The organism is Paenibacillus sp. BAC0078 (assembly GCF_054483875.1).
The window spans coordinates 115343-221219 of record NZ_JBTLRW010000011.1 but is presented as its reverse complement, the minus strand read 5'-3'; the positions used below and the strand labels follow the sequence as shown (position 1 = coordinate 221219).

Annotated in this window: 82 protein-coding genes, 1 rRNA gene and 1 riboswitch (1 of these 84 only partly in view); of the genes, 20 read left to right on the top strand and 63 right to left on the bottom strand. The window is 50.0% G+C overall.

Going from position 1 to position 105877, the window contains the following annotated elements:
* Positions 1–301, bottom strand: a 16S ribosomal RNA gene (locus tag ACX1DY_RS20760); the annotation flags it as partial.
* A gap of 473 nt (positions 302–774) precedes the next feature.
* Between ACX1DY_RS20760 and ACX1DY_RS20755 the strand changes: the two genes are divergently transcribed.
* Both ACX1DY_RS20755 and ACX1DY_RS20750 read left to right on the top strand, forming a co-directional pair.
* On the top strand, positions 775–2031 hold the full coding sequence (locus ACX1DY_RS20755; protein WP_458966094.1) for an MFS transporter: 1257 nt from the start codon (positions 775–777) through the stop codon (positions 2029–2031).
* 100 nt (positions 2032–2131) lie between these two features.
* On the top strand, positions 2132–3406 hold the full coding sequence (locus tag ACX1DY_RS20750; RefSeq protein ID WP_458966093.1) for a molybdopterin-dependent oxidoreductase: 1275 nt from the start codon (positions 2132–2134) through the stop codon (positions 3404–3406).
* 120 nt (positions 3407–3526) lie between these two features.
* Here ACX1DY_RS20750 and ligA read toward each other — a convergent pair whose 3' ends face one another.
* The 12 genes from ligA to ACX1DY_RS20690 form a co-directional block, all read right to left on the bottom strand.
* A complete protein-coding gene (gene ligA, locus ACX1DY_RS20745) occupies positions 3527–5539 on the bottom strand; it encodes an NAD-dependent DNA ligase LigA (protein WP_458966092.1) in 2013 nt (670 codons plus the stop codon).
* 76 nt (positions 5540–5615) lie between these two features.
* Positions 5616–7964: a DNA helicase PcrA gene (pcrA, locus tag ACX1DY_RS20740; protein WP_458966091.1), complete on the bottom strand. Its 2349-nt coding sequence runs from the start codon at positions 7962–7964 to the stop codon at positions 5616–5618.
* Positions 7965–8248: 284 nt separating this feature from the next.
* A complete protein-coding gene (gene pcrB / locus ACX1DY_RS20735; RefSeq protein WP_458966104.1) occupies positions 8249–8959 on the bottom strand; it encodes a heptaprenylglyceryl phosphate synthase in 711 nt (236 codons plus the stop codon).
* A gap of 262 nt (positions 8960–9221) precedes the next feature.
* Positions 9222–10622 carry an undecaprenyl-phosphate glucose phosphotransferase gene (locus ACX1DY_RS20730; protein WP_458966090.1) on the bottom strand — a complete coding sequence of 467 codons (1401 nt, stop codon included), beginning with the start codon at positions 10620–10622 and terminating at the stop codon, positions 9222–9224.
* Positions 10619–11518 (bottom strand): glycosyltransferase family 2 protein, encoded by a 900-nt coding sequence (locus ACX1DY_RS20725; protein WP_458966103.1) that lies wholly within the window; start codon positions 11516–11518, stop codon positions 10619–10621. Before ACX1DY_RS20725 ends, ACX1DY_RS20730 begins: the two co-directional genes overlap by 4 nt.
* A gap of 371 nt (positions 11519–11889) precedes the next feature.
* Complete coding sequence (locus ACX1DY_RS20720) at positions 11890–12918, bottom strand: glycosyltransferase family 2 protein (RefSeq protein WP_458966089.1); 1029 nt, start codon at positions 12916–12918, stop codon at positions 11890–11892.
* A 179-nt stretch (positions 12919–13097) separates the two neighbouring features.
* The gene (gene rfbD / locus ACX1DY_RS20715) at positions 13098–13958 is read right to left on the bottom strand and encodes a dTDP-4-dehydrorhamnose reductase (RefSeq protein ID WP_458966102.1); all 861 of its coding nucleotides are present in this window, start codon (positions 13956–13958) and stop codon (positions 13098–13100) included.
* Between the two features lie 8 nt (positions 13959–13966).
* On the bottom strand, positions 13967–14989 hold the full coding sequence (rfbB, locus tag ACX1DY_RS20710; RefSeq protein ID WP_458966088.1) for a dTDP-glucose 4,6-dehydratase: 1023 nt from the start codon (positions 14987–14989) through the stop codon (positions 13967–13969).
* A gap of 157 nt (positions 14990–15146) precedes the next feature.
* Positions 15147–16121 (bottom strand): glycosyltransferase family 2 protein, encoded by a 975-nt coding sequence (locus tag ACX1DY_RS20705; RefSeq protein ID WP_458966087.1) that lies wholly within the window; start codon positions 16119–16121, stop codon positions 15147–15149.
* A gap of 27 nt (positions 16122–16148) precedes the next feature.
* Positions 16149–20486: a rhamnan synthesis F family protein gene (locus ACX1DY_RS20700; protein WP_458966086.1), complete on the bottom strand. Its 4338-nt coding sequence runs from the start codon at positions 20484–20486 to the stop codon at positions 16149–16151.
* A gap of 31 nt (positions 20487–20517) precedes the next feature.
* On the bottom strand, positions 20518–21783 hold the full coding sequence (locus tag ACX1DY_RS20695; protein WP_458966085.1) for an ABC transporter ATP-binding protein: 1266 nt from the start codon (positions 21781–21783) through the stop codon (positions 20518–20520).
* Positions 21784–21800: 17 nt separating this feature from the next.
* Positions 21801–23177: an ABC transporter permease gene (locus tag ACX1DY_RS20690; RefSeq protein ID WP_458966084.1), complete on the bottom strand. Its 1377-nt coding sequence runs from the start codon at positions 23175–23177 to the stop codon at positions 21801–21803.
* 637 nt (positions 23178–23814) lie between these two features.
* Here ACX1DY_RS20690 and rfbA point away from each other — a divergent pair.
* The 3 genes from rfbA (at position 23815) to ACX1DY_RS20675 (ending at position 27958) form a co-directional block, all read left to right on the top strand.
* Positions 23815–24693 (top strand): glucose-1-phosphate thymidylyltransferase RfbA, encoded by an 879-nt coding sequence (gene rfbA / locus ACX1DY_RS20685; protein ID WP_458966083.1) that lies wholly within the window; start codon positions 23815–23817, stop codon positions 24691–24693.
* A 21-nt stretch (positions 24694–24714) separates the two neighbouring features.
* On the top strand, positions 24715–25269 hold the full coding sequence (rfbC, locus tag ACX1DY_RS20680) for a dTDP-4-dehydrorhamnose 3,5-epimerase (protein WP_458966082.1): 555 nt from the start codon (positions 24715–24717) through the stop codon (positions 25267–25269).
* 229 nt (positions 25270–25498) lie between these two features.
* Complete coding sequence (locus tag ACX1DY_RS20675; RefSeq protein ID WP_458966081.1) at positions 25499–27958, top strand: O-antigen ligase family protein; 2460 nt, start codon at positions 25499–25501, stop codon at positions 27956–27958.
* A 151-nt stretch (positions 27959–28109) separates the two neighbouring features.
* Here ACX1DY_RS20675 and galU read toward each other — a convergent pair whose 3' ends face one another.
* The 6 genes from galU to ACX1DY_RS20645 all read right to left on the bottom strand — a co-directional run bounded on the left by galU (position 28110) and on the right by ACX1DY_RS20645 (position 36436).
* Positions 28110–28997 (bottom strand): UTP--glucose-1-phosphate uridylyltransferase GalU, encoded by an 888-nt coding sequence (gene galU, locus ACX1DY_RS20670; RefSeq protein ID WP_458966080.1) that lies wholly within the window; start codon positions 28995–28997, stop codon positions 28110–28112.
* A gap of 204 nt (positions 28998–29201) precedes the next feature.
* Positions 29202–31718: a DUF3656 domain-containing U32 family peptidase gene (locus tag ACX1DY_RS20665; RefSeq protein ID WP_458966079.1), complete on the bottom strand. Its 2517-nt coding sequence runs from the start codon at positions 31716–31718 to the stop codon at positions 29202–29204.
* Between the two features lie 363 nt (positions 31719–32081).
* Positions 32082–32753, bottom strand: coding sequence for a hypothetical protein (locus ACX1DY_RS20660; RefSeq protein ID WP_458966078.1), 672 nt, complete (start codon positions 32751–32753; stop codon positions 32082–32084).
* Positions 32754–32966: 213 nt separating this feature from the next.
* A complete protein-coding gene (locus ACX1DY_RS20655; protein ID WP_458966077.1) occupies positions 32967–34925 on the bottom strand; it encodes a stalk domain-containing protein in 1959 nt (652 codons plus the stop codon).
* Positions 34900–36060 (bottom strand): S1C family serine protease, encoded by a 1161-nt coding sequence (locus ACX1DY_RS20650; protein ID WP_458966076.1) that lies wholly within the window; start codon positions 36058–36060, stop codon positions 34900–34902. Before ACX1DY_RS20650 ends, ACX1DY_RS20655 begins: the two co-directional genes overlap by 26 nt.
* A gap of 166 nt (positions 36061–36226) precedes the next feature.
* Complete coding sequence (locus ACX1DY_RS20645; protein WP_458966075.1) at positions 36227–36436, bottom strand: hypothetical protein; 210 nt, start codon at positions 36434–36436, stop codon at positions 36227–36229.
* Positions 36437–36862: 426 nt separating this feature from the next.
* Between ACX1DY_RS20645 and ACX1DY_RS20640 the strand changes: the two genes are divergently transcribed.
* Positions 36863–38497, top strand: coding sequence for a nitrite/sulfite reductase (locus tag ACX1DY_RS20640; RefSeq protein ID WP_458966074.1), 1635 nt, complete (start codon positions 36863–36865; stop codon positions 38495–38497).
* Positions 38498–38839: 342 nt separating this feature from the next.
* Here ACX1DY_RS20640 and uvrA read toward each other — a convergent pair whose 3' ends face one another.
* Positions 38840–41713, bottom strand: coding sequence for an excinuclease ABC subunit UvrA (gene uvrA, locus ACX1DY_RS20635; RefSeq protein WP_458966073.1), 2874 nt, complete (start codon positions 41711–41713; stop codon positions 38840–38842).
* A 96-nt stretch (positions 41714–41809) separates the two neighbouring features.
* Here uvrA and ACX1DY_RS20630 point away from each other — a divergent pair, with 96 nt between their 5' ends.
* Positions 41810–42115: a hypothetical protein gene (locus ACX1DY_RS20630; protein WP_458966072.1), complete on the top strand. Its 306-nt coding sequence runs from the start codon at positions 41810–41812 to the stop codon at positions 42113–42115.
* A 64-nt stretch (positions 42116–42179) separates the two neighbouring features.
* Here the strand turns inward: ACX1DY_RS20630 and uvrB are convergent, their stop codons facing one another.
* The gene (uvrB, locus tag ACX1DY_RS20625; protein ID WP_458966071.1) at positions 42180–44171 is read right to left on the bottom strand and encodes an excinuclease ABC subunit UvrB; all 1992 of its coding nucleotides are present in this window, start codon (positions 44169–44171) and stop codon (positions 42180–42182) included.
* 180 nt (positions 44172–44351) lie between these two features.
* Between uvrB and ACX1DY_RS20620 the strand changes: the two genes are divergently transcribed.
* Both ACX1DY_RS20620 and ACX1DY_RS20615 read left to right on the top strand, forming a co-directional pair.
* On the top strand, positions 44352–45137 hold the full coding sequence (locus ACX1DY_RS20620; protein WP_458966070.1) for a flagellar motor protein: 786 nt from the start codon (positions 44352–44354) through the stop codon (positions 45135–45137).
* Positions 45134–46015: a flagellar motor protein MotB gene (locus ACX1DY_RS20615; protein ID WP_458966069.1), complete on the top strand. Its 882-nt coding sequence runs from the start codon at positions 45134–45136 to the stop codon at positions 46013–46015. Before ACX1DY_RS20620 ends, ACX1DY_RS20615 begins: the two co-directional genes overlap by 4 nt.
* 341 nt (positions 46016–46356) lie before the next feature.
* On the opposite strand, the gene gcvH is transcribed toward ACX1DY_RS20615, so the two are convergent.
* On the bottom strand, positions 46357–46749 hold the full coding sequence (gcvH, locus tag ACX1DY_RS20610; RefSeq protein ID WP_458966068.1) for a glycine cleavage system protein GcvH: 393 nt from the start codon (positions 46747–46749) through the stop codon (positions 46357–46359).
* Positions 46750–46932: 183 nt separating this feature from the next.
* Positions 46933–47029: riboswitch (glycine riboswitch) on the top strand.
* Positions 47030–47216: 187 nt separating this feature from the next.
* On the opposite strand from gcvH, the gene gcvT reads away from it, so the two are divergent.
* The 3 genes from gcvT to gcvPB are packed head-to-tail and all read left to right on the top strand — an operon-like array spanning position 47217 to position 51147.
* Complete coding sequence (gene gcvT, locus ACX1DY_RS20605; protein WP_458966067.1) at positions 47217–48341, top strand: glycine cleavage system aminomethyltransferase GcvT; 1125 nt, start codon at positions 47217–47219, stop codon at positions 48339–48341.
* Positions 48338–49690, top strand: coding sequence for an aminomethyl-transferring glycine dehydrogenase subunit GcvPA (gcvPA, locus tag ACX1DY_RS20600; protein ID WP_458966066.1), 1353 nt, complete (start codon positions 48338–48340; stop codon positions 49688–49690). The genes gcvT and gcvPA overlap by 4 nt, the downstream gene beginning before the upstream one ends.
* Positions 49687–51147, top strand: a complete 1461-nt coding sequence (gcvPB, locus tag ACX1DY_RS20595; protein ID WP_458966065.1) for an aminomethyl-transferring glycine dehydrogenase subunit GcvPB — start codon at positions 49687–49689, stop codon at positions 51145–51147. Before gcvPA ends, gcvPB begins: the two co-directional genes overlap by 4 nt.
* A 66-nt stretch (positions 51148–51213) precedes the next feature.
* Here gcvPB and ACX1DY_RS20590 read toward each other — a convergent pair whose 3' ends face one another.
* Positions 51214–52017 (bottom strand): helix-turn-helix transcriptional regulator, encoded by an 804-nt coding sequence (locus ACX1DY_RS20590; RefSeq protein WP_458966064.1) that lies wholly within the window; start codon positions 52015–52017, stop codon positions 51214–51216.
* A gap of 345 nt (positions 52018–52362) precedes the next feature.
* Between ACX1DY_RS20590 and ACX1DY_RS20585 the strand changes: the two genes are divergently transcribed.
* The 3 genes from ACX1DY_RS20585 to ACX1DY_RS20575 are packed head-to-tail and all read left to right on the top strand — an operon-like array spanning position 52363 to position 55020.
* Complete coding sequence (locus ACX1DY_RS20585; RefSeq protein ID WP_458966063.1) at positions 52363–53379, top strand: ABC transporter ATP-binding protein; 1017 nt, start codon at positions 52363–52365, stop codon at positions 53377–53379.
* Between the two features lie 18 nt (positions 53380–53397).
* Complete coding sequence (locus ACX1DY_RS20580; protein ID WP_458966062.1) at positions 53398–54204, top strand: ABC transporter permease; 807 nt, start codon at positions 53398–53400, stop codon at positions 54202–54204.
* Between the two features lie 18 nt (positions 54205–54222).
* Positions 54223–55020: an ABC transporter permease gene (locus ACX1DY_RS20575; RefSeq protein ID WP_458966061.1), complete on the top strand. Its 798-nt coding sequence runs from the start codon at positions 54223–54225 to the stop codon at positions 55018–55020.
* 86 nt (positions 55021–55106) lie between these two features.
* Here ACX1DY_RS20575 and ACX1DY_RS20570 read toward each other — a convergent pair whose 3' ends face one another.
* The 5 genes from ACX1DY_RS20570 to ACX1DY_RS20550 form a co-directional block, all read right to left on the bottom strand.
* Positions 55107–58109, bottom strand: a complete 3003-nt coding sequence (locus tag ACX1DY_RS20570; protein ID WP_458966060.1) for an efflux RND transporter permease subunit — start codon at positions 58107–58109, stop codon at positions 55107–55109.
* A 298-nt stretch (positions 58110–58407) separates the two neighbouring features.
* Positions 58408–58731, bottom strand: a complete 324-nt coding sequence (locus ACX1DY_RS20565) for an L-rhamnose mutarotase (protein WP_458966059.1) — start codon at positions 58729–58731, stop codon at positions 58408–58410.
* 174 nt (positions 58732–58905) lie between these two features.
* Positions 58906–60066: an ABC transporter permease gene (locus ACX1DY_RS20560; protein ID WP_458966058.1), complete on the bottom strand. Its 1161-nt coding sequence runs from the start codon at positions 60064–60066 to the stop codon at positions 58906–58908.
* The gene (locus tag ACX1DY_RS20555) at positions 60059–61228 is read right to left on the bottom strand and encodes an ABC transporter permease (protein ID WP_458966057.1); all 1170 of its coding nucleotides are present in this window, start codon (positions 61226–61228) and stop codon (positions 60059–60061) included. Before ACX1DY_RS20555 ends, ACX1DY_RS20560 begins: the two co-directional genes overlap by 8 nt.
* An 18-nt stretch (positions 61229–61246) precedes the next feature.
* A complete protein-coding gene (locus ACX1DY_RS20550; RefSeq protein WP_458966056.1) occupies positions 61247–62182 on the bottom strand; it encodes an ABC transporter ATP-binding protein in 936 nt (311 codons plus the stop codon).
* A 165-nt stretch (positions 62183–62347) separates the two neighbouring features.
* Between ACX1DY_RS20550 and ACX1DY_RS20545 the strand changes: the two genes are divergently transcribed.
* Positions 62348–63499 carry a sensor histidine kinase gene (locus ACX1DY_RS20545; RefSeq protein WP_458966055.1) on the top strand — a complete coding sequence of 384 codons (1152 nt, stop codon included), beginning with the start codon at positions 62348–62350 and terminating at the stop codon, positions 63497–63499.
* Positions 63500–63691: 192 nt separating this feature from the next.
* Positions 63692–64354: a response regulator gene (locus ACX1DY_RS20540; protein WP_458966054.1), complete on the top strand. Its 663-nt coding sequence runs from the start codon at positions 63692–63694 to the stop codon at positions 64352–64354.
* 293 nt (positions 64355–64647) lie between these two features.
* On the opposite strand, the gene ACX1DY_RS20535 is transcribed toward ACX1DY_RS20540, so the two are convergent.
* From ACX1DY_RS20535 to ftsE, 5 genes are all read right to left on the bottom strand, one after another.
* Positions 64648–65979 carry a PDZ domain-containing protein gene (locus ACX1DY_RS20535; protein ID WP_458966101.1) on the bottom strand — a complete coding sequence of 444 codons (1332 nt, stop codon included), beginning with the start codon at positions 65977–65979 and terminating at the stop codon, positions 64648–64650.
* Positions 65980–66047: 68 nt separating this feature from the next.
* Entirely contained in the window at positions 66048–67523 is a 1476-nt protein-coding gene (locus ACX1DY_RS20530) for a S41 family peptidase (protein WP_458966053.1), read from the bottom strand.
* Between the two features lie 164 nt (positions 67524–67687).
* On the bottom strand, positions 67688–69022 hold the full coding sequence (locus tag ACX1DY_RS20525; protein ID WP_458966052.1) for a murein hydrolase activator EnvC family protein: 1335 nt from the start codon (positions 69020–69022) through the stop codon (positions 67688–67690).
* A 56-nt stretch (positions 69023–69078) separates the two neighbouring features.
* On the bottom strand, positions 69079–69993 hold the full coding sequence (gene ftsX, locus ACX1DY_RS20520; RefSeq protein ID WP_458966051.1) for a permease-like cell division protein FtsX: 915 nt from the start codon (positions 69991–69993) through the stop codon (positions 69079–69081).
* Entirely contained in the window at positions 69983–70669 is a 687-nt protein-coding gene (gene ftsE, locus ACX1DY_RS20515) for a cell division ATP-binding protein FtsE (protein WP_458966100.1), read from the bottom strand. Before ftsE ends, ftsX begins: the two co-directional genes overlap by 11 nt.
* A 515-nt stretch (positions 70670–71184) precedes the next feature.
* Between ftsE and ACX1DY_RS20510 the strand changes: the two genes are divergently transcribed.
* From ACX1DY_RS20510 to ACX1DY_RS20500, 3 genes are all read left to right on the top strand, one after another.
* Entirely contained in the window at positions 71185–72609 is a 1425-nt protein-coding gene (locus tag ACX1DY_RS20510) for a VanW family protein (RefSeq protein WP_458966050.1), read from the top strand.
* Between the two features lie 95 nt (positions 72610–72704).
* Positions 72705–73112 carry a CBS domain-containing protein gene (locus ACX1DY_RS20505; protein WP_458966049.1) on the top strand — a complete coding sequence of 136 codons (408 nt, stop codon included), beginning with the start codon at positions 72705–72707 and terminating at the stop codon, positions 73110–73112.
* A 228-nt stretch (positions 73113–73340) separates the two neighbouring features.
* Positions 73341–74126: an alpha/beta hydrolase gene (locus ACX1DY_RS20500; protein ID WP_458966048.1), complete on the top strand. Its 786-nt coding sequence runs from the start codon at positions 73341–73343 to the stop codon at positions 74124–74126.
* A 107-nt stretch (positions 74127–74233) separates the two neighbouring features.
* Here ACX1DY_RS20500 and argH read toward each other — a convergent pair whose 3' ends face one another.
* The 30 genes from argH to ACX1DY_RS20350 all read right to left on the bottom strand — a co-directional run.
* The gene (gene argH, locus ACX1DY_RS20495; RefSeq protein ID WP_458966047.1) at positions 74234–75649 is read right to left on the bottom strand and encodes an argininosuccinate lyase; all 1416 of its coding nucleotides are present in this window, start codon (positions 75647–75649) and stop codon (positions 74234–74236) included.
* A 77-nt stretch (positions 75650–75726) separates the two neighbouring features.
* Complete coding sequence (locus ACX1DY_RS20490) at positions 75727–76962, bottom strand: argininosuccinate synthase (RefSeq protein WP_458966046.1); 1236 nt, start codon at positions 76960–76962, stop codon at positions 75727–75729.
* Positions 76963–77312: 350 nt separating this feature from the next.
* A complete protein-coding gene (argF, locus tag ACX1DY_RS20485) occupies positions 77313–78281 on the bottom strand; it encodes an ornithine carbamoyltransferase (RefSeq protein WP_458966045.1) in 969 nt (322 codons plus the stop codon).
* Positions 78278–79564, bottom strand: coding sequence for an aspartate aminotransferase family protein (locus tag ACX1DY_RS20480; protein ID WP_458966044.1), 1287 nt, complete (start codon positions 79562–79564; stop codon positions 78278–78280). Before ACX1DY_RS20480 ends, argF begins: the two co-directional genes overlap by 4 nt.
* A gap of 55 nt (positions 79565–79619) precedes the next feature.
* Positions 79620–80441 (bottom strand): acetylglutamate kinase, encoded by an 822-nt coding sequence (gene argB / locus ACX1DY_RS20475; protein WP_458966043.1) that lies wholly within the window; start codon positions 80439–80441, stop codon positions 79620–79622.
* A 39-nt stretch (positions 80442–80480) separates the two neighbouring features.
* The gene (gene argJ / locus ACX1DY_RS20470) at positions 80481–81713 is read right to left on the bottom strand and encodes a bifunctional ornithine acetyltransferase/N-acetylglutamate synthase (protein ID WP_458966042.1); all 1233 of its coding nucleotides are present in this window, start codon (positions 81711–81713) and stop codon (positions 80481–80483) included.
* A 21-nt stretch (positions 81714–81734) separates the two neighbouring features.
* Positions 81735–82790 carry an N-acetyl-gamma-glutamyl-phosphate reductase gene (gene argC / locus ACX1DY_RS20465; RefSeq protein ID WP_458966041.1) on the bottom strand — a complete coding sequence of 352 codons (1056 nt, stop codon included), beginning with the start codon at positions 82788–82790 and terminating at the stop codon, positions 81735–81737.
* A gap of 126 nt (positions 82791–82916) precedes the next feature.
* Positions 82917–83810: a YitT family protein gene (locus ACX1DY_RS20460; RefSeq protein ID WP_458966040.1), complete on the bottom strand. Its 894-nt coding sequence runs from the start codon at positions 83808–83810 to the stop codon at positions 82917–82919.
* A gap of 102 nt (positions 83811–83912) precedes the next feature.
* A protein-coding gene (gene prfB / locus ACX1DY_RS20455; RefSeq protein ID WP_458966039.1) for a peptide chain release factor 2 occupies positions 83913–85026 on the bottom strand; the annotation gives its coding sequence in 2 pieces (ribosomal slippage) (positions 83913–84953 and positions 84955–85026; 1113 coding nt in all).
* A gap of 522 nt (positions 85027–85548) precedes the next feature.
* Entirely contained in the window at positions 85549–88056 is a 2508-nt protein-coding gene (secA, locus tag ACX1DY_RS20450) for a preprotein translocase subunit SecA (RefSeq protein WP_458966038.1), read from the bottom strand.
* Positions 88057–88384: 328 nt separating this feature from the next.
* Positions 88385–88936 (bottom strand): ribosome hibernation-promoting factor, HPF/YfiA family, encoded by a 552-nt coding sequence (gene hpf / locus ACX1DY_RS20445; protein WP_458966037.1) that lies wholly within the window; start codon positions 88934–88936, stop codon positions 88385–88387.
* A 277-nt stretch (positions 88937–89213) separates the two neighbouring features.
* A complete protein-coding gene (locus ACX1DY_RS20440) occupies positions 89214–89411 on the bottom strand; it encodes a cold shock domain-containing protein (RefSeq protein ID WP_019915069.1) in 198 nt (65 codons plus the stop codon).
* Positions 89412–89636: 225 nt separating this feature from the next.
* Positions 89637–89972 carry a flagellar protein FliT gene (locus tag ACX1DY_RS20435; RefSeq protein WP_458966036.1) on the bottom strand — a complete coding sequence of 112 codons (336 nt, stop codon included), beginning with the start codon at positions 89970–89972 and terminating at the stop codon, positions 89637–89639.
* Positions 89965–90357, bottom strand: a complete 393-nt coding sequence (fliS, locus tag ACX1DY_RS20430; protein ID WP_458966035.1) for a flagellar export chaperone FliS — start codon at positions 90355–90357, stop codon at positions 89965–89967. The genes ACX1DY_RS20435 and fliS overlap by 8 nt, the downstream gene beginning before the upstream one ends.
* Positions 90358–90388: 31 nt before the next feature.
* Positions 90389–92287, bottom strand: coding sequence for a flagellar filament capping protein FliD (gene fliD, locus ACX1DY_RS20425; RefSeq protein ID WP_458966034.1), 1899 nt, complete (start codon positions 92285–92287; stop codon positions 90389–90391).
* Between the two features lie 18 nt (positions 92288–92305).
* Positions 92306–92695 (bottom strand): flagellar protein FlaG, encoded by a 390-nt coding sequence (locus tag ACX1DY_RS20420; RefSeq protein WP_458966033.1) that lies wholly within the window; start codon positions 92693–92695, stop codon positions 92306–92308.
* 141 nt (positions 92696–92836) lie between these two features.
* The gene (locus tag ACX1DY_RS20415; RefSeq protein ID WP_458966099.1) at positions 92837–94555 is read right to left on the bottom strand and encodes a flagellin N-terminal helical domain-containing protein; all 1719 of its coding nucleotides are present in this window, start codon (positions 94553–94555) and stop codon (positions 92837–92839) included.
* 233 nt (positions 94556–94788) lie between these two features.
* A complete protein-coding gene (locus ACX1DY_RS20410; protein WP_458966032.1) occupies positions 94789–95928 on the bottom strand; it encodes a hypothetical protein in 1140 nt (379 codons plus the stop codon).
* Complete coding sequence (gene csrA / locus ACX1DY_RS20405) at positions 95925–96161, bottom strand: carbon storage regulator CsrA (RefSeq protein WP_458966098.1); 237 nt, start codon at positions 96159–96161, stop codon at positions 95925–95927. The genes ACX1DY_RS20410 and csrA overlap by 4 nt, the downstream gene beginning before the upstream one ends.
* 1 nt (position 96162) lies before the next feature.
* Positions 96163–96618, bottom strand: a complete 456-nt coding sequence (gene fliW, locus ACX1DY_RS20400) for a flagellar assembly protein FliW (RefSeq protein ID WP_458966031.1) — start codon at positions 96616–96618, stop codon at positions 96163–96165.
* 104 nt (positions 96619–96722) lie between these two features.
* Positions 96723–97289, bottom strand: a complete 567-nt coding sequence (locus ACX1DY_RS20395; RefSeq protein WP_458966030.1) for a DUF6470 family protein — start codon at positions 97287–97289, stop codon at positions 96723–96725.
* Positions 97290–97304: 15 nt separating this feature from the next.
* Entirely contained in the window at positions 97305–98222 is a 918-nt protein-coding gene (gene flgL, locus ACX1DY_RS20390; protein WP_458966029.1) for a flagellar hook-associated protein FlgL, read from the bottom strand.
* 14 nt (positions 98223–98236) lie between these two features.
* On the bottom strand, positions 98237–99832 hold the full coding sequence (flgK, locus tag ACX1DY_RS20385) for a flagellar hook-associated protein FlgK (RefSeq protein WP_458966028.1): 1596 nt from the start codon (positions 99830–99832) through the stop codon (positions 98237–98239).
* A 57-nt stretch (positions 99833–99889) separates the two neighbouring features.
* Entirely contained in the window at positions 99890–100390 is a 501-nt protein-coding gene (locus tag ACX1DY_RS20380; protein WP_458966027.1) for a flagellar protein FlgN, read from the bottom strand.
* A gap of 12 nt (positions 100391–100402) precedes the next feature.
* Positions 100403–100690 carry a flagellar biosynthesis anti-sigma factor FlgM gene (gene flgM, locus ACX1DY_RS20375; protein WP_458966026.1) on the bottom strand — a complete coding sequence of 96 codons (288 nt, stop codon included), beginning with the start codon at positions 100688–100690 and terminating at the stop codon, positions 100403–100405.
* A gap of 105 nt (positions 100691–100795) precedes the next feature.
* Entirely contained in the window at positions 100796–101203 is a 408-nt protein-coding gene (locus tag ACX1DY_RS20370) for a TIGR03826 family flagellar region protein (protein ID WP_458966025.1), read from the bottom strand.
* Between the two features lie 166 nt (positions 101204–101369).
* Positions 101370–102242, bottom strand: coding sequence for a double zinc ribbon domain-containing protein (locus ACX1DY_RS20365; RefSeq protein WP_458966024.1), 873 nt, complete (start codon positions 102240–102242; stop codon positions 101370–101372).
* A 49-nt stretch (positions 102243–102291) separates the two neighbouring features.
* Positions 102292–104436, bottom strand: coding sequence for a DEAD/DEAH box helicase (locus tag ACX1DY_RS20360; protein ID WP_458966023.1), 2145 nt, complete (start codon positions 104434–104436; stop codon positions 102292–102294).
* A gap of 282 nt (positions 104437–104718) precedes the next feature.
* Positions 104719–105174 carry a hypothetical protein gene (locus ACX1DY_RS20355; RefSeq protein ID WP_458966022.1) on the bottom strand — a complete coding sequence of 152 codons (456 nt, stop codon included), beginning with the start codon at positions 105172–105174 and terminating at the stop codon, positions 104719–104721.
* 220 nt (positions 105175–105394) lie between these two features.
* Positions 105395–105877 carry the 3' portion of a response regulator transcription factor gene (locus ACX1DY_RS20350; RefSeq protein ID WP_458966021.1) on the bottom strand. The gene runs 240 nt beyond the window's last position, so 483 of the gene's 723 nt are visible here — the last part of the coding sequence; its start codon lies off the right edge, out of view; the stop codon is at positions 105395–105397.

Below are 105877 nucleotides of genomic sequence, written 5' to 3'. Positions count from 1 at the left end.
CTCAGGTCGGCTACGCATCGTCGCCTTGGTGGGCCGTTACCCCACCAACTAGCTAATGCGCCGCAGGCCCATCCTCTAGTAGCAGATTGCTCCGCCTTTCATCCTTCCTTCAGGAGAAGAAAGGAATTATCCGGTATTAGCTACCGTTTCCGGTAGTTATCCCAGTCTACAGGGTAGGTTGCCTACGTGTTACTCACCCGTCCGCCGCTAAGCTTATCCCGAAGGATAAGCTCCGCTCGACTTGCATGTATTAGGCACGCCGCCAGCGTTCGTCCTGAGCCAGGATCAAACTCTCCAATAAGGACGCTTGCGAAGCAAGCGTCGCCTGCATTCTCTTCGGTCCAACTCAAACTTGAGTGGATGAAGAGAATGCAGTATAGAAAGAGCGATTCGCTCATTTCGAAACTGACGATTCATTATATGAATCTCTAAAAATTAACGCGTTCCATTTGTTCAGTTTTCAAAGAACTTGCTCCTGGCATTCAACATTATGTGTCTTGCACAGGAATTAGATCATATCATGCTTTGTTGTTTCTTGTCAACTTATTTCTTCTTCGCTTTATCATTCAGCGTCGATGCCTCATAAGCACAAGAGATAATATATCATGCGTGCTGAATCTTCGCAACCCTTTTTTATAAAAAAAATAAGTTAGCGCATAAATAGCACCAATTGAGCACAAATTGATTCCCATGATGCATCAGTTGTGGCTACAATAGGGTTTATCAGAATTATACAAGAATTCACATTAACGACCGTCACGGAAAGGAGCTCAAATGAATAACAATTCCACCTCAGCCTCTCTATCAGGAAGAATTGAGGAACAGGAGCAGCGTCATGTGCAGCAGGCTACCATTTACCGAATCTTATTGGCTGTAAGCTTTGTTCATTTATTTAATGATTCCATTCAAGCGCTTATTCCGGCAATGTTCCCTATTCTAAAAGATAATATGCTGCTCTCTTATGCGCAGGTGGGCTGGATTGCTTTTGCTCTCAATATAACCTCTTCAGTGATTCAGCCTGTGATCGGCTACGCTGCTGACCGCAAACCGCGGCCAATTCTTTTGCCGATTGGGATGTGCTGTACCTTCGCCGGTGTATTCCTGCTCGCTTTTGCCGGTAATTACGCACTTGTGCTTTTCTCGGTTATGCTTGTAGGGTTTGGGTCGGCGGCATTTCACCCGGAAGGTATGCGTGTGGCTCATATGGCTGCCGGTCAGCGCAAAGGGTTGTCACAATCCATCTTTCAGGTTGGCGGCAACGCCGGACAGTCCTTGGGGCCGCTGCTGATGAAGTGGGTGTTCATTCCTTTCGGGCAGATGGGTGCGCTCGGTTTCACGATCATTGCCGCTGCGGGAGTTGCTGTTCAGGCTTATGTCGCTAGCTGGTATAGACAAATGTTGAATGCAGGATACACCTTCCGCAAAAATTCGGCGGCCCGTGCGATTGATCCAGTACGTCGAAAAAATATTTTGACCGCTACGATAATTCTAGTCTTCCTAGTGTTTGTACGCTCTTGGTACGGCGCCTCGATTGGCGGGTACTATTCCTTCTACTTAATGAAGAATTATGGGATGACACTGGATAATGCTCAAATCTATATTTTTATGTATTTGGCGGCTGGAGCCGTTGGCACCTTTTTCGGGGGACCACTTGCTGACCGCTTCGGACGGCGTAATCTTATTTTGATCTCTATGGTGGGAACTGTGCCTTTTGCGTTGGCGCTGCCTTATGTAAATCAGACCTCAGCGGTTGTACTGCTGGTGATTTCGGGCTTCGTGCTGCTGTCCAGCTTCTCGGTCACTGTTATTTATGCACAAATGCTGTATCCGGGGAATATCGGAACGGTCTCGGGGCTGATTACCGGACTTGCCTTTGGACTTGGCGGTATCGGCTCTGTGGTGATTGGTGAGCTTATTGACCGGATCGGTATTACGACGGTTTTTGTCGCCTGCGGTTTCCTCCCCCTGCTGGGTCTGCTCGCTCTGCTGCTCCCCGGTGATAAAAAGCTCGAGGAATGGGCAGCCGAATGAACTCTGGCAATTCCGAATCGCTCAACAGCTAGTTTTTGCGGTACAATTAGTTAAAAGTTGAATGATTCTTCATAGCTCAAGGGTTAGAGGAGGGACAGCGTTGAAAAAAGCATTGGCGGCTCTGCGTAAAGGGTATGGAAAAAAGCTTGTCTCTATTCACATGTGGAATGCGTGGCTGGTGTTGTTTCTCGCAGTGAGCGGCTTATTGCTGGTTGGAGGTTTTTGGCGGGAGCTGCTCGGCGAGGGAAGAGTATGGCTAAAATTGGCGCATATCGCTTTTGGGCTAATATTGCTAGCTCCGGTAATCTTTTACTTGCTGCTCGCTGCCAAGCATTGGAAAAGGCTGAAAGGGAAGAATTCACAGAAGGCCAATGTAATTTTCGTGCTAGCCTTGCTGATCGGTTGGATTATATCCGGCGTTGTACTCTGGCAGTTCAGGCTTGCCGGGCCGCGAGCGGCTAATGCAGCACTTTTTGTGCATGATCTTCTAACCTGGATTGGGCTGCCGGTCATCATCTATCACTCCATTACCCGGGTCAAATGGCTTAAAGAACCCAAGAAGCGCTCTATCGTACCGGAGACGGCGCCCGATGGAGAATATAAGGATACAGGAGTCCCGCAAAAAACAGCATCTACAAACCAGCCTCAGTCGCTGTATACACGCCGTGGATTTATTAAAGCAACGGTCGGCGCGGGTCTGGCGATAACGCTCGGTCCAACCTTTGTGCGCTGGATCGGAAAATCATTGCAGCTCCCCGGAGCCGCTGAGTATGCGGCGAGCAATGCCAATACCCTCGTCCCCGATCCTGTGCCGCTTGCGGATTCAGCGCCCCCGATTGGCGGTGGAGCAGAAGGCAGCTTCCGCGTCTATACCGTAACGGATATCCCCGCGTTCGATAATTCCAATTGGTCCTTTACGATTGATGGTCTGGTCGATAGAAAGCTCACCTGGACATGGGAAGAATTCGTCAAGCTGCCGCGCGAGGTGCAGGTCAGTGATTTTCACTGCGTCACCGGCTGGTCTGTATATAGTAACACCTGGGAGGGCCTCCCCCTCTCCAAGCTGCTCGAAATGGCCGGTGTGCAGGATCAGGCAAAAACGGTCAAGCTGTATTCCGGAGACGGTGTTTACACCGATTCGCTGACACTAGCGCAGGCCAAAATGAAGGATGTGATGGTCGCCGTCCTGCATGACGGCAAGCCTATTCCGAATCAGCTTGGCGGACCTGTTCGTCTCATTACTCCGCAAATGTATGCTTATAAATCGGTCAAATGGCTAAACCGGATTGAACTGATTGAAGGCGACCATATCGGCTATTGGGAAGAGCGCGGGTATGACAAGGATGCCTGGCTGCCGAATGCCCAGCGCGTGTGATTGATTGAAGCTGCTTTAATCCTCGAAAAAAAGCCCGTCCTCCTGATTTCACAGGGGGACGGGCTTTGTACTGCGTATGTCAGGTGAAAGTCTGAATCAGGGTCTTTCACCACAGTATGCCTAGCTCTCCAACAGACGAATCAGTTCTTCTTCATCCTCAATCACCTGGATGCCGAGCTGCTGCGCTTTGGCCAGCTTGCTTCCAGCCTTCTCACCGGCGATTACCAGGTCAGTTTTTTTGGAGACACTGCCGGAGACTTTGGCGCCGAGCGCCTCCAGGCGTTCCGCCGCTTCCTCGCGGGTGAGCTTCTGCAGTGAGCCGGTCAGCACTACTGTTTTGCCGCTGAAGAAGGAATTGGTATTGATCTGACGCGGAGCTTCCGGCGCCTTTGCCTGCACACCCAATGCAAGCAAACGGTTAATGCTGTTAACCACATAAGGATCGGCAAAGAAGCTTACAATGCTCTCAGCTACAATACCCCCGATGTCCGGCAGACCCGACAAATCCTCGGCGCTTGCGTTCATCACGGCTTCCAGGCTGCGGTAGTGATCGGCCAGCATTTTGGTGGTTGCTTTACCGGTGTTCGGAATACCAAGGGCAAACAGGAAGGAAGCGAGATCCCGCCCTTTGCTCTCTTCGAGCGCCTTAAGCAAATTTTCTGCCTTTTTCTCTCCGAAACGCTCCAACTGGACAAGCTGCTCGGAGGTTAGCTCATATAAATCTGCCGGTTCACGCACATTCAGCTCTTCATGCAGTTGTCCGGCTGTTTTGTCGCTAAAGGTCTCAATATCCATTGCATCACGGGAAGCGAAGTGCGTAATCCGTCCGATAATCTGTGGCTTGCAATTCAGCTTATTGTTACAGAAGAGATGCGCCCCCCGCATTTCCAATGGGGAATCACAGGCTGGACAATTTTCAGGGAAAATAATCTCTCCGCCGTCGCTCTCTTCGGTTACTTTGCCGAGAATTTCCGGAATGACGTCATTGGAACGGCGGATGAACACCCGCGTACCCAGGGCGTGCTTCAGATTCTTGCGTTCAATATCTCCCACGTTGTTCAGCGTACAGTTCTGGACGGTCACTCCTGCCAGCTCCACCGCCTCCACACGGGCCAGAGGAGTAACCTTGCCTGTACGGCCTACATTCCAGCTGACAGATTCCAGAATGGTTGTTGTCTCTTCAGCCTCGAATTTATAAGCCACTGCCCAGCGCGGGAACTTGTCCGTGTAACCCAGCACTTCGCGGATACGGAAGTCGGTCACCTTGATAACCGCACCGTCAATCAGATAGTCGAGACCGGAACGTCTCTCTTCAATATCTGCCAGTTGCTCGGTAACATCGTCGAAATTATCGAAGTAGGTAAGATACGGATTGACCTTAAAGCGGTTGTTCCGCAGAAAATCCATCATCTCCTGATGGCCCCCGAACTGCACCCCTTCCGCATAACCCACATTGTAAAAGAAAGCACTCAGCCGGCGTTCGGCCGTAGTCTTGGGATTCAGGTTGCGCAGCGCTCCCGCTGCCGCATTGCGGGCATTCTTGAGTGGTTCAGCAGCTCTAGTGTTATAATCCGCAAGCACAGATAAGTTCATGATTCCTTCACCCTGTACTTCAATAAGCCCTTCCGTAAACGGGATGGTTAGAGGAACCGATTTTATCGTCTTCACTTGCGCCAGGATACCTTCGCCTGTCACACCATTGCCCCGTGTAGCTGCCTGTACCAGCGCTCCGTCGCGATAGGTTAGGTTCAGAGTCAGCCCGTCAAACTTCAGTTCTACCGCATAGCAGGGCTCCGGCAGAGGATGTTCAGGATTCTTGGTGTTGTAGTCATTGACCAGCTTCAGCACCCGCGCATTCCAACTGCGCAATTGTTCAATATTCTGCGCTTTGTCCAGACTCCACAGCGGGGCAAGATGCCGGTGCGGCGTGAAGCCTTTGAGCAGGTCTCCTCCTACACGCTGGGTGGGAGAATGGGGCAAAACAATCCCGCTCTCCGCCTCCAGAGCCACAAGCTTATCGTAGAGCGCGTCATATTCTTTGTCGCTGATCTGTGGTGCATCCAGCGTATAGTAGTGATAATTATATTGGTTCAGTTCGGCAACGAGCTCTTCCATTGTGTGCATAACATCCATTCGGGCTTATCCCTCCGTCAAATAGGTTTCCTACGGTTAGCGTGGTCCAAAAACTCAAGCGTTAATCGCAGCCGAATTATTCGACCTTGGTTATCGGCGCAAAGCCTGCCAGCAGCCGCTTCACTCCAACCGGCGCCGGAAAAGCGATCTGCAGCTCCGTATCGTTGCCGCTGCCCTTCACGGACACAATGGTGCCGGTGCCCCATTTGCCGTGCGAGACCTTGTCGCCCGCCTTGAAGTCGCCGGGCGACGAAGCCCCCGGAGCGCGCTGCGCGCCTCCGGTGGTGACGGTCACGCGGCCCGTACCGGCTGCCGCGGACGCCGTGCTGCCGCCGAAGCCGGCACTTCCGCTGCCTGCCGGCGCATTCCCGGCAGCGCCGCTGCGGCTGCCGAAGTTCCCCCGGCCGCCTCCGCCAAAGCCGCGGCCGCCATAGGCACCGCCTGCCTCCGCGCCGCGCCGGAAGCGGTCCGAAGACCCGCCGGTATCTTCCTTCAGCTCCTCCGGAATCTCCTCCAGGAAGCGCGACGGCGGATTTGCCGTCGTGCGCCCGAACAGCGTGCGCATCCGTGCACAACTGAGAAACAGCTGCTTCTCCGCACGGGTAATGCCTACATACGCCAGCCGCCGCTCTTCTTCTAGCTCATCATTGTCCTGGAAGGCGCGGCTGTGCGGGAATACGCCCTCTTCCATCCCGATAATAAAGACCGTCGGGAACTCCAATCCCTTGGCGCTGTGCATCGTCATCAGCACAACGGCATCGCTGCGCTCTTCTTCATCATCATTCATACTGTCGATGTCTGCAATCAGCGCCAGGTCGGTGAGGAAGGAAACCAGCGACTTATCCTCATTGTTCTTCTCGAATTCCATTGTTACAGACAGAAATTCGTCGATATTTTCCAGACGGGCACGCGATTCCAGTGTGTTCTCATTCTGCAGCTCCAGACGGTACTGGGACAGCTCCAGAATCTTCTCTGTCAGCTCTGTCACCGACAGGAATTCGACCATCCGGTGCAGCGCCTCAATCATATCGTAGAACTCCACCAGCGTGTTGCGCGTCCGCCCGGCAAACCCCAGATCATCGACCGTCTGCAGTGCCCGGAAAATCGAAACTCCCTGCGCAGCCGCAGCATCCGCCAGCTTCCCAACCGTCGTATCCCCTATCCCACGCTTCGGAACGTTGATAATCCGCGTTAAGCTGATATCATCATCGGGATTGGACAACAATCGCAGATAAGCCAGCAGATCCTTGATTTCTTTACGGTCATAGAACTTAATCCCCCCAACGATCTGGTAGGGAATATCCGACTTAATCAGAATTTCTTCTATTACACGCGACTGGGCATTGGTACGGTACAGGATAGCGTGATTCTGGTAGGGCTGTCCCTGCTTGACATTTTTGCTGATCTCTCCGGTAACAAAGTAACCCTCATCATGCTCGGAGTCGCCACGGAAAACCTTGATCTTCTCACCTTCCACCGAATCCGTCCACAGCTTCTTCGGCTTCCGTCCCGTATTCAGCGCGATCACGCCGTTGGCCGCATTCAGAATATTGGAGGTGGAACGATAGTTCTGCTCCAGCAGAATCGTCTTGGCTTCCGGGTAATCCTCTTCAAAATTCAGAATGTTCGTAATGTCCGCTCCGCGCCAGCGGTAGATCGACTGGTCGCTGTCGCCGACCACGCAAATGCGGTGATGGCTATCCGCCAGCATGCGGCAGAGCATATACTGCGCTCTGTTGGTGTCCTGATACTCGTCCACATGAATGTACTTAAATTTCTTCTGATAGAAATCCAGCACCTCCGGCACTTCCTTGAACAATTCAATCGTCTTCATAATCAAATCGTCAAAGTCCAGCGAGTTGTTACTCTTGAGGCGCTTTTGGTACATCGTATATACCTTGGCTACGAGACCCTCAAAATAATCGCCGATCTTCTGCTCATATTGCGCAGGTGTGACCAGTTCATTCTTTGCAGCGCTGATCATGGACTGTACAGCCTTAGGCTCAAACTTTTTCGTATCAATATTCAAATCCTTCATGCAATTGCGGATAACCGACAACTGGTCCGAAGAATCTAGAATTGAAAAGTTAGAGGTGAAGCCGATCCGCTCGATATCCTTGCGCAGAATCCGCACACTCATCGAGTGGAAGGTGGATACCCAAATATCCCGGCCCTCCGGCCCAACCAGCCTTGAGACGCGCTCCTGCATTTCCCGGGCGGCCTTATTGGTAAAGGTAATCGCCAGAATCGCCCAAGGCGGCGCCTTGCGGTTCGCAATCAGCCAGGCAATGCGGTGGGTAAGCACGCGCGTCTTGCCACTGCCCGCTCCCGCCATAATCAATAAAGGGCCTTCTGTAGTTTCCACAGCCTGACGCTGCGGCGGATTAAGCCGGCTTACGGCATCCTGTATATTAACAAGTTGCATGTGTGACATGCTCCTTTCTGAGGTATAAGCTTGTGTATCATAAAGTAGTTCTACCGATAACCACTAACTATATAATGAACTATAGATTTTCATATTGGGGTCTGGTCGTAACTGCGGGGAATGTTTGGACTTCCGGCCGCTGTTGTCTGCAGATTTCTTGATTTCAACCGCTCTTCGCGGTTGAAATCCGCGGACAAAGGCGGACGCTGTCGCTCCTACAGTTCCAAACTTCCCCTCCGTCACTTCGGCCCTGTTTTTATTTTCTTTAGTTCAACTTATATTAATTACTCAAAATCAATCTGCGGCGTGTTCTTTACAGCCTGTACTGTGAGCAGTGCCGCCTGTACGTCCCGGTAAATAATATTGCCGACCACCACTGTATCACACAGAGCAGCGGCCTGCCCGGCTTCTGCTTCACCGGTTATTCCCCCGCCATAAAAAAGCTGACTGTGCTCCACCATCTCCCGTACCGTCCTCACCGTCTCCATATCGCCAAATGTTCCGCTATACTCCAGGTATACAATCGGCAGGCTCATCAGCTTGTCCGCAATCTGTGCATAAGCAGCAGCGGCCTCTCCACTAAGCGAGCAGTCCGCTCCTGTGAGACGGGCTACGGAGGAATCGCCGTTCAGCACAATATATCCCTCTGTGAGCAGCAGCTCCCACGGGATCAGGCTTCCATAGCGTTCTATCGCCCGGCGGTGATGACCGTGAAGCCACGCGGTATCAGGCGTATTCAGCACCATAGGAATCATATATAGATCAAATCCAGGCACAGCCGCCTCAAGATCCGAGACCTCCAGCGCACAAGGCAACTCATACCGGCGTACTCTGGACAATAGAGCAGCCGTATTCTGATAAGTCACGCCTGTGGAGCCGCCAACCAGTATCGCATCGGTTCCCGACGTGCAGATGGCTTCCAGTTCCGCCTCTCCAAGCTCACGATCCGGATCCAGCTTAAATACATGCCGCCACGACTTGATCATTTGCCGCATTTCATTCATCCTCGTCCATCCTCAAAATTCATATAGCAAAAACACTCCCGCTTCCGCAAAAGCTGTAACTCTAGTCTATGCCAGCACTAAGGGGAGTGTCAATTTAATGTGGAGAAAAATACGAACATTTTTTCGCCTTTTTTCACCACTTAACAAAGCCCCTGCATACGGGATATAAAAAAAGAAGAAACGGCTATGTCTTCCTCAAACTCAAGGATGGCAGCAGCCGTTTCAGCAGGAGATATATTAGGGCTAAGTGATATTAGTATGCATTTTTAAATCCGTTGCGAATGGTCTTAAAAATAATCCGGATATCAAATAGCAGCGACCAATTCTCAATGTAGAATATATCATGTTTGATCCGTTCTTCAATGGAGGTATCTCCACGCAGGCCGTTGCTCTGTGCCCAGCCGGTAATTCCCGGACGCACATGATGCTTGACCATATATTTCGGAATCTCATCACGGAACTGCTCCACATAAAAGGGGCGCTCCGGCCGCGGGCCTACAACACTCATCTGGCCAAACAGCACATTGAAAAATTGCGGCAGCTCATCCAGGCTGGTCTTGCGGATAAACGTTCCGAACTTGGTGCGGCGGGGGTCCACTGGCGTACTCCACCCTGTATCTTCCTCGCCATCCTGCTGCATCTTCATCGAACGGAACTTATACATCATGAAATTCCGCCGGTTGAGGCCGACACGCTCCTGCTTGAAGATGATCGGTCCGGGAGAGGTCAGGCGCACGCCCAGAGCCACGATTAACATCACAGGTGACGTCATAATAATGGCGAACAACGAGAAAACAATATCGAAAACACGCTTAGCCAGCTTATTGCCGGTCATATCGAGCGGAATGTCGCGCACATTGATCATCGGCATACCGGCGAAGTTGTCAAAGTAAGGCCGGGCCGGCAGGTAGTCGAAGAAATCGGGAATAATCAGCGTCCGTACCCCGGCTTTTTCGCAGGCGGCGATAATCGCCGGATATTTGGAGTGGGCATCCAGCGGGAGGGCAAGAATAACCTCGTCCACCGGCAGCATTTCCAGCATCCCCGGCAACTCATCCACAGTACCAAGAATCGGCTTATATCGCTGCTCTTCAATGCCATCCCACACATGGTAGTCGTCCAGAAATCCAATAGCCTCATACCCCAGCTCCGGGTACTGCTCCAGATTGCTGTAGAACCTTTTGCCTAAAGTACCGGCGCCCAGAATGAGCACGAATTGGCGGTTGAAGCCTTTTTCACGGAAGGACTTCAGCATTTTCTTCAGCACATAACGGTAGAGCATAATAGAAAGGATATTAAAAGCTATATAAATCGCCAGATATTGCCGTGAGACGTCAATCTCCTTCAGGAAGTACATTAAGCCAAGCAGCATAAAGATGGACATGAGGTGGACCTGAAAGATTTTGAGGAATTCGTCGACAAAACGCTTCTTGCGCTTCGGCTGATACAGCGACAGCACAATCCCGATCAGCACAGCTATCCCGCCATAGATAAAGCTCCAATACGCATAAGACTCCACCGGCAGTGTCCGGTAAGATTCCAGCCAGCCGCTTTTGAACTTAAGCCACCAGGCTGCCAAAAAGGCTATCTGGATCACCAGAAAGTCGGCAACGATATAAAGCTGCGTCAAAAACCTTTGATTTCGGCGAATCATAATCTCACCTCAGCCTTCGATTCAGTTCGTGAGCCAGATTCCCCGGATAACGTAAGACTCTGTGCCGGTGAAGGAACTTTACGTGGATTAATCAGTGCATTGCGTACCAGCGAGAGCACAAACTTTACGCCGACTCCGGTATATACCGCTCCATTAATCATACTATTGTACCGCTTGCTATAATGCTTACGGTGAAATAAAATCATCGCTCTATGAAACTCGTAAACGATTTTGAACGGTCTGCGCCGCGCGCTGCCGCCCTTCAGATGCACGATGGATGTCCGCGGGTAATAGTAAATCCCCCAGCCGGCCTCTTTGATCCGGAAGCACCAGTCGAGGTCCTCACCATACATAAAAAACTCTTCATCCAGCCCTCCGACCTGCTCAATCGTCTCCCGCCGCAGCAGCATAAATGCCCCAACCAGACAATCAACAGGATAGTCCTGATCCGGGTCCAAATACCCTAATTGATAACCATTAAATCTGGGACGGCTGGGAAACAATTTACTAAAGCCAAAAGCATAGTAGAAGGAAGCGGATGGAGTAGGAAAACCTCTCTTGCAGGCCTTGTCCAGCGAACCATCCGGCAAAATCACCTTGCAGCCCGAAGCCCCAAGATCCGGCCGGCTGTCCATGAACGAAATCATCGTCTCCAGCGTATCCTTCCGCACCACCGTATCCGAATTGAGCAGCAGCACGTATCGCCCTGAAGCAACTTCCATCCCCTGATTATTGGCACGGGCAAACCCGACATTTTCCGAGTTGGCGATCAGCAGCACATCCGGAAATTCACTGCTGATTCTCTCTACCGAGTCATCCCGGGAGTTATTGTCTATTAGAATAATTTCATAGATAAAATTCGTTTCGGAATCATACACCGACCTAAGACAATCCATCGTCAGGCGGCATGTGTTGTAATTGAGAATTATTATGCTTACATCTACACTCACTGCACTACGCTCCTGACAAAAATAGTAATCTATCGACAACCATTATAACACAAAAACCTCCTATATAAATTGAACTATAGATTTTCATATTGGGGTCTGGTCGTAACTCTGGGGAATGTTTGGACTTCCGGCCGCTGTTGTCTGCAGATTTCTCGATTTAAACCGCTCTTCGCGGTGGAAACCCGCAGACAAAGGCGGTCGCTTCCGCTCCTCCAGTTCCAAACTTCCCCTCCGTCACTTCTGCCCTTTTTATTTTTTCTTTAGTTCAACTGATATAGATAGTCATGGTCTGTTTCAGGAGGTTTTAGCACTTAATTTCATCTGACTTTCAAACTCTTAACTTTTGCCTGAATGTATTTACGCTTTTGCTGCAAGTTCCGCCGCTGTGCAAAAAATGAGCCCCACGCTTTAATTAACTTCGGTTCCTTTAAGAGCATATATCCGTGTGCAGCGACCTCGTAAGGCAGCGAATACAAAATGGTCGGCAGCAGCGTGCGGGCAGGTTCATTTTTATAGATCATTTTGTAACGGTTGATATATGAAATTCTTCGGATGAACATTGACTTGCCGCTACGTCCCGAGGTTTTCCAGCCCCGTTCATGGTAGCCAATCGCTTCCGCATCATAATAGGCCTGCCATCCCAACAGATTTGCCCTCCAAGCCACATCCACATCTTCCTTATAGGCAAAAAAGTCACTGTCAAAAAACTCACCGTCAACGCTAGCATCTTCAATCATCCGCCGGGAGTACATCGCAGCTGCACCAGACACGCCAAACACAGTACCCGATTCCAGCCATTGTGCTGCAGGCTCTCCCGCCCCACGGTCAAAAGCGCGCCGCGTCCTGTTCATCAACAGTCCCGTACTGTCGACAAGTGAGTGATCCGCTTTTAACAAAAGCTTGCCTGTGGCACTGCCGACTCGGGGGTTAGCTTCCATTTGCGTAATCAGGCGGGAGATATAATCAGGTTCCAGCGTCAGGTCCGGATTGAGCACCAGTACATAATCAGTCTGCGTAGCAGCTATTGCCTGGTTATGCGCAGGGGCGAAGCCGGTGTTGGCCTTATTTTCTAGTAGAACCAGTGAAGGAGAGTGTACCGGGAGTTTCTCTTCCCCCGAAGCTTCCTCCGCTTCCCGCTCCTCGGACCAAAGCTTCGCTCCGATGGTATGATAGAACTCTCTCACCTTATCCGCGCAGCCATCTGCCGAAGCATTGTCTACAACGACGATCCGCTCAATGGGATAATCCTGGGCAAGCACTGCTGTCAGGCATTCTTCTATATCATCTGCGCTGTTATAGGTAACAATATGTACACTGACCGTTTTGTTGATGATATTGTTATTCATAATTATCCTCTGTATCCTCGAATTCTGGTTAATAACATACTGTCTATTATACCGAAAACAAGAACAGGCGGCTACGCCGTCTCACAGCAGAGCGAAGAGCCATTTCAGCATAAAGCGGCTTCCATTTATCAAAAAAACTCCCGACCCGCCATTCGCGGTTCAGGAGTCTTCCGAATCTTTTATTTCAGCTCAAGCAAAAAGTCTCTCAGTCCTTCACGCCAAGGCCGTATATCCTGGAATCCGTTTGTGCGGATTGACAGATGCTCCATGACCGAATAACGCGGGCGCGGGGCCGGACGAGGAAACTGCTCGGTTACACATGGCTCCAGCTTTGCTGTAAATTTCAGTCCCAGGATATCCTCTGCTTCCGTAAAGATCGCCTGCGTGAACTCATACCAGGTACAAAATTCACTATTGGAGGCATGGTACACACCATACTTCTCCGTCTGGACAAGCTCCACCAGGAAGTTCGCCAAATCAACGGTGTAGGTCGGCGACCCCTTTTGGTCGTCTACTACCTGCAGCAGCGGCTTCTCCTGCCCCAGCTTCAGCATGGTTTTTACAAAGTTATTGCCATACTTGCCGTATACCCAGGAAGTACGCACAATGAAGAACTTGGAGGACAAAGACTGCACCAGAATTTCTCCAGCCCGCTTGGACTTGCCGTAAATACTCTGAGGATCGGTGTTGTCATATTCATGATATGGCTGTGTTCCCATGCCGTCAAAAACATAATCCGTACTGATATATACCAGCTTCGCACCCGCCTTCTCGGCAGCAAGCACCACATTCCGGCTTCCGGTGGCATTGATCAGATAAGCGGCATCTATGTTGGTCTCCGCGACATCAACTGCTGTATGAGCGGCACAATGAATCACAGCATCCGGTGCAAATCCGCTAATAATTTCCATACATTGATCAGGATCAGTAATGTCCATCTCCTGCCGGTCACAGCCCAGTACCTCATGGCCATGCGCTTGCAGCAGAAGCACCAAATCCTGTCCCAACTGTCCGGCCGAACCTGTAACAAGTACCTTCATCTTGGGCATTACAGAGAATCCCCCAAACGGCTGCCGTACTGGAGCGCAGCATACTGTTGATATTCCCCGGATTGAATACGAGTCCACCATTCCCGGTTATTCAGATACCACTGGATCGTTTCCTTAATTCCCGTTTCAAAAGTGTGCTTAGGCTTCCATCCCAGATCTCTCGTTATTTTGGTGGGATCAATACCATAGCGGCGGTCATGGCCCGGACGGTCCTGAACATACGTAATCAGCGAATCCGGCTTGCCCAGCTCCTGCAGCACCGTATTCACGATATGCACATTTGTGCGCTCGTTGTTGCCGCCAATATTATAGACCTCGCCATTCACACCTTCATGAATAACCAGATCAATCGCACTGCAATGATCCTCAACATACAGCCAATCGCGGATATTCATTCCATCGCCATACACCGGCAGCGCCTGATCCGCCAGCGCACGGGAAATCATCAGCGGAATCAGCTTCTCAGGGAACTGATACGGACCATAGTTATTGGAGCAGCGAGTAATATTAACCGACAAGCCAAAAGTCTCATGGTAAGCGCGCACCAGCAAATCCCCGCCCGCCTTGCTGGCGGAATAAGGACTGTTCGGAGCCAGTGGAGTTTCTTCGGTAAACAGCCCGGTAGCTCCAAGCGTTCCGTACACCTCATCTGTGGATACCTGAACGAACTTGTTCACACTATATTTTTTCGCCGCATCCAAAAGCACCTGCGTACCCAGCACATTCGTCTTCACAAACACATCTGGCTCCAAAATACTCCGGTCCACATGCGATTCCGCCGCAAAGTTGACAACCACATCAACCCCCTGGCTGATCAGCGCATCCATCGCCTGTACATCTGTAATGTCGGCCTTAGCAAACGTATAATTAGGGTGATTTTCGATTGACTTCAAATTCTCTAGATTTCCAGCATACGTCAGCGCATCCACGTTGATGATCTTATACTCCGGGTGCTGCTGCAGCATATACATTACAAAATTGCTGCCGATAAATCCGGCCCCGCCGGTAACGAGCAGTTTCATGTGTTAACCCACCTTTTAGATATATTATTGTTACATCGTATACTTGGTGATTTCCTATATACTATGCTTAAAATTAGCTTAAGGAAATAGTCGCTTTTCCCTTTGAGAACCGAATCGAGTTATTGAGAAGATACGCAGAATGTAACTCCTATTTTATTTATGCTTTTCTACTAAAATAATAGTGAAAAGTATTAACGATTAATTGATACTGAATAGTAAAATAATTTTTCATAAATCTAATTTTATGTTTTACTCTTTTGACCTTTTTCAAGCTAAATATTCCATTCACTGTACCTTTAAAATATTCGCTTCTAAATCCCAAACGGTTATAAACGTATAGTTTCCATATAAAACCGACCAAGAGAAAGGGACTATTTATAACTATTTGTATCAACGGCATATTTTTATAAATTAGATACACGTTATTCCTAGCACTTAAGCTAACCTTAAAGGAATTCAGACCATTTTGTCCATTACCACTAGTTGCGCTTCCTATATGATAAACTTCGGCTTTTGGGCAATAGTAGTTTTTATACCCATGAACCTTAGCACGGTAGGAAACATCTACGTCCTCTAAGTATGCAAAAAACGCATCATCGAACATGCCAATTTCTCCAAATATTGATCTTCGATAAATTGCAGCCCCTGCACATGAACTAAATATCTCTTCTCTTTCATTGTAACATTCAATAGACTTACCATCGCCTCGTTTAAACGCCCATCCCAATACAGTTAAACAATCACCAGCATCATCAATAATGTCTTTATTATTCATGCGAATCATTTTACTGCTCACAGAAAATATATCAATATCAGATTCGATTGTCTCCAACAGATTAGTTAACCAATTTTCGCGTACCTCTGTATCATTATTTAATAAGACCACATATTTACTATCAGAACTCTTAATCCCCGTATTAACGGCCTTAGAGAATCCGAAATTGTCCTCTAATAGTATCACTTTCACAAATGGGTAGTTTTCTTTAATAAAATCAATACTCTGGTCAGTAGATGCATTATCGACAACAACTACCTCGTCTAGCTCACAATCTATTTCATCCAATAATGCTCTCAGGCAATTATCTAGATACGAAAGACCATTATAATTGGGGATAATTATTGTAGATCTCACTATTCATCACCTCATGGACGGTGCATTTCACAGTCCAAACCATTTCTTATAGTGGTTAAAAACAGATATTTCGCTGGACATACAATAAGTATCTTCAACAATAAATAACCGTTTCATATCTTCACTTACTAAATTGTCCAGAACCATTGTTGTTTCTATAAGCTTTTCCACTGCATTTCCAGAGAGTGGCACATCCAAAATTACATCATTATATACTCTTAATGACTCATTAAAATATGCTTCAATACCTTCCATAATTGACTTTAAGCTCTCAAAGTTATGCTGAGCAAATCCGCTGACGGCAAAATTAGGTACGACCTTTCCATCAATATCTTGTTCGAAATTCACAAATTGGCCTTGATTGGAAGTAAGAATCCCCTCCAATAGTAATTGATATTTATATATGGCACTGCTTGTTGTTGCATAATCTTCATTTTCTCCGAAGAAGCCTTTCATCATATTACCATCATATTGAATGCCTTTTTGCTTATTACTCGTTACAAAGTAATATCCGTTCATACTTTGATTAAAGAATTTAGATAAATAGAATTGAATCGTTCCAGAATACCCTACATCAACAACCGCCACATTTTTTCCATCTAAGCCTAACTCTTTTGTATACTCCTTATAAGACGTTCTCTCTTTTTTCGCTTTCATTAAGATCTCTTCAATGTATGGTTTAATCTCTCGCTTTACCGCTTCAATTTCTTCTGGGAGATTTATTACCTTATTTAAAGAAGCGTCCGAAGAGGACACACCAAATCTTACTTGGATCAAATCCTTAATCGTTCCTTCAAAAGAAATTTCCAGCAACTTAAATACATCTTCTGGATTTTCTAAACTTGCAACCGATGCCGCACGTCTGGAGGTAAGAAAATATATGCTTTCCATTTCCTCAAATTGGTTATTTTGTTGCAACCCTTTTACACTTATGTCGAATAGTTTTTTTAATAGATAACCCTCTCTTGCTAAGAAAAGCACTTTCTCCACTTTATCCTCTTGCAATTTTTTTAATAGCCATATTATGAAGCTAAAAAGTATTGGACCAAAAATAGTGTATCCTAAGGTCTTAAGATCTGTAATTTGATATTGTCCATTTGTATAAGCAAGTTTGAACGGACTGTTAAACTCTTTAGATACGATAGGTCCCAATAAAACTGAGTCACCCCAGGAATCGTTATTTTCAAGATGAAAAGACATGTGATTTCCAAAATCGGTATTATAAAACATATTGACACCAGACATTACGTGGTACACTAAAAGGCCTTTTCCTTCTGCGATCTGAACATCTGAGTGCTCATTGTCACCGATATGAAGAGTCCGTACCCCTTGATATCTTTCCTTAAAATGATCCCACATCTGACCGTTATCTTTTCTTTTTTGAAGACCTGATGATACCCATAACTCATCATAGTAATTCACATTACATTTATTCAGCATTTTTTTAATAATATCTTCCGTCAGATACATATCACTTATTAAAACTATTCTCTTCCCTTTAAATTTTGCATAATTTAAAACTTCAACAACATCATTTCTAGGCATTGCCAATCTTAATTCCCAGTCAATTTCAATATTCTTTATTGCTTGACACACACTTTCATCAAGTCCTGCTAAATGAGTTAGTTCATTGTATATCTCATCAATAGAACAGTCACCTTGATAATTCTTATTTTTTCTCACAGAATCTTCAGCTGCTTTTCGAATTGAAACAAAGTCGATATCGACTACAAATTTTTTAGCTTTCAGTTCAATTATTTTAAAAACTGCATCTGGTTTCAACAAAGGGCGAGTAATCAAGGTATCAAAGATATCAAATGAAACCACATCAATTCCATCAATAATATCTTTTAACTCATTTATTTTTCTGGGCCAATATTGCATTAAATTCCTACTACCCTTATTGAATCTATATTCGCCTGAAAATACATTTATTTCCACAAATGAATTACCGTTACTACAAACAATTGGAACCATTGATCTTTCAATTGCATGTGCTATAGTTCCATCAATTTGTTTGTCTTCCTTTGCAAAATCATTGTATGTCAAATTCAAATCAAACAGTGGTTTGATTGCACTAGTTCTAGCCCAATACATAGTCCCCGCAGGGAAATCTAGGTATTTCGAGAAATCATGCTTAATTCCTAACCTTGACAAAAGTGAATTACCTATACTTTTATTGGATAACCATGTATGAGCCCAATATGGAATTGTTTTATATGTTTCTGGATAAACAAGCCCCAAAGATTTGTTTTGATTAAACAATCCAAATACTTTTTTCACAATAAGAGGATCACCAAATAAATTATCCAACAAGTGTCCTCTCCAACCATCTTGTTGTGTTCCAGTATATAATGATTTTTTAGAATGAACATGACTTATAAAATCATATTGAACTAAGTCTTTAGCAAAATCCACAAACATTGGTGCAACATCTCTACCCTGGTTTGGGGTAACTTTAACAATTAGTTTGTCTATGTTTTTAATAGTTTCAAACCTGTTAGCAACCAATTCAGAAGCATTTTTATCAGTGATTGATACATATAGGTCAAAACGATAAGGCATATTGTTAAAATAGTCGAAAAATTCTTCAAGCAAATCAATGTAATAAAGATGTAAATGAATTGCTATTCTACCTGGTTGAATATCCGATGTATCAATCATATTTAGTGATGATTGCGAAACCAAGAAATGTTTATCATTTTTTTTGGTGAAGTTCGATTGGGATTGGAGCCATATACTATACATAGCTGTTCTTCTAAGTAAGAAGCGAAAGTGAGTATAGATAAATGCCTTCAAGGCCTCTTTATGACGATAGTTCAATGGCAACATTTTAAACAATAATTTAATAGCCTTTTTTATCCATTTTCTGATTTTTTTAAACATTATGTTCACACCGAGTTTCAAACCACGTAGAGGTTTAGTTAGTCTCCATGATTCAGAAGTCATAAGACTAGTCAGGGTTTGATTTAAATCATTGTTAATCGACAAAATATGATTTTTTTCATGAAATAATTGATTTTTTTCATGAATCGTCTGATTGAGAAGAAGCCTTGTTGATGTGACTTCTTTATCAAAATCTCTCAGCATATGTTCTATATTTTTTTTTAGAGTTGTGTTTTCTTCCGAAAGTAACTGTTTAGCTTCCGTCTCTTTTATTTTTTCTTCCGTAAGGGTTAGTACCTGTTCATTCAAAGTTTTTATAACCAAATCAACTTTTTCTTCAATTTTCACAAGATTTAATTCCTGTGATTTTTGGACTTCAAGTTCGTTTATTTTTTTCATCAGACTAGAATGAATCATCTCTTCATTCTGGAATGATAAGTCTCCAGTGATAATTATTTTATCAATTTCCTTAAAGCTATTTGTATGCAATATATATTCTGGTTTTTTACTTTGGAATTCATCCCAGCCCTCTTCGTTATTCCATAAATTCTCAGCCTGTAATTCAATATTTGGATATACATTACTGATTTTCAACTTTATGAATTGATCTTTAAGAGGCACCCATTTTGCTCCCTTTATTTCCGGCAAACTCTTCAAGTCTTTAAATTCTACTCTAAAACTCTTCCCATCATAAAACAGATCGCTATATACGACTACATCTTCACTAAATCCACCACCAAAATCAACAAATAATCTACTAGTAAAATCTCGGTTGATTTTTAATAGCATGATATTATTAATAGAAGTACTTTCGGGAAGTTCCTTCTCTGAACAAATGGCAACAATGTATTTCCCATCCTTGTTCGCTATTTTTTCTGTATCAACCATTTTGAACTTTTGATTTGCTAAGTCATTTTGGCTACTTAAAATACTGAATGTTTCGAACCCTTGATGGAAAATCGAAACATTACTATAGAATTTACTCAAGAAGAGTTCAAACTCTGCCAAGTAAAACTCTTTAACATGAAATGGATTTCTAAAATGTGACTCATCTGAATATTTTTTCTTATCCGGCGTAGATATTATGAGCATCCCATCTTCTTTTAAAACCCGTTTTACTTCTTTCATAAACTTCATTTGAATTTCTTCATTCACATGCTCAATTGTTTCAAAACTCACAACTACATCAACTGAAGAGTCTGGTAATGGAATTGTTTCTATGCTTGAGTTGATGAAAGATAAATTGTTTGAATTATATTTATTACGTGCCCATTCAATTGATTCTGAGGAAATGTCAAGCCCGTAGACTCGTTCAGCAACAGAAGCCATCAAATCAGATCCGTACCCTTCACCACAAGCAGCATCAAGAACTACCTTATTGTGTAATAATTCAAGAATTGCATAATATCTTTGCTTATGTTCAATCTCAATTTCACCCAAAGCTTTATGTGGAATAAATCTTTCACCTGTAAAATCCATTATATCCTCCTAAAGTATAAATGTATGGTGATTAATTGGAAATTTTCTCAAAGTGAACTTTATCGAGAATACAAAAACCTTGTGCGTATGGATAAGATTTTTTATTTCTCACATCAATTAATAAAGCATCACTAATCCAATGATGTTGTACATGGTTCTCATAGGTTCCATCCGCAATAGCCAAATCCATGCTATAAACCCCATCTCTCACCATCGGAAAACTAAATATCCATCTAAAGTAGTACTTTCCACCTGCTTCAAGCTCAGATATTTTTGATTTTTCAGTGTCAGTGTTTACAACTAATATTGAGTTTCCTAATTTATCTTTCAATACAAAACCAAGTATAGGCATCGCTATATGTTTATAAGTCTCTATCTTCAATACCAATTCAATAGCTTCTCCGCCTGCTACAAAGGTATTTTCTTTGCCTAAAGAATTAATTACTTTCGCAAAAGTTATTGCTGCCCCCTTTTCACCGAAGCTTTGAGATCGGTTTGAAAAGTTATTTTCCTCCCTATTCGATAACTCGCTTGTTTCAAGTTCACCGATTTCGCTTAGTGAGGTATCATAAGTCATAAATGCATGGTAATCGTCAATAATATCTTCTGGAAGTCCATCTTTGTATATGCCACCTTCGTTAAACCATACAACTCTATCACAAAAATTAGCAATAGCCCCAAGATCATGACTGACGAAGAGAACTGTGCCCTTTTCTTTGAACTCCCTTATCTTCCGGTAACATTTTTGCTGGAATCTTATATCTCCTACACTCAATGCTTCATCAACTATTAGTATTTCCGGATCAACATTAACTGCACACGCAAATGCCAAACGAACAAACATCCCACTAGAATATGATTTTACAGGTTGATATATAAAATCGCCAATATCAGCAAAGTCTAATATTGAGTCTATTTTCAAGTTTGTCTCTTCCTTCTCAAAACCCATAAGAGAACTGTATAAATAAATATTTTCTAGGCCGGTATACTCAGGATTAAATCCTGCACCTAATTCTAATAGAGCTGATATTTTTCCATTCACCTTCAACTCTCCCGAACTAGGGGTTAATATTCCTGTTATGACTTTTAAAAGTGTCGACTTACCAGCACCATTCTTACCTATGAATCCAACGGTCTCGCCTTTTTTTATATTCAAACTAATATTTCTCAAAGCGTAAAACTCAGAATGTTTCTTTGTATTAAATGGAGTTAGCGCCTCTATCAAACGATCTTTGGGATTGTTGTAAAGCTTATATATTTTAGTTATATTGCTTAACTCTATTGCATTATCTTCCATTAGTAACACTCCTAAATTTATAATACATCAGCAAAATGAGGTTTTAATCTTCTGAAGACATAAGTTCCTAGCAAAAAAAGCAAAAATGTAACCAGCCAGAAGTATAACGTCAAATATATATGCTCAGTAAACCATACTTGCTTAAACATAGAATCTCTATAACCATCGACAACATAATACATAGGGTTTAGTTTAAATATCCAACTGTAACTGTCACTTAAAATCTTTTCAGACCACATTATTGGAGTAATCCACATTCCAACTTGAAGGAAGATAGCAATAATTTGCCCCAAATCCTTAAAAAACACAACGATTGAAGAGGTAAGGTATGATAAAGCTGTAGTAAAGAACAATGTACACACAGAGTAGTATAAGATTTGTAAATTATATACATGCGGGTGATACCCGTACGAAAGATAAACTATATACAAAAATGCAATAAACACAAGGTGAACAAATAAAGAAGAAATTATCTTAACAATAGGAAGTATACTTACCTTGAAAACGAGTTTTTTTACTAGAAAACTATATTCTACAAAACTATTACTTGCATTTGATAATGCATCAGAGAAAAAGAACCACGGAATGAGTCCACCAATAAACCAAACAGCAAAGGGAACATCGCTATCCGTAGGAGTAACTTTCAAACCGACTTGAAACACAAACCAGTACACTAAAATTGTAGTCACAGGTTGAATGTATCCCCATACTACTCCAAGATATGACCCTGCATACTTAGTTTTAAAATCATTCTTGGAAAGATCATAAATCAATGCTCTGTTTGTGCGAAAATCTTTAAAGATCCCAAATATCTTTTTTCTTAAATATACAGTCAGACAACATATAATTGATGCAACAAATGAAAAGCATGCAATTATAAAATACTTCAATTGTTGATTATCATTACCAATATTCCGAATAATTGTCTTGTCAAGGGATAGATATATATATGGATCTGCACCACTTGTACTAATCTCTATATTGTTTTCAAGATGCTGAAAATTCTTTATTTCGTTGCTATTTACATTAGTAATGGAGTCTAATGGCAACTCGTATTTTTTCATGAAATTACCGATATATATTTTTTTTATGTTCAACTTACCGGGGTGATTTCCCAAATCCAGTCTAAGAGAATCAAATTTCGAATTAACATCAAGCTTTAGAGAACTGTAGTTACTGGATGATCTATAGTCCCTTTTCGTTGACCGATCTTCTGTAAAATCATTGTGGCCCTGAGAATAATAAATCTGAAATTGATTATCTGTATTAGACTGCATATTAATGTAAAGTGCTGTAACTGTTGGTTTGGGAATTAACCTATTAAATACAACCCAAGAAATTATAAATATTAACACGAATACAACTGCAAGTTTTATACTTCTTCTAATTCTCAATATATAACTCTCCCTATTCTATCTTTATATTTTATTTTTTGTATTAATCAGCATAGTTATTTCCATCATTAATTTATCAGAAATCAAACATATCCAGTATACGGTAAAAAAAACTCACAGTCGAGATAAGTGTGGTTTTTAAGTTATTTATAGGAGTTTTCCCATTACTTAATATTGTAATTTTATAAATAGTTCTGATTCAAGCGGGATTAATTAACAGCCATTCTAGTGATTTCAATCTTATCTAAAATTCCTTTGCTCCTTTACCTTACACAGAATTCTTAACAAGAATACGTCATTCAAAATTCACATTTTAGTTCCACCCTTCTGTTCTGAGTATTTCTCACAAAAAACAAGTTAATGGTATCATACTAAACGCTCTGTTTACAGTAAAACAGTCACTTATCTTCGTGTGGTTGCAGTATGTTAAATGAAGTCGGAATTTCAAAGAAGGGAGACTAATTGGTCAACTAGGAATCTGTTTGTTTGAATATAGTAATATTCAGTAAAAATAGACAGGCTACAATTATTCAGAGTAAAATGAATATATCTTTATTTGCATTCAACATCTACACGAACACGCATCATTAAATTATAACATTATTCATCATTTACTAAGGGAGAGTTGAATTAAACGATGAAAGGCATTATTCTGGCGGGTGGTAGCGGAACTCGGCTATACCCCTTGACGATGGTTACAAGCAAGCAGCTCCTACCAATCTACGACAAACCAATGATTTACTACCCTCTTTCCACTTTAATGTTAGCGGGCATTAAAGACATTCTGATTATCTCAACACCTGAGGATACGTCAAGATTTACTAATTTGCTCGGCGACGGGTCTCAATTCGGATTATCCCTGCAGTATATTGTGCAACCAAGTCCTGATGGTCTAGCACAAGCTTTTATACTTGGAGAGTCTTTTATCGGCAATGACTCCGTTGCCATGATTCTCGGAGACAATATTTACTATGGCAATGGTATGCGCAAGATTCTAAATCGCGCTTCCAGCAAAGAAACAGGAGCAACAGTATTCGGTTATCATGTGCAGGACCCTGAGCGTTTTGGTGTAGTGGAATTTAATAATGAAGGTAAAGTGCTTAGCGTAGAGGAAAAACCTCAGCAGCCAAAATCAAATTATGCTATAACAGGTCTATATTTTTATGATAACCGCGTTGTAGAAATTGCAAAGAATGTAAAACCTTCTTCTCGTGGAGAACTGGAAATTACATCTATTAATGAAGAGTATTTAAATATGGGAGAACTAGATGTTGAACTCCTTGGTCGGGGATTCACGTGGCTCGATACAGGAACTCATCAAAGCCTAGTTGACGCTACTAATTTTGTACGAACGATAGAAGATCACCAAGGAATTAAGATTGCAGCCCCAGAGGAAATTGCATATATTAATGGATGGATTACTAAAGAGCATTTGTTTGAATGTGGGCAAAAATTAAACAAAACCGGATATGGACAATACCTCATGAAAGTAGCAACCGGAAAAATACAATACTAAACGGCAGGAAGTGTGGAGAAGATGAAATTCACAGAAACAACGTTGGAGGGTGTATGGGTTATCGAACCACAAGTCTTTGGTGATCACCGGGGATGGTTTATGGAGACATACAGCGAAAGCAAATTCAATAAACAGGGGATTACTTTAAATTTTGTTCAGGATAATCAATCCTATTCCGCAACCAAAGGAACACTTCGCGGCCTGCACTATCAGTTAAACCCTAAAGCACAGAGCAAGCTTGTTCGTTGTACACAAGGGTCTATCTTTGATGTTGCTGTTGATATTCGCAAGGGAAGTCCTACCTACGGCCAATGGTTTGGAGTTGAACTATCCGCTGAGAACAAAAAACAACTACTGATCCCCAAGGGCTTCGCTCATGGTTTTATGACATTGGTTGAAGATGTTGAAGTCCAATATAAGGTAGATGAGTTGTATGCACCTGAGTGTGACGGAGGAATATTGTGGAATGATCCTTCTATAGGAATCAATTGGCCCATTGATGTGGTGCCGGTGTTGTCAGCTAAAGATGAAACAGCGCCTCTTTTAAAGGATGCAAATTTGAATTTCACATATTAGTATAAATATAAGTCCTGAGTAATTTTCAATAAAATTGGCCTAAGAACTTATTATTCCAGATGGAACGTTAAGCTTCTTAGGCCAAATATGTTTACGAACTTATTTTTGAAATTATTCTTGTATTACTTATTGATGACTTTACTACATACTACTCGCATTAAGTAAGTGGTACGGGAACGCACGTATATGCTAAAATATTGACGTACCTACAGGAAAAGGAGATTAAAACGTGTCGAAACCAGTATACGGTAAAAATGCTGCTCAGTCGAGAAATGTTGAAAAGATATCCAGCCCGGTGTGGGCATTGGTTGTTGCTTTCATTATGTTTTTGGTATGGACCCCGTTTCAAGTAGGATTGTTTAATGGACAGCAGATTGATTTTGAAAGGCCGATCTATGTAGCGTCATTGCTCAGCGGCCTGCTGCTGCTAGTCTGGGTAGGCTTGTTCTATAAGAAGTTCAAGCTGGAGGAGCAGAGCGACTTGCTGGCTGTGGCTTCGATATTGCTGCCCATAACATATGCGCTGTCGTTATTTGCCGCGGTTTCGCATTATATGGCGATGAACATGCTCTTTGTTCAGAGTATGTATATTGCAATATTCATTATAGCGTTATATCTCTTGAAGCAAAAGCAACTAAATGTTGTCATTCAAAATGCCGTACTGGCGATTGCTTATTTCATTGTGGGCTTTGGACTGGTGAACTGGCTGGGCGGCTCGAAATTTGCCGGTGCGCTGGTTGGATGGTTCTCCAGCACAGTGCGCGGCGGAAAATATTTGGATGCGGTAATGACGGACTCGAACGGTCTGCGGCTTACGTCTGTTTTCCAATATGCGAATACATATGCAGCCTTCCTGATGGCATTTTTATTCGTAGCCGTTTTTGCTTTGGTTCGTTCCAAGAAATGGTACGGTACACTGACTCACGGATTTATACTCGTGCCTATCATCGTATCCCTGCTGCTAACCTTGTCTCGCGGCGGACTTGTCATGCTGCCCGTTGTTTTTATCGTGCTGCTGTTATCCCTGAAGCCCTCTAAGCAGATTCTCTGGATCATCCACCTTGGTATTGCCGGAGTTGCTTCCCTGGCGATTGCAAGCCCTCTGACGAATATCGGTACAGAGCTGAGCACCGCCTTCACTTCTGCCGCCGCATTCAAAGGCTGGGCTTATCTGATAGGGGCCTCCGCTGTTGTTGCCGGGCTTGGCTGGGTGGTTCAACGTTTTGTGGCTCCTTGGCTGCAGAACAAGCTCGGAGGTTGGGAATCCCGCAAGCTTTCGGGTATGTGGCTTCCGCTGCTGTCCGTGGTGCTGGTCGCCGTAATTGCTTTTCTGCTGATTGGAACAAGCGTGCGCAGCATTCTGCCTGCCAATATGGAGACGCGTCTGGAGAACATCAACTTCAAGCAGCATAGTGTACTGGAGCGGATCACTTTTTATAAGGATGCCATAAAGGTCGTTAAGGATTATCCGGTTATTGGCGCCGGGGGCGGGGGCTGGGCTTCGCTATATGAGCATTACCAGAACAACCCGTATACAAGCCGCCAGGTTCATAACTTCTTCCTGCAATATTTGATTGAGGTCGGCATTGTTGGATTTATTGTGTTCATGGGCTTTATCGGCTATATCTTCTATAAATATATCCGCGTGTATCTCAAACGTGACAAAGATGAATTTCATAATGGATTCTTTTTCTACATCATTGCATTATCAATTCTTCTCCATAGCTTACTGGACTTTAACTTGAGCTACGCTTTTATGGGAATTTTAGTCTTTGTCGGTCTTGCCGGAATGGGCGTTGCAATGGACAGCAAGCCGCTGCGCCTCAACTGGAATAAAGCAGGTATGCGTTTCGGTTACCTTGGGGTCCTAGCGGTTGGTACAGTCTTCATGCTGTTCCTGTCGATCAGCGCCATCAGCTCCAGCAGTTCGGCCATGAAGTTCAAACAATTAATGGGTGTGAGCCAGTCCTATGAGGAGCTTAAAGCGCCTTTGATTGCAACCTTAAAGGACCGTCCATATCATCCGGAAGCCGTCATCTACCTCTCTTCTATGGACCAACAGGTGTACGGCCAGACCAAAGATGAGCAATACCTTAACGAAGATTTCAGTATATTATCTCGTGCGCTTAAAGACGAACCTTACAATAAGGATATATTAAAGCAATTGGCTGCTTATTACGATTTGAAGGGTCAGGGCGACCTCGCCTTCGCCATCTACCGGGATAACGCCGATAAATTCAACTGGGATATCGAATGGTATGATGCGCTGATCAGCCGTTCCCAAGTTCTGGCAAGTACTGCTAATACTCAAAAAGATAAAACCAAAACTCAGGAATACGTGACAACAGGTCTGAATGCATACAAGCATGTGACTGACGGTGTAGAACATCTGAAAACTCTGCCTAAAGAGCAGCTGCAGGGACGTCCATTCTCGGTAACGCCAAGCATTGCCTTGAATGCCGGTAAACTGCAGGTGATGGCAGGAGACAATGCTGCCGCGGCAGCAACCCTGAAACTGGGTCTGAGTGAAGATTACACTGACGCTAACAACCGAGAGATCGCCCGCTGGTATTTGGCGGCCTTGAAGAAGGGGAATGCTGCTCAAGACCAGGCGGTTTATGACAAGCTGATTGCAGCGGACGCTGCGGAAGCCGCCAAAATTGATGAAATTGTAAATACGCAATACTAGACAACTTGGGAGTATAAGCAGAAACGGGTGTCGCCCTTAACAGAGGACAGCACCCGTTTTTTTCAAACTTTGGTATGCAGAATCAAAGAGCGCTCTGCAGACGGAGTTCAGCGGAGCGCTCTTTTAAACATAAGAGATGTATGTGTGAGAATTAGTTCGCAGCTTTCTGTGCTTCGCTGTCTATTACCTCTTTGAGGTAGTCGAGCAGGCCTTCTTTGAGCTCTTCATGCTGAAGCGCATAGTGGATGGTCGTCTGGATGAAGCCCATTTTCTCGCCGACGTCATGGCGTTTGCCTTCAAAATCGTAAGCGATGATCCGCTCCACTTCGCTTAGATGGGCTATCGCATCCGTAAGTTGGATTTCCCCGCCAACACCTACCTGCTGTTCACCAAGCATATCGAAGATACGCGGAGTTAGAATATAACGGCCTAAGATCGCAAGATTGGATGGAGCCTCTTCTCTCTTCGGCTTTTCCACCAGACGGTTGGCTTTATAGACCCTCTCAGCCAGTTCAGTACCATCTACCAGACCATACCGTGAGACCTCCTCCCAAGGCACAGGCTGAACGCCGACAATGGAAGATTTGTACTGTTCATAGACTTCAATCATCTGCTTAAGGCAGGGCTTGTCTGCTTGGACGATGTCATCCCCGAGCAATACGGCAAACGGTTCATCCCCGATGAATTTGCGGGCACACCAGATGGCATGTCCGAGGCCACGCGGTTCCTTTTGACGGATGTAGTGAATGTCGGCCATTTCCGAAGATTTACGGACAGACTCCAGAAGCCCCCACTTTTGTTTCTCAGCCAAGTTAAACTCCAGCTCAAACGAGTTATCAAAATGGTCTTCGATTGCACGTTTGCCTTTCCCCGTTACGATAATGATATCCTCAATACCTGAAGCAACAGCTTCTTCAACAATGTATTGGATCGTTGGCTTGTCTACTATTGGCAGCATTTCTTTGGGCATTGCTTTGGTCGCGGGTAGAAAACGGGTGCCGAGACCGGCAGCGGGAATAATGGCCTTACGGATCTTCATGACATGACTCCTTCTATAATTTTCTCTTCAAATCTAGTTCAGATCTAATAGGAAAATAACATAATTACTTTAATTATAGCAGTTATGGATGATTTTTGGCAGTGAGGCTCTAGTGAATGTTGGAAAAAAAGGGCCAGTGTGCTGGGAGCTTGTCTCTATCTACAAGACTCTTCATTCACACTGACCCTGAATTGATTATTTAGGTTACTTGGCGTTTACCAATTGTCCGCGTGTCACCCCAAGCTGGTTAGTCGCCTTCAGGCTTTTCCATACCTGTGTGCCGGAAATTTCTCCGCGCAGCGCACGGCTGTAAAGGCTGATGACCTCTGCGACCTGCTCTGGCGTTTCTTCCAGAAACTCGACACGGAATGAGGAAACGCCCAGCTCGCGGAAATTGTTCAGGTATTCCGCACCGGACTGTTCAACGGCATTGTAAACTGTATTGCGGCAGCCTTCGTCTACGCGGACCGGATGGGCCATGCCAATCCGGTCCTGCAGGGAAGCGCGATGCTCCTCACAGGGACGTCCGCAGTTCGTATAGTCTGTGCCTTCGCTCATGAAGGTGCAGTACACGCAATGCTCCGTATGGAACATTGGCAAATGCTGATGGATTACGACCTCCATACGCGAGGTATCGCTGCGCTCCAGCAGGTCAACCATCTGCTGGATGTTCAGGTCATAGGATGGCGTGACCCTGTCGCAGCCTGCCTCCAGGAACAGATCCACCGCCCTGTGATTGGCGATATTCAGCGAGAAATCGCCGATCAGGCGCGGATGCACGGCATCCGGCTGTTCCATGCGGCGCTTCAGGTAGTAATAAAGCGCGCCTGTGTTGCGCACCAGGACAGCATCCGGCTGCAAGCGCAGGATGTTGGCATGGTAGCCGTTCTCGCCGGGCATATGAATGCGCGGCGTGGCCAGCGCTATGCTGGCCCCAGCAGCCCGTACAGCGTCCACCGCTGCCGGGAACTGCTTGATGAACTCGAAGTCGGCGTAAATGCTCGTTACGCCAGCTTCGAGGGCAGCCTGCACCTGCGGCAGGCTGCGGCACAACGCGGTGAGCTCCGCTTCACCGCGAAACCCGGCGCCCCTGCGGGCAGCGCCGCCGTAGACCTCTACCTCCCGTTTCACGTATACGGGAGGTTTCGGGCGCTCGCCCGCAAGCAGCTCCACCGCCTGGCGGCGGATGCTGTTCAGCTCACGCATAGGCACGATCACGTCGCCTTCCAGTTGCGACTCCAATGCCTCCAGCTGGAACACGGTCCCGCCCAGGCGGCCGAATTGCTCTTCCAGCAGGGAGGCATCCATCGGACGCTTCTGCGCGGCCTCCAGCAGCAGCTCCGAATCCACACGGACGGTGACGTTCTTCTGCACGTCCGTCCACCAGGTGGCCAGCGGCTCGCCGGCGCGGCCCTCCACCTTGACCTGCACCGGGAATACCCGGTACGGCTTCTCGGTCTCGTAGGTCTGGCGCAGCGCCTTGTCGAGCGCAGGGTCATTCGTCTTCCAGATGCGGTCGCCGACATGTAAGCGGCGCAGGTCAACGTCATTACGCCCCGGCACAATGTCGATAATCCAGCCTTCTCCGGCTTCGCCTTCCAGCTTCACGCCTTTGCGGCGCAGATCGTAGACACGTCCGCCTTCTTCTTTTTTGGTCGGATCGCCGGCGTCGAACACAATGCCGTCCCCCCGCTTAAGCGGTGCATGAATACGGCAGACCACACCATCGCGGAGAATCTGCTCGACCGTTCCCATATACACGCCCCGGCTTTTCGGGAAGGTCCCGTCAACCAGCTTCTTATTGTTCGTTCCCTCCAGGAACCCGTGCGTGAAGCCGCGCGAGAAGCTCTGCTGCAGCTCGCGTAAATCTTCCTTGGAGGTCTTGGACCAGTTCCCGTCAAAATACCGGTCAATCGCCTTCCGGTACTTGCCAACCACGTTCGCTACATACTCCGGACTTTTGAGACGGCCTTCGATTTTGAAGGAGGTGACTCCCGCCTCGATCAGCTCCGGCATCAGATCAATCGCTGCGAGATCCTTTGGCGACAGCAAATAGGTCACATCGCCCATCGGCTTAATTTCGCCATCCACCATCAGATCATACGGCAGACGGCAGGCTTGAGCACATTCACCGCGGTTCGCGGAGCGTCCGCCCCACATTTCCGAGGTCAGGCATTGGCCCGAATAGGAGACACACAGCGCGCCGTGTACAAACACTTCCATCGGCAGGCGGGCCTGCTCCCCAATCATGCGGATTTGCTTCAGATTATTCTCGCGGCCGAGCACTACGCGCTCCAGCCCCCAAGGCTTCGTGAACTCTACCGCTTCCGGTGAAGTAATCGTCATTTGCGTAGAACCGTGAATCGGGAAGTCCGGCGAAATCTCGCGGATCATTTTTACCAGACCCAAATCCTGTACAATCACCGCGTCCACCCCGGCATCGACACAGGCGTCAATCAGTTCCTTGGCCTCAGCCAACTCGTTCTCAAACACCAGTATATTAAAGGTCAGGAAGCCCTTCACGCCATAGCTGTGCAGGAACGCCATAATTTCCGGCAGCTCGTCCATACGGAAGTTGTTGGCTCTCGCCCGTGCATTAAACTTTTCTACGCCAAAAAATACAGCGTCTGCCCCATTCGCCACCGCCGCACGCATGCAGTCCCAGTCACCCGCCGGAGCCAGCAGTTCCACGTCTTCTCTGCGTATTCCTTGCTCGTTCATTTATATCCTCCCAAACCGCCTTGCAGGCGGATCATTTAAAGCTTTTTAACTTATTAATTGTATCAAAGATCACACCTGCGCGCCATCGGTTTACCAGGATTTATATAGTTATATTCGAGGATTCATCGTATCTCGTTATCAAATCATCATGGTCAGCTTATACAGCCTTAAGAGTGTTGTATAGAATACAGCATTCTCGCAGATCTCAGGCCGCAAATTGAGGTTTGTTGTATGAAAGGCAACATTTATCTATCTTCAACATGGATAAAGGGACAATAATTTGTATTTCGTGCAACAATCTACTGAAGACCACCTAATTCAGCGCCCAAAGTTGTAAATCATACAATATTTTTTTAAAGCTCTCTAAGACCATACCTGTGGAAAGCCTTCAACCGGCTCGTAATAGCAAATATACGCATTTTTCAGTATCGGACGCAGCATTCCTTTTTCGGCCAGTCCTTGCAGCCATTTCCGCGCCGTTCGAAAGTTTACATTATACTTGATCATGATATCCTTAGGGCGAATCCCCTTCTCTGTGCACCAAGCCATTCTTAGCACTTCTCTTTCCTGCGGGGAGATTGAAGGTGCGGATGCGTTTCTGATTAGCGTTGGTCCGATGACCATTTGCAGCAACATACGGCAAACTTCTGGACGCTTTTGTACATCATCGAATGAAAAATGAACGATCCTCCACCCCATGCCTGTCAGAAATGTATCCCGGTTCAAGGAGTAACTGAACTTCTCTCTGTCCATGTCTTTAACATGGCTCTGATAGCCGTCACATTCCAGCCCAAATTTTCCATAGGGCGGAAGAAAAGCAAAGTCTAGAAATTGCGATTTACGGTTCCAGTCGTACACTTCATACTCTGGATGCAGATGATCCAGGTTGCCGAATAACGGCCACCATACATTTTGCAGCAGCAGCTTCTCCGCATATTGATGCCCTCTGGCCAACCGTCCCCTCCGCTCTCCTGTTCGTACGTTTAAATGGCGCTCTACTAATGCTTCATGCTCCATTTCAAAACTTCCAACCATTATCCTCTCCACCTCTTTCCAAGTAGAAACGGCTACGCCGTCCATAGAAGGACGGTATCCGTTTCAGCGAGAAATATAAGGATAAAGTATAGCGTGAAACTTATGATTTCTTATATTTGCAAAAAAAAGAACGCCCAAGCTGCCAAAAATGGCAATAGGACGTTCTTCGTCTGACCCTATTATACAGCTGCTCAGAGAGGGGCAGCAATGGTTTTAAGACAGCCGGAAAGATTTCACCGTCTGCTCTACAGCAGCCTGCTGTGCAGGGGTCGCATTAGCGTCATTCAGTGTAACTGTAAGGGTGTAGACCAGATCGTTTTTACCAAAAATGATTTGCTGTGTCCGGCTGGGAACGCCTTTTTTGGTCTGCTGCACGGTAAGTATGGTGGCCGGGACTCCGGCAAAGGTGGATTCTTCCACACTGATTACGCGTGGGCCTTTGGGGTCGTTTTTACTGTTCTTGTAGTAGCTTTGCAGCAAATTTACGGCGTACTCCACTGAGCCCTCAGGATTTACATTGATCAGGAAACGCCCGCCGGTGAAGCGGTACTCCACAGTCTGGGTTTCAAAAGCATCCTGATAAGGTGTCCATAGCCGCGGAATATCGACGCTGTAAGTATAGGCCTTGGAGCTTTTGGTTACGGCCTTGCTGCGGAGCGCCGAGTAATCCTCCGTCTCCAGGCGGCCGAAGTTCTCCTTGATCGTGGCGAAATCAATATCTATGGTTTTCAAAATCGTCTGGAACCCCGCCTTGTCCTCCTCCTGTCCTGCAGCCGCCAGATACTCCACGTAGTAGCGGTAGCCTGCCTTTTGCAGCAGAACTTGGTACTCCGTGCTCCAGCCGCTGCCGGAATTAAGCTCCGTTTCCTTCACCAACACTGGCTCACCGGAGATTTTTGCCGGCATACTGTCATGCAGCACAAAGGCATCTGCCACATAGCTATCCTGTATCTGGGTATCCAGCTCTTTGCTCCAGCTCTCCAGCGTCGAGCCAGCCGGTGCCGATGACACTTTTACACGCAGATAGCTTCCTTGCTTGCTCTCGTAATATAGGTGCTGGTCATCCATACTCCAATCGGCTGGAACCTGCAGCGTTATGCCATAATCGTCGTTGTAGCCAATACGGTGGCCGTTTTCCACGGTGGAGAGATCGCGGACACTTTTATCGGTTACATCGAATGAAGGCTTGAAGGAGTTCAGCAGCAAGGCATACTTATTCAGATCCTTATAATTGGCCGCTTTGTCGTCAGTCAAATACAGCTCATATAATCTCCCGCCGGCATAATATTGTCTGCCCTCCCACAACGCACCGCTGGAATCCTTGCTCACAATCCGCGCGTAGGGAACTGCTGCATCTGCAAAGGTCTCACGATCCAGTATGGTTTCCCCGCCTTCTTCTGCCGCACGAACTAATCTGTCCAGCAGCCCTTCGGCATCTGGCGTTGTCTCCAGCGGCGAAGCATGGACCTCCAGATAATAGAGATTTTCCGCACTCGTAAAGGTGGCTACACTTTCATTGCCGCCGCTGTCACCGACAACGAGACCGGGAGGATAGTTCAGGCTCCACTCATAATAGCTATTGCCTATGCGGGTCTTGCCAACGTCGCTGTCGATACCGGCACCCTCCTCCGTCTCTTCATGATTCACTGAAGGCGCAAGCGTCACCAGCAGCCCGCCGCCGCTGTCCGGCAGAACCCGCGCTCCGAGAACTCCGGCCACAAAACGGAGCGGCACCATCAGCGTTCCCGAAACCATGCGCGGGGAAGCTGGAAGCACGATTTTTACTCCGTCCTTCCAGGCCGTAGTGCTGCCGATAGTCATCGCTCCGGTATGCGGCCCGTACATCACCTTAACCACATCGTTCCCTTCCAGGGAGACAGTGCTGGCGAAGGTCTTTTTGAATACACCCAGCGGTACCAGGATTACCCCGTTGTCCACAAAAGGCTTTTGAATCGTGATTTTCTCGCCATTTACGATTGCAACGTTACTGTTAACCTTAAGGCTGAGCTGCAGCAGCTTTTGTTCCGCCGCCTGCACTTCCTTGACCGGCAGTAATGTCAGCAGCAGCAACACCGCCAGCAAGGTGTAAAGTCCACGCCATACAGGTATACTTCCTGACTTGCGTCCTTCTGCACTTGGCAGTCTGTTATTCATCCGCTTGTGCGCCAGCATCTTCATCGCCTCCCGCTTCCTCCCCGCCGATTAGGGGATCGCCTTGACTGAGCACCAGCTTGCGGGTAACGATATCCCCGTCGCTTTGCATCAGCAGCTTTACTGCTGTTCCCGGCTTGTAGCTTTTGAACCATTCGTTAATATCCACCAGCGAGGCGACACGGTGCCCGTCAATTGCGTACAGAACATCGCCAGCGGTGATGCCCGCTTTTCGGGCTTCTGCAGACACCACCTTCGTTACGGTCAGCGGGTCCTGGGCAGGCAGTCCGACAATGGCGGACCAGCTCTCCTCCAGCTCCAGCCCCAGACTAGGGCGCTTAACTTCACCGTATTTGAGCAGCTGACCCATGATGTACTGTACCGTATCTACCGGAATGGAGAAGCCCATATTTTCCACACCGACTGCAGCGTATTTCAGGCTGTTCACACCGAGTACCTCACCCTTCATGCTGACCAGCGGTCCGCCGCTGTTTCCGGGGTTAATCGCCGTATCACTCTGAATCAGCCGGTAAGACGCGTCTACCGTACGGTTAAGTCCGCTGACCACCCCTACCGTTGCCGAATTCCGCAGTGAAAAAGAAACCGGAGTTCCGATCGCTATAACCTTCTCACCCACTTGGATGCCGGATTTTGACCCGGCGAACTTGGCAGGCTTCAGGGATTTGGCGTTGACTTTGATCAGTGCCAGATCGCTGACCTCATCGAGATAGGAGGCGGTTATGTTATAGGTTTTTGCATCTGCTGTCACAACAACGGCGTTCTGTAATCCTTGCATGACATGGGCATTGGTTATGATCCAACCATCCGCTTTGACGATGATGCCGGAGCCGTGGGTTAGATTGTAACGGTCATCCGGTCCGCTGTTGCGGCTTTCGGTATTTTTGCCGATAATGCCCACCACAGACGGTGAGACCTCCTTGATAATCTGCGGCACGGGGTCAGCCGTGGCAGCTGCGTTTTTTTTACTAACTGCTCCAGCACTGCTAACTTGCCTGATTGCTCCGTCCTTAGTTGCAGCTGCCGCCGCGCTTTTGCTGCTTTCCGCGAACGCCACAGCCAGAGCAGAATGCGTTCCGCCCGCCACTCCCGACAGCAGCACTCCGCACAGCAGCAAGCCAAGGCTCTTTTGAAACATGCGACTCCCCCACTTCATCGCCTTCACCGGCCCTCTCCATAAATATCTAATGAAAAAGACGCCTTTAGGTGCGCCGGTGGCGGTTAAAGGTGTCTTTTGAAAACATCTGGCTCTGCAATTGAATCCTGCCCATCAGGGACAGCTCCCAGTACCTATACGCCGCGTACTAGCTTAACCAGTGCATCACCATCGCATAGTCGGAAACGGCAAACACAAGCAAGCTCACCACTCCGAAGGCGATAGCAAATTTGTTCTTCTGCGGCGCTTTAAGCAAACGGAAGAGACCAATGAGGATCAGGATCGTGAACAAAATCATAAATACATCGAAGGTATGAAATTTAGACGGCTCTTGCACGGCAGCTTCAGCAAGCAGCATGGCATTACCTCCCCGAAAGTGTGGTCAAACGAGTTCATCTAATCCATATCTTCTTCTATGTTATCGCTACCATTTCAGTGACGCAATAGAAAATCCCTAAAAAATTATGTAATTGTCACGGAAAATATTTTTTGGCGTGAACATCTGCTGCTCGTTAGAGATAACTATCATTGACATTTGCTAACGAATTCTTTTGTCAAAGAACATTTCACTTGCAGCGCCTTGGATGTCTTAGTAATTATTCAACGAAAATACCACTCTTTGAATCTTACTGCGGACATGCTCTGTATATGCCTGCCCGAACTATCAGCAGCTCCTTATTTTTGTATAAATTATCGTTATAGCGGCTGCTACAAGCCTCACTGCCAGGCATCAGCGGACTGTGCTACCATCGGGCATATGAATAGAATAGAGAGGGTGCTAAGCATGGCTTACGAACCGCATTGGAGTGCTGAACCGGAGAAGCTGAACAAGTTCGAATTCGTGAAACTGCAGAAAGACGGCCTGGATGTGATCCGCACGATTATTGAAAAATATGCCCTGGAGGGCTATAGCTCCATCCCGGCAGATGATCTGGATCTGTTCAAGTGGGCTGGTGTATACCAGCAAAAGCCGCGTGACGGACATTTCATGATGCGTGTGCGCATCAACACTGGCATTATGACCACAAATCAGGCCAGAGCCCTGGCCGAAATCGCCAGATTGTACGGGCGGGATCTGGTTGATATCACTACGCGCCAGGCTATCCAGTTCCACTGGCTGACTGTTGAGAATCTGCCGGATATTTTCACACGACTGGAAGCTGCCGGACTGTATTCTTTTGAAGCCTGCGGCGACTGTCCGCGGACCATTGTCGGTAACCCGCTGGCAGGGATCGACAAGGACGAACTGTTTGATACTACAGATATAGTGGAGCAGTTGAATGATTTTTTTATGCTGAACCGTGATTTCTCCAATCTGCCGCGTAAATTCAAAATTTCTGTATCCGCTAACCGCTACAACAATGCGCAGGCGGAAATCAACGATCTGGCCTACACACCGGCTGTAAAAGTCATCAATGGCGTTGAAACTCCCGGCTTCCATCTGATGGTAGGAGGAGGATTATCAGCCAAACCCCATTTGGCGCAAAAGCTGGATGTCTTCGTGAAGCCGGAAGAGGCGCTTAAGGTGGCTGCTGGTGTGGTCACGCTGTTCCGGGATTATGGCTACCGCGAGAAACGCCATCATGCCCGCCTGAAATTCCTTGTTGCCGACTGGGGTGTGGAGAAATTCCGAGAAAAACTTATTGAAATGGTAGGCGAGCTGCCGACGCGCGGTGAGGATCAGACGATGGGCTGGCAGGCGGCTTATTTTGACGGAGTTCATCCCCAGTCTCAGGAAGGTCTTAACTACGTAGGACTTAATGTTCCTGTTGGACGGCTGAACAGCAGTGAGCTGGTGCAGCTTGCTGAGCTGGCCGATACCTGTGGCGAAGGCAAACTCCGTACCACCATGACGCAAAACATCATCATCAGCGGAGTGTCGGATGCGAAGCTCACAGCCCTTCTGGAAGCACCGGTCCTGCAGCGGCTGTCGCCAACGGCCAAAAACTTCATCAGCCGCACCGTTGCCTGCACCGGCAATGAATTCTGCAACCTGGCCATTGTGGAAACCAAGCAGCGGGCCATCAGCGTTGCCGAATACTTGGACGAACATGTCCAGCTTGACGAAAAGCTGCGCATCCATTTCATCGGCTGCCCTAATGCCTGCGGACAAAAGCATGTTGCCGATATCGGCCTGCAAGGCACGCTGATTAAAACCCCTGACGGCATGGTCGATGCATTCGACATCGCCGTCGGCGGTACACTGGGCAGTGGAGACCACGGCCCTGAGGCTGAATTCGCGCATCCACTGAAGGGCCGCGTGAAGGGCGACCAGGTCGGCCCGGTTCTCGAACAGCTGATCACCTACTATTCAGCGCAGAGGGAAGAGCAGGAGAATTTCCACGCCTTCACCCGGCGTGTTGGCGTACCTGCACTGCAGGAGCAGCTGGCCGCGATTCTTGCCGCGGAGGCTCTATAGCTGACGGAGCTTTTGTAGAGAGGTTGGGTTGGGTTAAACAAGTGATGGGGAGCCCTTCCCTTCCTTTGTTTTGATTGCACTTTGTACAGCAGAATTCCTCAAAAAAGGGACACCCCTCCATTCTGTTGCATTTCATACAATCAAAAGGAACGGAATTCCGGCTAAACAGGAGATTGTCTGAATTCTGTTGTACGAACTACAGCAGATCGTATTTTCCAGCTAAAATAAGGCGATTCCATTGCAGAAAGTGCAATAGAATCGCCTTATTTCTTGCTCAGGCTCGGGGAAGCCTGAGCCTCTCTATTCATTGTTTCAATTGCAATACTCGCATTGCAACATCAGCTATACCGTTTCCGTAGTCTGCAGCTGCAGTGCCTTCGTCCGCTCTGTATCGCGGAGCAGGATCGGCTTGAGATATTTGCCGGTGTAGGATTCTTCCACCTTAATCAGCTTCTCCGGTGTTCCGGTAGCGAGAACCGTACCTCCGCCGCTGCCGCCCTCAGGTCCCATATCAATGATATAATCGGCGGTCTTGATTACATCAAGATTATGCTCAATGACGAGCACGGATTCGCCGGAGTCCACCAGGCGGTGCAGCACCTCCAGCAGACGCCCGATATCATCCACATGCAGACCCGTTGTCGGCTCATCCAGAATGTACAGCGTCTTGCCGGTGCTGCGGCGGTACAGCTCGGAAGCCAGCTTCACGCGCTGGGCCTCTCCGCCCGACAGCGTTGTTCCCGGCTGGCCGATGTTGATATAGCCAAGACCGACATCCAGCAGAGTCTGCATTTTGCGGTGAATTCTCGGGATATTTTTGAAGAATTCGGTAGCATCCTCTACAGTCATCTCCAGCACATCGGCGATGCTTTTGCCTTTATATTTCACTTCTAGCGTTTCCCGGTTGTAGCGTTTGCCTTTGCAGACTTCGCAGGGAACATAGACATCCGGCAGGAAGTGCATCTCGATCTTGATAATGCCGTCACCACGGCAGGCCTCACAGCGGCCGCCCTTGACATTGAAGCTGAAGCGGCCCTTCTGGAAGCCGCGCACCTTCGCTTCATTGGTCTTGGCGAAAAGATCACGGATATCATCGAATACGCCGGTATACGTAGCCGGATTGGAACGTGGCGTGCGTCCGATTGGCGACTGGTCAATTTCGATGACCTTATCCAGATTCTCTAGTCCGCGAATTTCCTTATGCTCACCCGGACGTACCTTGACGGCCCTATTTAACTGGCGGGCCAGACTTTTGTAGAGAATCTCATTGACCAGTGATGATTTGCCTGAACCGGATACACCCGTAACGGCTGTAAAGACGCCGAGCGGGATTTTGACATTCACGTTCTTCAGGTTGTTCTCTTTGGCCCCGCGAATTTCAATCCAGCGGTCATCCGTAGGCCGCCGATTGCCGGTAACCGGGATGAACTTGCGTCCGCTCAGGTACTCCCCGGTCAAGGAATTCGGGTCATTCATAATTTCCTGCGGCGTGCCCTGCGCCATCACCTTACCGCCGTGAATGCCGGCTCCCGGTCCGATATCAATAATATAGTCAGCGGCCATCATTGTATCCTCGTCATGCTCGACCACGATCAGTGTATTGCCTAGATCGCGCATATGCCCAAGCGTCGAGATCAACCGGTCATTATCCCGTTGATGCAGGCCGATACTAGGCTCATCCAGAATGTACAGCACACCCATCAGACTGGAACCAATCTGGGTTGCCAGCCTGATGCGCTGCGCTTCACCGCCGGAGAGCGAGCCTGCCGCACGGCTAAGGGTCAAATAATTCAAGCCCACATTGACCAGGAAGCCCAGACGGCTGCTGATTTCTTTGAGGATCAGATGGGCAATGGCCGTTTCCTTCTCACTCAGGGCGAGGTTCTCGAAGAAGTTCATGCAATCCCCAATCGACAGGTCAGTAATATCCGCAACATTCCGGTCGTTGATCGTTACCGCGAGAATCTCCTTCTTCAATCTTTTACCTTTACATGCATGGCAAGGCTTGGCGCTCATGAAGCCCTCAATAAATTCACGGATGCCATCCGAGGCTGTCTCACGGTAGCGCCGCTCCAGATTGGGAATAATCCCTTCAAAAGCAACCAGCGCATCCTTCCGCTGGCCGAAATCATTCTCATACTTGAAACGGATCTTCTCACTGCCTGTCCCATGCAGCAGCTTGTTCATATGCTCGGGGGACAGACTGCTTACGGGAACATTCTGGGGGATACTGAAATGCTCGCATACCGATTTCAGAAATTGCGGGTAGTAATTCGATGTACTTCCCGTCCAGGCCAGAAAAGCACCTTCCTCAATTGACTTCTCCTGGTCGGGAATCAACAGATCTGGATCCACAACCATATTCATGCCCAGACCATCGCATTCCGGGCAAGCGCCGAAGGGGCTGTTGAAGGAGAACATGCGCGGCGCCAGCTCTTCAATGCTGAACCCGCATACCGGACAAGCAAAGCTTGAGCTGAACAGTAGCTCCTCCTGCCCCATCACATCGACCAGAATCTTCCCTCCGGACAGCTTCAGCGCAGTCTCAAGGGAATCCGTCAGCCGGGTCTCTACATCATCCTTAATGACGATACGGTCTACCACGACCTCAATCGTATGCTTCTTGTTCTTCTCCAGCTCGATATCCTCAGTAACCTCGCGTAATTCACCGTCAACGCGCACACGCACAAAGCCCTGCTTGGAAATATCGCTGAACAGACCTTTGTGTTCACCCTTGCGGCCGGAAATTACCGGAGCTAGAATCTGCAGCCGGGTCTTCTCGGGATACTGCATAATCCGGTCCACCATCTGCTCAACAGTCTGTGAAGTAATCTCTATGCCATGATCCGGGCAATGCGGATGCCCTACACGGGCGAACAGCAGGCGCAGATAATCATAAATTTCCGTTACCGTTCCTACGGTGGAACGCGGATTGCGGCTCGTGGTCTTCTGGTCGATGGAGATCGCCGGGGATAACCCGTCGATGGAATCAACATCAGGCTTCTCCATCTGACCGAGGAACTGGCGTGCATACGCCGACAGGGATTCAACATAACGCCGCTGACCTTCAGCGTAGATTGTATCGAACGCCAGCGACGATTTACCGGAGCCGCTAAGTCCCGTCAGCACGACGAAGCGGTCACGCGGAATCGTCACGTCGATGTTCTTGAGATTGTGCGCTCTCGCGCCTTTGATTACAATATTTTCGTTCGCCAACGGTACCTCTCCTTTATACATACCTATTTCAAAGCTATTTCAAAATATTTTCGATCCCTCCCAAACCCTCCCTTAGCCAAGGGAGGGCCCCAAGGGTTGCACCCTCTGGACACCCGCAAGGTTGCTGCCGAAGGAGTGGGGGAGACGGACCTAGTAAATGTGGTGCAAGGAGCGCTTGTCCCTGAAGGGACCGCTGTAATGCGGCGTTCTGGCGGAAAACCGCTGTCCCTTCGGGATGCGCCAAGTGCTGCACTGCGGGCTGTTCCTTCGGAATACGCCAAATGCGCACTGCAGGCTGTTCCTTCGGAATGCGCTAACTGCCGCACTGCGGGCTGTCCCTTCGGGATACGCCAACTGCGCACTACGGGCTGTTCCTTCGGAATGCGCAAGATGCTTATTTAAAAAGAACGGCTGAGCAAAGCCGCTCTGTATATTCTTCAAAAAAACAGGGACTCGCAAAAGAAGGTTACTCGGCTCGCAGTTCCAGGAGGGCGTCGCGCAGCTCGGCGGCGCGCTCGAATTGCAGGTTCTTGGCGGCGTCCTTCATCTCGGCCTCCAGTCGCTGCATCAGGCTGTTGCGGTCCTTCTTGCTCATCTTGCTGCCCGCACCGGTAAGATAATCGGCCTTGGACTCGGCTACCTTCGTGGCCTCGATGATATCGCGCACCTTCTTGTTGATTGTTGTTGGCGTAATGCCATGCTGCTCATTGTAAGCAATCTGGATTTCCCGGCGGCGCTGGGTTTCGCTCATCGCCTTCTCCATGGATTCCGTGATATGATCGCCATACATAATAACGCGGCCGCCGGAGTTACGGGCGGCGCGGCCGATGGTCTGAATCAGCGAACGCTCTGAGCGGAGGAAACCTTCCTTGTCGGCATCGAGAATCGCAACCAGCGATACCTCAGGCAAATCCAGACCTTCTCTTAACAGGTTGATCCCGACGAGAACATGAAATGTCCCCAGCCGGAGGTCACGCAGGATCGCCATCCGCTCCAGTGTTTTGATGTCGGAGTGCATGTAACGCACTTTAATACCGATTTCCTTGAAGTAATCGGTCAGGTCTTCGGACATTTTCTTCGTTAGGGTTGTAACCAGCACACGCTCGTCGCGCTCCACCCGTTCACGGATTTCGCTGATCAGATCATCAATCTGGCCTTCGGTCGGACGCACCTCGATGATCGGGTCCAAAAGACCGGTAGGACGAATTATCTGCTGCACCATCGTATCACAGTGTTCCATTTCGTAAGGCCCGGGTGTTGCGGACACATATACGATCTGTTTCACCTTGTCTTCGAATTCTTCGAACTGTAGCGGCCGGTTATCCAGCGCAGACGGCAGGCGGAAGCCATGCTCCACAAGCACCGTCTTGCGCGCCCGGTCACCGTTGTACATCGCCCGGATCTGCGGCAGAGTCACATGGGATTCGTCAATTACAATCAGCATGTCATCCGGGAAATAATCCATCAGTGTATAGGGGGTTGCTCCAGGCTCACGGAAGGTGAGCGGTCCTGAATAGTTCTCAATCCCGGAGCAGAAGCCGACTTCCTTCATCATCTCAATATCGTAGCGGGTCCGCTGCTCCAGCCGCTGGGCTTCCAGCAGCTTGCCTGCGTCCCGGAGTACAGTCAACCGTTCTTCTAGTTCGCGCTCAATGTTCACCAGGGCCACTCGCATCGTTTCTTCCTGGGTCACAAAGTGCGATGCCGGAAAAATCGCCACATGATCGCGTTCCCCGATCAGCTCGCCGGTCAGCACATCAATTTCGGTAATCCGCTCGACCTCATCGCCGAACAGCTCCACACGAATCGCATGCTCGCCTTGTGAAGCCGGGAAGATTTCTATCACATCACCGCGCACCCGAAATGTGCCGCGCACAAAGTTAATGTCATTGCGCTGATACTGGATATCCACAAGCCGGCTCAAAATCTGGTTCCGCGGCTTCTCCATTCCCACGCGCAGCGACAGCAGCAGACTTCCATATTCCTGCGGCGAGCCGAGGCCGTAAATGCAGGACACACTGGCTACAATGATCACGTCGCGCCGTTCGAATAAGGAGCTGGTTGCAGAGTGGCGAAGCTTATCAATCTCTTCATTAATGCTGGAGTCTTTCTCGATGTAGGTATCGGAGGAGGGAATGTACGCCTCTGGCTGGTAATAATCGTAGTAACTGACGAAGTAGTCTACCGAATTGCTTGGAAAAAACTCTTTGAATTCACTTGCAAGCTGTGCAGCCAGCGTCTTGTTGTGCGCAATAACCAGCGTGGGCCGGTTCAGCTTGGAAATCATTTGCGCGATGGTAAAGGTCTTGCCCGTACCCGTTGCTCCCAGCAGCGTCTGGTGCTTCTTGCCCTGCCGGATGCCGTTCACTAACTCTTCTATGGCATGAGGCTGATCGCCCTGGGGTGAATACTCGGACTCCAGTTCAAAAGTCTTCGTGCTGACGACAATATCACTCATTTGCCCGTCTCCCCTCTATCGTCTAAAATATATGAATACATATAATTGTGGCCCTGTTTATTCTCTCTCCATACCTTGCTCAAAAAAATGGAAGATAAGAATACTTGTTCCCGTTTATTATACAGTGTTGCCTAGATTGTTGCAAACCATAATATATAGAAACTTAAGGAGCCTGAACTCATGGATATCACTTCAATTATCGGCCTGCTGGCCGGACTCGCGGCAATGATCGGAGGCTTCTTTTGGGAAGGCGGTAGCCTCACCGGACTGCTGCAGCTGAATGCCGCGCTGATTGTGTTCGGAGGCACGTTCGCCGCTGTGCTCATCAGCTTTCCAGCCTCCAAGCTGCGCCGGGTACCGGCTGCGCTGCGCGTGGCTTTTGGCAAAAAATCCGACAACCCAGAAGAAAAAGCCGAGGAGCTCATTTCCATGGCGGCCATTATGCGGCGCGGCGGATTGCTGGCGCTGGAAAAAAGAGCGGAGGAGCATCCCGATCCCTATACCCGCGAGGGGCTGATGCTGATTGTCGATGGAACAGACCCTGTGCAGGTGCGGCAGATTTTGGAGCTGGAAATGGATGCCAAGGAGTTGAAGTACGAAGGCTATGCCAAAATTTTTGAAGCGGCAGGCGGCTATGCTCCTACTATGGGTATCATCGGCACAGTGATGGGACTGATCCGCGTGCTCAGCAGTCTTACCGATCCCTCCAACCTGGGAGCTTCCATTGCAGTTGCTTTTACAGCGACATTGTACGGTGTGGCCAGCGCCAATCTAATATTTTTACCCATTGCCTCCAAAATCAAATCCCGCTGCCAAAGCGAGCTGGCAACTATGGAAATGCTGCTGGTCGGCATTCTTGCCCTGCAGAACGGGGATCATCCGCAGCTTGTGCGCAGGAAGCTCAACCCCTTTATTGATGATTCTGCCAGAGGGTACGGCACTGAAAGTGCAAGAGGCCCATTATGAGGCAGAGAAACCGGAGGAGCCGACGTACGGGCGGATCGGAGAGCCGCGACCGCTGGATGATCACCTATGCGGACCTCATTACGCTATTGCTGATCTTTTTTGTGGTATTGTATGCCATGAGCAGTCTGGATGCCCAAAAATTCAGTATTGTTACCAGTTCGTTATCGGATACCTTCAAGAGCGGAAACCCTGTACTGGATGGCGGCGATGGCGTTCTGGATGGAGAACAAGGGACGAAACCCGGAGGTTCGGGGAATGGGCAGAAAAATGCAAACAGCGGCAATACCAATAATGGGCCTGCTCAAGGGCAGGAAAATCCCGCTGCCAGCCCTTCAGCCAGCACACCCCCTTCAGCAACGGGAGATGATCGAGCGCCGTCAGAGCGTGAGCTGGCCTTCCGCGAGCAGGAAGCGAAGCTGGCCGACCTTATGGGCGTCATCACCCAATATGTCAAAGACAATAACCTGGGCGACCAGATTTTTGTTGCGGATAAGCCGCAGGGCATCTTGATTACGCTCAGCAACCGTTTTCTGTTCGATGTCGGCAGAGCCGAGCTGAAGTCGCCCGCGCTTCCCGCGCTGCGGCAATTGTCCGGTCTCTTCCGCAACATTGGCGCCACCATCAGCATCGAAGGCCATACGGACAATACACCGGTATCGGCAGGCTCGCGGTATAATGATAACTGGGAGCTGTCCGGCGCCCGCGCCCTCTCCGTGCTGCGCTTCTTTCTCGACAGCGAGGGGCTGAATCCGGGCACTTTCCAATATGCCGGCTATGCGGATACTCGCCCTGCCGCCAGCAATGCTACCGCAGAGGGACGGCAGAAGAACCGCCGTGTTGAGATTACGGTGCTGCGGCAGCTTCAAGAGGGAGAATAGATTCGCCGAGGGATTGTACAGCCTCCTGCACCAGTGCCGATCTGCTATGGAAAGGCGTGAATTTTGTGCCGGCAGGAGGCGCGATTGCCTGTCTTAGCTCGGGTATTGGTCGATGCCCTGGATATAATCCCTATGGTGATATTCGCTATGATTGTCCTCACTTTTTTGCCGTTTTTTCGGCATATGCACCCACAGTTTTATTCCGAAATATTGGAGTTTCCTTCCTGAATACATAAGTAAAAAACGCACAAAAAGACAGACCTCACACATTAGTAACATCCGATGTGATATGAGGGATCTGTCTTTTTTATAAGCCGAAAACGGTACAGTTTACCGGGTCTTTATTCTCCAACCAGCTCACGGTAAGCCGCCGCATTCAGCAGACCGGATGCCGCATCTGCGAACTCGCCGGTGATTTCCAGCTCAAAAATCCATCCGCCGCCGTAAGGCTGGTCATTGATCAGCTCCGGGCTTCCTTCCAGCGCATCATTGATCTTGGTCACAGTCCCCGACACCGGGGAATATAGCTCGGACACCGTCTTGACAGATTCAATGCTGCCTACGCTGTCGCCTGCCGAAATTGCTGCGCCAACCTCAGGAAACTCCACAAATACGATATCGCCGAGCAGATGCTGGGCATGATCCGTAATCCCAACACGTACTACACGCCCTTCACCCTGCTGCGCCCATTCATGCTCTTCGCTGTACAGCAGGTTGTCTAGCACTTCACTCATTCCTAGCCGCCTCTTTTCCAAATTTGGAGTTGTAAATTTAGTTATAGACTAAGTTATCGCGCTGCTCAATGTCAATATAACTGACAGGAAAATAAATTTTGTCATCTTTTTGACGTTTTTTTGTTGACAGCAGAGTTGTATACCCGGTTTAATGGAGTCAGTAGAACACAATACGGTTTGCGAATGATGGCATAGGGAGAGACTGTCTCACAGGAGGACAGCGCCGAAGGAGTAAGCCCGGGAGGGTGAATCTCTCAGGCAAAAGGACCTTTGCCGGACGCATCTCTGGAGAGCTATCCGGACCTGCCAGGCAGTGTCACGGATCACCAACGGGGAAACCTGCGCACAAGTGCAGCAGGGTAACTCTCAGGTACAAAGGACAGAGCAGAAGGCTATTTATGCGGGTGCGCATATTTTGTCTTTCGTCTGTCCTTTTTTTGCGTGTAATCAGACAAAGGAGTGAGCACATGGATGCTTTGAAAAGAACACCTTTTTACGACCTCTACTCTGCCTACGAAGAATCCAGATGCATTGATTTCGGCGGCTGGGAGCTGCCGGTGCAGTTTACGGGAATCGTGAAGGAGCATGAGGCGGTCCGCCGGCAGGCCGGACTGTTCGATGTGTCGCATATGGGTGAATTCATGGTCAGCGGCAGCGGCTCGGAAGCTTTCCTGCAGCAAATGACCACGAACGATGTCAGCCGTCTTGCGGATGGCGCTGCGCAGTACACGCTGATGCTCTACCCGAGCGGCGGGGTTGTCGATGATTTGCTGGTATACCGTCTTGGGGAGGAACGTTACATGCTCGTCGTGAATGCCTCCAATATCGACAAGGATTTCCAGTGGCTGCAGGAGCATCTCACCGCTGAATTCTGCGGAGTCACCCTGAGCAATGTCTCGGATGAGACGCTGCTGCTCGCACTCCAGGGACCGCTCGCCGAAACGATCCTTGCTGAAGTAACCTCAGCTCCCCTGGCTGAGCTTAAGCCCTTTCACTTCATCGAGCGTGCCGAAGTGTGCGGCGTGGAGGTTCTGCTCTCCCGTACCGGCTATACCGGCGAGGATGGCTTCGAGCTGTACGCCCCGGTGGAAACGGCCGCGGTCCTATGGAACGGCCTGCTGGCGGCAGGTGCTCAGTACGGCCTGACTCCCGCAGGGCTTGGCGCACGTGATACACTTCGTTTCGAAGCGAAGCTGCCGCTGTACGGCCAGGAGCTGTCGGCGGACATTACGCCGCTGGAAGCAGGTGTCCAGTTCTTCGTGAAGCTGGACAAAGCCGATTTTATAGGCAAGGACGCGCTGCTGAAGCAGAAGGAAGCCGGGCTGCCCCGCCGCCTAATCGGCCTGGAAATGCTTGACCGTGGTATCCCGCGCTCACATTATCCGGTCTACGCGGACGGAGTGAAGATCGGTGAAGTCACCACAGGCACACAGTCGCCAACGCTGAAACGTAATCTGGGCCTGGCCCTGCTGGATGCCGCCTACACAGAGATTGGAACGGAAGTGTACGTGGAGATTCGCGGCAAGCAGCTTAAAGCGACCGTGGTCAAAGCGCCATTTTATAAAAAGAGCCAAGGAGTGAAGCCGCAATGAAGCACCGTTATCTGCCGATGACCGAACAGGACCGCAAGGAGATGATGGAGACTGTCGGGATTCAGTCCGTGGAGGAGCTGTTCGCCGATATCCCGAAGAGCGTCCGCTATGAAGGCACGCTGCCGATGTCAGAGGCGCTTGATGAATATGCGCTGCTGCGCCATATGAAAGAGCTGTCCGATAAGAATGCCAGCTCCGACACCCACACCAGCTTCCTTGGCGCAGGGCTGTATGACCACCATATCCCCGTTGTTATTAATCATGTTATTTCCCGCTCTGAATTTTATACCGCCTATACGCCTTACCAGCCGGAGATCAGCCAGGGCGAGCTGCAGGCGATCTTCGAGTTCCAGTCCTATATCTGCGAATTAACCGGCATGAAGGTGGCAAATGCCAGCATGTACGATGGCGCCACCGCCTTCTCGGAAGCCGCAGTTCTGGCTGCCGGTGCGACCAAACGCAAAAAACTCGTCGTCTCCCGCACCGTTCACCCGGAAGCACGGCAGGTACTGCGCACCTCTGCGGGGGCCTGGGGCCTTGATGTCGTAGAAGTTGACTACAAAGACGGTGTAACGGATCAGGCCAAGCTCGCCACAGCGATTGATGGCGATACTGCCGCCGTCCTGGTGCAGTCGCCGAACTTTTTCGGCGCGATCGAGGATCTCGGGGCGATTGAACCGCTGATCCATGCCGTCAAAGGCCTGTTCGTGGTCAGCGCCAATCCGCTGGCACTTGGCATTCTCGAAACACCGGGCAAGCTCGGCGCCGACATCGTAGTCGGTGATGCACAGCCGCTGGGCATTCCAGCTTCGCTTGGCGGTCCAACCTGCGGCTTCTTCGCCGTAGCCGAGCACCTGATGCGCCGCATGCCGGGCCGGATCGTCGGCCAGACTGTAGACCGCAGCGGCAAACGTGGCTTCGTGCTGACCTTGCAGGCCCGGGAACAGCATATCCGCCGTGAGAAGGCCACTTCGAACATTTGCTCCAACCAGGCGCTGCTTGCGCTGTGCGCTTCCGTCTATCTGTCCGTCATGGGCAAGGAAGGCATGCGCGAGGTTGGCGAACTGAATGTACGCAAGAGCCATTATGCCGCAGACAAGCTCGGGGAATTAACCGGTGCAGCCCCTGCCTTCACCGCACCGTTCTTCAATGAATTTGTCCTGAGGCTTCCCGAAGGCAGCAACGTCAGCGAGATTAACTCCAGACTGCTGAAGGAAGGCTACCTTGGAGGCTATGATCTGGGCCGGGATTATCCCGAGCTGTCCGGACATATGCTGGTTGCCGTAACGGAGAAAAGAAGCAAAACGGAAATCGACCAATTCGCTAGCGTACTGGAGGGCTGTATATGAAACCGGAACAAAGTCTGATCTTTGAGCTTAGCCGCTCTGGCCGCTCAGCCTATTCCCTGCCGCAGTGCGATGTTCCACAGGAAGAGGGCATGGATGCGCTGATTCCCGCCGGCCTGCTGCGCAGCGAGCCGGTAGTCTTGCCGGAGGTATCGGAAGTGGATGTGATCCGCCACTATACCGCGCTGTCCCGCCGCAACTTCGGCGTAGACAATGGCTTTTATCCGCTCGGCTCCTGTACGATGAAATACAATCCGAAGATTAACGAGGATGTTGCCCGCTTCCCCGGCCTGGCGAAGATTCACCCGTACCAGCCGGAAGAGAGCATTCAGGGAGCACTCGAACTGATGCATACGCTGCAAAAGGACCTGGCCGCCCTGACCGGCATGGATGCCGTATCCCTGCAGCCTGCTGCCGGCGCCCACGGCGAATGGACCGGTCTGATGATGATCCGCGCCTATCACGAGAGCCGCGGCGAAGCCCGCTCCAAGGTAATCGTGCCCGATTCCTCGCACGGCACGAACCCGGCCAGCGCCTCCGCAGCCGGACTGGAGACGGTAACCATCCCCTCGAACGATAAAGGGATGGTGGATCTTGAAGCCCTGAAAGCGGCTGTCGGAAGCGACACCGCCGCGCTCATGCTGACGAACCCGAGCACGCTCGGCTTATTCGAGACACAAATCGCCCTGATCGCCGAGATCGTACATGAGGCAGGCGGCCTGCTCTATTATGACGGAGCGAACTCCAACGCGATTATGGGCATTACCCGCCCTGGCGACATGGGCTTTGACGTGGTGCATTTGAATCTGCACAAAACGATGAGCACCCCGCATGGCGGCGGCGGTCCGGGAGCCGGACCGGTAGGCGTAAAGGCGAAGCTGATTCCGTTCCTGCCGCAGCCGACGGTGGTGCAGAACGAAGACAGCAGCTTCTCGCTAAGCTATGGCGGACCGGAATCCATCGGCCGGGTCAAAGCCTTTTACGGCAACTTCGGTATCCTCGTCCGTGCCTATGCGTATATCCGCACCTATGGACCGGAAGGTCTGCGTGAGGTGTCTGAGGACGCTGTGCTGAACGCCAACTATATGATGCACCGGCTGGCGCCGTATTTTGAAATCCCGTATCCGGGTGTCTGCAAGCATGAATTCGTCATGTCCGGCAAAAACCTTAAGCAGTACGGTGTGCGCACGCTGGACGTTGCCAAACGGCTGCTCGACTTCGGCTACCATCCGCCGACCGTCTACTTCCCGCTCACGGTAGAGGAGTGTATGATGATCGAGCCGACCGAAACCGAAAGCAAGGAAACGCTTGACGGCTTCATCGAAACAATGATTCAAATTGTGAAGGAAGCTAAGGAAACGCCGGAGATCGTCATCAATGCGCCGCATACCACGGAGATCAGCCGTCTCGATGAGACCCAGGCTGCCCGCAAGCCGGTGCTGAACTGCTCCTGCGGTTAAGCTTACTGTTCGAAGCGGCTAACCCGTAAGTCACTCTGACTTCGCGGATTAGCCGTTTTTTAATGCTTACATCAGCTTCTTGGCAAATTGTGAGCGGTCATTGACGTTCATTTTAATATAAATACTCTTAACCACATTGCGTACCGAGCCCTCACTGATGCCGAGCGCACTCGAGATATGCAGCGCGCTTTTGCCCGACAACCACAGCGAAGCCACTTCCTTCTCCCGCGCCGTCAGCTTGTATTCATCAAGCACCGCATCCCGTCTGAACTTCTGCAGACCTTCGTTTTTGACCATTCGTTTGTACGCCACATTCTCGGCCAACTGCTGCACGAACGGAATCGCAAAATCAATGTGCTGATCTACATGGAAAGAAATATCCACATAACCCTGTGTGCCTCCGTCCAGAACGAGGGGTGCGCATACACAGTTCCAGCTCCGGAAAGCGGCGTCGCTATGCTCCTCTCCACGCACTACTCCTATACGGTTCATCTCCATAGCCAGCGAGACCGCATTTAGCCCCGAATACCGTTTGGACAGATTGATTCCCCTGCTCAGCCCGGCCAGATCCATCGTCTCCTGAAGCTTCCGTGAGGAACAGATCAGATCCAGAATCCACCCTTCTTCATCCGCCAGAAACACAACATAAGGAATCGGAATAAACCTACTGATCGCCACTATTTCTTCACGCGTGGACATAACCATAGCTTCACTATAGACCGTTTTGTTCTCTTGTACACAGGAGGTCTTTGAAGACCACAGCGGCTTGCGTGTATCCGAAGAAATCATTTGGAGAAAAGATGCAGCTTGAGCTGCTGGAAGATCACCCGGCGAACACCACATTTTTGTCCTGGAATTGAAGGTTGTCAACACATTCGCCTCCTGAATTCGTTTCGTTAGTTTATTCAAAAAATATTGTGAATTAATTCACTAATATCAATTCTAAAAACATAAGTAATAAATCTATCTTAGGATATTTATGGATTAATTTACAGGGTTTTTTTTTACGAATGCTAGTTGAAAAATATTAGATTGTATAATGGGCGGCTATCCCCTGTTCCGAAATTCAGCCTGCGCTAACTGATTTCGTCAAAATCCCTCATAGTTCAATAAAACTCTATATTCAGTTCGACCTAAAGCGATAGTTTTCGACACTAGCCTAGTGCTATATTTGTTTATACGTCTTTGAATACCAGCCATAAAGGAGGTCTATTCTTGAGTATTATTGAAGCCCGCGGGCTGTCAAAGTCTTTCATGCAGGCGGTGAAGGAGCCGGGTCTGGCGGGAGCAGTCAAGCATCTGTTCGTCCCGAAAGCTATTGAGAAGGTTGCAGTGAAGCCTCTGAATCTGAGTGTGGAAGCCGGCGAGACGGTGGCCTATGTGGGTCCGAACGGTGCAGGCAAATCCACCACGATCAAAATGCTGACTGGCATCCTCATGCCGTCTGCGGGCAGTATTTCTGTAAACGGTATCAATCCTTATAAGAAAAGAATGGAAAACGCCGCCCAGATTGGAGCGGTGTTCGGGCAGCGCACGCAGCTCTGGTGGGATATTCCGATTGTCGAATCCTTTTCGTTGCTGAAGGATATTTATCAGATCCCGGAGCCTGTCTACAAGGCTAATCTGGAGCAATTCACCGAGCTGCTCGGCATGAATGAATTCATTCACCTGTCCGCGCGCAAGCTCTCTCTGGGTCAACGCATGCGTGCGGACCTGGCTGCTGCCCTATTACATAATCCGCCGATCCTCTATCTGGATGAGCCTACGATTGGACTCGACGTCTCCGTGAAGCAAAAAATCCGCGAATTCATCAAAAAGATCAACCAGGAGCAGATGACCACCGTTATGCTTACCACCCATGATCTCGGCGACATTGAGGACCTGTGCAAGCGCCTGATTATTATCGACCACGGCTCGATCATCTACGACGGGAGTCTCAGCGAGGTTAAATCCCGTTTTGCCAGAGACCGGGTGATCTTCTTCCAGGCCGGAGCGCCGATGCCGGAGCTGATCTCGGAGCTGTCGCAGACTCCCGGGATGAAGTTGGAGCTGCAGAATGACCAGGAATTCTCCATCTCCTTCGACCGGTATGAATATACGGCCAGCGAGGTCGTCAGCCAGGTGATGAAGCACGGGGAAGTCATAGACTTCCGCATGGAGGACGCCAATATCGAACAGGTTATCAAAGCCGTATATGACGGAAACCTGGACCTGAACCAAGACGGGAAATGAGGAGGTGCAAAGGCAGCCATGCCTGCAATGAAGCTTAAGAAATACCGCAGTATTGCCAACCGTTCTTTGCAAAATGTTCTCTCCTACCGGATTTCATATGCTGTCACTTTTCTGTCTAATACGATCAATTTGCTGGCGATCTACTTTTTGTGGGCGGGAATTTACAATGGCCGGGATGTGGTCGGCGGATATACCTGGGATGAGATGAAAACCTATCTGCTTGTTACCTTCCTGGCTAACTCTGTGCTCTCCTGGTATTCCGAAACGGCGATATCCGGTAAAATCCTCGACGGCAGCGTCGCTGTGGATTTGCTGAAGCCTATTGATTTTCAAACCGCCCGTTTCTCTGAAACGCTGGGGACAAGCCTGTTGGAGGGAGGAATGAGCCTGATTCTGCTCGTAAGCTTCTCATTCTTCGTTTCCGGTGTAACCCTTCCCCATTCACTGCTGGTCTACGTGCTGTTCGCCCTCAGTCTGCTCGGGGCCATCGTGGTGAAATTCGGCATTGTGTATCTGGCAGCTCTGCTGTGCTTCTGGTCTACCGGCTCGATGGGCATTGTCTGGACCCGGATTGCCGTGACCAACCTGCTGTCCGGGGCTTTGGTTCCTTTGGCCTTTTTCCCGGATTGGCTGGAGCGGGTCGCTTTGCTGCTGCCGTTTCAGAGCATTATCCACACACCGACAATGATTTTTCTGGAGCAGGCAGGGACGATGGAGAGCCTGAAGCTGATCGGCATTCAATATTTCTGGGGAGCGGCGCTCTGGCTGGCCGGTAAAGGCATGTGGAAGTGGGCGGTCCGTCAGGTGACGATTCATGGCGGCTAGGCGGAAGGAGACGATACAATGAACTTGTCACGGATGTTCTATTTATATAAAAGATTCTACGTCCAGCAGATGAAAGCCATTCTGGAATACAACAAGGACTTTTACATCTTAATGTGTTCTGCCGCTCTGACGCAGGTGCTGGGATTTGTGTTCCTCTGGGTGATCTATGACCGGATTCCCGATATTAACGGCTGGCAGTTCTGGGAGGTCACCTTCATGTATGCGATGATCTTCCTTACAGAAGGTATCGGCTCCCTCTTCTTCGAAGGAACCTGGCGGCTTGGAAGACTGGTCAATATGGGCGAGCTGGACCGTTATCTGCTGCGGCCGGTGCCGGTTGTGCTGCAGGTGTTCTGTACGGGAATCGGAATCAACGGTCTCGGCAATCTGCTAATCGGCGGAGTGATTGTGTGGCAATCGCTTGTGCACAGTCCTATTCACTGGACACTGGGCAAAATCGCCATTCTTCTGCTGCTGTTCGTTACTGCGGTCATAATCCGTGTGTCAATCAATCTGGCCGGGAACTCTGCGGCTTTCTGGATTCGCAATGCCGGGAACGCCTTCCCGCTGATGGTTCATAATTTGGCCGACCTGGCAAAATATCCGATCACACTGTTTCCGCAAGCGGTGCGGGTGCTGATCTCCACCGTTCTGCCGTATGCGTTCATCAGCTTCTATCCGGCAACCTATATTTTCGGCAAAAGCGAGTGGTCCGGCTGGTGGATGCTGGCCCCCTTAGCTGCGGTGCTCATTGCGGCTGCGGCCTACGGCATCTTCCGCTACGGGCTTTCGAAGTATGAAAGCACGGGGAATTAAATCGGGCATAGAAAGAGCAGTGCGAATTTTCGCACTGCTCTTATTGTTTGCTCTTTACTTTACCCCTGTCCTGCTTTGCGGCCAGCTTATGCCGCAGCGGCAGCCTGCGCTTGCTTGCGTTCCTTGGCGGATTTGCGGAAGTACAGCAGCTCGTAGATCGCCGGTACAACCACCAGCGTCAGCAGCGTAGCCGCGATCAAACCGCCGATAACCACGATAGCCAGACTTTGTGAGACGATGCTGCCCTGCTCGGAATGGCCGAACAGCAGCGGAAGCATGGCGCATACGGTGGCAATGGCTGTCATTAGAATCGGACGCATCCGTGTTCCGGCTGCTTCGATGATGGCCTCGCGTACAGTCATATGCTCTTCGTTCTGCTTGATGCGGTCGATCAGCACGATGGCATTCGTGACAACAATACCGATCAGCATCAGTGCGCCGAACAAAGCGGTGAAGTCAGGGGTTACACCGGAAATGATCAGTGCGACAACCGCTCCGATTGCCGCAAGCGGCAGGGAGAACATAATCGCCAGCGGCGCGCGCAGCGTCTTGAAGGTCAGGACCATAATCAGGTATACCAGACCAATGGAGACTAGCGCCGTCATGCCAAGGTCGTTGAAGTCCCCGGCCTGATCCGCCGAAGCCCCGCCTGCGAATAACGTCACCCCTTCGGGAAGCGTAATGCTGTCCGTCTGTTTTTTGATATCTGCTCCGATTTCCGATACTTTCTTCGGATCAACCTCAGCGGAAATACGAACATACGGTTTGCCGTCTTTATGATAGAGCATGGCCGGTTGATCTTTGACTTCAAGGGCAGCGAGCTTCGAGAGCGGCTGCGGACCTCCGGCAGTCATAATCGTTATTCCTTGCAGATCCTGCTGCGATTTCGGCTGCAGCACCGGCTCCAGCACCACTGCCGCCGTGGAACCGTCCAGCTCCATCTGGCCCAGAGGGAGCTTATTCAGCATAGCTGACAGTTGCATGCTGATTTCCTGCGCATTAGCTGTTTCAGGGTTCACCTTAAAGGCGAATACCGGCTTGGTATCCTCCATATTGCTGGTGACTTTTTGTACGCCGTCTACTGCCTTCACTTTAGCAGTTACCGCCTGGGCGACCGAATTGATCGAATTCAGGTCCTCTCCGACGATATCGACGTACTCACTTGTCGAGCTTCCACCCATCATGCTCGATTCATTCGCAGTCAGTGTTGCTCCCGCATAGGAATCCTGCAGGCTGCGGATATGGTCCAGGAACGCCTGCGCGTCGGCATCCTCTTTCATCATTACTGTATAATCGACCTGAGTCAGTGAAGTCACATTGCCCCACTGCGCCGAATCCGCACTGTTGCCGGTCATCATGATTACCGTCTTCGCCTGCGGCTGCTTCATCATCTCTCCTTCGAGCTGCTTGCCCTTCTCCAGCACTTCCTTGACCGGAACGTCATTCGGATAGACCAATTGAACAGTCACCATGCTGGCATCCGAAGCGTCCAGCGCTCCTTTGGGCATGGTAATATAGGCGGCAACAGAACCGACCAGCAGCACCAGACCCAAAGTCAGGGTAACCCACTTATGGCGCAGATTCCAGCCCAGAAAGTGGCTGAAACGCTGAGAAGGTTCATGCTCCTTCAGGGAGGAGCTGCGCAGCAGCCATGAGCTTAACAGCGGAACTACAGTCAGGGCTACTACCAGCGAGGTCAGCAGGGAGTAGGTTACTGTCAGCGCAAACGGCAGCAGGAAGGCTTGCAAAGCGCCATCGAGCAGACCCATAGGCAGGAACACAGCAACTGTAGCTATAGTGGAGGTAGTAATTGCTCTTGCCACCTCGCGGGTTGCGCTGATAAGCATGTCGCGGGAGAAAGGCTCCTTCTGCATCCGGCGGTGAATGTTCTCAATAACGACAATGCTGTCATCCACCAGCCGCCCGACTGCAACAGCCACACCGCCCAGCGTTACAATGTTCAGAGTAATGCCGGAAATGTTCAGCAGGTATAAAGTAACCGCCAGCGACAGCGGAATGGATACCGCAGTGATCAGGGTAGCACGCACATTGCGCAGGAAGATCAGAATAACAATTGTCGCAAACAAAGCGCCGAGCAGCACTTCTCGCATCATACTGTTGACCGAAGTGACAACCATATCCGAAGTGCTGAATATGACAGCGACCTCAGCGTTTTTAACTGTATTGGTAAGGCTCTCCGCAGCGGCTTGCACCTTGTCGCCCACATCAACCGCATTGGCATTGGCCTCCTTGGTAATAACGGCGAACAATACGTCCTTGCCGTTCGAGCGGCTGACGCTCTCCTGATCTGTCTCCGCTTGGACAGAAGCTATATCCTTAAGCGTTATACCAGGCATAACCGGCAGCTTCTTCAGGGTATCAAGGCTGTCTATCGAGGAAACGACATTCACATTTCCCGTCTTCCCGCCAATGGTCATCTCACCAATCGAGGCGGATACGTTCCGTCCCTGAAGCAGTCCCATGATCTGCGCCGTAGTTACGCCTTTTGCAGCCATCTCTTGCGGATCAAGCTTCACCTTGACCTGCGGAGCCGATTTACCGTACAGAGCCACGTTCGCTACGCCATCAATTTTTTGCAGTTCGGGAATGATGGTGTCCTCGGCAAGCTTCAGATTATCCTTCGTGATCCCGTCATCGAAAGCTATCGTGAGCTGGGAGATAGGAATCATCGAGGTGTTCAACTGGACGATGAAAGGGTCCATGACACCCTCGGGGAACTTCAGCGTGCGGACAGCCTTTTCGACCTCCTGTGCCGCATCCTTCATATTGGTCTTGCCGTCAAAATATATATCCACCTTGGCATAGCTGTCTCCGGAAGTGGACATTTGCTCCGTTTTTCCTTTTATAACTGAAGTAGCTGCCTCAATTGGCTTCGTCACGTTCGTTTCCATCGAATGCGCATCCTGCCCCGGTCCGAGCACCGTAACCGTAACCTGGGGCTGATCGGCCTCAGGCATGAACTCCATAGGCAATGAGGTATAGCTGAGTATCCCCACCACAAGCGCCATGACAACCAGAAGCCCCAGCGCCCCCTTATTGCCAAACGACCATTTTGTTAACCATGTCATTTCTCTTTTCCCCTTCCACTTCGGTATGTTTGGTTTATGTATGCCTGACCCTTATGTATTGCTGTCTCCGTTAAGTGTAGGGCCTGACGACTATCTTCAAAACCGCCCGTGGAATGGTTCTGCTCTCGGTCTTAAGGCGGGGAGCCTCCCCTGCTCAGGATAGAGAACACCGGCATGCGGGAACACTGCCCTGTTAGCAGACAGCACAAAAAGCCCTGCCTTATTCAAAGGCAGAGCGTTCAGGCGTTACTTATGGATGCTCGAGCTTTATACCAGGCAACTCAGCAGAAGCCGGGGGCTACTCCAGATAAAACACCTCGCGAAGCGGCACCACCGGCGCTGCCTCATTGAAGTCAAAGGAGCCTTCAACCATCTTCGACGTAATCGCATTCCATCTGTTGCAGGCCTCACTCTGGGCAATGTATGCAAAAGCCGCGTCCGGGTCGCTGCATTCAAAGCAATAGAAAAATTGATTGCCGTTCTGAAAAATCGAGTAATTCGTAATTCCGGCTTTGGAATGCTCCTCGAGGATTTCCGGCCAGGGGTTAAGATGCAACTGCACATACTCCTCCAGACATTCCTCTTTGACGCGCCAGGTCCAAGCCAATTTATTGCTGCTCATCTTCTCATCCTCCTGCAAGTTATCAGAAATGTTACCGCTTACATTTTATGTATATAATAGATTCCCGAAGACAATTTTGCAAGCAAAATAATATTAAAATAGATCAGCCCACCTCACCGGCTCGAAGCCGGATAATTCAGGCTGATCCTATACCTGCTGCACTACAGTTGCAATCTACGCGCTGATCCCGGTCTCATTCGGACGGAGAATGGCGGAGCCAATCGCCAGCAGCACTGCCGCCATGAGCAGCAGGATCGCAAAGGGGAGCCACAGCTCATCCCAGCCGCCGCCGGCCGCCGCGATGTCCACCGCCTGGATCGCCCATTTCTGCGGCACGAAGTTGGCCGCTTTTTGCATATAATCGGGCATGATGGAGAGCGGCCAGAAGCAGCCGCCGAGCATACAGGTCGGGGTAAGGATGAGCGCGTTGAGCATGCCTGCATTTCTCGGATTACGGACCAATCCCGCTACCGTGCTGGCAATTCCCATAGACACGAGCATAAATGCGGCGAGCACAAGGAAATAGAGATATGCAGGGACCTCATAGTCATAACGCAGCACCCACTTCCCAAGCGTCAGCACAACGAAAATCTGAATGACCCCTACCATAAAGCTGCCAAGAAAATTACCAAGTGCAATTTCGTAGGAACGGACCGGAGCGCTGAACATCCGCATCATCGTCCGCCCTTTGCGGTCATCCATAATCAGGGATACCGTGCTGGTAACAAGTCCCATGAGGAACATTAACGTCATGCCGGTGATGACTCCAAGCGTTTGCCGGGGATACAAATCATAATCCGTACGCGTGCTTCCCACGTTATGCTGTTCCGCCTGCTTCAGAATCGCGCCAAGCTGATCTCCGGCATTGCCCGTCCCGCCGCCGGCCGCTTTTACCGCTTGGGCGGTTTCTAGCATTTCATCCGCTATCGCGTTCACTTTCATTTTGAGCATAACCGAATTTTCTGAAGTTTTAAGCTCATACATGCTGAGACTCGGCTGCTGCCCGGCCGCAAGCTGTGACGTATACGCTGCCGGAATCCATATTCCCGCCGTCCCATCCTGCAGTGTAACCCCTTCCTTGAGCGATGCCTCATTACTGCGCTGAACAAGCTTGTAATCCCCGGAGTTCTTCAGCTCGGTAATCAGATGCGCCCCGGCTGCGCCTTTGTCCATATTGGCATACAAAATGGTTGGCTGATTATCCTCCATGCCTCCAGTCAAGGAAATAATGGCAGCGACCACAATACTCGGCAGCAAAATATACGTAATAAACCCTTTGCGGGAACCGATCGTCCGTTTGATCATATTCCAGGCAATCGTCAGTATTTTATCCATGGTAACCCACCTTCCGGTATGAGAAAATCGCTGCGCTGAACAGCACTAGACAGATGATGGCTATGATCCACAGATTCGGCAAAAGCTGCGACAGCCCAGAATGCAGCATCATGCGGATCATCGACTGCAGCACCCAATGATTAATTGTAAACGCACCGATGGTATTCACCCAGGAATCGGGCAGCGGAGCCATTCCGCCGCTCAGGAAAGTCATGCATACCGTAATTACACTAATGATACTGCTTGCGCTTGCCGCAGTTTTACTGAACATACAGACAACAATCGACAGCGTCATTGAGGCTATAATCATCAGCAGACAGAACAGCAGCAGGAGGCCAGGGCGATTGCCCCAGTATACACCGAACAGCCAGTCGGTAAGCAGAATGATCGCCAGACATTGAACAATGGACACAATGCCTACGCCCAGCATTTTGCCGATGAATAGCTCTGAGCCCTTGACCGGCATCGAATTGATGCGAAAGAGGGTATGGTTATCCTTTTCACTGAAAAGAGAAGTCGTAACCGTTATTCCGCTATACAGCAGAAACATCAGCAGCATGGATGCCGCGTAGAATTGGGAGGCGCTATAGGTTCTCCCTCCATTACTAAGATCGCCCAGCTTGACCATCTCCCGGTCTCCCGGAGTTGTAGCTGCCACTTCAAGCGCCTGCGGCCCAAGAGTCGCCACCGCAGCCTGTTTATAATTCATCTTGCTGAGAAAATTGTCAAAAACCGTCCCGGCGACCAGATTATCATTGTGGCTCTTCCCGAGTATTAATTCCAGCCGCGCTTGCCCTCCGCTCTGCACCTCGCTGTCGAAGCCGACAGGCACAATTACCGCATAGCCGTATTTTCCGGTGCGCAGCCCTTTTTCCGCTGCCTCGCGGCTGTCCGCTTCTTGCGGAACAATCACATTCTGAACCTCCGGCGACTCCAGAAAGGCCGCAATCATGGCCGATGGCCCTTTTCCTTCGCCCGAAGGATTGACTACCGCCACCCGTACAGGCTCTAACTTGGAGGCAGCCTTGACACCGACCACCCCGGACAGCGAGCTCCCCAAGAGAAAGATCAGCACTATTGGAAGCAGAAACATATTTATCAGCATCGAGCGTGAGCGAAATAATCTGCGCAGCTCGTATATCATAATCGTCCAAGTGTTCATTTCCGCCTTCTCCCTCCTCTAATCCCGCAAGGTCCGTCCGGTCAGGCTGAGGAACAGAGTCTCCAGATCCGGCTCTTCAATTTTCAGAGAAGCAATAACCCCTTCATGCTTGGCAAAAATAAATAAGATATCCTGCAGCTCACTTTGCGAAGAAGGCAGGTACAGCTCTACTGTATCTTCGTTAAGCTCAACCCGGCTGATCCGCGGATGATGATTCAGCTCAGCAATCAAGGCAGGGGTGATCTTGGCGGCCTTCACGACAATCCTTTCTTCATGGGACACCCGTTCCCGCAGCTCATGCTCAGTTCCGCAGGCAATGATATGACCTTTATCCATAATTGCTACCCGGTCACAAATGGCGGCTACTTCCTCCATATAATGGCTCGTATAGATAACTGCTGAGCCCAGCTTGTTCAGCGCCTTGACCGATTCCAGAATATGATTGCGCGACTGGGGATCAATCCCTACGGTCGGTTCATCCATAATGATCAGCTTGGGGCGATGCATGATCGCACAGGCGATGTTCAACCGTCTTTTCATGCCGCCGGAGAAGGTGGATGGTTTGTCCTTGGCCCGGTCACTCAGTCCGGTGAAGGCCAGTGCCTCCTCAACCCGTTCCTTCAGCAGCTTGCCGCGCAGACCGTACAGCTTGCCGAAGAAGCTTACATTTTCCGCCGCTGTCATATTTTCGTATAAGGCCAGATCCTGGGGGACGAGTCCGATTTTCTTTTTTACCTCAAGCGGTTTATCCTTTACCGACAGCCCGTCGATCACGATATCTCCGCCATCGACCTTCAGCAACCCGCAGATCATACTGATCGTAGTGCTCTTCCCCGCTCCATTCGGACCGAGCAGGCCGAAGATTTCACCCTCCTGTATGCTGAAATTCACGTGATCCACCGTTAATTTTTGATCATACCGTTTCACTACATCCGTTAATACCGCAAGCGTCATGCCTCATCTCTCCTGTTCCTCAAGCTTTATGGTGTAATTGTAGCGCATTACGGCAGCCGGCATAGGTACGAAAGGTCATGAACTGGAGGTGACTTAAGTCATCTCCTGAACAGGAGGCTTCTTATGCTAAGATGAATATACCAACCCTATAAAGGATGACCCCACTTGACCAGAGAAATAAAGAACCTGCGCTACGCGCTCATTATCATCCCTGCACTGATTGCAATATATGTCTATAACTATGCCGACTATGAGCTGTTCACTCTGCATTTTCTGCTGCTGCTGCTGATCGTGACGCTGGGCGAGCGGCTGCCCGGGCTCCTGCCGGCACTTGCTGCCGGAATTGAGTTACTCTACACAGCCTGGCTGTGTTACCAATACGGCAATTTGATGATTTTTCCGGCAATTTCCGCACTGCTCTATTATTCCAGACTGGAGCAAAGGTTCGTATCACTCCTGTTCTTCTGCGCTCATGTGGCCGCTTTGAATATTGCCCTTAGCGGCTCCGGGCCGCTTGTATGGGTATACATAAATCTTACCTTCCTGCTGTCCGCCTACCTGAATGAGCTGCTGTATAGATCAAGGCGCGGACGTGACGACACCCTGTTCCTCTATGACGAGCTGCGCAAAAAGCATTTTGAGCTGGAGGAAGCCCGCAGCCGGCTACAGCAATTCGCCTCCCAGGTCGAGAGTACCGCGCAGTCGGAGGAACGGGTAAGAATCGCCCGCCAATTGCATGATGATATCGGTCACCGGCTGATCCGGGTTAAAATGATGACAGAGGCGGCCATCCACACCCTGCCGCATTCACTGGAAACGGGGATGGACATGATGAGCCAGATCCGCGACCAGCTCTCGGCCAGTATGGATGATATGCGCGCCGCAGTCAGACGGATCAGCTATGCTTCACAGCTAGATGGCGCCTATGCGCTGGACCGGCTGCTAGAGGATCTGGGCCGCGATACCGGCATCGAAACCTCCTACAATGTGCAAGGCCAGCCATATCCGCTGTATCCCAGTATTCAGGTTGTCCTCTACAAAAACGCCCGGGAGGCTATTACCAATGCCCTTCGTCATGGCAAAGCAACTGCGGTGTGGATTACACTGTCGTATAGCGAGCATGAGGTTGTTATGGAGGTCAGCAACAACGGTTTGCGTCCCGAAGCCGACCCTCTGTCCAGAGTGCAGGGTACGGGCGGCATGGGCCTTAAGGGAATGGACGAGCGGACGAGTCTGATCGGGGGAACGCTTGCGCTGCGGCTTGAGCCGGAGTTCACGATGATTACCCGGCTGCCTATCTACAGACAGGGAGAATAGACTGTATAAGCGCTGTCTGCGGATTTCCACCGCGAACAGCGGTAACAATCAAGAAATCTGCAGACGGGCAGCAGAAGGAAGTCCAAACATTCCCCGCAGTTACGACCGGACCCCAGTCTGAAAATCTATAGGTCAATTTATACAGCTTGTGAAGCGCATCAATAAATTAGTGCTAAAGGAGACAGACCCCTTATGATCAAAGTAGTGATCGTTGACGACGATCCTTTTATCCGCGAAAGTCTGAAGGTATTGGTCGCCCTCGACCCGGAGATCGAGGTTGCCGGCGCGGCAGGGGATGGCAATGAAGCCTTGGCCCTGCTGAAGCAGCTCCCGCACGCCGATGTCGTGCTGATGGATATCCGCATGCCGATCTGCGGCGGGGTGGAGGGAACACGTAACATCAAAGCAGCCTTCCCCCGGATTTCTGTGCTGATGCTGACCACCTTCGATGACGACGAATACATTATTGAAGCGCTGCGGAACGGCGCCAGCGGGTACCTGCTGAAGAATATTCCGCCGGACCGGATTATCCAGGGCATCAAAACCGTACATGAAGGCAATATGCTGATCCATCCCGACATCGCCCGCAAGCTGGCAGGGCTGCTGCAGCCGGCTGCGCGTCCGAAGGACACCCCGGCACAGACGCTGGAAGCGTATGGACTGACCAAAGCCGAGCAGGCCGTGGTATCCTCCATCGCAGAAGGCTATACCAATAAAGAAATCGCAGCCGCGCTGTTCTTAAGCGAAGGAACGGTCAAAAACTACATCACCGATATCCTCAGCAAGCTCGGACTGCGCGACCGGACGCAAATTGCTATCTTTTATCTGAAGAGCCAGCGGGGCGGCGGGGATTGAGACGAAAAAAGGCCTGTGCACCCTGAACTTCAGGGGAACACAGGCCTTTGGTTTGTTGCGATCAGGAGCTTATCCTTCTTGAGAACAAGTGGAATTGCTCCCACTAATTCAAGCCGCATGGCTCCTGTAAAAACAATAGTTGGAAAAAGGAAACCTAATCGGACCTAAGAAGCCGCTATAGGATGGAATTGCTTAAAATAAGTGTACATAATCCCACTAAAAGCTGCTGCGGCACGGATTTCAGCGGAAATAGTTGTACAAATTCCACTAAGCCCCCCAGAGCAGCTGATAGCCTACAAGTCTTGGACGCCTGCCGATTCCTGTTTGGATTCTGCGGGCTTGGGTTCTGCGGGCTTGGCCGCCCGTCCCAGGCCGCCAGCGGAATGGCTGCGGCGGACAGTCCCTGTCTTCATGCCGATAATGCTGAAGATGCTGGACGGCTTCGCCTCTGCCGTCACCGTTCCGTCCGGCTCCGGCACCAGAATGATGCCGAGCTGATGGTGATCGCCATCGTAGATCGCGCGCTGGAGATATTTGCTCTCGCCTTCGCGGTTCTGCACCTCCAGCTTGCAGAACGCGGGATTCATGCGCAGCGCCTCATGAAGCTGCGCGGCGTCGGTCAACAGAACCCCGTTGACCTTCAGCAGAATCTCGCCCGGCAGGATGCCCAGCTCCTGCGCGGGGCTGTCCGGCAGCACGGCCAGTACTTTGCGGCCGGCAGCGGGATGCACGAAGATGGGGCTTAAACTGCGCTCCTCCAGAGCGCTGTACCAGCCCAGAGCTTCGTGCAGCAGAATAGCGGCGAGCGCCGCGAGCACGGTCAGCGGGCTCCACCAGGCGGCAAGCAGGCTTAAGCCCAGCAGGACGATGCTGTACAGCAGCAGCCGTCCTGCTGTGCGGGCACTCTTGCGCCCGGGCAGCAGGCCCTGGGTCATCTCGCTGAAGCCGATGATGACCGGCAGGGAGACCAGGCCAAGCCCGCCGCCCAGCAGCGGGTGCCAGGGCAGATCGCCGATTCCCGCTCCCGAGGGAATCAGCAGGAACAGCGGCAGCGGCCAGAAGGCTTGCAGCTGATAGCCGCCAACAACCTTGCCGCGCTTGCCCTTGAGGAAGAGCGGCGATGCCAGCCCTGCGCCCTGCCAGCGCGCCAGCAGCGCTTCGGCGAGATGCAGCAGCGCTGCCAGCACCAGCAGCGCAGGGATATCCATCTCCCTGAGCGCGCCGGCAACCGTTCCCACGGTTCCCGTCTGCAGCGTACCCGGAAAGAAGGACAGTACAAACTGCACAATTCCCAAGAAGCCTATGGAATAGGCAAAACACAAATAGCGCACACGAAAGAGCATAAGCACCAGACTGACCACCCAAATGCAGGCCACAGCCGTCCCTGACAAGGAAATTCCCAGCAAAACAGCGGCAAGGGAAACGACCAGCCCCATCACCAGGCCGCTCCATACCGTACGCCAGGTTTCCCGGCCCCAGCTATGCAGCTTCACATGGATCAGCTTCCGCTCCAGCGCTACCTGTCTGCGGTAATAGAAGGCAATAAAGAGAATAGCAATATAGTAATAAGGCTGAATCAGCAGATGTATGGCCGCTGTGCCCAAGCTTGCAAGCAGTTCTGGCATCCCATTCAAACCATTCGTCACACTCCAATTCTTAGCTTTTAAAAAAAAGAAGGCTGAAATCAGCCTCCTTACTTTTTCGACGACGCCGCCTTGATTTCCTTCTGCACCTCGGCAATTCCCTTATTGAGCTGATTGTCGTTAGCCGGGTCCTTAATGGCCTTGACCAGCGCCAGCTCCAGCGCCTCGGCTGTCTTGGCGTTGATAATGCCGGTTGCCTGCAGCTTGGACGTGCTTTGGAATTTCTTGACCGCATCCTTCGTCGCGGTATCGAAATATCCATCCTTGCGTCCCGGCTTGTAGCCAAGACCGGCCAGCATGATCTGCGCGTTCTTGACATCCGCGCTGTTCATGTTGTACTGCAGGGTTACGCTTTTGTTAATCGGTGCTACCGAGAAGTAATCCGGCTGGGCTACGGCGATGTCCGGCTTGATGCCCTTGCCGTGAATCCAGGAGCCGTTAGGCGTCAGCCATTTGGCAATAGTAATCTTCAGCAGGCTACCGTCTCCGAGCTGCTTATCGAAGCTGGTCTGCACCGTGCCTTTACCGAAGGAATTGTCGCCGATCAGCTTGGCTCCTGCGGATTGCTGCAGGGCTCCGGCCAGAATCTCCGAGGCGCTTGCGCTGCCTTTGTTCATCAGCACAACGACCGGATAATCTTTGCCTTTGCTAGAGCCTTTGGAGGTGCTTACCTCACGCTTCTTATTCTTATCCTCAACTTGAACAATGGCTTTGCCAGTTGGAACAAATTCCTGTGCCATCTCAATAACAACCGGCAGCACGCCGCCCGGGTCGTTGCGGACATCAATGACAAGTCCCTTCATCCCCTGCTTCTCCAGCTTGCCAAGCTCTTCCTTGAACCGTTCAGCGGTATTCATGGAGAACTGGGTTACTTCGATTATACCCACGCCATCCTTCCCAAGCTTGGCGTAGACCGTCTCCATCTTCACATCATCGCGGGTGAGTACGAACTCCAGCGGCTCCGCAGCACCGGTACGCTGGATCTTCAGCGTAGCCTTGCTTCCCTTAGGACCGCGAATTTTGGCTACTGCAGCATTCAGTTCCATCCCTTCAAGTGTTTCTCCGTTCACGGACAGAATGATATCCTTAGCCTGCAGCCCGGCTTTCTCAGCCGGCGAGCCCTTGATCGGGGAGACGATAACCACCTTGCCGTTATCCGAAGACACCTCTGCCCCAATTCCCGAGAATGAGCCTTCAATACTCTCCTCGAACTTCTGCGCTGTTTCTTTACCCATATAATTTGAATAAGGGTCGCCCAGTGCCTCCATCATCCCGTTGACAGCACCGTCGATCAGCTTCTCCCGGTCTACCTTTTCGTAGTAATTGCCCTCAATCAGACTCAGTGCGGTTCCGAGCTTCTGCGATTCCTTCTCCTGCAGGCCGGTGACCGGCACGGGTGCTGCTGCCACGCCTTCACCCGCAGCTTGTCCGAATACATTCACATAGCCGGTCACACCCAGAGTCAGCAGGCTGCCGCACAGCAAGGCGGCGATCATCATAAACGCCGCTGTGCTTTTCTTCAACATGATGTTCCCACCGTCCCTTCTTGTCTACCTCATCAAGTCCAGTATTCCGTTCTGCAAAGAACGGCATCTCTTCCAGTATATGCCGCAAGCTGCAATAATATTAATTATATAACTTGAACTTTAATTTTTCATATTTGGGCCTAGTCGTTATTCTTTATTCAAAATTACAAATAAGGCATCGGATCAACCGGTTTGCCGTCAATCCGCACTTCGAAGTGCAGATGCGGGCCGGTTACACGGCCGGTGGCCCCGGATTCGGCGATGACCTGGCCGCGTTCCACGCGATCACCCACCTTAACCTTAATGCCGCCTTCGCGAATATGTCCGTAGAGCGTCCATACACCGCCGCCGTGGTCGATGATTACGCAATAGCCGTAGCCGCTCCACCACTCTGCCACAATTACCGTGCCGGAGTCGGCAGCATGAATATCTGTCCCCTGCGGAACGGCAAAGTCCGTACCCGTATGCATCTTGCCTACCTCACCGGTCACAGGATGCGTACGCAGTCCATAAGGCGAAGAAATCCGTGCCGAACCAACTGGAAGCAGGAACGGCCCGTTTCCACCGGCATATTCCTCCGCAGCAGCAGGGCTGCTATCTGAGCTCGAGCCGGAACCCGAGCCGGTGCTGCTGCTGGCTACTTTGGCTCTGGCTGCTGCAGCGGCTGCCGCGGCTGCAGCTCTGCGGGCCGCTTCCGCTTTGGCTGCCGCCGCTTTGCGTGCGGCTTCCTCGGCTTTGATCTTATCCTTCTGCTCTTCAAGCGCCGAGCGCTCACTGGCCAATTGCACCAGCTTGGCATTCTGCTCCTCCGTCACGCCGTCCGACTCTTGAATTTCCTTATCATAGTAGGCGATAAGCTCCTGCTTCTCCGCCTCCTTCTCCTTCAGCTCACTGCGCTGGGATTCCAGATCCGTGTATAGCTGCTTGGCTTGGGCGTACTGCCCTTCCAGCTCTTGCTTCTTGGCAATAACCGTCTGCTTGTCCAGCTTATGCTGCACCAGCAGGTCCTGATCCTGATCCACGATCATCTTCAGCGAGTCCGCCCGATCCAGGAAATCAGAGAAGCTTTTCGAGGAGAGCAGCACATCCAGGTAGGAAACTGCACCGTCGGTGTACATCAGGCGAACCCTGGATTCAAGCAGCTTCTCCCGGGCGGCCACACGCGCTTCCGCCTCTTCCAGCTCATTCGCTGTAACCTTCAGCGATTCCTCCGTGCTGGAGATTTTTCCGGAAATCGTTGTCATCTGACCCTTCACCTGACCAATTTGATCCAGTACGTACTGGAGATTCAGGTTTGTTTTGTTCTTGTAATGCTGGGCCTCTTGATTGCGTGAAGCAGCCTTGTCCTGCGCTGCCTTGGCAGCCTGCACCTCTTGCTGCAGCTGCTTCAGCTGCTTGTCGATTTCAGCGACCGAAGTCTTTTTGGCATATCCGTCAGAGGGCTGGAATAGTGTCACAGCCAGCAATACAGCGGACAATCCGGCGGTAATCTTCTTCAACTCGCACTCCCCGTCCTTTATCCTGTTATGATCGTCATCCTCCCGCGGATGATGGACTATACTTTCAAAAACTTCCGGATCGACACGCTGCTTCCCCATATACCAATCAGCACACCAAGGCTAACCAGCAGCCCGCAGAACAGAAGCCAGATATTTCCAAAGGGAATGAGCTGCAGCCCCAGCATCGGGTCTCCCTGTACAGAAGATGTCAGGCTGCTATAGCCAGCGTAGAGTAAGCCCGAGGTGATCAGCGAGCCGATCAGGCCAATGAGCGCCCCTTCAATAAAGAATGGCCAGCGGATAAAGTAATTCGTCGCCCCGACCAGCTTCATAATTCCAATCTCCTTGCGGCGGGCGAGAATCGTAACCCGTATCGTATTGGAGATCAGGAACATGGACATAACCGCCAGCCCTGCTACAAAAATAAACCCGATGTTGCGTATAGCCTTCGTCACCTTGAAGAGCGTCTCTACCGAGCCTTTGCCGTAATTCACTTTGTAGATGGGCTGCTCTTCATGAGTTTTGTTCAGGGCTTCGATCTTCTCCGCCACAAAAGGGACAGTTCTCGGCTGGATCACTTCCACAAGCAGCTTGTCCGGCAGTGGATTGTTATCATTATCAAAGCCTTCCAGCAGCTCAGCGGCATCCGGTCCCATATCCTCGCGGAATTCCTTCAGCCCCTGCTCTTTGGAGATGAACTCTACCTTGCTGACTTCCGGCATACTGCCGATTTCATTTTGCAGCGTTTCGCGCATCTTCTGATCGGTGTTCAGGGCCAAATGCACGTTGATCTGCACCTGGCTGTCCGCCTTGTCGGCGACCGCATTGACATTGAGCACAAGCAATATAAAAACACCAAGCACGAAAAGGGAGACGACAATGGACGTGATGGAAGCCACCGACATCCAGCCGTTGCGGAATACGTTTTTGAAGCCTTCCCGCACATGCCGCAAGAAGGTTTTAAAACTCATAACCATATTCCCCTCTCAGTTGGTCTCTGACAATGTTTCCGTTCTCAATCGCGAGTACCCGCTTGCGCATTTTGTTGACGATATCCTTGTTATGGGTAGCCATTACAATCGTGGTCCCGCGAAAATTGATTTCATCCAGCAGCTGCATGATTCCCCAGGAGGTTTCCGGGTCCAGGTTGCCTGTAGGCTCGTCCGCAATAATGACGGAAGGGTTGTTGACAATCGCCCGCGCTATCGCAATCCGCTGCTGCTCCCCGCCAGATAGCTGCGATGGCTCACGGTTCGCTTTGCTGCGCAGGCCGACCAGTTCGAGGACTTCAGGCACACGCTTCTTGATGACCTTCTTCGGCGCCTCAATAACATCCATCGCAAAAGCGACATTCTCATAGGCAGTCAACTTCGGCAGCAGGCGGAAATCCTGGAATACTACACCGATATTGCGGCGGACATAAGGAATTTTGCGCGGCTTCAGCTTGCCTATGTTAAACCCGCCTACAGATATTTGCCCTTTGGTCGGCGACTCTTCTCTATAGATTAATTTCATGAACGTTGATTTACCGGCGCCGGACGGTCCGACGACATACACGAACTCATTGCGGTCGATTTTGACGGATACGCCTTGAAGCGCATGGGTTCCATTAGGATAGGTCTTCCACACATCCTGCATTTCGATCACTTCATCACTTCCCGATTCTGACATATTCCGCTGTGCCTGCTTTCTGGCAGCAAACCACAGTAGTTTCCATTAACTGCATTAATACCGCAGGCGTATCTATTGTAACAAATCCGTAACTGCTTGAGTACCCGAAAGTTTTTCGGACAACACACATATACATAAAAAAGCACCCATAAATACCTGTTAGTTTTTCATATTTGGGCCTAGCCGTAACTCGGGGAATGTTTGGACTTCCGGCCGCTGCCCGCCTGCAGATTTCTTGATTGTTTCCGCTATTTGCGGTGGAAATCCGCAGACAGTCTAATCATACGGCCAGCTTTCCTACGGAAAGCTCTTAGGCGGACGCTGACGCTCCGTAAGTATCCAAACTTCCCCTCCGTTACTTCTGCCCTTTTTATGTTTTTTTAGTTCAACATATATATCTATTATATCGGCTGCAAATAGCTTTCCTTAAGCTTGCCCGCCCCGGCCCGCGCTCGATCAGCGCAAATCCGCCCTGCAGAAGGAGATTATTCATGAGAAAAATTCATGCCGCCCTCATCATGGTGATCGGTCTTATATTGGCCGGCTCACTGGTAGCCGGAGGATTGCATTTATATGGAAATCAGCACACCCTGCCCAAAAAAACTGCCATTGCAGGCTGGGACATTGGCGGAATGGACTTTGCCGAGGTCCGCACAGGATTGAAGTCACGGCTTAAGGCGCTGGAATCGGTTCCCTTGGTGCTGAAGGCGGAAGGAAACACAGAGCTGACCTTCACGCTGAAGCAGGCCGGGATGACCTATGATGCAGCGGATTTCCTCCGTACGCTAGACACACTCACTGAGGGTGGATTGCTTGACCGGGTGCGCGCCCGCCTGAGCTTTCCCCGCAGCTTCGAGCTTGGGATTAGCCTGGATATCACACAATTGCAGAAAAGCCTGAGTCCGGCCTGGGAAAAAGAAACCTTCGGCGTTCCCGTAGATGCCGTCCGGCGGATCACCGCAGATGACCGCGTGGTGTACACGCCCGAAACAACCTCCTTCGAGGTGGACTGGCGTGCGCTGGAGCTTACCCTGCGGGCCGCTGCGCCATCCACATTGCGCGGTGCGGACAACCTTAAGGGCAAGCAAATCCTCTTTGAGGTGCCTCTTAGCGTTCAACAGCCGGATGTCACCTTGAAGGCGCTGAAGGATCAAGGCATTGAGCGGAAAATCTCAGAGTTCAGCACCTCGCTCGGCGCAAGCGGCCCCGGCCGCACCTTCAACATCGAGTCCGCCGCCCAAGCCGTTGACGGCACCATTCTGCCTCCCGGCGCCGTCTTCGATTACGGTAAAGCCATCCAGAAGGCACAGGCAGACACAGGCTTCCGGGAAGCGCCGGTGATCGTCAACGGCAAACTCCAGCCCGGCACAGGCGGCGGGATCTGCCAGGTGTCGAGCACCCTCTACAACGCTGCGCTGCACTCAGGCCTCGAAATCGTGGAGCGGCGCAATCACTCCCTGCCGGTCAACTATCTCCCGAAAGGCCAGGATGCCACCTTTTCCGAAGGCAACATCAATTTCCGCTTCCGCAACAACACCGGTAAATACCTGATTATCAAAGCGGCGGTACAGGGCCGCTACTTAACCGTGAAGCTGTTCGGCACATTCCCGAAGAACGTAACCTTTCTAATCCAGTCCCGGACGGTAGAGGTGCTGCAGCCTGCCGACAAATACGTGAGTGACCCCTCGCTCCCGCGCGGCGGCACACGCGTACTGCAGAACGGCAAAACAGGCTATGTAGTCGAGACCTACATCACCCGCCTGGTTGACGGTAAAGCTACTGAGAAGAAGCTGCTCTCCCGCGATACCTACTACGCCCAAAAACGGGTCATCGCCATCAACCGGGGTGGCATGGGCAAGACCTCACTGCCAGAGCCCCCTAGAAACCCGCTGGTGGAGGATGGCGTGCGAGGGTAATCTTTTCTTTACATTGCCATTACCTTCGTCCCCATTGCAGTTTATGATTGAGCGTTACTGTAAAAGTAAAACAACCACAGAAAGGATGAACTGCAATGAGCATCATCGCTGCCAATGAATTATCCGCCATTCTCCGCATGGCTCCGTCAGTTCCCGCCTCCTCCACCTGCCGCGAAAGCCTGCGAGTGATGTTCCAGCATCCGGAAGCCAAATGCATCGTTGTCTGCAATACACACAATGAGCCGGTTGGGCTGCTGATGTGTGAACGCTTTTTCCTCAAGGTTACCGGACGTACAGGCATGGACCTCTTCTACCGGGAATCCGTAACCAAGCTAATGAACCGCAAACCGCTAATCGCCGATATTTCCGCCCCGCCAGCCCTCGTTTTAACCGAAGCCATGAACCGCCCCGATACCCTGAAGCAGGACTGCATCATCATTACGTCGAACGGCACATTCGCCGGCGTAGTCTATACCTCGGATTTGATTGGCGGGCAGCAGTAGAACTGCTCCCCGTTTGCTGGCTTTGTGTATATATTCGGCTATCCGCCGCCTCATTCCTCTGAATTCATTCCTCTTTTGTACCGAACCCTCTAAATCGAGCGCTTTGGCGCGGTCCAACCTGCTGCTTCTCCCCGGTTCTTATACATAATAATTCTAGAGACTTCTACAATTCATATCCATTTTGTACTATGCTATCATTACGGCTGAAATAGAAAGGGGATATGGAAAATGGCTTTGATAGAATGTAAATTTTATTCGGAAGTGCTGGGTCTGAGCACCTCGATGACAGTTATTTTACCCCAGCAGACGACAACGCAAATTGGCATGAGCAATGTGGCACGCGGGAAGCTCCACCCGACACTGTATTTGCTGCACGGCCTGTCTGATGATGATTCGATCTGGCTGCGCCGGACCTCCATTGAACGTTATGTGGCTCAGATGGGGATTGCCGTGGTGATGCCGCAGGTGCACCGGAGCTTCTACACGGATATGGCAGAAGGAGGCCGGTACTGGACCTTCATCAGCGAAGAGCTGCCGGCGCTCGCCCGTTCCTTCTTCCCGCTGTCACCGGAGCGCGAGGATACCTTTGTGGCCGGTCTGTCGATGGGCGGCTACGGAGCGATTAAGCTGGGACTGCGCAAGCCCGACACATTTGCTGCTGCGGCGAGTCTTTCCGGGGCGCTCGACATGGCACATCATTTCATGAACATGGAAGATCCCACCAAGAAAGCCCCAGAGTATGAACGGATTTTTGGCAAAAAGGATATCGAAAACACTCCAGATGATCTGCTGTGGCTGCTGCAAGAGGCGGATCGCTTGAGTGGCCCCAAACCGCTTCTCTATCAATGCTGTGGCACGGAGGATTTCCTGTATGCGGACAACCAGACGTTCCGCAAGGCCTGCGCCAAAACTTCGCTGTTTCTAACCTATGAGGAAGGTCCGGGAGAACACGAATGGGGCTATTGGGACACCAAAATCCAGGATGTGCTGGCTTGGCTGCCGCTGGGTAAGTGAGGGTAAGACCTATTTTGCTATAAAAAAAGACTGTCCTCCACCGCAACCAAATGCGGCGGAAAGACAGTCTTTGTTGATTTCACTGGCCAGTTTGTCCTGTCGGCCTCTTAATCTGTTGTAGTCACGTGCTGTGCTACCCACTCACTGGTCACTTGCAGTGCGGCTTCAGCACGTACAATCGCTGCTTTCACCTGCACGGTAGCTGTGCCGCCGTATACGTTGCGGGCGTTCACCACAGCCTCCGGCTGCAGGACGGCATAGATCTGCTCATCGAACAGCGGGGAGAACTCCTTGAACTCCTCCAGTGTCAGATCGAGCAGGAATTTACCTTCATTGATGCAGTACAATACCGTTTTGCCGATCACCTCATGCGCCTGGCGGAACGGCAGACCTTTGCCTACCAGGAAGTCGGCAATGTCGGTTGCGTTAGAGAAGTCCGTATTGACGGCTTCGCGCATCCGGCCTTTGTTCACCTTCATCGTGGAGATCATCGGTGCGAATAGCTGCAGCGCTCCGGTTAAAGTGGCTACAGTGTCAAACATGCCTTCCTTGTCTTCCTGCATATCCTTGTTGTAGGCCAGCGGCAACGACTTCAGCACAGTCAGCAGGCCGATCAGGTTGCCGTAGACACGGCCTGTCTTGCCGCGCACCAGCTCCGGCACATCCGGGTTCTTCTTCTGCGGCATAATGCTGCTGCCTGTACAGAAGGCATCGTCCAGCTCCACGAAGCTGAACTCGGTGCTGCTCCACAGCACCAGCTCTTCGCTGAGCCGGGACAGATGGGTCATGACCAGCGCAGCGTTCGCCAGGAATTCAACGATGAAATCACGATCGCTGACGGCGTCCAGACTGTTCTCATACACGCTGCCAAACCCAAGCTGCTCCGCTACAAAATGGCGGTCAATCGGGAAGGTGGTTCCCGCAAGCGCCCCCGCACCCAGCGGCAGCACGTTGATCCGCTTGTAGCTGTCTGTGAGGCGCTCCGCATCGCGGCGGAACATGGACACATAGGCCAGCAGATGGTGGGCGAACAGAATCGGCTGAGCACGCTGCAGATGCGTATAGCCCGGAACAATCGTCTCCACATTGTCTTTCGCTTGTCCAATCAGCGCTTCCTGCAGCTCATGCAGCAGAGCCACCAGCTCAACCACGCGGTTCCGCAGATAGAGGTGCATATCCGTAGCCACCTGGTCGTTACGGCTGCGTCCGGTGTGCAGCTTGCCGCCAACAGGACCAATTTCCTCGATCAGGTTCTTTTCGATATTCATGTGAATATCTTCGTCCGCCACGGAAAATACAATTTCACCCGAACGCACCTTGTCCAGCACCTTGTTCAGTCCGTTCTTGATTGTCTCTACATCCTCTTGTGGCAGGATGCCGCATTTGCCCAGCATAGTGACATGGGCCAGACTGCCCTGCACATCCTCTTCGGCTAAGGCTTTATCGAATCCGATAGAGGCTGTATACTCCTCTACCAGCTTGTTCGTTCCTTTGGTAAAACGTCCGCCCCAAAGCTTGCTCACCTGTTATATCCTCCTCTGCCCGACATTAGAAGGGCCGCTCCTGTCCTGACGGGAGGAACGGCCTTCACTAGGGCTGGTTATTTGTTGGATTCTGCTACACCCGCCGAAACCTTCAGACGCAGAGCGTTCAGACGGATAAAGCCTGTTGCATCTCCTTGGTCATAAGCTTGTGTAGGGTCTGCTTCCATTGTTGCAATATCCGGGTTGTACAAGCTGACCGGAGACTTCACGCCAGCTCCGATGATGTTGCCCTTATACAGCTTGACGCGTACGGTTCCTGTAACGTTCTTCTGGCTTTCCTTCACCAGTGCCTGCAGTGCAAGGCGTTCAGGCGCGAACCAGAAGCCGTTGTAGACCAATGTGCTGTAACGGGTGATCAGGCTATCGCGCAGGTTCATTACTTCACGGTCCATCGTGATGGACTCCATTTTGCGGTGGGCTGTGAACAAAATCGTTCCTCCCGGAGTTTCATATACACCGCGGCTCTTCATGCCGACAAAACGGTTCTCCACCATATCGACGCGTCCAATGCCATGCTTGCCGCCGAGTTCATTCAGCTTCTCCATGACCTGCAGCGGAGATAACGACTCTCCGTTAAGCGCCACACAGTCGCCCTTGAGGAATTCCAGCTCCAGGTATTCCGGCTGATCCGGGGCATCCTCCGGCGCATTGCTGAGGAGGAACATACCTTTGTTCTCCGGTGCGCTTGGATCGAACCAAGGATCTTCCAGTACGCCGCTCTCATAGCTGATGTGCAGCAGGTTGCGGTCCATGGAATACGGCTTGGCTGCCGAGGCCTGGACCGGAATGCCGTTCGCTTCGGCGTAGGCGATCATTTCCGCACGGCCAGGAAACTGGCTGCGGAACTCTTCCAGCCGCCAAGGTGCAATCACCTTGATGCTTGGCGACAAGGCCGCCGCGTTCAGCTCGAAGCGCACCTGGTCGTTGCCCTTGCCGGTTGCACCGTGGGCGATGGCTGTAGCCCCTTCGGCGATGGCGATATCCACCATACGCTTCGCAATCAGCGGGCGGGCAATGCTTGTGCCGAGCAGGTATTGCCCCTCATACAAAGCGCCCGATTGGAACATCGGGTAGATGAAGTCACTTGCGAACTCGTCGCGCAGGTCATCAATGTAGACCTTCGACGCGCCGGTTGCGAGCGCTTTTTCCTCCAGGCCGTCCAATTCTTCCTTCTGGCCGATATCGGCTGTAAAAGCAATAATCTCCGCGTCATAGGTTTCTTTCAGCCATTTCAAAATGACCGACGTATCCAGCCCGCCGGAATAGGCGAGCACGATTTTTTCTTTTGGCATGGGGGTGTGAACTTCCTTTCGTGTGGGGGGTATAGGATGAAATTCTAAAGATTGCTTATAGGAATCCGGTGCCCGGGCGCAACTGCGTGAAATGTTTGGACTTCCGGCCGCTGTTGTCTCCAGATGTTTTTGAATTATACCGCTAAGCGGATAACATCTGGAGACAAAGGCGGACGCTGACGCTCCTACAGTTCCAAACTTTCACTCCGTTGCTCCGCACCAGATTCTAACGCTCAATACTAAGTTCATCCTATATAGTATTGTATATAGATTAAGACCAAGCAAAATCATTGCATTGCAAGCTCGATCCTGACTTCCTCTAAATTCTTAACTTCAAACGTGAATGCAGCTTAGCCCATCAAAGCGGCCATCAGCGCCTTCTGCGCATGCAGACGGTTCTCGGCCTGGTCGAAAATGACCGAGTTCGGGCCGTCGATCACGCCGGTGCTGACCTCTTCCTCACGGTGGGCCGGCAGGCAGTGCAGGAACAGGTAGTCGCTCTTCGCGCCTTTAACCAGTTCTTCGTTGACCTGATAGTCCTTAAATGCAGCCTCACGCGCTAACTGCTCGGCCTCGAAGCCCATGCTCGCCCAGACATCCGTGTAGATCACATCGGCATCCTGTACGGCTTCCTGCGGGCTGCGGGTGATCACGATAACCGCTCCGGTCTCCTTGGCGATCTCACGCGCCTCCGCCACAACAGCAGCATCCGGCTCATAGCCCTCAGGTCCGGCGACTGAGACATTCACACCCAGTTTAGCTCCGCCGATCAGCAGGGAATGCGCCATGTTGTTGCCGTCGCCGATATAGGCCAGCTTCAGGCCTTTCAGCTTACCCTTGTGCTCGTATACTGTCTGGTAATCGGCCAGCACCTGGCACGGATGCGCCAGATCGCTCAGCCCGTTGATTACGGGAACCGAAGCGTAACGGGCCAGGTCCTCTACTTTATCATGGCCGAAGGTACGGATCATAATACCGTCCAGATAACGCGACATTACCTGCGCTGTATCGCCAACCGTTTCACCGCGTCCGAGCTGGATGTCATTTTTGCTCAGGAAAAGCGCATGGCCCCCAAGCTGATACATGCCCACTTCGAACGATACGCGCGTGCGGGTCGAGGATTTCTCAAAAATCAGTCCAATGGTCTTGCCCTTCAGCGGCTGGTAGACCTCACCGCTCTTCTGCTTGCGCTTCAGTTCAATAGCCAAATCAATCAAATAGGTGATTTCCTCCGGACTGTAGTCGTTCAGCTCCAGCAAATCACGGCCTTTAAGCTGCTGTGCGAGTTTTTGCGTATCCTGCTGTATTCCCTGGCTCATGAACCTGCCTCCCACTTTCCATTGTTAGCATAAGTATGAATGAGTTCCGAAAGGATGTCCACCGCCTGGTGGATCTCCTCTTTAGTTACATAAAAGTTAGGCAGCAGCCGAATCACATTCGGTCCGGCCTGTACAAATAGCAGTCCGCGCTGCTGTCCGGCCAACACAATGTCCGCTACCGGAGCCGCGCATTCGATACCGATAAGCAGGCCTTTGCCGCGAATTTCCTTCACAAAAGACGTATCCGCCAGCTTGTCGCCCAGCAGCCCCTTGAGGTACTCGCCCATATCGGCGGCACGCTGCGCCAGATTATCTTCCAGCATCGTTTCAATCGTTGCTTCCATTACTGCTGCTGCCAGCGGCGTTCCGCCAAAAGTGCTTGCATGCGCGCCCGGGCTGAACGCTTCCCGCAGATAGCCTTTGCCCAGCATCACACCGGCAGGGAACCCGCTGGCCACGCCTTTGGCCAAAGTAAAGATATCCGGCTCGATGCCGTAGTGCTGGTGCGCGAATAGCTTGCCTGTGCGCCCCATGCCGGTCTGCACCTCGTCCACGATCAGAAGAAGCCCATGCTCCTTGCACAGCGCTACAACCGCATCGAGGAACTCCTGCTGCACCTCCAGCACGCCGCCCTCAGCCAGAACCATTTCCAGCATAATCGCTGCGGTATTCTCGGAAATCGCGGCCTTCAGCGCCGGAAGATCATGCAGCGGCACGGTTTTGAAGCCTGCCGGGAGCGGCAGGAAGCCTTCTTTTACCTTTTGCTGCCCGGTAGCTGTCAGTGTCGCGATTGTCCGTCCATGAAAGGACTGCTCGAACGTGATCACTTCATAACGTCCCGTCCCCTTCACCTTCTGGTGGTAACGGCGCGCTAGCTTGATGGCCGCTTCATTCGCTTCAGCCCCGCTGTTGCAGAAAAACACCTGATCCGCACAACTGTTAGCTGTAAGCAGCGCCGCCACCCGGTCCTGCCCCGGAATGTGGAACAGGTTCGAGACATGCCACAGGGTATCAATCTGTTCCTTCAGCTTCGCGCCAACCTTCTCGGGAGCGTGTCCCAGACTCGTTACGGCGAGTCCGCACATGAAATCAAGATACTTGTTGCCCTGATCATCCCATACCCAGCTGCCCTTGCCCTTAACGAGACTTATATCGTATCTCGCGTAGGACGGGAATACCGCACTCAGCTTGGCAGGAGCAGCCTCCTGAACCTTCGTCTCTACTGAACGATCCTGCGGCGCCCCTGTCAAAGAATCTTTTTCCGCTTGCGTAAGCTCACTCATTCTTAGTCACTCTCCCACCATGCTGCTTCCGGTATTCCCGTCAGCGCTTGTTATTTTATAATGAACGAATAATCCGTGTTCCCAGTTCTTCACCCTGCAGCACCCGGCTGAGCACCTGCGGCTCCTTGCCGTCAACAATAACCACTTCCGACACGCTGCCCTGGATGCAGTCCATTGCGGCGCGTACTTTCGGAATCATCCCGCCGTAGATCTCGCCGCTCGCGATTAAGTCCTCAATCTGCGCTACCGTCACTGACGGAAGCACCGTTTTGCGGCCATCTATCGTTCGCATTATACCAGGCACATCCGTCACGACAATCATTGAGGGCGATTCAATAAAAGAAGCAACCGCACCCGCCGCCGTATCCGCATTAATATTGTAACGCTGGCCTCCGGCATCTACACCAATCGGCGCAATTACGGGAATATAGCCCATCGCCAGCACACCTTTTACAACCTCTGCATTAACCTCAGTCACTTCGCCAACCAGCCCTACCTCGTCGCTGTTCGCAACCAGCCGGGCGGTAATCAGCCGTCCATCCACACCGGATAAACCGAGCGCCTGTCCGCCGCTGCCCTGAATTCTTCGGACAATCGCCTTGTTAATGCTTCCCGCCAGCGTCATCTCCACGACATCCAGCACTTCCTCGGTCGTCACCCTGAGGCCGTTCACGAAGCTGCTCTCGATGCCCAGCCGCTCCAGATTGCCGGAGATCGCCGGTCCGCCGCCATGAACAATAACGGGCTGAACGCCGCTTAGCTGCAACTCCCGCAGATCCTCAAAGAACGAATCCGGAAGGGCAGCCAGCGTACTGCCGCCACATTTCATCACGAACAAGCCGCCCACCCTGTGATTCTCTGTATTTTTCAAAGTCATTGTATCAGTATCCTCCCCTGGCTTTATACGAGCCGCAAATCAGGTGCGGTAGGCGGCATTAATGCGCACATAATCATAAGTCAGGTCACAGCCCCAGGCTGTTGCCTTGCCGTCACCGTCAGCCAGAGTTACCGTAATCAGCACGGTATCGCTTTTTTGCAAATAATGCAGAGCCTTCTCTTCGTCAAAAGCTACCGGCCGCGACTGCTTTAGCACCGCAATCTCACCAAGCGAAATATCCACCTGCTCCGGCGATACCGGCACACCAGCGCGTCCCACGGCAGCAATCACTCTGCCCCAGTTGGCATCCGCGCCGAAAATCGCCGATTTCACGAGACTGGAACCGACCACCGTTTTAGCAATCGCCCCTGCCGCCTCGTCGTGCACCGCACCGCTTATCTGTACTTCAATCAGCTTGGTCGCTCCTTCACCGTCCCGGGCAATCGCCATCGCTAGACTCTTGCAGACATGTGTAAACGCCGCAGCAAAAGCCTCCCAATCCGCATGCAGCCGCGTCAGCTTCTCATTCCCTGCAAGCCCGCTCGCCATCGTGACCAGCATATCATTCGTGCTTGTATCTCCATCTACCGTAATCATATTAAAAGTCGTATTGGTCGCAGCACGCAGCAGACTAAGCAGATCCTCTCCGTCGATCACAGCGTCCGTAGTCATGAAGCCCAGCATCGTCGCCATATTGGGATGAATCATCCCTGACCCTTTGGCCGCTCCGGCAATCGTAACTTCCACTCCGCCGACCGTCACTTTGACGCAGCATTCTTTTTTGACCAAATCCGTTGTGAGGATCGCCTGGCTGAACTCCTCCGCCCCTGCGGCTCCCCCGTCCAGCTTCTCCGGCAATCCGGCAATACCGCTGCGCACACGGTCCATCTTCAGCAGTTCTCCAATTACGCCCGTGGAAGCAACTGCAACGTCCTGCTCATTTACGCCCAAATGGCGGGCAGCGGCAGCGCGCATCTCATAAGCATCCGCTTCCCCCTGCTCACCCGTACAAGCATTGGCGTTCCCGCTGTTCACGATAACCGCCTGCAGTGTGCCGTTCGCCAGACTCTCCCGCGTCACCTTCAGCGGCGCAGCCTGGAATACATTCGTTGTATACACCGCCGCAGCCGTTGCCGGCACCTCGCAGAGGATAGCCGCAAGGTCGTTGCGTTCGGTTTTTTTGAGGCCGCAGTGCAGCCCTCCAGCCTTGAAACCCTTAGGGGCAGTAACACTTCCGCCGTCCACGACGGTAAAAACCTGCTTCTGAGTCATTGTATGATTGACCGCTGAACCTTACGGATACACAGGCGTGTAGCCAAGGCCACGGGTTTCCTCCCATCCCATCATCAAATTCAGGTTCTGAATCGCTTGACCTGCTGCACCTTTAACAATATTGTCTATAACGGATACAATGGTTACCCGACCTGTACGGGCATCTGTGGCAAAGCCGATATCGCAATAATTGGAGCCGCTGACCTCTTTGGTCGCCGGAAGCACACCCGCATCACGAACCCGCACATATGGACGTCCTGCATAATACTTACGATATAATTCCACCAAATCCTGCTCGCTGTATTTATCGTTCATCCCGGCATACATCGTGCTCATAATCCCCCGGGTCATCGGCACCAGATGTGTGGTGAATGTAACTGTGACCTTCTCTCCGGCAATCTCCGTAAGCGTCTGTTCAATTTCCGGGATGTGCTGATGTTTGTTAACCTTATAGGCTTTGAAATTCTCATTAATCTCGGAAAAATGAACCATCAGACTCGTTCCCCGGCCTGCCCCGGACACCCCTGATTTCGCGTCAATAATGATACTGTCATGCTTGATCCAGCCAGCCTGCAGTGCCGGAATCAGGCCTAGAAGGCTAGCCGTCGAATAACAGCCCGGATTAGAGATGAAATCCACGCCAGCCGCACGTTCTCCGAACACCTCGCATAACCCGTATACAGCCTGCTGCAGATACGCCTCGGGCGCAGCCGGATGCTTATACCACTGTTCATACTCCGCACCGTCCTTCAGCCGGAAGTCACCGGATAGATCAACAACCTTCAGTCCTGCCTCTAGCAGCAGCGGCACCAGCTTGGCGCTTACCCCGGACGGCGTCGCCGTAAAGACCACATCCGCCCTGCCGGCGATCTCCGCCGCGTCCACTCCATCCAGATTGCGCTGCACAATGCCTGTTAAATGCGGAAACCCTTCCTCAATAGGCGCGCCTGCGCTTGAAGAAGAAATCACTGAAGTAATCTCTATATCAGGGTGGCTCTGCAAAAGCCTGATCAGCTCCACGCCCCCATAACCCGTTGATCCAACAATTGCTGCTCTCAGCTTGCCTGTCACTGTCATCCCCACTTCCTGCTTATCATGGATAAAATGAATACCGTCCTTGGAAATATGTATTATTATACGACCGAATTAATATAAATACAACACGTGACGTTAAGTTTATCTACAAAAAAAAAGCACAGCCCCCTAAGGAGACTGCACCTCTCTTTTGAATCCTTCGCCCAGCACTTCATGTGCCTCGGTTATAATAACGAACGCCCCCGGATCTACGGAACGAACAATCGCTTTTAGCCGGGTAATCTCATTCTGACCCACAACCACCATAAGTACGGTGCGATTGTCGCCAGTGTACCCGCCTTGCGCGTTCAGCTTGGTCAGCCCACGATCCAGATCAGTCAGAATCGCCTGTGTGATGTCATCCGTCTGGTCGGAGATGATATACGCCACCTTGGTTATACTGAAACCTACCTCCAACGCGTTGATCACCCGGCCTGTCACGAACAGACCTATCAGCGCATACATGGCCTGTTCCATCCCCAGCACAAAAGCAGCCAGCGTAATCACTGTACCGTCCAGCAGTACGACAGAGAGCGAGAAGCTGAAGCCGGTGAATTTCTGGATAATCTGCGCCGCAATCGTCAGACCGCCTGTCGATCCCCGCCCACGGAACACCAGCCCAAGTCCCAGCCCTACGCCAATCCCGCCATAAATGGAGGCAAGCAAAGGATTCGTAGTCGGCACCGGCCCGTCCTTCGTCAAAAAGATAAACAGCGGCAGCACAAAGCTCCCCAGCAACGAGCGAAGTCCATACTGTTTACCGAGGAAAATAACTCCAAGGATGAACAGCGGAATATTCAGCGCCCATTGCGTGAACGCCGGTTCAGCCCCCAGCCAGGCTTCCGCGAGTACGGACAAGCCAGATACCCCTCCAGATGCAATCCGGTTGGGCAGGAAAAACAGATTGAACGCCAGCCCCGTAATCAGCGAGCCAACGAGAATCAGCACAATATCCACCGTATGGCGCACCGGCCCGTTCAGTGGAATAAGCGGCGGTTTGTTGCGTGAATTGATTTTTTGCATGTGATTCTCCTTATTCTATACTTCATCTACATAATATACTTTCATCTATACTCAAAAAAATCCCTACACCTCCGAAGACGCGTAGGAATTATCAATATACCCTTATTCAGCTTCTGTCTTAATCTGGCTGCGCAAATATCCGTCGATAAAGGTGTCCAGATCGCCGTCCATAACAGCACCTACGTTCCCTGTTTCCACGGAAGTACGGTGATCCTTTACCATACTATAGGGATGGAATACATAGGACCGGATTTGGCTGCCCCACGCAATATCCGATTGCTCGCCGCGAATCTCATCGAGATGCTGCTGCTGCTCCTGCAGCTTACGCTCATACAGCTTGGAACGCAACATCTTCATTGCCTGTTCCCGGTTCTTAATCTGAGAGCGCTCGTTCTGGCAGGTCACCACCACCCCGGTTGGGATGTGCGTGATCCGTATCGCGGAGTCTGTCGTATTGATATGCTGCCCGCCCGCGCCGCTCGCCCGGTACGTGTCAATCTTCAGGTCCTCCGTGCGGATATCGACCTCAACGTCATCGGCAATCTCCGGCATAACATCGCAGGATACGAAGGAGGTATGCCGTCTGCCCGAAGCGTCGAACGGGGAAATGCGCACCAGCCGGTGTACCCCTTTTTCGGCTTTCAGGTAGCCATATACATTGAACCCCTTGATCAGCAAAGTAACACTTTTAATTCCCGCTTCGTCACCCGGCAAATAATCCAGCACCTCAACCTTAAATCCGCGCTTCTCAGCCCAGCGGGTATACATGCGCAGCAGCATTTGGCCCCAGTCCTGGGATTCTGTTCCGCCCGCGCCGGGATGCAGCTCCAGAATGGCATTGAGCTTGTCATACGGCTGGTTAAGCAGCAGCTGGAGCTGGAATTCATCGACCTTGCCAGCCACACTGCGGATTGTTCCGGCAACCTCTGCCGCAAGCTCAGCATCGCCCTCTTCATCCGCCAGCTCCGCCATCATCGCCGCATCATCATATTCCCCCTGCAGCTTCTCGTACTGATCCACTGAGGATTTCACTGCGTTCATTTCAGCAATTACGCCTTGAGCCTTCTCCGGGTCATCCCAGAATCCAGGCGCGGACATCTTCTCTTCAAAGTTGGCGATCATCTCTTGCTTAAGATCTAAGTCAAAGAGACCCCCTAAGGTCAGTTAGTTTCTTGCCTATTTCACGCAGGTCCTGCTTAACATTAGCGTCAATCATTTGTGGTCACTTCACCTTTCAAAATAAAATTATTGCGGCCGGGCCGGCATATTTGAACATTGATGACTTTGGTTATTACCGCCGCTATCGGAAGCAAGTTCTTCCAAACCACCGAATTCGGTGTAGGCCGTAACTGCGGGGAATGTTTGGACTTCCGGCCGCTGTTATGATTGAATTTCCTGATTTAAACTGCTGATCGCGGTAGAAATTCAATCATAAAGGCGGACGCGTTCGCTCCTCCAGTTCCAAACTTCCCCTCCGTTACTTCCACCATATTCTGTTTTTCAAGAACAATAGCTTCTGTCCTCGCCATTATTCTCCAAGCTCCCAAAGCCCAAAAAAGCGGCCGGGCCGCAAACGGGGAGTACCCCGGGCCCAGCCGCTTTTTATTGTCATTATAACCCTTGAACTGTTGAACAAGACATGAAGTACAGTGCTGTAAACAGCTATTGCAGTTTAATGTCTGCTCACTGGTTTACTGAAAATATAAGGCCGAAGCCTAAAACCAAACTTCCGCTGGCCTTAAGCGTTCTGGCCGTGGCAGTTCTTGTACTTTTTGCCGCTGCCGCAAGGGCAAGGGTCGTTGCGACCAACGGTCGCTTCGACATGCACCGGACGTTTCTCGGCAGGCTCACCGTTTGTGGAGATTTTATCTTCTTCCACCACGGATTGCCGTTCCTGATTGGTCTCGATATGAGCCTTCATAATATAGGTCGCGACTTCTTCCTGAATGGTAGCAGTCATCTCATTGAACATTTCAAAACCTTCAAATTGATATTCGCGAAGCGGATCGGTACCGCCGTAAGCGCGCAGGTGAATCCCTTGGCGAAGCTGATCCATCGCGTCAATATGATCCATCCATTTGCTGTCTACGGAGCGAAGCACGATTACCTTTTCGAATTCCCGCACCAGCTCAGAGCCAAGGCGTTCTTCACGGGCTGCATATTTCTCCAGCACACGGTCAAAGATGAATTCGATAATCTCCTCAACTTCCTTGCCCCACAGATCATCGCGGGTCAACTGGCCTTCCTCCAAAAGCTTGCTGTTCACATAATCAGCAACCTCTTGCAGCTCCCAGTTTTCAGGAATGTCATCACTGCAGTGAGCATGAACGATACGGTCAATAACCGGCTTGATCATTTCAACTACAATGTCTTTGATATTGTCAGACTCCAGAATCTCGCGGCGCTGTTTGTAGATAATCTCACGCTGCTGATTCATTACGTCATCATATTGCAATACAACCTTACGGATATCGAAGTTGTTGCCTTCGACGCGTTTTTGGGCCGATTCAACGGCACGGGTAATCATCCGGCTCTCAATAGGCTGATCCTCTTCAAAACCAAGACGGTCCATCATATTCAGCACGTTGTCCGCACCAAAACGCTTCATCAGCTCATCGCCGAGCGACAGATAGAACTGAGTAGAACCCGGATCACCTTGACGTCCCGCGCGTCCGCGCAACTGGTTATCAATCCGGCGCGATTCATGACGTTCTGTACCAATGATATGCAGACCGCCAAGATCCGTCACACCTTCACCCAGCACAATATCCGTACCGCGGCCAGCCATGTTCGTTGCAATGGTTACTGTGCCCGGTTGACCGGCATGGGAGATAATTTCTGCTTCTGCCGCATGGTGCTTGGCATTCAGAACCTGGTGTTTGACACCTTTACGTTTCAGCATTTCAGATACGCGTTCAGAATTCTCGATAGATACGGTACCTACCAGGACAGGCTGGTTCTTCTTGTGGCGTTCCACAATTTCCGCTACAACCGCGTTAAACTTGCCGTTTTCGCTTTTGTACACAACGTCCGGCATATCCTCACGCTGGTTAGGCTTATTGGTTGGCACCTGCAGTACTTCCAAGCCATAGATTTTCTTGAACTCTTCTTCTTCCGTTTTCGCCGTACCGGTCATACCACCCAGCTTACGATACATACGGAAGTAGTTCTGGAATGTGATTGTAGCAAGCGTCATGCTTTCATTCTGCACCTGAATTTCTTCCTTAGCTTCAATAGCCTGGTGCAATCCGTCACTGTAACGGCGTCCTGCCATCAGACGGCCTGTGAATTCATCGACAATAACAACCTCGTCCTCATTCACTACATAGTCTACGTCACGGCGCATAATTACATTAGCCTTGAGCGCTTGTACGATATGATGATTCAGGGTTACATGGCTGTGATCATACAGGTTCTCAATTCCAAAAGCGCGTTCAGCCGTAGCCACACCCTTTTCGGTCAGAGCAACGGATTTCACTTTAATATCAACTGTGTAGTCCTCTTCAGCAGTCAGTTTCTTCACGAAACGGTCTGCTGCATAATACATCTCTGTCGATTTCTCAGCTTGCCCGGAAATAATGAGAGGAGTCCGCGCTTCATCAATCAGAATAGAGTCCACTTCATCAATAATACAGAAATAGAGCGGACGCTGTACCATCTGCTCCTTGTAGAGCACCATGTTGTCGCGCAGATAGTCAAAACCAAATTCGTTGTTCGTGCCATACGTAATATCGCAACCATAAGCTTCTTGTTTATCAGCATGGTCCATGCCGTTCAGGTTCACCCCAACCGTCATGCCCAGAAAATTATAGATTTGTCCCATTTGCGCACTGTCGCGCTGAGCCAGGTAGTCATTGACCGTTACGACATGCACGCCTTTGCCAAGGAGTGCGTTCAGGTAGACCGGCAGAGTACCTACCAGCGTCTTCCCTTCACCTGTCTTCATCTCGGCGATCCGGCCTTCATGCAGTGCCATGCCTCCAACCAATTGAACGTCAAAATGCCGCATGCCCAGCGTCCGTTTGGAAGCTTCGCGTACGGTTGCAAATGCCTCGGGAAGAATCTCTTCCAAGGTCTCGCCCTTCTCAATGCGGGCACGGAACTCTACGGTCTTAGCCTTCAGCTCTTCGTCCGAAAGCGACACGAAATCCGGCTCCAATCCATTAATTACTTCGACCGTCTTCATGAGACGTTTGACGTCCCGTTCGTTGGTATCTCCGAATATTTTTTTTACAAGTCCTAGCATGGTTAACCCCTTTCATGCAACACAGATGGTGGAATCGAGCCCATCCTCACTATTTATTGAAAGGGCCATATATGATTTCGATTCCGCTGCTTCATAAATTGTAACAGTTTGTAAGAGAAGCCGCAACACAAGCAGCAGCAACCTTATTTTACAAATTTCCTTCTAAAAAAGATACGATAGCGCTTGTTTCGTTATTTGCACATTATTTACACATTTATATACGTACAAGAGCCCTATTCGCATCAAGCGAATAGGGGCTCGGTTAATTTTCTACGTCACACTGAAGCAAATTGTCCCCACATTCCTGACCTAGCCTGGTGTACCAGACCTAGTCTTGTTCGATCAGACCATATTTGCCGTCATTGCGTTTGTAAACAACGCTTACTTCAGAAGTGTCAATGTTGGAGAACACGAAGAAATTGTGTCCAACCATGTTCATTTGCAGGATCGCTTCTTCCACATCCATAGGCTTCAAGGTGAAGCGCTTGTTCCGCACAACCTCCAAATCATCGTAATCCTGTTCCTCCACAGCAACGCTGCTAGGCACTCCTTCCACAAAGAGCGTCTTCAAGCTTCCTTCCTGGCGGAACTTACGATTCAGTTTGGTCTTGTGCTTGCGGATCTGGCGTTCCAGCTTGTCCACTACAGCATCAATGGATGCATACATATCATCACTGCGGTCTTCCGCACGAAGCGTCACACCGGCCAGCGGGATTGTAACTTCCACCGTATGAAGGCCGCGAACAACGCCAAGCGTTACATATCCTTCTGAGGTAGGGGGTGCATCGAAATACTTCTCAAGTCTGCTGAGCTTCTTATCAACATAATCTCTCAAAGCGTCGGTCACTTCAATTTGTTGACCTCGAATGCTGAATTGCATGGGCACTCCTCCTTTGTTTACACGTTCATTATAGCAAATTGTCAGGGCTAAGTAAAAAACAAATCATGACAGCCTTTACATTTAGCTAACAAAAGGTGTTACCCCTGTCCACAAAGTATACATAATGGGCCGGCAAGAGCAGGTTACCTCCTCTTACCGGACCTTCAACAATGCTCACACAACAAAAAAAGGACTTTGGGAAGATCCCAAAGTCCGCGCTAGCGTTGTCTCAATTGCTAACCATCTACCATATATGTAGGTCGGCTGCGCCGGATGATTATAATTTGATGACGTTAGCTGCTTGTGGTCCGCGTGCACCTTCAACGATGTCGAACTCTACGGATTGGCCTTCATCCAAAGTCTTGAAACCGTCAGTTTGAATCGCGGAGAAGTGTACGAATACGTCGCCACCATCGGCAGTTTCGATGAAACCATAACCTTTTTCTGCGTTAAACCATTTAACTTTACCTTCCATTGACTAAACATTCCCTTCGTCATCAGATGAACGTGAGTCCTGCTCACAACTCGACTATACCACCGCTGCTTCTCTATTGTCAATTGGAATAGTAAATGTTTACTTTCAATATTTTACCATCCATAATTTATCATAAAAAAACACAGCCAGTCATATCCGAAACAAAAAAAGGAGCAGACGGTAATTAATACCCGACTGCTCGTGAGATGAAACATCTGGAAATTATTATTTTCGGCGGTCCATGAGGAGGCTGTCCGGCGAATAGTTCGCCTCGTATGCACTGCGCTGCACCTTGGCTTGACTACGTTTTTGCAGCCAGTTCCGGGCCTCCAGACGCAGTTCATTCATCCGGTCAAGCAGCGCGTTGTCATTCTCCAGGATTCGATTAATTTCCCGCTTTTGTGCAGGTGTCGATGGACTAAATGCGACTTTTTCTGCAATCGAATCGACAAGTTTCTGCCGCTCCTCTACAAAGGCTTCAAGCTCCTCATAAGTCGCTTTCTGAAGCTGATTCATCATCTCCCGAGTGAGCTGATCCAGGCTACGGATAAGTTCATCCATTAGCAATCTCAGTCTGACCCGCAGCAAGCTTGGAGGCCTGGAGCCAGGTTTCACGAAGGTCTGTAAGATAACCTACGGCCTCCTCCGCTTTATCTACACTTTTACGGATATTAGCTTCAACCAGCAAGAAATTCATATATTCATATAATGAATATAGACTTTTGGATATTTCATAGGAATGGTCCAATGTGCTCATTAGCTCACTCACGATTGTCTGAGCCTTACCCAAATTAAGGTTTGTTTTCTCGTAATCCTGTTTATTTAATCCATCAATTCCTGCCCGAACGAAACGAATCGCTCCATCATATAGCATGATTAACAACTGGGCTGGCGTTGAGGTTTGGACAGAAGACTGGCGGTATTTCTCATAAGGAGATGTAAGCAATAATCTCACCCTCTAGTTTAAATTATTCTGCCTATTGGAACAGCTTCGAAGTCTGTGATTGCATCTTATTCATGGCTGTCTCCATAGCTGTGAATTGCTTATAATAACGATTTTCGGCTTCATTCAAGTTTTTCTGCATAAGATAGATCTTGTTGTCGTATTCTTTAAGCTTCTTGCCCATAACGCTTTCCGATTTGAAGCTGCTGCTCAGGTCCATAGAGAATTTATTTGTACCTGCACGTTCAGAAATTTTGTCCAGTGCACTTCCTATTTTATCTGCCAGTTTATCAAATATCCCCTCTTTCGGAGCGTTTGCCGGACCTTGAAATAAGTCCATTGCGAGCTGTGGATTGGCGTTAACTGCATCCTTGAGCTTCTGCTGATTAACTACCAGCTTGCCGTTCTCCAAATAATTCCCTGTAGTGATCCCAAGGGTACTGAGTGACCCTAATTTCTCCGTAATAACACTACGCATCTCTGCCAAAACTGAGTTTAGTATATCATTATTCTTGAAAAGACCACTTTTTGCCCTTTCCGTCCAAGTCTTAATGTCATCATCAGTCATTGCCTTCTTTTGATCATCCGTTAACGGTTTGAAGTCACGATACTTGATTTCATCAACTTTCGCATTCAACGTCTTGATCAGTTCATTATAGTCTTCCACAAACGCATTGATTGTCTCTACAGCTTTATCAGGATCGGTTTGTGTTTTAATAGTGAACGGAACATCGGTTCCGCTTTTGTTCGTCGTTTCAAGGAGTGTAAGTTGAACACCATTAATAGTAATAATATTACTACTGGTATCTTTCAGATCTACACCATTAATGTTGACCTTAGCGTCCTGCCCAGCTACTTTCGGATCGAAATCACTAGGGTCCGATACAGCAGGCTTGACTCCATTAAACAGCTTCAGGAGATCGTAAGCATTTCCCCCTAGCTTTACTTCGCCAGAGGCGGCCGACAGTTTTAATTTCCCGCCGGTAAATTGCGCCTGCACCCCTGTTGTACCCGTCTCATCATTTATTTTGGTCACCATTTCATCTATAGTCATCTTCGCGTCAAAAGCGAACCACTTATTATTAACACTGAACTGATAAGTCAACTTCTCCGCATCTTCCAACTTTGTCCCATCAAGCTTATTCTGGAGAAACGCCAATGATTTGGTGCCATCCGTAATACCGGGGCCATTCGTTTCAACCTCGGTTACCGTTCTTTTGGTGAAGAGCGCCAGCAGGGTACTTCCACTACCGATAGTTAAGTCTTTTTTTACATCGTAAGCAGCCGTTGCGAGCTTGGGATCACCGCTGGTTTTAGAAGCAATAGTTAGTTTACCGGTGAGCTCATCATAACTTGCGATAGCATTAGCCTTAGCATTCGAGTTAATCGTTGACACCATAGTCGATATAGAGGTCAGGCCGTTAAACAGTGAATTTCCATCCGCATCCTTGAAATTCTCACCGTTGATGGTGACATCAAACCCTTTTTTAAGATATTCGGTTCTGCTCGCATCTGAAAGAAGAGATAAATCCACACCGTCAAGCTTAGCGAGTGAAGTGGAGCTGGATACGCCTTGACCTAATCCATCTTTCATCGTCAGCGATGTCCGGGTAGCCAACTGGGTGACACTCACCTTCATATCTATCCCAGCGGCATTAGCCTGTGCCTCAGCTTTTACTGCATCTGTATTTCCTGTTACAACTGCCTTATTAGCATTAAGAGCAGCGCTTCCGCCGTATTTGGTGGTTGATATTAATTTATTCTGCCGAAAATCATAAAGCTTGCTATTTAATTCACGGTACCCTTCCCGCGTCCAGTTCAGGATCTGCTTATTCTGATTCAGAGTATCCAGTGGAACACGTTTGGCAGCCATCATACTCTTAACCATACTATCAATGTCCATACCCGAAAATCCATTTACACGTGTAACCAAAACAGCACCTCCTAAAAGTTAGATTTTCTCGTCTACGAGTATACCTGCAATTTCCATCATCTTAGCTACCAGATCCAGAGTTTTCTCTGGAGGGACTTCGCGAATGAGTTCACCTGTATCCTTATTGAGTACCTTAACCATAATGTCATGTGTCTTCTCATGGATGCTGATCTGCAGCGTGGTCTGGGGTCCCTGAAGAGATTTCACTGCCCGTTCGATGGTACGGATGAGCTGCTCCTCGGCAACAGACACGTTGACCCCTTGAATCTCTTTCAAGCTCATGTCCTTGGTATCACGAATAGCGGATACTTGACTTACGGGTGTCACCGGATCTTGACTGGATGCAACTTCAGGTTTGCTCTGTCCACCCGATACAGTACTTGCAGAAAGCGAAAACTGTACATTCATTTACCCCGACCTCCAACAACACTTGTTTTATATTGTATATATCGGTTTGTTTCAGGGATAATTTAGGACTTTGTTCAAGTCAAGAAAAAAAAGAAAAAAGGCCCCGGGATTCCCCGGAGCCTTGGGTAAAGCGAGATAAAATTAACGAAGCAATTGCAGAACGCCTTGCGGTTGTTGGTTAGCAGTTGCCAACATAGCTTGTGCAGCTTGAGCAAGGATGTTGTTCTTAGTTTGTTGCATCATTTCTTTAGCCATGTCAACGTCACGGATACGGGATTCAGCAGCAGTCAGGTTCTCGGAAGCTGTTCCCAAGTTGTTGATGGTGTGCTCCAGACGGTTTTGCACAGCACCTAGTTTGGAACGTGCGCTGGATACAGATGCAGTAGCCTTGTCCAGAACATCAAGAGCAGCAGCAGCGCCGTCTTTAGTAGCGATGTTCAGAGCAGCTTCACCCTTAACATCATTAGTTCCATTAGTTACTGTGTTGGCAGATGTGAACCCAGCAGCGCCAGCTTTACCAGTGATACCCAGAGCAGCTGCACGCATGTCACCGATGGACAAGCTCATGGATTGACCGGAGTTAGCACCGATTTGGAAAGAAGTTTCGAAGTCTTTTTGAACTCCTCCATTAGAAACTTTGATTCCGTTTCCAGCGGCACCAACAGCTTCAGTTGCAGTTACTGTTAAAGTATTAGTAGCTCCAGTTAGTTTAACTCCGCTTAATTTGTCTCCAGCTGTACTAACAATAGCACTAACAACCTTATCTGCCCAGTTAGCACCGGCATTAATAGCTTCACTAATATTCACGCCTACCGCGCTGCCAGTGTATGCTCCTTTAGTTGCATCATAAAACTCAATTTGTTGGTCATTTATTGTCATACCTGTTCCTACAAGTTTAGCGGCGTCAGCAGCATTTGCTACTGTAAAAGCATAGTTTGCTTTAGCTGCTGTGTTAACAGTTGTACCAACAGTATTGGCGTTAGCAACTACGAGAGTTCCTGTCCCAGAAGCTCCGTTAATGTTACCCAATGCACCATCGAATTTCCCTCCAGCAGCTACTGCTGTTGCTGTAAGAGTTACTGTATCTGTTCCTCCATCAGATGCACTGAAGCTACCCTTTAAAGTATCATTTGCAGCGATCATGCTATTTAATGCTGCTGTAATATCATCTGCTGAAGTGAGTGCAGTTGCACCAGACAATGCGATAGAGGCAGAATTTGAAGTTGTATTGTATGCTTTACCATCATTACCTGTACCATTCGCTCCAGAAGCAGTAAAGTTAATCTTCAATTCCTGTCCATTAATCGTGAAGGTTAAGCTATCACCTGCTACTGCTGGTGTCGTAACTTGTGTAGTTTGGGAAGCTTGAGTGTGAACAGTAGTACCACCTGTCAACAAACCATCTGCGAAAGCACCGTTAGTTCCTGGAAGCGTTGATTTCCCGTCACCTTTCAGCAATTTCTGAGTATTGAACTCAGTAGTGTTACCGATACGGTTGATTTCGGAAGTCAACTGGTTCATTTCGTCTTGCAGAGCTTGACGGTCGGAATCAGTGTTAGTTCCGTTAGCGGATTGGTTAGCGATTTCGCGTTGACGTTGCAGAATGCTGTGGGTTTCGTTCAGTGCGCCTTCAGCTGTTTGAATCAAGGAGATACCGTCTTGAGCATTACGGGAAGCTTGATCCAGACCGCGGATCTGACCGCGCATTTTTTCGGAGATTGCCAGACCGGCAGCATCGTCACCAGCACGGTTGATGCGAAGACCGGAAGACAGCTTCTCAATATTTTTGTTAGTGTTAGCTGTGTTGATGGACAATTGGCGGTGAGTGTTCAACGCCGCGATATTGTGGTTGATAATCATTTGATATTTCCTCCCTGAAATTAAGTTAGTTCCACATCCATGTGGTAAACGCCAAACCATTAAGGTCGGCCGCCCTGCCGGATCAGCGTCTAAACTATATATCGACACGGACTCCCGAACTATTTAGAGTGATTTGAATATTTTTTTATTTTTTTCGAAAACGAAAACAAGCCGCCCCCTCAATCAAGGAATGCGGCCCGTTGCAACAAAGGAGTCTATTCCCCCCGTAATTTTTAATAGATTGTAATCACCTGAATCAGATCAGACTCTTTAGTATAATAAAATGACATAACGTGTTGACCCATCTTATAGATCATTTCATAACCAGCTTCTTGCTCATCAAAATATTCATCCTTGGGCTTGCCCAGCCACTTCTTGACATTACCCGGAGTAAGATTACGCGGCTCCACAAATAGATCAAAGATCATCACTTGAGAATTCGAGTTCATGTCATGCAAGTAGTCGTTGAAGCCCACAAAGTAATTGTCGAAGCCATAATAAGCTCCCCACTCTCCGTTTTCCTTAGTTTTTGCAGTTTTTAGCTTGTTCTTCACAGAATTAAAAGTCATTCCCAGCTTAATCTGTGGATTTGCGGGCAAAACTCCCTTAATAGCTGCTGCTTTGAGGCTCTCCAGATAGGCACGGTCCCCACTTGCTGAGTTAGGCCAAGCCGCCTGATCCACATATCGGGTATCATTCAGGTGTAGTTCCAGCTTGCTGATATTTAGCTTAAAGGTATCTACAGCATATTTGAACACGCTATTATTATAAAATTTGAATTGAACCCGTGATTCCGATAAGCTACGGGTCCCCTCTTCCCTATCTGCCGGGTAGGAATCATCCAGCTTCTTGCCGTTGTTGTCAGTGAATTTCAGTGGTTGAAGAATCCCTGAACGGATAATGAACGGATGGACAAGATTGAAATTGGAGCTGCCCCATTCCGAGATAATTAACATGTCCGGCATTGAAGTCCCGATACCTTTAACGATATAATGCCAGGTTTGAGGTAAAGTAATCTCCTTCAGCCCAAGCTTGACGGATTGCACAGTACCATATTGTTCTCCGTTCTTTAGCAGTGCAGCGCGATAACTCCCTGTATATCTTTTGTCCCCCACCTTGTTATTGGTCCAATAGTCTTCTTCAGTCAGGGCAGTTACCTTCTCATCGTTAGCATAAATATAGACAGTATACGGTGTCTGGTAAGCATCACGCAGCGTGAACGACAGGCGGCTGATACTTTTCAGTTGGTCTGCAGCTATCCGGCTCCCCTCAGCGGCGGCATTATCGAAACGAATAGGCAATATACATAACAAAAGCCATGCAGCGGTCAACAACACTGCCATGGCTAATTTAGATTTTTTCAGATGAATCATTGATTCGGTCCACGCAGACGGTGAATCAGCGCATTCAAATCAGATTGTTGCGGAGCAGCCGATTCACGGTTGGCTTCCTGTATCGAGAGGTATACTTCTTTTCGGAAAATATCGACATGCTTCGGGGCAGAGATGCCTACCTTTACGGTATCCCCATCCACACTCAAGATTGTAAGTTCTATCTGGTCCTGAATGACGATGGACTCCCCTTTTTTGCGGGAAAGTACGAGCATTTCATCCACCATCCTTTCCGTCAATAACTGGCTGCTCCTGCAGCAAGCTATGCTTAGTATGATAAGGAGACCGATGCAAAACAATTTGCTTGCCGGATCGGGTGCTAGGATTAAGTACAATAGGAGCAAGAAGATTAATGGTTGACAGTTCAGCTTGTTCCTTCAGAGTGATAATGCAGCGCACCACTACATCCGTAACGATCTCTAATTCCTCCGCTTCATCATCGGGGAGCTCAAATTCAAAGGTTGGGTAAAAAACAAAAGGATCACCAAGTAAAAAGGACAACCCTTTATCTTTTACGGACTGGAGGACCCAAAACGGTGTCTCCGCCATGGGAATCAAGGCAAAATCCGTTTCATCATCAAATCCAGGCAATCCCTTGGATAAGTGATAAATCTGCTCTTCTCCTACCTCAAGTTTTCCCCAAGACAGTGTTTCTATAATCAAGTTGTTCACTCCTTAGAAGTTTTGCATTTGCAAAACTTATTTCATAAATTGTATTCTCTTTGATAACACAAAAGCTATAGAGGCGCATTAAGCACATCTATAGCTTACAAAAGCTACATTTGAACATTTACTTCCGGTGGTATAAACTGCACGGAGGCGTACTGCTGCATGTAGATGTTCAACTTGCCTCGTGTATACTCAATCTCTGGTCGATGCCTTACCACCTCAATATCAACCTTTGCCGCCCGGAAGCTGATCTCAGGAGCCTTCGTCTCAAAATGAATGTCCACATTGTCATAGGACGCCGGGCCACGAATCTCCGGGAAAGAATTAGGCTCCGTATCTGTACCATAGACCTCTTCAATCGTATTACCAGGTTTGTAAAACTCGGCCATCCGGTTTCCTTGTTCAACCTTCCGCGCCAAATTCTGAAGATATAGCTGCTGAATACCGGAATAGATTCTCTTGTTCATATCGATCATGCTACCGCCATAATAGGCTGCCCGAGCGGCAGATTGGTCTATCGTAAGCTCCGGGCGTGTTGAGTGTACATTCAGCTCCCCAGGAGTTGTCGTGATGTTAACTTCAGCCTTAGGCTGGGTGATGGAGTATGTACCCGGATCAGCATCAATGCCAAGCACTGCCGGTGTCTGTCGAATTTGCAGTATAGGCTGCAACATCGAGTACCACCTCCATTATCTGATGAAGTCCACTAAAGATGCAGAAATAATCTTGGCTCCTACGGACAGGGAGGCATTATAGATATTTTCTTGTATCTTGGACTGCATAATTAGTCCTTCGTAATCAGCATCCTCTGTCTTGGCCTGGAGATCGGTCAGATTTATATTCAAATCACTTAAACGGCCCTGCATTAATTCCACACGATTAGTTTTGGCACCTATCTCAGAACGAGCTGATAGAATCGTCTCTGTTCGTGTATCAATATTATCCAGTTCTTTGGATACTGCAGAAATGTTACCGGATTTCAGCCCTGCAGAAATATTATTAATGATGGTGAACAGATTATCCGCATCACCTGTTTTGCCAAAAACATCATTCCCGGTCATATTTATTGGCATCTGTACCCCTTCGCCTACAATATACTGAATCTCCCCGGGGTCTGTTGTAATAGCTTTGGACGTATCATATGTACCATCAGCCCCTATGGCAAAATCATAAGGTTTGGAGTCATATTTTTCACCGTTAAAAATATATTTGCCGTTAAGCTTGCTATTGGAGATATCCACCAGCTGTTGTTTGAGCTGCATTACTTCTTCATTAATGCTGTCCAAAGCGGACTGCGGATTACTGCCTGTAGAAGCCTGCACGGTTAGTTCACGCAGACGTTGAACCACATCTCCGGCCTGTCCCAGCACCGTATCGTTATAGTCCAGCCAGGAAAGAGAACTGTCTACATTTTTTGTATACTGTTCATTTGATGAAAGCTCTGCACGGTAACGCAGAGAATACGTAATACCAACCGGATCATCGGAAGGCTTGTTGATCTTGCGTCCGGTGGATAGCTGCAACTGTGTTTCGTTCATGGCACGCGCATTACGGTTCAAGTTAAGCAGCAACTGTGAGCTCATCATATTGGAGGTTACCCTCAACATATGCTATTCCTCCTTTATCTGCCGACGGTGCCGGTAGAATTAATCAGTTTATCAAGCATCTCGTCATAAGTCGTCATAAAACGTGCAGCAGCACTGTAAGCATGCTGGAATACCAGCATATTCGACATTTCTTGATCCAGAGATACGCCACTAACCGACTGGCGGCGGGAATCCACTTGCTCCACCAGATAATCCGCATTACTCGTCTGGCGAGTAGCTTCCTGTGATTGAATCCCTAGTTGGCCTACCATGGAGCTAAGATATGATCCGACCGTACCTGTCTTGGAACCATCGGGTGTTGTAAAGGTGTTATTATCCTTTAAATTACCGAACATCAGGGCCAAGGTATTATTGCCCTTGATTACAGTCGCCTTTCCGGAACTATCTATATCTGCACGTAGAGAAGTAGCAAAGAGAGTAGGGTCATCAGCAATTTCCGGGTTAAGCCGAATATTACTTGCAGTGATTGCTTCTCCTGCAACGGAAGACGTAAAGAAATCGCGGCCTGAGCTACCATTCAATGCATAGCCTAATTTATGCAGACCATTTAGACCTTTTACTGTAGTCTTAAGATCACCCGTCAGCGGAATGGGAACGGCAGAACCTGCGAGGAGTTGAGTCTTCGTGCCATCCGCATTAATTATCTCCGAATCCTTGAGGACTGTAGTGCCTGCTGGAAGAGTAGAGCCTGCCGGAATCGTAACCTGAACCTCTCCCGTAGCAATCGTGTTAGCCATAGTATCCAGTTGCTTCTTGTAATCAGCTACATAGTTTTTGCTGGAAAAAATCATTCCGTAGGCTTCGCCCGCCTTCAGATCTCCAGAGGTATAAGCGGCATTCAGAAAAGCGCTGTCTACCGTTGCAGTTACTGCTGCCCCTTGAACAAGCTGCTGCGATCCCAGGGAAATGTTATAGCCTGCATCTGTCTCTAAGACAGTGATGTTGGCAATTTTGGACAGTTTATCTGTCATCAGGTCACGCTGATCCCTTAAATCATTGGCCTGATCACCCATTCCTTCGATCTTGGCAATAGACTGATTAAGATCAGCAATCGAGCTCAAATAGCCTTGGATTTCTTTCCCTTTGACATCAATATTGGTATTAAGGTCTCTGTCCAGGTTGTTTAATTGTGTGCTCATATAATTCATGGCATCCGTAAGAGACTTCGTAGTTTGCACTACAATCTTGCGGGCAGTAGGATCATCCGGGTTCTTACTGAGATCCGACCAGGACTTCCAAAAGTTATCGAGTACAGTCCGGATACCTGTATCCGAGGGTTCGTTTACAATTGCCTCCAACTTATCAAGGGTATCGGACTGAATCTTCCAGTTGCCGCTGGCAGAACTCTCTCCACGGTACTGATCGTCCAGAAACATCTCACGGATCCGCTCAATGGAAGTGAATTCCACCCCGGTCCCCAACTGACCTGGAGCTGTAGAGTTGCTAAAGCCGTATGCCTCAATAGGCGAAGCAGCCTTCATGTTGACGCGTTGGCGGGTATAGCCTTCTGTATTGGCGTTAGCGATATTGTGCCCGGTTGTGTTGAGAGCAGCAGTTTGTGTAAACAGGCTTCGTCTTGCCGTCTCTATTGAGTGAAATGTAGATGTCATGCTACTTGTTCCTCCCTTGTGATTGCTCCGGCAAACCGGCCTGCGAGAAAGATGAGTCTATCCTCGGGCGTCAAAAAGGCCCGGCCGGGCGGCGCTGCTTCCCTTGTCGGACGGATGATGATAGGTAAAATCCTGGTTCGGCCTTCCGACGAGCAAATCCAGGGAATAATCTATAAAGGTAAGCGACTGCTCTATCAGCTTCTGATTCAGCTCGTTGGCCTCTTTCAAACGGTGTAGCGTGCCTGAAAGCTTCTGCTGAACATGCAACAGCCGCGACTTGTCTTCAGGATCAAATACAAGGCGGGACAGCTCTGTAAGGTTCAGATTCAAGTTGGAGCGGATTCCAACCCCCTGCAGAAAAGCATACGCAGCCTCGGCACGTTTCTCCTCAAGCTGACCGATCTGCTTCATAAGCTTGGACTCCCGGTTCATGATGTCGATAAGACCATCCACCTTGTTATCTATAATCGTCTGCTTCTTGAAAGCGGCCAGATCCAGCATTTGAACATGTACCTCGTCCAGCCGCTCAAGCAATTCTATCAATGTTGTCAATGGCATGGGTGTCTTCACCTAATTCTCGGAGGATTGCTTAAAGTAAGGGGCGAGTGTGTCTGCGAGTTTGGCTGCGTCAACTTGGTAGGTACCTGCGGAAACCTGCTGTTTCAAGCTCTCAATCTTGCTGGAACGTTCGGCATCAATCTTGCCGCTCTGCTGAGCCTGCAGAAGCTTAATGGCTTCATCCGAAATCGAAACCTCATCCTTGCGTGAACTCTTCTTCATTTGTTCCTGTCTTTGCGATTCCGCACTGCGTTGATATGGATTAATGGGATTAATCCGTCCGGTCTCGTTAATTTTCATTACTTCACCTTCCTTCTAATATAAAAAAGCCGATAATCTTTACTAAGTTTATCGGCCAGTTTTGAAACATTTTTTATAGCTGCAAACGTTTTTTTGCTAATTTAATTATTCGCGGAGCTTATCGACGGCCCGATATGCGCCTTCTCCCGGTTTTTTAGGAGTGTCAGCTGCTGCAACTTCCTTGACCGCATTTGAAAAATCCTTCCGCAGCCGGCTGCGGCAGCTTTCACACATAGGTCCTTCCCGGATCAAGGTTCCACAGACTTCGCAGGGGTACATCATATTAGGCGCATTTGCTATAGAAATCCGGCCTTCGCGGATAAAACGGGTGATTTCCTTAATCGAAATTCCCGTCGCATCGGACAGCTCCTGAATATTGGTGCCTCTGTTCTCACGCAAATATTCCACGCATATTTCATATTGGTGTTCCAATTCCTTAATGCAGGGCTGGCACAAGTCCATAATATTTTTGACATATAACCGGCCGCATCTTGGACAATTATCAAGATTCATTTTCAGCAGCGGCTCCCTTCCATACAGTGTGTGCAGCATATAGACATCTTATGATCCTAGATTACATGATTGTAAGAACTTCGTCTATGATTAGTATCGGCTATAAAATCCCTTTGATTATATTTTCATAACAAAAAAAGTATTAACGGTGATTTAATATAACTCTTTACGAACGGGCCCAGGTCAGGCTATATATTTCCGCTAGGCAACCAAAGCTGCCAGTTAACAGTTTAAGCGACTCCGCGCAGGCACGGATCGTACTTCCTGTGGTATAAATGTCATCAATAATGATGATTTGCAGCGGACGAACTTGTATCTGCGGTCCGATGGAATTAAGCCATTCAGTAAATGCCATCCTTACCGCAGGGTCCGGGTTGGCAGCAAAAGCGTACTTCATATCGCTTAGGCGTTCGGCCCGGCTTTTGAAGCTCTGTTTGCCTGTGTGGTGGGTACGAATCAGCAGCGGAAGCTGCGGAAGCCCCCTGCGCCTCGACAGAACGTCTGCAAGCCGCTCCGCCTGATTGAAGCCGCGCTCCGCAAGCCGGGAGTCACTCACGGGTACCGGGACCAGCAGATCAGCTTGCCACAAGCTGGTGGAAGAAGCACGTTGGCCTGAAAAGATGGACAGGAAGGGCAGGTTTTGCAAAAAAGCGGGTTTACGAATTACCTGACCACGTTCTGTTTGGAGCATGTCATATGCTCTGTCCAGCATCAAGCCAAGCAGGGAAGCGAGCCGTTCGTTTCCACGGTATTTATACTGGCCTAAAGTTTCGCGCATCACGCTTGTATAAGCTACTGCACTGCGGTTGCAGACGATTGGCACAGATTCACTGCTGCGGCTGCAGTCAGGACAGCCAACGTGTCGGCCGCATTTGGAGCAGCGCGGACTGCGAATCCACGGAATATTAGCTTCGCAGTTCACACAAACTCCAGGCAGTTCGGATGAAAACTGGCTGATTTTTCCGCAAATGAGGCATGGAGTAGAGGAAGGATAAAGCAGGGTCTGAGCTTTTTGCAGCCAAGTATTTAGGGCAAACATGGACAACCCTCCTTGCAAAATTGATATTTTTCATTTTCTCCGGTGAGGCTTATTTGTGCTCTAAATAACCTTGCCTGCGGGCAATGGTATTCATGGTGCGGATCTGCGAGATTGCTCCCCGTTGGGATCTTGTCCATTGTGGAGATATAAATAAAACGGTGCCCGCCGGGTCGTCTTTGGAGCGTCCAGCCCTTCCTGCCATCTGTACCAAAGCCGCTTCGTCAAACAGGCTGCTGTCCGCGTCCAAAATAAAAACATCACTGCGGGGAACCGTAACTCCCCGTTCGAGAATGGTGGTAGTTACGAGGAGAGAAATTGCACGGCTGCGAAAAGCCGCAACTTTCTCTGTTCTCGCCGGGTCCTGGGAGGAGGTGCCCTCAATAGCAGTGCCCGGGAAGCTTCGCCGGAGCAGAGCCAGCATTCCCTCGATGTGGGCAATTCGTGATACAAACAAAAAAATTTGCGCCTTACGTTCGAATGACCTGCGAAGTGCCTGCAACAACGCTTTGGGAAGGAATCCGCGCTTCAGGCACTGCTGTACTGATGCCAGCTCCAAATGCCGGGGTACCGGCAGCGGATGACCATGGAACCGTACTGGTACTCTGGCATGCGGCAGCTTGCCGGAACGGGCCAGCTGCTGCAGTTCTTTGGGAGGTGTTGCGGACAGATAGATGAACGAGCCGCCCGGTTTGCAGGCATGCTCAGCGGCATAAGCCAGCATTGGATCGTTATGAAAGGGAAATGCATCTACCTCGTCGAGAATGACCAGATCGAAGCTCTGATGAAATCGCAGCAGCTGATGGGTGGTGGCCAGGGTGATCCGGCCATTGGTCCAGCGGTCTGCGCTGCCGCCGTACAGCACGGCGAGTGTCTCCGCCGGGAAGGCCCTTGCGAGCCGCGGCGCCAGCTCCAGCACGACGTCGCGGCGCGGCGTCGCGACAAGCGCTCGGCCTCCGGCAGCGAGCACCGCCGTAAGGAGCGGGAAAGTGATCTCCGTCTTTCCCGCTCCCGTAACCGCCCAGAGCAGGAACCGCTCTGGGCTTTTGGCGGCGGAGCGCTGCCGCGGCTCCGCCAGGAACCCCAGTGCAGCGCCGGCGGCCCCCGCCTGCGCCGCACTAAGCCCCCACCGGCGTGCCGCCACGGTGGGGGAGGTGCCGGCCGTGCACCGCACGGCCGGAGACGCCGCGCTGCGCAGCAGCAGCGCGCAAGCCCGGCTGCGCCCGAGTGCGAGGCAGGCCTCGCAATAGGCGCAGCCCGCAAGGCCGCACGCGGCGCATGCCGTGCGGCCGGTGGCGGCGCTGCCGCAGCGCAGGCAGCGCATTTGCGCGCGGCGGGCGGTGGCCGCGCCGCGCCGGGGTAAGCGAAGCTGCGGCAGGCAAAGCGCCGCAGCGTGCAAGAGGCGCGCCGCCCAGCCGGGTCCTGCGCGGCGCGGCGCAGGAGTACCGACGGCGGCCTCAAGCCTCAGCCGCCCCTGCAAATGCGCGAGCTGTGCCGCAGCCCGCCAATGCCCGGCCAGCTCCGGAAGCACCTCCGCCAGGAGCGCTTCCGCTTCAGGCTGGAGCAGCGAGCGGCCCGCGAGCGCCTTTACCAATTGCTCAGTTGCTGCTCCAAGTGCTAAGCGCCCTACCCCTTCCTCCATGCGATCAGCCTGAACTATAGCCCTACTGTGATCACTCTGATCACACTTCCCTTTCATAGAAACGGCTTGCTCAGTAACTCCTCTCTCCTTCCAGCCATTCCCCAGTTCTGAGTGTCCTCTAACCAAGTTGGCAGCTCTCTCCTCATTGTTCCATTCGAGCCCTGTCTCCCTCCAACTCTGCCCAGATTGCAAGATGCCATCCCTAAATGGCTCGTAGATAGAAATTCCTTCATAGATCCATCCCTCATCCCACAGACCTCCCCTCTCCCTCTCCTCCCGAAGCTCAATACTCAACACATCTGCGACATACTGCGCCCAGTCCTCTTCCTTCCAATCTTGCATCGCTTGAATTGACCGGAAGCTCTCACGCAGCTTTACCGCCCAGCCAAGAGGGAGCGATGGAGACAACAGCACCAGCCTGTCTGCCGCCCTGCTGTTCCAGCCTTCGTGCTCTCGTCCAGTACCGCTCCACCACAGGCTGTCTACATGTATATCGAGCGTAATCCATACCTTCCAGCTTCCATCACAACTCACAGCATACACAGCAGCTTTCATCCATTCCGCCCCCTAAATCATTTCACTTCGCAACATCCATAGTGGGAAAAAGTACACTAATCTAATCAAAAGGATTGACTATTTATAACTCCTCACGCATGAGGTGCAGAGCATCCCACTAAATGTCGCCACATCGCAGATTTCCGTAAATTGATTATACAAATTCCGCCTAACCCTAATTGGTCACCAACCCTCCAGTTTTTTTCAAATCCAAACTTTTCCAGAAACACAAAAAAGCACACTCCCCGAATTCTCGAGAGTGTGCTTCACCCGCTTCTTGCATCACTTGCGTTTTTTATGATTGTTCGCCTCGCTTTGCTTCGCATCCCCTGCTCCCCGCATCTGCAGAAAAGGCAGCGGAACCGGTTGCCCGGGCTCGCGCAAATCCACCACAATTCCAAGCTGTGGTTCAATACCCGCCTGCAAGGTGCGCATAACCGGAGCGAACTCCAATGCGGAACCACTGCGGGCCAGCCTGGAGGCTACGGCCAATGTTCCATCACTCGAATCATCGTCCATTAAGGTTACTTGCAGCAGCTCCCCTTTCAGCAAAGCATAAAAAGTCAGCGCTCTGATATACCATTCCACCACATATTCATGATTTCGGGTAATGAGAATATAATGAAGCCGCTTCCCGGACCGAATGTGCTGCGGGGACTGCTCCCGGTTATGCAGAATATGAACCAGCAGCACCGCAAATGCATAGATGGCCGCAATCCAGATTAACTGGGCTACCATAGAGATACACCTCCTCTTATACCGACACTATATGCCGGTGATCAAAGGTCGGTGACTGCCCAAGACCGCCTTACGGCCAACCATCCCCGCTTTATGCAGCCTCGCTGCACTTTTCCACTAATACCGTGTCTCCCTATAACCGAAAACTGAAACAATACTTTGACTGCAGCAGCGAGGCTGCAAGCATTATATGTAATGTTTTAAAACGTTAGCCCTGTGTTTATAATGTTACCCAGCCATATTTGATCGAATTAATTACGGCCTGCGTACGGTCGTCAACCTCCATTTTTTGCAGGATGCTGCTAACATGGTTCTTGACGGTCTTTTCACTGATGAACAGGTATTCACCAATCATCTTGTTGCTCTTACCTTCAGCCATCAGCCGGAGAACCTCTGCTTCACGGCGGGTCAGCGGATTGTTGTCGCCTGCAACAAATTTGACACCCGCTTCTTTAACCGCAGTTTCAGCAATAGCACCCGTCTCATTGAGATAAGTCATGCGCCGCAACTGGTTAATCAGCTTGCCTGTTACCTTTGGATGAATGAACGCATGGCCTTCACAGACGGAACGGATAGCATTAATGAGCGATTCGGCCTCCATGTCCTTCAGTAAATAACCATTGGCGCCCTTACGCAGCGTTTCGAATACATAGCTCTCATCATCATGAATCGACAAAATAATCACTTTGACATCCGGGAACAT

Coding starts and splice junctions, on each gene's coding strand:
- ACX1DY_RS20650 (WP_458966076.1), bottom strand. CDS start 36,060: ATGTTTCAAAAGAGCCTTGGCTTGCTGCTGTGCGGAGTGCTGCTGTCG.
- gcvH (WP_458966068.1), bottom strand. CDS start 46,749: ATGAGTGAAGTGCTAGACAACCTGCTGTACAGCGAAGAGCATGAATGG.
- rfbB (WP_458966088.1), bottom strand. CDS start 14,989: ATGAAACTGCTCGTTACCGGCGGGGCCGGATTTATCGGCAGCAATTTT.
- ACX1DY_RS20645 (WP_458966075.1), bottom strand. CDS start 36,436: ATGCTGCTTGCTGAAGCTGCCGTGCAAGAGCCGTCTAAATTTCATACC.
- ACX1DY_RS20415 (WP_458966099.1), bottom strand. CDS start 94,555: ATGATTATCAACCACAATATCGCGGCGTTGAACACTCACCGCCAATTG.
- ACX1DY_RS20535 (WP_458966101.1), bottom strand. CDS start 65,979: ATGCCAGAACTGCTTGCAAGCTTGGGCACAGCGGCCATACATCTGCTG.
- argF (WP_458966045.1), bottom strand. CDS start 78,281: ATGAGCCAGGGAATACAGCAGGATACGCAAAAACTCGCACAGCAGCTT.
- ACX1DY_RS20365 (WP_458966024.1), bottom strand. CDS start 102,242: ATGTTTGCCCTAAATACTTGGCTGCAAAAAGCTCAGACCCTGCTTTAT.
- ACX1DY_RS20550 (WP_458966056.1), bottom strand. CDS start 62,182: ATGACGCTTGCGGTATTAACGGATGTAGTGAAACGGTATGATCAAAAA.
- ACX1DY_RS20720 (WP_458966089.1), bottom strand. CDS start 12,918: ATGAATAACAATATCATCAACAAAACGGTCAGTGTACATATTGTTACC.
- ACX1DY_RS20665 (WP_458966079.1), bottom strand. CDS start 31,718: ATGAACGAGCAAGGAATACGCAGAGAAGACGTGGAACTGCTGGCTCCG.
- ACX1DY_RS20440 (WP_019915069.1), bottom strand. CDS start 89,411: ATGGAAGGTAAAGTTAAATGGTTTAACGCAGAAAAAGGTTATGGTTTC.
- galU (WP_458966080.1), bottom strand. CDS start 28,997: ATGAAGATCCGTAAGGCCATTATTCCCGCTGCCGGTCTCGGCACCCGT.
- ACX1DY_RS20565 (WP_458966059.1), bottom strand. CDS start 58,731: ATGAGCAGCAATAAATTGGCTTGGACCTGGCGCGTCAAAGAGGAATGT.
- ACX1DY_RS20560 (WP_458966058.1), bottom strand. CDS start 60,066: ATGGATAAAATACTGACGATTGCCTGGAATATGATCAAACGGACGATC.
- ACX1DY_RS20480 (WP_458966044.1), bottom strand. CDS start 79,564: ATGAGTGAGCTTACGCAAGCGGAAAAAGATTCTTTGACAGGGGCGCCG.
- uvrB (WP_458966071.1), bottom strand. CDS start 44,171: ATGAGTGATATTGTCGTCAGCACGAAGACTTTTGAACTGGAGTCCGAG.
- ACX1DY_RS20540 (WP_458966054.1), top strand. CDS start 63,692: ATGATCAAAGTAGTGATCGTTGACGACGATCCTTTTATCCGCGAAAGT.
- ACX1DY_RS20725 (WP_458966103.1), bottom strand. CDS start 11,518: ATGGATTGTCTTAGGTCGGTGTATGATTCCGAAACGAATTTTATCTAT.
- ACX1DY_RS20490 (WP_458966046.1), bottom strand. CDS start 76,962: ATGCCAAAAGAAAAAATCGTGCTCGCCTATTCCGGCGGGCTGGATACG.
- ACX1DY_RS20355 (WP_458966022.1), bottom strand. CDS start 105,174: ATGGTAGCCCAGTTAATCTGGATTGCGGCCATCTATGCATTTGCGGTG.
- rfbD (WP_458966102.1), bottom strand. CDS start 13,958: ATGAAGGTACTTGTTACAGGTTCGGCCGGACAGTTGGGACAGGATTTG.
- rfbC (WP_458966082.1), top strand. CDS start 24,715: ATGAAATTCACAGAAACAACGTTGGAGGGTGTATGGGTTATCGAACCA.
- csrA (WP_458966098.1), bottom strand. CDS start 96,161: ATGCTCGTACTTTCCCGCAAAAAAGGGGAGTCCATCGTCATTCAGGAC.
- flgK (WP_458966028.1), bottom strand. CDS start 99,832: ATGACATCTACATTTCACTCAATAGAGACGGCAAGACGAAGCCTGTTT.
- ACX1DY_RS20395 (WP_458966030.1), bottom strand. CDS start 97,289: ATGTTGCAGCCTATACTGCAAATTCGACAGACACCGGCAGTGCTTGGC.
- ACX1DY_RS20615 (WP_458966069.1), top strand. CDS start 45,134: ATGAGGCAGAGAAACCGGAGGAGCCGACGTACGGGCGGATCGGAGAGC.
- ACX1DY_RS20570 (WP_458966060.1), bottom strand. CDS start 58,109: ATGACATGGTTAACAAAATGGTCGTTTGGCAATAAGGGGGCGCTGGGG.
- secA (WP_458966038.1), bottom strand. CDS start 88,056: ATGCTAGGACTTGTAAAAAAAATATTCGGAGATACCAACGAACGGGAC.
- ACX1DY_RS20700 (WP_458966086.1), bottom strand. CDS start 20,486: ATGGATTTTACAGGTGAAAGATTTATTCCACATAAAGCTTTGGGTGAA.
- hpf (WP_458966037.1), bottom strand. CDS start 88,936: ATGCAATTCAGCATTCGAGGTCAACAAATTGAAGTGACCGACGCTTTG.
- flgL (WP_458966029.1), bottom strand. CDS start 98,222: ATGTTGAGGGTAACCTCCAATATGATGAGCTCACAGTTGCTGCTTAAC.
- ACX1DY_RS20640 (WP_458966074.1), top strand. CDS start 36,863: ATGGCTTACGAACCGCATTGGAGTGCTGAACCGGAGAAGCTGAACAAG.
- ACX1DY_RS20370 (WP_458966025.1), bottom strand. CDS start 101,203: ATGAATCTTGATAATTGTCCAAGATGCGGCCGGTTATATGTCAAAAAT.
- ACX1DY_RS20655 (WP_458966077.1), bottom strand. CDS start 34,925: ATGCTGGCGCACAAGCGGATGAATAACAGACTGCCAAGTGCAGAAGGA.
- ACX1DY_RS20575 (WP_458966061.1), top strand. CDS start 54,223: ATGAACTTGTCACGGATGTTCTATTTATATAAAAGATTCTACGTCCAG.
- ACX1DY_RS20410 (WP_458966032.1), bottom strand. CDS start 95,928: ATGATTCATCTGAAAAAATCTAAATTAGCCATGGCAGTGTTGTTGACC.
- ACX1DY_RS20580 (WP_458966062.1), top strand. CDS start 53,398: ATGCCTGCAATGAAGCTTAAGAAATACCGCAGTATTGCCAACCGTTCT.
- argB (WP_458966043.1), bottom strand. CDS start 80,441: ATGACTTTGAAAAATACAGAGAATCACAGGGTGGGCGGCTTGTTCGTG.
- ftsX (WP_458966051.1), bottom strand. CDS start 69,993: ATGAGTTTTAAAACCTTCTTGCGGCATGTGCGGGAAGGCTTCAAAAAC.
- ACX1DY_RS20620 (WP_458966070.1), top strand. CDS start 44,352: ATGGATATCACTTCAATTATCGGCCTGCTGGCCGGACTCGCGGCAATG.
- rfbA (WP_458966083.1), top strand. CDS start 23,815: ATGAAAGGCATTATTCTGGCGGGTGGTAGCGGAACTCGGCTATACCCC.
- ACX1DY_RS20695 (WP_458966085.1), bottom strand. CDS start 21,783: ATGGAAGATAATGCAATAGAGTTAAGCAATATAACTAAAATATATAAG.
- ACX1DY_RS20730 (WP_458966090.1), bottom strand. CDS start 10,622: ATGATTCGCCGAAATCAAAGGTTTTTGACGCAGCTTTATATCGTTGCC.
- ACX1DY_RS20360 (WP_458966023.1), bottom strand. CDS start 104,436: ATGAAAGCTGCTGTGTATGCTGTGAGTTGTGATGGAAGCTGGAAGGTA.
- ligA (WP_458966092.1), bottom strand. CDS start 5,539: ATGGATGTTATGCACACAATGGAAGAGCTCGTTGCCGAACTGAACCAA.
- argJ (WP_458966042.1), bottom strand. CDS start 81,713: ATGACTCAGAAGCAGGTTTTTACCGTCGTGGACGGCGGAAGTGTTACT.
- flgM (WP_458966026.1), bottom strand. CDS start 100,690: ATGAAAATTAACGAGACCGGACGGATTAATCCCATTAATCCATATCAA.
- ACX1DY_RS20420 (WP_458966033.1), bottom strand. CDS start 92,695: ATGAATGTACAGTTTTCGCTTTCTGCAAGTACTGTATCGGGTGGACAG.
- ACX1DY_RS20505 (WP_458966049.1), top strand. CDS start 72,705: ATGAGCATCATCGCTGCCAATGAATTATCCGCCATTCTCCGCATGGCT.
- ACX1DY_RS20510 (WP_458966050.1), top strand. CDS start 71,185: ATGAGAAAAATTCATGCCGCCCTCATCATGGTGATCGGTCTTATATTG.
- ACX1DY_RS20660 (WP_458966078.1), bottom strand. CDS start 32,753: ATGGTTGGAAGTTTTGAAATGGAGCATGAAGCATTAGTAGAGCGCCAT.
- ACX1DY_RS20500 (WP_458966048.1), top strand. CDS start 73,341: ATGGCTTTGATAGAATGTAAATTTTATTCGGAAGTGCTGGGTCTGAGC.
- gcvPB (WP_458966065.1), top strand. CDS start 49,687: ATGAAACCGGAACAAAGTCTGATCTTTGAGCTTAGCCGCTCTGGCCGC.
- gcvT (WP_458966067.1), top strand. CDS start 47,217: ATGGATGCTTTGAAAAGAACACCTTTTTACGACCTCTACTCTGCCTAC.
- ACX1DY_RS20435 (WP_458966036.1), bottom strand. CDS start 89,972: ATGGATGAACTTATCCGTAGCCTGGATCAGCTCACTCGGGAGATGATG.
- pcrB (WP_458966104.1), bottom strand. CDS start 8,959: ATGCGGCAAATGATCAAGTCGTGGCGGCATGTATTTAAGCTGGATCCG.
- ACX1DY_RS20755 (WP_458966094.1), top strand. CDS start 775: ATGAATAACAATTCCACCTCAGCCTCTCTATCAGGAAGAATTGAGGAA.
- ACX1DY_RS20380 (WP_458966027.1), bottom strand. CDS start 100,390: ATGCCATTGACAACATTGATAGAATTGCTTGAGCGGCTGGACGAGGTA.
- argC (WP_458966041.1), bottom strand. CDS start 82,790: ATGACAGTGACAGGCAAGCTGAGAGCAGCAATTGTTGGATCAACGGGT.
- ACX1DY_RS20460 (WP_458966040.1), bottom strand. CDS start 83,810: ATGCAAAAAATCAATTCACGCAACAAACCGCCGCTTATTCCACTGAAC.
- ACX1DY_RS20530 (WP_458966053.1), bottom strand. CDS start 67,523: ATGTTGAAGAAAAGCACAGCGGCGTTTATGATGATCGCCGCCTTGCTG.
- ACX1DY_RS20555 (WP_458966057.1), bottom strand. CDS start 61,228: ATGAACACTTGGACGATTATGATATACGAGCTGCGCAGATTATTTCGC.
- gcvPA (WP_458966066.1), top strand. CDS start 48,338: ATGAAGCACCGTTATCTGCCGATGACCGAACAGGACCGCAAGGAGATG.
- pcrA (WP_458966091.1), bottom strand. CDS start 7,964: ATGCAACTTGTTAATATACAGGATGCCGTAAGCCGGCTTAATCCGCCG.